Source organism: Telluribacter sp., assembly GCF_035998675.1.
In the GTDB taxonomy this organism is placed as follows: domain Bacteria; phylum Bacteroidota; class Bacteroidia; order Cytophagales; family Spirosomataceae; genus Telluribacter.
This window is the reverse complement of record NZ_DASYHI010000024.1, coordinates 1-115,343: the sequence shown is the minus strand read 5'-3', so window position 1 is coordinate 115,343 and position 115,343 is coordinate 1. Positions and strand designations below refer to the sequence as shown.

At 48.6% G+C, this 115,343-nt stretch carries 86 protein-coding genes and 2 pseudogenes (1 of these 88 running past the window's edge); 39 read left to right on the top strand and 49 right to left on the bottom strand.

Annotation, left to right across the window (positions count from 1 at the left end; all coding sequences use genetic code 11):
• Positions 1–732, bottom strand: partial view of an energy-dependent translational throttle protein EttA gene (gene ettA, locus VGN67_RS22130; protein ID WP_327489260.1) — the beginning only. Its footprint begins 936 nt before the window's first position; only the first 732 of its 1,668 coding nucleotides appear in the window; its start codon is at positions 730–732; the stop codon falls past the left edge of the window.
• A gap of 72 nt (positions 733–804) precedes the next feature.
• Between ettA and VGN67_RS22125 the strand changes: the two genes are divergently transcribed.
• Positions 805–2,082: a DUF349 domain-containing protein gene (locus tag VGN67_RS22125; protein ID WP_327489258.1), complete on the top strand. Its 1,278-nt coding sequence runs from the start codon at positions 805–807 to the stop codon at positions 2,080–2,082.
• Here the strand turns inward: VGN67_RS22125 and VGN67_RS22120 are convergent.
• Positions 2,075–3,103 carry a LacI family DNA-binding transcriptional regulator gene (locus VGN67_RS22120; RefSeq protein ID WP_327489256.1) on the bottom strand — a complete coding sequence of 343 codons (1,029 nt, stop codon included), beginning with the start codon at positions 3,101–3,103 and terminating at the stop codon, positions 2,075–2,077. The genes VGN67_RS22125 and VGN67_RS22120 overlap by 8 nt on opposite strands.
• A 282-nt stretch (positions 3,104–3,385) precedes the next feature.
• Here VGN67_RS22120 and VGN67_RS22115 point away from each other — a divergent pair, with 282 nt between their 5' ends.
• From VGN67_RS22115 to VGN67_RS22085, 7 genes are all read left to right on the top strand, one after another.
• Positions 3,386–3,994, top strand: coding sequence for an RNA polymerase sigma-70 factor (locus VGN67_RS22115; RefSeq protein ID WP_327489254.1), 609 nt, complete (start codon positions 3,386–3,388; stop codon positions 3,992–3,994).
• A gap of 72 nt (positions 3,995–4,066) precedes the next feature.
• Positions 4,067–5,260: a mannonate dehydratase gene (gene uxuA / locus VGN67_RS22110; RefSeq protein WP_327489252.1), complete on the top strand. Its 1,194-nt coding sequence runs from the start codon at positions 4,067–4,069 to the stop codon at positions 5,258–5,260.
• Between the two features lie 42 nt (positions 5,261–5,302).
• The gene (uxaC, locus tag VGN67_RS22105) at positions 5,303–6,730 is read left to right on the top strand and encodes a glucuronate isomerase (protein WP_327489250.1); all 1,428 of its coding nucleotides are present in this window, start codon (positions 5,303–5,305) and stop codon (positions 6,728–6,730) included.
• A gap of 161 nt (positions 6,731–6,891) precedes the next feature.
• A complete protein-coding gene (locus VGN67_RS22100; RefSeq protein WP_327489248.1) occupies positions 6,892–8,259 on the top strand; it encodes an MFS transporter in 1,368 nt (455 codons plus the stop codon).
• A 63-nt stretch (positions 8,260–8,322) separates the two neighbouring features.
• Positions 8,323–9,321, top strand: coding sequence for a sugar kinase (locus tag VGN67_RS22095; protein ID WP_327489246.1), 999 nt, complete (start codon positions 8,323–8,325; stop codon positions 9,319–9,321).
• 36 nt (positions 9,322–9,357) lie between these two features.
• Positions 9,358–10,026 carry a bifunctional 4-hydroxy-2-oxoglutarate aldolase/2-dehydro-3-deoxy-phosphogluconate aldolase gene (locus tag VGN67_RS22090; RefSeq protein ID WP_327489244.1) on the top strand — a complete coding sequence of 223 codons (669 nt, stop codon included), beginning with the start codon at positions 9,358–9,360 and terminating at the stop codon, positions 10,024–10,026.
• A gap of 25 nt (positions 10,027–10,051) precedes the next feature.
• Positions 10,052–11,614, top strand: coding sequence for an arylsulfatase (locus VGN67_RS22085; RefSeq protein WP_327489242.1), 1,563 nt, complete (start codon positions 10,052–10,054; stop codon positions 11,612–11,614).
• An 18-nt stretch (positions 11,615–11,632) separates the two neighbouring features.
• Here VGN67_RS22085 and VGN67_RS22080 read toward each other — a convergent pair whose 3' ends face one another.
• The 8 genes from VGN67_RS22080 to VGN67_RS22045 all read right to left on the bottom strand — a co-directional run bounded on the left by VGN67_RS22080 (position 11,633) and on the right by VGN67_RS22045 (position 25,686).
• Positions 11,633–12,826: a DUF748 domain-containing protein gene (locus tag VGN67_RS22080; RefSeq protein ID WP_327489240.1), complete on the bottom strand. Its 1,194-nt coding sequence runs from the start codon at positions 12,824–12,826 to the stop codon at positions 11,633–11,635.
• Between the two features lie 135 nt (positions 12,827–12,961).
• Positions 12,962–14,470, bottom strand: a complete 1,509-nt coding sequence (locus tag VGN67_RS22075; protein ID WP_327489238.1) for a tagaturonate reductase — start codon at positions 14,468–14,470, stop codon at positions 12,962–12,964.
• 134 nt (positions 14,471–14,604) lie between these two features.
• Positions 14,605–17,082, bottom strand: a complete 2,478-nt coding sequence (lon, locus tag VGN67_RS22070) for an endopeptidase La (RefSeq protein WP_327489236.1) — start codon at positions 17,080–17,082, stop codon at positions 14,605–14,607.
• A 197-nt stretch (positions 17,083–17,279) separates the two neighbouring features.
• Entirely contained in the window at positions 17,280–17,804 is a 525-nt protein-coding gene (locus VGN67_RS22065) for a DUF6702 family protein (protein WP_327489234.1), read from the bottom strand.
• 92 nt (positions 17,805–17,896) lie between these two features.
• On the bottom strand, positions 17,897–19,213 hold the full coding sequence (gene rseP, locus VGN67_RS22060) for an RIP metalloprotease RseP (protein ID WP_327489232.1): 1,317 nt from the start codon (positions 19,211–19,213) through the stop codon (positions 17,897–17,899).
• Positions 19,214–19,709: 496 nt separating this feature from the next.
• Entirely contained in the window at positions 19,710–21,020 is a 1,311-nt protein-coding gene (locus tag VGN67_RS22055) for a T9SS C-terminal target domain-containing protein (protein ID WP_327489229.1), read from the bottom strand.
• A gap of 142 nt (positions 21,021–21,162) precedes the next feature.
• Positions 21,163–23,979 (bottom strand): TonB-dependent receptor, encoded by a 2,817-nt coding sequence (locus tag VGN67_RS22050; protein WP_327489227.1) that lies wholly within the window; start codon positions 23,977–23,979, stop codon positions 21,163–21,165.
• Between the two features lie 228 nt (positions 23,980–24,207).
• Positions 24,208–25,686, bottom strand: a complete 1,479-nt coding sequence (locus VGN67_RS22045; RefSeq protein ID WP_327489225.1) for a M14 family zinc carboxypeptidase — start codon at positions 25,684–25,686, stop codon at positions 24,208–24,210.
• Positions 25,687–26,568: 882 nt separating this feature from the next.
• Here VGN67_RS22045 and VGN67_RS22040 point away from each other — a divergent pair.
• The 13 genes from VGN67_RS22040 to VGN67_RS21980 all read left to right on the top strand — a co-directional run bounded on the left by VGN67_RS22040 (position 26,569) and on the right by VGN67_RS21980 (position 39,391).
• Positions 26,569–27,477: a DUF72 domain-containing protein gene (locus VGN67_RS22040; protein ID WP_327489223.1), complete on the top strand. Its 909-nt coding sequence runs from the start codon at positions 26,569–26,571 to the stop codon at positions 27,475–27,477.
• A 347-nt stretch (positions 27,478–27,824) separates the two neighbouring features.
• Entirely contained in the window at positions 27,825–28,412 is a 588-nt protein-coding gene (hisH, locus tag VGN67_RS22035) for an imidazole glycerol phosphate synthase subunit HisH (RefSeq protein WP_327489221.1), read from the top strand.
• On the top strand, positions 28,409–29,137 hold the full coding sequence (hisA, locus tag VGN67_RS22030) for a 1-(5-phosphoribosyl)-5-[(5-phosphoribosylamino)methylideneamino]imidazole-4-carboxamide isomerase (RefSeq protein WP_327489219.1): 729 nt from the start codon (positions 28,409–28,411) through the stop codon (positions 29,135–29,137). Before hisH ends, hisA begins: the two co-directional genes overlap by 4 nt.
• Positions 29,138–29,141: 4 nt before the next feature.
• Positions 29,142–29,921: an imidazole glycerol phosphate synthase subunit HisF gene (gene hisF, locus VGN67_RS22025; RefSeq protein ID WP_327489218.1), complete on the top strand. Its 780-nt coding sequence runs from the start codon at positions 29,142–29,144 to the stop codon at positions 29,919–29,921.
• 75 nt (positions 29,922–29,996) lie between these two features.
• Positions 29,997–30,611 (top strand): bifunctional phosphoribosyl-AMP cyclohydrolase/phosphoribosyl-ATP diphosphatase HisIE, encoded by a 615-nt coding sequence (hisIE, locus tag VGN67_RS22020; protein ID WP_327489216.1) that lies wholly within the window; start codon positions 29,997–29,999, stop codon positions 30,609–30,611.
• Between the two features lie 13 nt (positions 30,612–30,624).
• Positions 30,625–30,960, top strand: coding sequence for a phage holin family protein (locus VGN67_RS22015; RefSeq protein WP_327489214.1), 336 nt, complete (start codon positions 30,625–30,627; stop codon positions 30,958–30,960).
• A gap of 179 nt (positions 30,961–31,139) precedes the next feature.
• Positions 31,140–31,541, top strand: coding sequence for a hypothetical protein (locus VGN67_RS22010; protein WP_327489212.1), 402 nt, complete (start codon positions 31,140–31,142; stop codon positions 31,539–31,541).
• Entirely contained in the window at positions 31,522–32,307 is a 786-nt protein-coding gene (locus VGN67_RS22005) for a geranylgeranylglyceryl/heptaprenylglyceryl phosphate synthase (RefSeq protein ID WP_327489210.1), read from the top strand. The genes VGN67_RS22010 and VGN67_RS22005 overlap by 20 nt, the downstream gene beginning before the upstream one ends.
• A 144-nt stretch (positions 32,308–32,451) precedes the next feature.
• Positions 32,452–32,637, top strand: a complete 186-nt coding sequence (locus VGN67_RS22000) for a hypothetical protein (RefSeq protein ID WP_327489208.1) — start codon at positions 32,452–32,454, stop codon at positions 32,635–32,637.
• A 70-nt stretch (positions 32,638–32,707) separates the two neighbouring features.
• A complete protein-coding gene (locus VGN67_RS21995; RefSeq protein WP_327489206.1) occupies positions 32,708–33,325 on the top strand; it encodes a hypothetical protein in 618 nt (205 codons plus the stop codon).
• Positions 33,288–36,701, top strand: a complete 3,414-nt coding sequence (gene porU / locus VGN67_RS21990) for a type IX secretion system sortase PorU (protein ID WP_327489204.1) — start codon at positions 33,288–33,290, stop codon at positions 36,699–36,701. Before VGN67_RS21995 ends, porU begins: the two co-directional genes overlap by 38 nt.
• Positions 36,702–36,810: 109 nt before the next feature.
• Positions 36,811–38,007, top strand: a complete 1,197-nt coding sequence (porV, locus tag VGN67_RS21985) for a type IX secretion system outer membrane channel protein PorV (protein ID WP_327489202.1) — start codon at positions 36,811–36,813, stop codon at positions 38,005–38,007.
• Positions 38,008–38,107: 100 nt separating this feature from the next.
• Positions 38,108–39,391 (top strand): pitrilysin family protein, encoded by a 1,284-nt coding sequence (locus tag VGN67_RS21980; RefSeq protein WP_327489200.1) that lies wholly within the window; start codon positions 38,108–38,110, stop codon positions 39,389–39,391.
• A 244-nt stretch (positions 39,392–39,635) separates the two neighbouring features.
• Here the strand turns inward: VGN67_RS21980 and VGN67_RS21975 are convergent, their stop codons facing one another.
• Entirely contained in the window at positions 39,636–40,376 is a 741-nt protein-coding gene (locus VGN67_RS21975; protein WP_327489197.1) for an MIP/aquaporin family protein, read from the bottom strand.
• A 157-nt stretch (positions 40,377–40,533) separates the two neighbouring features.
• Between VGN67_RS21975 and purB the strand changes: the two genes are divergently transcribed.
• Positions 40,534–41,889, top strand: coding sequence for an adenylosuccinate lyase (gene purB, locus VGN67_RS21970; RefSeq protein WP_327489195.1), 1,356 nt, complete (start codon positions 40,534–40,536; stop codon positions 41,887–41,889).
• A gap of 124 nt (positions 41,890–42,013) precedes the next feature.
• Here the strand turns inward: purB and proC are convergent, their stop codons facing one another.
• The 4 genes from proC to gatB form a co-directional block, all read right to left on the bottom strand.
• Positions 42,014–42,817 (bottom strand): pyrroline-5-carboxylate reductase, encoded by an 804-nt coding sequence (proC, locus tag VGN67_RS21965; protein ID WP_327489193.1) that lies wholly within the window; start codon positions 42,815–42,817, stop codon positions 42,014–42,016.
• A gap of 188 nt (positions 42,818–43,005) precedes the next feature.
• Positions 43,006–43,410 (bottom strand): hypothetical protein, encoded by a 405-nt coding sequence (locus VGN67_RS21960; RefSeq protein ID WP_327489192.1) that lies wholly within the window; start codon positions 43,408–43,410, stop codon positions 43,006–43,008.
• Positions 43,411–43,460: 50 nt separating this feature from the next.
• Complete coding sequence (locus tag VGN67_RS21955) at positions 43,461–44,606, bottom strand: TlpA disulfide reductase family protein (RefSeq protein WP_327489191.1); 1,146 nt, start codon at positions 44,604–44,606, stop codon at positions 43,461–43,463.
• Between the two features lie 121 nt (positions 44,607–44,727).
• The gene (gene gatB, locus VGN67_RS21950) at positions 44,728–46,221 is read right to left on the bottom strand and encodes an Asp-tRNA(Asn)/Glu-tRNA(Gln) amidotransferase subunit GatB (RefSeq protein WP_327489189.1); all 1,494 of its coding nucleotides are present in this window, start codon (positions 46,219–46,221) and stop codon (positions 44,728–44,730) included.
• Positions 46,222–46,565: 344 nt separating this feature from the next.
• On the opposite strand from gatB, the gene VGN67_RS21945 reads away from it, so the two are divergent.
• Positions 46,566–47,153 carry a hypothetical protein gene (locus VGN67_RS21945; protein ID WP_327489187.1) on the top strand — a complete coding sequence of 196 codons (588 nt, stop codon included), beginning with the start codon at positions 46,566–46,568 and terminating at the stop codon, positions 47,151–47,153.
• Positions 47,154–47,299: 146 nt separating this feature from the next.
• Positions 47,300–47,887, top strand: coding sequence for a hypothetical protein (locus VGN67_RS21940; RefSeq protein ID WP_327489185.1), 588 nt, complete (start codon positions 47,300–47,302; stop codon positions 47,885–47,887).
• Between the two features lie 97 nt (positions 47,888–47,984).
• Here VGN67_RS21940 and VGN67_RS21935 read toward each other — a convergent pair whose 3' ends face one another.
• The gene (locus VGN67_RS21935; protein WP_327489183.1) at positions 47,985–49,079 is read right to left on the bottom strand and encodes an alginate lyase family protein; all 1,095 of its coding nucleotides are present in this window, start codon (positions 49,077–49,079) and stop codon (positions 47,985–47,987) included.
• A 315-nt stretch (positions 49,080–49,394) separates the two neighbouring features.
• Here VGN67_RS21935 and VGN67_RS21930 point away from each other — a divergent pair, with 315 nt between their 5' ends.
• Positions 49,395–49,991: a hypothetical protein gene (locus VGN67_RS21930; RefSeq protein ID WP_327489182.1), complete on the top strand. Its 597-nt coding sequence runs from the start codon at positions 49,395–49,397 to the stop codon at positions 49,989–49,991.
• A 118-nt stretch (positions 49,992–50,109) separates the two neighbouring features.
• Here the strand turns inward: VGN67_RS21930 and VGN67_RS21925 are convergent, their stop codons facing one another.
• The 7 genes from VGN67_RS21925 to VGN67_RS21895 form a co-directional block, all read right to left on the bottom strand.
• Positions 50,110–51,504, bottom strand: coding sequence for an NAD(P)(+) transhydrogenase (Re/Si-specific) subunit beta (locus tag VGN67_RS21925; RefSeq protein WP_327489180.1), 1,395 nt, complete (start codon positions 51,502–51,504; stop codon positions 50,110–50,112).
• A gap of 48 nt (positions 51,505–51,552) precedes the next feature.
• Positions 51,553–51,837, bottom strand: coding sequence for an NAD(P) transhydrogenase subunit alpha (locus tag VGN67_RS21920; protein WP_207503451.1), 285 nt, complete (start codon positions 51,835–51,837; stop codon positions 51,553–51,555).
• A gap of 67 nt (positions 51,838–51,904) precedes the next feature.
• Positions 51,905–53,044 carry a Re/Si-specific NAD(P)(+) transhydrogenase subunit alpha gene (locus VGN67_RS21915; RefSeq protein WP_327489177.1) on the bottom strand — a complete coding sequence of 380 codons (1,140 nt, stop codon included), beginning with the start codon at positions 53,042–53,044 and terminating at the stop codon, positions 51,905–51,907.
• A gap of 209 nt (positions 53,045–53,253) precedes the next feature.
• Positions 53,254–54,105, bottom strand: coding sequence for a phytoene/squalene synthase family protein (locus tag VGN67_RS21910; RefSeq protein ID WP_327489175.1), 852 nt, complete (start codon positions 54,103–54,105; stop codon positions 53,254–53,256).
• A gap of 87 nt (positions 54,106–54,192) precedes the next feature.
• Positions 54,193–55,677 carry a phytoene desaturase family protein gene (locus VGN67_RS21905; RefSeq protein WP_327489173.1) on the bottom strand — a complete coding sequence of 495 codons (1,485 nt, stop codon included), beginning with the start codon at positions 55,675–55,677 and terminating at the stop codon, positions 54,193–54,195.
• A gap of 188 nt (positions 55,678–55,865) precedes the next feature.
• Positions 55,866–56,378, bottom strand: a complete 513-nt coding sequence (locus VGN67_RS21900; protein ID WP_207503447.1) for an RNA polymerase sigma factor — start codon at positions 56,376–56,378, stop codon at positions 55,866–55,868.
• A gap of 286 nt (positions 56,379–56,664) precedes the next feature.
• The gene (locus VGN67_RS21895) at positions 56,665–57,519 is read right to left on the bottom strand and encodes an SDR family NAD(P)-dependent oxidoreductase (RefSeq protein WP_327489166.1); all 855 of its coding nucleotides are present in this window, start codon (positions 57,517–57,519) and stop codon (positions 56,665–56,667) included.
• Between the two features lie 149 nt (positions 57,520–57,668).
• Here VGN67_RS21895 and VGN67_RS21890 point away from each other — a divergent pair, with 149 nt between their 5' ends.
• The 3 genes from VGN67_RS21890 (at position 57,669) to VGN67_RS21880 (ending at position 62,436) form a co-directional block, all read left to right on the top strand.
• Entirely contained in the window at positions 57,669–58,676 is a 1,008-nt protein-coding gene (locus tag VGN67_RS21890; protein ID WP_327489164.1) for a gliding motility protein, read from the top strand.
• 35 nt (positions 58,677–58,711) lie between these two features.
• Positions 58,712–60,529, top strand: coding sequence for an ABC transporter ATP-binding protein (locus VGN67_RS21885; protein WP_327489162.1), 1,818 nt, complete (start codon positions 58,712–58,714; stop codon positions 60,527–60,529).
• A 122-nt stretch (positions 60,530–60,651) separates the two neighbouring features.
• The gene (locus VGN67_RS21880) at positions 60,652–62,436 is read left to right on the top strand and encodes a MutS-related protein (protein WP_327489160.1); all 1,785 of its coding nucleotides are present in this window, start codon (positions 60,652–60,654) and stop codon (positions 62,434–62,436) included.
• Positions 62,437–62,507: 71 nt separating this feature from the next.
• Here VGN67_RS21880 and VGN67_RS21875 read toward each other — a convergent pair whose 3' ends face one another.
• The 5 genes from VGN67_RS21875 to VGN67_RS21855 form a co-directional block, all read right to left on the bottom strand.
• On the bottom strand, positions 62,508–64,817 hold the full coding sequence (locus VGN67_RS21875) for a DUF7133 domain-containing protein (RefSeq protein ID WP_327489158.1): 2,310 nt from the start codon (positions 64,815–64,817) through the stop codon (positions 62,508–62,510).
• 118 nt (positions 64,818–64,935) lie between these two features.
• Positions 64,936–65,256: a nucleotidyltransferase domain-containing protein gene (locus VGN67_RS21870; RefSeq protein ID WP_327489156.1), complete on the bottom strand. Its 321-nt coding sequence runs from the start codon at positions 65,254–65,256 to the stop codon at positions 64,936–64,938.
• Positions 65,253–65,648, bottom strand: a complete 396-nt coding sequence (locus tag VGN67_RS21865) for a nucleotidyltransferase substrate binding protein (protein WP_327489154.1) — start codon at positions 65,646–65,648, stop codon at positions 65,253–65,255. Before VGN67_RS21865 ends, VGN67_RS21870 begins: the two co-directional genes overlap by 4 nt.
• Positions 65,649–65,713: 65 nt before the next feature.
• Positions 65,714–66,040, bottom strand: coding sequence for a HigA family addiction module antitoxin (locus VGN67_RS21860; protein ID WP_327489152.1), 327 nt, complete (start codon positions 66,038–66,040; stop codon positions 65,714–65,716).
• Between the two features lie 11 nt (positions 66,041–66,051).
• Entirely contained in the window at positions 66,052–66,336 is a 285-nt protein-coding gene (locus VGN67_RS21855) for a type II toxin-antitoxin system RelE/ParE family toxin (RefSeq protein WP_327489150.1), read from the bottom strand.
• 145 nt (positions 66,337–66,481) lie between these two features.
• On the opposite strand from VGN67_RS21855, the gene VGN67_RS21850 reads away from it, so the two are divergent.
• The 4 genes from VGN67_RS21850 to VGN67_RS21835 all read left to right on the top strand — a co-directional run bounded on the left by VGN67_RS21850 (position 66,482) and on the right by VGN67_RS21835 (position 74,279).
• Complete coding sequence (locus VGN67_RS21850; RefSeq protein ID WP_327489147.1) at positions 66,482–70,027, top strand: DEAD/DEAH box helicase; 3,546 nt, start codon at positions 66,482–66,484, stop codon at positions 70,025–70,027.
• A gap of 270 nt (positions 70,028–70,297) precedes the next feature.
• A complete protein-coding gene (locus VGN67_RS21845) occupies positions 70,298–71,242 on the top strand; it encodes a DUF808 domain-containing protein (protein WP_327489145.1) in 945 nt (314 codons plus the stop codon).
• 293 nt (positions 71,243–71,535) lie between these two features.
• Entirely contained in the window at positions 71,536–71,730 is a 195-nt protein-coding gene (locus VGN67_RS21840) for a hypothetical protein (protein WP_327489143.1), read from the top strand.
• Positions 71,731–71,828: 98 nt separating this feature from the next.
• The gene (locus VGN67_RS21835) at positions 71,829–74,279 is read left to right on the top strand and encodes a bifunctional YncE family protein/alkaline phosphatase family protein (protein WP_327489141.1); all 2,451 of its coding nucleotides are present in this window, start codon (positions 71,829–71,831) and stop codon (positions 74,277–74,279) included.
• A gap of 479 nt (positions 74,280–74,758) precedes the next feature.
• Here VGN67_RS21835 and VGN67_RS24640 read toward each other — a convergent pair.
• The 4 genes and pseudogenes from VGN67_RS24640 to VGN67_RS21810 all read right to left on the bottom strand — a co-directional run bounded on the left by VGN67_RS24640 (position 74,759) and on the right by VGN67_RS21810 (position 80,842).
• Positions 74,759–75,681 (bottom strand): annotated as a pseudogene (locus VGN67_RS24640) (IS982 family transposase).
• Between the two features lie 446 nt (positions 75,682–76,127).
• Complete coding sequence (locus VGN67_RS21820; protein WP_327489137.1) at positions 76,128–77,432, bottom strand: hypothetical protein; 1,305 nt, start codon at positions 77,430–77,432, stop codon at positions 76,128–76,130.
• Positions 77,433–77,496: 64 nt separating this feature from the next.
• On the bottom strand, positions 77,497–79,647 hold the full coding sequence (locus VGN67_RS21815; protein ID WP_327489135.1) for a DGQHR domain-containing protein: 2,151 nt from the start codon (positions 79,645–79,647) through the stop codon (positions 77,497–77,499).
• A complete protein-coding gene (locus VGN67_RS21810; protein ID WP_327489133.1) occupies positions 79,622–80,842 on the bottom strand; it encodes a DNA adenine methylase in 1,221 nt (406 codons plus the stop codon). Before VGN67_RS21810 ends, VGN67_RS21815 begins: the two co-directional genes overlap by 26 nt.
• 530 nt (positions 80,843–81,372) lie before the next feature.
• On the opposite strand from VGN67_RS21810, the gene VGN67_RS21805 reads away from it, so the two are divergent.
• Positions 81,373–82,644 (top strand): site-specific integrase, encoded by a 1,272-nt coding sequence (locus VGN67_RS21805; protein ID WP_327489131.1) that lies wholly within the window; start codon positions 81,373–81,375, stop codon positions 82,642–82,644.
• 3 nt (positions 82,645–82,647) lie between these two features.
• On the top strand, positions 82,648–83,340 hold the full coding sequence (locus tag VGN67_RS21800) for a hypothetical protein (RefSeq protein WP_327489129.1): 693 nt from the start codon (positions 82,648–82,650) through the stop codon (positions 83,338–83,340).
• Positions 83,341–83,391: 51 nt separating this feature from the next.
• Here VGN67_RS21800 and VGN67_RS21795 read toward each other — a convergent pair whose 3' ends face one another.
• Positions 83,392–84,243: a nucleotidyl transferase AbiEii/AbiGii toxin family protein gene (locus VGN67_RS21795; RefSeq protein ID WP_327489127.1), complete on the bottom strand. Its 852-nt coding sequence runs from the start codon at positions 84,241–84,243 to the stop codon at positions 83,392–83,394.
• Positions 84,215–85,216: a type IV toxin-antitoxin system AbiEi family antitoxin gene (locus tag VGN67_RS21790; protein WP_327489125.1), complete on the bottom strand. Its 1,002-nt coding sequence runs from the start codon at positions 85,214–85,216 to the stop codon at positions 84,215–84,217. Before VGN67_RS21790 ends, VGN67_RS21795 begins: the two co-directional genes overlap by 29 nt.
• A gap of 199 nt (positions 85,217–85,415) precedes the next feature.
• Between VGN67_RS21790 and VGN67_RS21785 the strand changes: the two genes are divergently transcribed.
• Positions 85,416–86,522, top strand: a complete 1,107-nt coding sequence (locus VGN67_RS21785; RefSeq protein ID WP_327489123.1) for a Fic family protein — start codon at positions 85,416–85,418, stop codon at positions 86,520–86,522.
• A gap of 242 nt (positions 86,523–86,764) precedes the next feature.
• Here VGN67_RS21785 and VGN67_RS21780 read toward each other — a convergent pair whose 3' ends face one another.
• The 14 genes from VGN67_RS21780 to VGN67_RS21715 form a co-directional block, all read right to left on the bottom strand.
• Positions 86,765–88,297: a class I SAM-dependent DNA methyltransferase gene (locus VGN67_RS21780; RefSeq protein ID WP_327489121.1), complete on the bottom strand. Its 1,533-nt coding sequence runs from the start codon at positions 88,295–88,297 to the stop codon at positions 86,765–86,767.
• Between the two features lie 269 nt (positions 88,298–88,566).
• On the bottom strand, positions 88,567–88,986 hold the full coding sequence (locus VGN67_RS21775; RefSeq protein WP_327489119.1) for a hypothetical protein: 420 nt from the start codon (positions 88,984–88,986) through the stop codon (positions 88,567–88,569).
• On the bottom strand, positions 88,973–90,523 hold the full coding sequence (locus VGN67_RS21770; protein ID WP_327489117.1) for an RNA-binding domain-containing protein: 1,551 nt from the start codon (positions 90,521–90,523) through the stop codon (positions 88,973–88,975). The genes VGN67_RS21775 and VGN67_RS21770 overlap by 14 nt, the downstream gene beginning before the upstream one ends.
• The gene (locus VGN67_RS21765; RefSeq protein ID WP_327489115.1) at positions 90,520–92,298 is read right to left on the bottom strand and encodes a GmrSD restriction endonuclease domain-containing protein; all 1,779 of its coding nucleotides are present in this window, start codon (positions 92,296–92,298) and stop codon (positions 90,520–90,522) included. The genes VGN67_RS21770 and VGN67_RS21765 overlap by 4 nt, the downstream gene beginning before the upstream one ends.
• Before the next feature lie 62 nt (positions 92,299–92,360).
• Complete coding sequence (locus VGN67_RS21760) at positions 92,361–93,098, bottom strand: hypothetical protein (RefSeq protein ID WP_327489113.1); 738 nt, start codon at positions 93,096–93,098, stop codon at positions 92,361–92,363.
• Positions 93,099–93,145: 47 nt separating this feature from the next.
• On the bottom strand, positions 93,146–94,534 hold the full coding sequence (locus tag VGN67_RS21755) for a restriction endonuclease subunit S (protein WP_327489111.1): 1,389 nt from the start codon (positions 94,532–94,534) through the stop codon (positions 93,146–93,148).
• An 11-nt stretch (positions 94,535–94,545) separates the two neighbouring features.
• On the bottom strand, positions 94,546–95,238 hold the full coding sequence (locus VGN67_RS21750; protein WP_327489109.1) for a hypothetical protein: 693 nt from the start codon (positions 95,236–95,238) through the stop codon (positions 94,546–94,548).
• 16 nt (positions 95,239–95,254) lie between these two features.
• A complete protein-coding gene (locus VGN67_RS21745; protein ID WP_327489107.1) occupies positions 95,255–96,010 on the bottom strand; it encodes an IS5 family transposase in 756 nt (251 codons plus the stop codon).
• 234 nt (positions 96,011–96,244) lie between these two features.
• Positions 96,245–97,129, bottom strand: coding sequence for a DUF488 family protein (locus VGN67_RS21740; protein WP_327489105.1), 885 nt, complete (start codon positions 97,127–97,129; stop codon positions 96,245–96,247).
• A gap of 30 nt (positions 97,130–97,159) precedes the next feature.
• The gene (locus VGN67_RS21735) at positions 97,160–99,937 is read right to left on the bottom strand and encodes a DEAD/DEAH box helicase family protein (protein ID WP_327489103.1); all 2,778 of its coding nucleotides are present in this window, start codon (positions 99,935–99,937) and stop codon (positions 97,160–97,162) included.
• A 284-nt stretch (positions 99,938–100,221) separates the two neighbouring features.
• On the bottom strand, positions 100,222–101,994 hold the full coding sequence (locus VGN67_RS21730) for a tyrosine-protein kinase family protein (RefSeq protein ID WP_327489101.1): 1,773 nt from the start codon (positions 101,992–101,994) through the stop codon (positions 100,222–100,224).
• A 5-nt stretch (positions 101,995–101,999) separates the two neighbouring features.
• Positions 102,000–103,271, bottom strand: coding sequence for a toll/interleukin-1 receptor domain-containing protein (locus tag VGN67_RS21725; protein ID WP_327489099.1), 1,272 nt, complete (start codon positions 103,269–103,271; stop codon positions 102,000–102,002).
• A gap of 87 nt (positions 103,272–103,358) precedes the next feature.
• Positions 103,359–105,422: a tetratricopeptide repeat-containing protein gene (locus VGN67_RS21720; protein ID WP_327489097.1), complete on the bottom strand. Its 2,064-nt coding sequence runs from the start codon at positions 105,420–105,422 to the stop codon at positions 103,359–103,361.
• 3 nt (positions 105,423–105,425) lie between these two features.
• Positions 105,426–106,577 carry a patatin-like phospholipase family protein gene (locus VGN67_RS21715; RefSeq protein ID WP_327489095.1) on the bottom strand — a complete coding sequence of 384 codons (1,152 nt, stop codon included), beginning with the start codon at positions 106,575–106,577 and terminating at the stop codon, positions 105,426–105,428.
• Positions 106,578–106,755: 178 nt separating this feature from the next.
• Here VGN67_RS21715 and VGN67_RS21710 point away from each other — a divergent pair, with 178 nt between their 5' ends.
• The 4 genes and pseudogenes from VGN67_RS21710 to VGN67_RS21695 all read left to right on the top strand — a co-directional run bounded on the left by VGN67_RS21710 (position 106,756) and on the right by VGN67_RS21695 (position 115,089).
• Positions 106,756–109,920, top strand: a complete 3,165-nt coding sequence (locus tag VGN67_RS21710; RefSeq protein WP_327489093.1) for a TIR domain-containing protein — start codon at positions 106,756–106,758, stop codon at positions 109,918–109,920.
• Between the two features lie 82 nt (positions 109,921–110,002).
• Positions 110,003–110,839, top strand: a complete 837-nt coding sequence (locus tag VGN67_RS21705; RefSeq protein ID WP_327489091.1) for a peptidoglycan-binding protein — start codon at positions 110,003–110,005, stop codon at positions 110,837–110,839.
• Between the two features lie 223 nt (positions 110,840–111,062).
• Positions 111,063–112,248, top strand: a pseudogene (locus VGN67_RS24595) (IS3 family transposase).
• An 87-nt stretch (positions 112,249–112,335) separates the two neighbouring features.
• Positions 112,336–115,089 carry a tetratricopeptide repeat protein gene (locus tag VGN67_RS21695; RefSeq protein WP_327489087.1) on the top strand — a complete coding sequence of 918 codons (2,754 nt, stop codon included), beginning with the start codon at positions 112,336–112,338 and terminating at the stop codon, positions 115,087–115,089.
• A 139-nt stretch (positions 115,090–115,228) separates the two neighbouring features.
• On the opposite strand, the gene VGN67_RS21690 is transcribed toward VGN67_RS21695, so the two are convergent.
• On the bottom strand, positions 115,229–115,339 hold the full coding sequence (locus VGN67_RS21690; RefSeq protein WP_414717282.1) for a hypothetical protein: 111 nt from the start codon (positions 115,337–115,339) through the stop codon (positions 115,229–115,231).
• Positions 115,340–115,343: the final 4 nt, after the last annotated feature.

Here is a 115,343-nt window from a genome sequence, read left to right as displayed (position 1 = left end):
GCCCTTCCAGGGGATACCCTCGCCCCGGTCTAGTTCCAGAATCCAGCCAGCCACGTTGTCAAGGAAGTAGCGGTCGTGCGTGACGGCAATAACGGTACCTTTGTACTGGCGCAGGTGCTCTTCCAGCCACAGTACCGACTCCGCGTCGAGGTGGTTGGTAGGCTCATCCAGGAGCAGTACATCGGGCTGGCGCAGCAGCAGACGGCACAGGGCCACGCGGCGTTTTTCACCGCCCGACAGGTTGGCCACAATAGCGTCCGGCGGCGGACAGCGCAGGGCATCCATGGCTATTTCGAGGCGGTTGTCCAGGTTCCAGGCGTCGGTGGCGTCCAGTTTTTCCTGTACTTCACCCTGCCGTTCCAGCAGTTTATCAAAGTCGGCGTCAGGCTCACCAAAGGCTTCGTTGATCTGGTCAAACTCCTTCAGCAGGTTTACAATCTCCTGTACGCCTTCTTCCACTACCTCTCGCACAGTTTTTGTAGCATCAAATTTGGGCTCCTGCTCAAGCATACCCACAGAGTACCCGGGCGAGAAAACTACCTCTCCCTGAAAATCTTTGTCTATACCGGCTATAATGCGTAATAAGGTGGATTTTCCGGAGCCGTTAAGGCCTAAAACACCTATCTTGGCCCCGTAAAAAAAGGACAAATAAATGTTTTTAATGATGTATTTATTAGGGGGAATTATCTTGCTAACACCCGCCATCGAGAAAATAATGGTTTCGTTACTCATTTTTTAGTTAATTTGTGCTTGGCAAATATCAATAAATAAACCCTTACAATAAAGCAGATAAAAAGTGAAATAATGGAAAATGCCACATTAATGGATGAATACGGCTACGTCAAAGACGGCAAAGTATTTTTAAAGGGGTACCTGGAGTACCCCGATCGGCAAATAGGCGAAGTGAAGCGCACAGAACAGGAAGCTATTGATTATTTCAAAAATCGTTTCACGATTGCTGAAAGTAAAGTTGCGCAACTGGAGCAGGAAGTACTTGATGCCCAGAACAAAGGGTCGTACCTGACTAAACTGATGCAGCTTCGTCGCAAGCTGATCGGCTTCGATGCCATCGGTGATTTTATTCCTCTGCTCGAGCGTCTCGATAAAGCCGAAGCTTACCTCACGGACCTGATCCATTCCAATCAGCTCAAAAACCTTGAGATCAAGCGGGCGCTGATTGAGGATGCCAAAACCGCTGCGGCCATTGAAGACTGGCAACAGGCTACGGACGAGATTCAGGAGGTAAAAGCCAAATGGATCAGGACCGGACCGGTTGACAAGGAGTACCAGGAAGAAGTTGAGACTACTTTCCAGGGCGTTCTGGATGATTTCTTTCAGCGCCGTCGTGACTTCTTTGCCGAGCAAAACCGGATCACGCAGGAACGGGTGGATGAATACGAACGCCTTATTAAGCTCACCAAGCAACTTAACTGGGGCAATGACCTGGATGGTTCCTACCAGAAAGCCCGCGAAATTCGGCAGGCCTGGAACAATGTAGGAGAAGTACACCCCAAGAAATTTTTTAAGATTAATAAAGCCTACCGTCACTTTTTAAAGCTCTTTTACGATAGGTACAATACCGCCAAAGGCATTGAGCCAAAAGTAAAAGTAGACCCGCGCGTACTGGAACAGCAGAAACTGCTCACCCAGGCCGAATCGCTGCTTAGGAATGAAAACATAGTAGTAGCGGCGGAGCAGGCCAAGGTACTGCTGAGCAAATGGAAGGACATCAAAATACCGTTCCGGCTTGTTGATAAGGATATGGCGGAGAAGTTCCGCTCTACCTGTGACAAAATATTTGAGCTTAGCTACCTGGCCCGGGTTATCCACCGCAAGTACCCCGCCTTTGAGCTTAAGAGCGAGGAGGAGCAGATCCGTACCCAAATCCGGGAAATGGAGTGGCTCGTCAGAAGAGAAAGAACTGACCTGGAGCTGGCTACTCAGAATATGGAAAGTATGCTAACCGGCAATGAAGATGAAGACAAGCAGTTGATGGGCCGGGTCAATATTCAAAAGCGCAAAGTAGCTATGAAGGACCGTATCCTGCGTGAGTTCCAGAAAAAGCTCGATTCCCTTAGCTAATTTCCTTCATCGACGACTTACGTATACTAAGCTTTGTCTTGAGCACCCTGGTTTCGTAGGAAACCGGGGTGTTTTTGCTTTCAATCAGTTCCAGCACCAGTTCGGCGGCCTGCTGCCCCATTTCAAAGGAAGGCTGCGCTACTGAACTAAGAGGGGGATCGAGCAGCGCCGAAATGGCCAGATCCGAAAAACCCATCAGGGCCACATCTTCGGGCATACGGTACCCCAGCTGACGTAACGCCCAGTGTACCCCCAGGGCTATGCGGTCCGAGGCGGCAAAGATGGCGTCGGGCCGCTCCCGGAGCGCCATCAGCTGGTAAGCCCGCTCGGTACCTTCGGCCTGATTATACTCGCTGTAAACTACCCACTCCTCCCGTAGGGGCAGTCCGTACTGGTTCAGGGCGTCGCGGTAGCCGTTGAACCGGTTTTGGCTAATCGAGAGGCCAGAGGGGCCCGCAATGTGAGCAATGCGCCGACAGCCCCGCTTAATCAGGTGCTCGGTGGCTTCAAATGCCCCCTTGTAGTCGTCTACAATTACTTTATGCGTAATGACCTCGTCGCTGACCCGGTCAAAAAACACCACCGGAATATCTTTCTCCTGCAACTCCTTAAAGTGGTCGTACCGCTGGGAACTGCTGGCGATGGAAACAATGAGCCCGTCGGCCCGGCGGGTAGCGATGTGCCGGGCATCTATCAGCTCCCGCTCGTACGATTCGTGGCTTTGATAAATCATAACGTGGTAGCCCCGGCTGTAGGCCACGTCCTCTACCCCGGCAATGGCCGAAGAAAAAAAGGCATTGGCGATATCAGGTACTATAATACCGAGCGTATGCGTGCGGTTATTTAGCAGGCTCAGGGCAATCGGATTCGGGGAATAGTTCAGTTGCCGGGCCAGTTCAAGTACCCGTTGCTTGGTTTCTTCGCTTATTTCAGAGCTGTCCCGCAGGGCTCTGGATACCGTTGATTTGGATACGTTCAGTTCGCGCGCTATTTCTTTAATGGTAACTGAGGCCTTTCCCATAGACATTACTTGAAAAATACAATTATTCCCGTATATTATTTGCTCTACTAACTACTCTTCTTCCGCACCATATTTTCAAAATTATAAAATTTCCCGGAAAAAGACCGGCTTTCGGGAACGGTCCCGGGAACGGTTGCGTAGATTTATTGCTTTTTTTCAAGAAGTTTTTTTGTATTACAACGGTTTCCTCTGTAAACTCCATAAGATTATAGGTAATAGTCCTATTGAATCAATCAATCGTTTTCATAAAAAATTACAATTTCCTTACCTCACACAAGTACCATGGAAATCACTGCTGTTACCTCAGCCCCTTTTGCCTCACGCCGGTCCGGTGGTATGGAGGTCCTGTTCGGTAAAGTCGTCCGGGAGGGCGATTATACCGCTTTCCGCGAGTTATTTACTCGCCATTACCGCTCCTTGTGTACCTACGCCATGCGGGTGGTAGTGGTACGGGAAATCGCCGAAGAAGTAGTTTCGGATGTATTTGTAAAGCTCTGGAAAAACCGGGAGCAGATTGAGGTACATACCTCTTTCGAAGCGTACATGTACCGGGCGGTACGCAACCAGGCGCTCGACTACCTTAAGCTGCGCTCGTACCGCTGCCGTGAGCGCGACTCGCTGGACTCGGTGCAGTGGAGCATGGCCCACGCCGACCATCATACTCCCATGGAAGAGGTGGTGTTCAATGAATTCTACGACCGGGTGGAAGGCTGTATCAGTGACCTGCCCCGGCAGTGTCAGGTGATATTCCGGCTCAGCCGCGAAGAAGGCCTGCGCTACCGCGAAATTGCCGAACGCCTGCAGATATCGGTCAAGACCGTGGAAACCCAGATGGGCCGTGCCCTGAAGGTACTGCGTGAGCGCGTACCCGAAAACCGCTTGGTGGCCTGAGTGCGGGTAAAGGAGCGGGAATGTCGTCTTCTTTCTGATAATACATTTTTTGGTAATTGAACTACTTTTTGAATGGCTCTTGAACAGACCTGGCGCTGGTTTGGCCCGAACGACCCGGTATCGCTGCCGGATGTACGGCAGGCCGGTGCTACGGGTATCGTAACGGCGCTTCACCACCTGCCCAATGGTGTGGTGTGGAGCGTAGAAGAAATACAAAAACGAAAAGCCACCATAGAAGCCGCCGGATTAGCGTGGTCGGTGGTGGAAAGTGTACCCGTACACGAGGCGATTAAAACCCGCACCGAGGGCTTTCAGGAGTATATTGATAACTACAAAGAAACCCTGCTGAACCTGGGCCGGAGCGGCATTGATACCGTCTGCTACAACTTCATGCCCGTACTGGACTGGACCCGCACCGACCTGAATGCCCCCATGCCCGACGGCTCCACCGGCCTGCGTTTTGATGCTACCCATTTTGCCGCCTTTGAGCTGTATATACTGAAGCGGAGGGGCGCGGAGCAGGAGTACAATGACGAACAGAAGCAGAGGGCCCGGCAGTGGCTGGACGGCGCTACCGACGAGCAGGTACATAAGCTTACCCGTAACATTATAGCCGGACTCCCCGGCTCCGAGGAAAGCTTTACCATTGAAGAATTCAGGGAGGTACTTGATACCTACAAAGACATAGATGACGCCAGACTGCGCGAGCACCTGTATCTGTTTGTACAGGAAATAGCGCCGGTAGCCGCCGAAGCAGGTGTACGGCTTTCCATCCACCCCGACGACCCGCCGTACCCTATTATGGGCCTGCCGCGGGTAGTAAGTACCGAGCAGGACGCGCAGCAGCTCCTGAAGGCCTGCGATATACCCGCCAACGGCATTTGCTTCTGCACCGGCTCGTACGGCGTACTCGCCGACAACGACCTGGTAGGTATGGCCGAACGACTGGCCGATAGGGTGCATTTTATTCACCTGCGGGCTACCCGCCGGGAAGCCGACGGCAGCTTCTACGAAGCCGACCACCTGACGGGCGACGTAGACATGTATGGCGTTATGAAGGCGCTCCTGAAGGAGCAGAAGCGTCGGCAGAAGGACGGGCGGAGCGACCTGCGCATGCCCTTCCGGCCCGACCACGGCCACCGCATGCTCGACGACCTCACCGCCGTCAAAAAGATTAACCCCGGCTATACCGCAATTGGCCGCCTGCGGGGACTGGCTGAGCTGAGAGGCCTGGAAATGGGAATAGAAAAATCGGGCGTTATATAGCCTTTAAATCCAATACTAAAACAAGATTAAACAAGATATTCGATGCTTGTCCTTCAACACACCGCACAGAAGACCTTCCTTACCGAAGATTTCCTGCTTCGTACCGAAACAGCCCGGCAACTGTACCACCAGTACGCCAGCACAATGCCGATAATTGACTACCACTGTCACCTGTCGCCCGAGCAGATCCTTAACGATACACAATTCGATAACCTGACGCAGGTGTGGCTGTACGGCGACCATTACAAATGGCGGGCTATGCGTACCAACGGGGTACCTGAGCGGTACTGTACCGGTGATGCCAGCGACTGGGAAAAATTTGAAAAGTGGGCCGAAACGGTACCTTATACCATGCGCAACCCGCTGTACCACTGGACCCACCTGGAGCTGCTACGGTACTTTGACATTGATATTTTACTGAATAAAGATACCGCCCGTGAAATTTATGACGAGTGTTCGGCCAAGCTGAAACAACCCGAATACAGCGTACGGAACCTGCTGCGCCGGATGAACGTGGAAGTGGTATGCACTACCGATGACCCCATTGACGCGCTTGAGGCGCATCAGCAACTCCGCGACGAAGAATTTGACATACAAGTACTACCTACCTTCCGGGCCGACAAGGCCATGCTGCTCATTGACCAGCCTGGGGCCTTTGCTGAGTACGTAGCCAAACTGGCGGCTTCGGCCGGAGGTACTATTCAGGCGCTCGACGAGTACCTACAGGCGCTGCGCAGTCGGCACGCGTACTTCGATGCCATGGGCTGCCGCCTCTCCGACCACGGTCTGGAGCAGGTATACGCCGACGATTTCGATGAAGCTACGGTAGTTGCTATCTTCCAAAAGGTACTGGCGGGTGAAGTACCTACTCCGGCGGAGTCCCGCATGTTCAAGTCGGCGATGCTGTACTGGCTGGCCCAGTGGGATGCCGCCAGTGGCTGGACCCAGCAGTACCACCTTGGCGCTCTGCGCAACAACAACTCCCGCATGACGCGCCTGCTTGGCCCGGATACCGGCTGGGACTCTATCGGCGACTTCAGCCAGGCGCAGGCTCTGACCCGCTTTATGGACAAGCTGGATTCCACCGACGAACTGGCTAAAACAATTATCTACAACCTGAACCCATGTGACAACGAAGTGATCGCTACTATGGTGGGTAACTTCAACGATGGCAGCGTAGCGGGTAAAATTCAGTTTGGCTCGGGCTGGTGGTTCCTGGACCAAAAGGACGGCATGGAGCGCCAGATAAACGCCCTGTCGAATATGGGCCTGTTAAGCCGCTTTGTAGGTATGCTCACCGACTCACGCAGCTTCCTGTCGTATCCGCGCCACGAGTACTTCCGCCGTATTCTTTGCAATCTTATTGGCAATGATGTGGAGAACGGGGAGCTACCCAACGACCTGCCCTGGCTGGGCAAGCTGGTGCAGGACATCAGCTACAACAACGCCAGGAATTACTTTGGCTTCTGAGGGTAGGTAGGCGCTGTTGGCTGCTTATTAAAGAAATTGCTTGCACGACTATTAGGAGCGGACTGCCCGGCTGTCCGCTTTCCTGAAACTAAATTCAGCTACACTACCAGCCGTTCACCCGGCCTTTTGTAGTGATTTTATAACCTTTTACTGTTTCCCGCATGATTACCAAGCCTGTCATTACCCCTGCTGCGAACCCGCAGGTCCCCAAGCCCGTCGGTAACTACCGCTGGCGTATCGTGGCGCTCTTGTTTTTTGCTACGGTTGTCAATTACGTGGACCGTACGGTACTCTCCTTTACTATTATTGATGATAATTTTAAAAGAGATATGCTGGGCCTGTCGGCCAATCAGCCACTTACGGAGGCTGCCGTGGCAGAGTTCAAGGTCCAGATGGGCTATGTAGACGGGGCCTTCAAGCTGATGTATGCCTTAGGCTTTATCCTGATTGGCTGGCTGATTGACCGCATTGGTACCAAGAAAGGCTACTCAATAGGCATATTTCTGTGGAGTCTGGCCGGCATAGGTACTGCCTTTGTCGGTTCGCTGATGGGGCTGCGCTTTATGCGGGGGCTACTGGGTCTTGGCGAAGCTTCCAACTTCCCGGCGGCTATCAAGACCGTTGCCGAATGGTTTCCCAAGAAGGAACGCTCCCTGGCCAACGGTATCTTCAACGCCGGTACTAATATTGGCGTTATATTAACCGCCCTGACCATTCCCTTCCTGACGCTGGCCTACGGCTGGCGGGCTTCCTTCCTCATTACAGGAGTACTGGGTGCTTTTCTGCTGATATTCTGGTGGGTACTGTACAGTAAGCCCGAGGAGAACAAGCACCTGAGCAAAGAAGAGCTGACCTACATCAACAGCGATGCTTCTGAGGAGCAGGCGCAGGAGAAGATTCCCTGGATCAAAATGCTGAGCTACCGCCAGACCTGGGCGTTGATGGTAGGTAAGTTTCTGGCTGATCCTATCTGGTGGTTTTACCTCTTCTGGTTGCCTGACTTTTTTAATACCAACGAGGCCCTGGATCAAAAGCTTGACCTGAAAACCGTGGGTATTCCCTTCCTGGTGATATACCTCGTTTCAGATGTAGGGAGTATATTCTTTGGCTGGTTGTCGACAAAGTTCATGCAGATGGGCTGGTCGCTCAACAAAGCCCGCAAGACTACCATGCTCATTTGCGCCCTCTGCGTAGTACCTACGTTCTTTGCCTCTCTTACTAATAATATTTATATAGCTATCGCTCTCATCGCGCTGGCCGCCTCAGCTCACCAGGGTTGGTCGGCTAACCTTTACACCTTTGGCTCCGACCTGTTCCCTAAGAGCATGGTGGCCTCCGCTACCGGTATCGGTGGTATGGCCGGTGCTATCGGTGGTACTTTGTTTGGTATTATAACAGGTATCGTGGTGGCGTATGTAGGGTACTTACCACTCTTTATATTTGCTTCCGTGGCTTATCTGCTTGCGCTGGGTATTATCCAGCTTATCCTGCCTCGTTTGGAGCCTATCAAAAAAAGTGAAATAGCATAAATAGTAGTATATTGAAGGCTCCCCTGTCAGGGGAGCCTTTTTATTTTGCATATTACGTATCTAATGGCTCAGATTATTACATTCGGCGAGGTACTTATGCGGTTAAGTACCCCCGGATTTGCCCGCTTCGAACAAGCTCAGCAGTTCAACGTTACCTATGCCGGTGGTGAGGCCAATGTCGCCTCGGCGCTGGCCTACTGGGGTCACTCTACCGCCCACGTCACCCGCTTTCCCGATAGCCCCGTAGGCAGGGCGGCGGCGCAGTACCTGCGCTTCCACGGCGTAGATATTTCCCACATGCTGTACGGCGGTAACCGCATTGCCGTCTACTTCCTCGAAACCGGGGTAGCCATGCGCCCCAGCCAGATTGTGTACGACCGCCAGTTTTCGTCTTTTGCGGAAATCAACCCGGCTGAAATTGACTGGGGCCACATCCTGAAAGACGCAACCTGGTTTCACTGGGCGGGTATCACCCCGGCCTTGTCGCAGGCGGCGGCCGATGCCTGTCTGGACGGAATTAAGGCTGCCCGCCGACGTGGGCTGACCGTGTCCGGTGATATATTTTATAGGTCCAATTTGTGGAAATACGGCAAAAAGCCTTCGGACATACTCCCCGAGCTGACAGCCGGTACCGATCTGGTGATAGGCAGTCCGTTTATATTTAAAGATATTTTCGGTATTGAGCCGGGAGCCACTTTCGAGGAGTCGTGTCAGCGTCTCCATAATGCTTTTCCGCAGGTGAGCCGGGTAGTCGACACCCACCGGACCTCCCTCAGCGCCAGTCATAACCTGCTGCGGGCGTCCATGTGGAACGGTAGTAAGGTACTTGAAACCGAAGACGTGGAGATAAATCCTATTATTGACCGTGTGGGTGGCGGCGACGCGTTCATTGCCGGGCTTATCCACGGCCTCCTTACGTTCAACGACGAGCAGCGCGCCCTGGAATTTGGCGTGGCGGCCTCGGCCCTGAAGCATACCATTGAAGGCGATGCGCTGGTATCGACCGAAGCCGAGGTGGAGGCCATCCGCCAGGGAGATACCTCCGGACGGATTAAACGATAGCTACAAACAGGTACTTATCCTGCAAATAAAGATTCTATGGCATCTATTGATAAAAATACCATCATGACGCTCATGCAGGAAGTGGGCATTGTTCCCCTCTTCTACCATGCCGACTCGGGTATTGTTAAAGAAGTCCTGAAAGCCTGCTACGACGGGGGTGCCCGCGTTTTTGAATTTACTAACCGCGGCGAAAACGCTTACGATACCTTTGTGGTGCTGCTGGGCTACGCCCGGGAAAGTCTGCCCGGTATGGCGTTGGGTATAGGTACTATCTACGATGCCGACACCGCCCAAAAGTTTATTGACGCCGGGGCCGATTTTATCGTGGCACCTTTTATGAATCCCGAAGTAGGTAAGGTTTGCGCGGAAGCCGGTATTCCCTGGCTGCCGGGTATTGCTACGCTGACGGAGATCTTCCAGGCGCAGCAGGCCGGAGCCGAGGTAGTGAAGGTGTTTCCGGGCGACGTAGTAGGACCGGGCTTTGTGAAAGCCGCCCGCGGCCCGATGCCCCACCTGCGCATGATGGTGACCGGCGGCGTACAGCCTACCCCGGAGAGCCTGCGGGAATGGTTTGAAGCGGGTGCCTACTGCGTGGGGCTGGGTTCTAATCTGTTCCCGAAGGAGGTACTCGCCGCCGGCAACTACGCCTGGATTACCGATAAAGTAGCGGAGAGTATCCGGCTGGTTAAAGAAATCAGGTCTTAATTCCACTAGCTGCACCAATTACCCTATGGTACCTAAACCCTACGTAGCACTTGGTGCAGCCCTGCTGGTAAGTCTGGCGGGAACTATTTTCCTTTCATTTCAAAAACAACAGGCTCCCGCCCGTCCTAATATCATCATCATTATGGCGGATGATATGGGCTACTCGGACATTGGAAGCTACGGCGGCGAAATACGGACGCCAAATCTGGACGCGCTCGCACAGAATGGTCTCCGGTTCCGGCAGTTTTACAACGCTGCCCGCTGCTGTCCCACCCGCGCTGCCCTGCTGACGGGCAAGTACCCCCATCAGGCGGGTATGGGCCACATGGTAGTGACCGGTAACGCTACTCCTGCGCCGGGCCCCTACCAGGGGTACCTCAACGAAAGTACTACCATCGCTGAGGCGCTCCGTGAAAAAGGTTATAGTACCTACATGGCCGGTAAATGGCACGTGGGCGAAAAACCCGAGCACTGGCCCCGTAAGCGCGGTTTTGACCGGTACTTCGGCCTGATCAGCGGCGCCAACAGCTACTTTGAAATCCTGCCGCAGGAAAAGAATATCCGGCAAATAGTACTTGACGACAGCCCCTGGACTCCTCCCGCTACGGGCTTCTACATGACCGACGCCATTACCGACTACGCCCGGACTTTTCTCAAAAATCATTTTACGCAGCAAAAGGAGAAACCATTCTTTCTGTATGTAGCTTATACGGCTCCCCATTGGCCGCTGCACGCCCTACCGGAAGACATAGCCCGCTACGAAGGACGTTATGACAAAGGCTGGGACGTATTGAACCAGGAACGTTTCGCCCGCATGAAGCGCCTGGGCATTATTGATAAATCGTATCAGTTGTCGGAGCGCGACGCTGCCATTCCTGCCTGGGAGCAGGTAGCTAACAAAAAAGAGTGGAGCCGGAAAATGGCTGTATACGCCGCCATGGTTGACCGCATGGACCAGGGGATAGGCCAACTGGTCGGCCAGCTCAGAGCTAGCGGCCAGCTGGACAATACGCTTATCTTTTTCCTGTCAGATAACGGCGGGTGCCACGAGAACATTGATGGTAAAAAATTCAACGACCCGAAGGTACCCATCGGCGAGCGCGGCTCGTACGTAGCCTACGACAAATCCTGGGCTTTTGCCTCCAACACGCCGTTCCGTAAGTACAAAAGCTGGGCCCACGAGGGTGGAATAGCTACACCGCTAATCGTACACTGGCCCGCCGTAGTGAAGCAAAAAGGACAGATTACGTCGCAGGTTGGTCACGTAGTAGACCTGATGGCTACCTGCCTGGATGTAGCCAAAGTACAAAAGCCTGATCAGGACCTGCCCGGCCAGTCGCTGCTACCGGTTTTGAAAAATAAGAATCTGACGAAGGAGCGTACGCTCTACTGGGAGCACGAGGGCAACCGCGCGGTACGTAAGGGAAACTGGAAACTGGTGTCGGGCAAACCCGAAAATAAGTGGGAGCTCTTTAACCTGGCGCAGGATCCCTCCGAAACCCGTAACCTGGCAGCCACCAATCCAGGCAAAGTAGCCGAACTACGGCAGCAGTATGAACAGTGGGCGGCTCAGGTAGGGGTAAAGTAAGCTCAGGCGGCTCCTCGTTTAGCTCTTTTTGCGTTCTTCCCGCCGTTCCTTTCTTTCCTGCTTTCTTTCCTCCCGCTTTTGTTGTCTTTCCTCTTTTTTACTGGTTGCCCCGGTATTTTTATCCGCCTCCCCTTCCGAAGAGCTAAATAAATCGCCAAATTCCACCGAATGGTCAAATTCCGCTTTAAAAGCTTCTATATAGGCATTACGAACCATGCCGCCCAAAATAGGCCAGATGCTGGTATTAACACTACTTACATCGCCCTGCAGGGGAATGTTGGTAGCCACCTGCTCCTTTTTCTGGTTTTCCAGAATCTCTTTACCGCCCTCGGCCAGTAATTCTTTGATAAAACCACCGACCCCCCGTTTTTTCTCTTTGTTATTCTCTTCTTTCAGCTTAAATATCTTCATATCCTTGGTGAGCGGCTTTACGTAGCCTTCCAACTTTCCGTCGTACATAGCCAACTCACTGTAGATATTAATAGTACCCTTTTCGAAGTCAATACCCGCATATTCCTGGGCTAACTTATTAAGCTCTACCAGCTGCACATTGTTAAAGCTAAGGTTATAGTCGAAATCGGGCGTTTGCTTCAGCAGCATCATATCCGCATCAAAATTCAGCTTACCACCGTAGCCCTGCAGGTCTCCCGAGGCTTTAACCGGCGAAGGCAAACGCACCCCTTTCTCCTCCACATTCCGTATGTTTTCTATCTGAAGCTGAAAGTTTTTCATGGATAAGTCGGTACCCGCTTCGCCTATTACATTGGCCAGGTCTATCTGACCATTGACAATAGCAAACCGGTTGATCTCGAACGGCATCAGGTCTTTTACTACCTGGGTCCAGTCGTTTTCAGTACCTGTCTGGCTGGCACTTTCGTCATTACTGAAAGCAAAGTTGATTTCTCCATTATGGATAACTACCTCTCCTACTACCTTTCCTTTCAAGAGCGACTTCCATTCTATGGAAAGGTCGGTCAGGGGTAACAGAATAAATGGCTCTTTTACCGAACCATTTACTTTCTGAATATTCATTCCTTCAATCTGGTAGGCTCCCCGCAACAGGGCAATATTTACATCTTCTATCCGGCCGGTGTAGCCTTCCATGTCCGCCAGGACCTTATTGACGTAGCGTACCACAAAGAAGGGAAGCAAGAGCCGGGCTATAACCAGTACTACTATTATTCCCAGCAATATCTTGACAGATTTTCTCAAGGTCTTCCATTGATTAAGTGAAAAAATCTTCTCCTACACAAGTAGAAGAAGATCAATGGAAGAGTTATCAAAAAATTATGCCAATAGAAATAGCTGTAACCACTACCCGCGTAGCGGCCCTTTATTTGCCCTAAATCAGGAAGGTACTGTGGCGGCCAGCAGTTTTCTGGCCCCATCGGTTTCTATCAATTGAATGGCTTCTGTAACGGCCTCGGCGAAGCCTGCCAGGGCGGTCAGGTCGCTTCCCCAAAGCTGGGTGTCGGACAGGACGCTCTCTACCAGCCTGGGCAGGTCGGAGCCGTGCTGCTGCCAGGCGGCATAGAAGTAGTCAGCGGAGTCGCAGCGAATGGGGTACTTCTCGCCATTACGCAGGCCGAAGTACTTCCCGTCGGCTTGCTCCACGGCTTTCATAAACAGCAGGTAGGCCGCAAAACCCTGGGCTATTCGCTGAGGTACTGCGTTTGAGTGGCGGTAGTGGTTCTGCAAGGTAGGTACATTACGCATCCGCATCTTGGCCGTGTACTGTACTGTAATGTCAATAAGCTGGTGCCGGATAAACGGGTTACGGAAACGGTCCAGTACTTCCCGACCAAACTGCCGGGCCCGCTCCAGCTCTAGCTCGTACGGAATGGCCGGAGCCAGTTCGTCCAGCATTAGTTCTGTTATGAAACGCTCGGTTTCGGGCGTTTCCATACTTTCCCGAACCGTGTCCAGCCCGGCCAGGTAGCAGAGGCCCACGCAGAGGGTATGGGTACCATTCAGCAGGCGCAGCTTGAGCTCACGGTACAGGTCAATGTTGGGGGCTATAATAACGCCCCGGTCGGCTTCGGCAAAACTTAGTACTGCGCGTACCCGGGCGTCGCCTTCAATGGCCCACAACCGGTATACCTCCGACATAATGAGCAGGTCGTCCTGGTACCCCAGCCGTTCGCTCAGCTCAGTTAGGGTTGCTCTATCCGGCTGGCCGGGTACAATACGGTCGACCAGTGAGCTGCAAAAGGAATTATGCTCTTCAACCCATTGAATAAAGGCCTCTCCCAGCGCGTGCCGGCGGGCTTGCTCCAGTACTATCTCCCGTAGTTTGGGACCATTGTCCAGGATGAGTTCGGTGGGTACTACAACCAGACCACTTTCCGGTGAGCCATCAAACGCCTTGAATCGTTCTAACAGAAAAGCGGTAAGCTTGCCCGGAAAAGAAGCGGGCGGCGAAGCCTGCAAATCATCGTCGGTGAGCTGAATACCTACTTCGGTGGTATTGGAAATAATAATTTTTATATCAGCACTACGGGCGCAGTCCAGTATGTCAGCCCAGTCGGTGCGGGCCGATAGGGTACGGCTAATGGCGGTATTGATAATATCTTCCTGAACGGGAGCCCCGTCTTCAATGCCCCGGATGCACTGGGTATAAATATTTTCCTGCTCGGCAAAGGCATCTACCCCGCCCCGGTCCGTTGATTTAACTACGACAATACGCCCGTTAAATACACCCTGCTGATTAGCTTTATGGACAAAGTAGTCAGGCAACCCTCGCAGCAGTACTCCGGTACCAAACTGAACGATTTTTTCGGGTAAGGCAAGCAGTCGTTCTGAATCAGGACAAAGTTCGGGCTGTTGTATCAGTAGCTGGGGTGTAAGGCGCGTCATAGAAATCTGAATAATAGGTGTTCAGTCAGTAAGACGCTTTTTTACGTTGGCAACCCCTACCTAAAAGCAAAATGGCGCGCCGGGCGGCGCACCATTTTTTTAATTACTTTATTCCTTACAAAGGCCCGAAAAATTCAGAGTACATTCACCTTAAGCATGGTATCTTCTGCTTCTTTTTTCTCCTCGGGTAGTATAAACCGGATCGGGTTGGAGACTTTTTCGGGTAGTAGTGCTACGGCCAGTACTTCATCAACGGTGTCTACGTAGTGGAATGTCAAGTCCTTGATATAGTCAGCATGTACCTCCTCCACGTCTTTCCGGTTCCTGACACACAGGATAATATCCTTCACACCCGCCCGACGCGCCGCCAGTATTTTTTCCTTGATTCCGCCTACTGGTAGTACCTTGCCGCGCAGGGTAATCTCCCCGGTCATGGCTACGTAGGGCTTTACCCGGCGCTGTGTAAATATAGAGGCTACCGAGGTAAGCATAGTAATACCGGCCGAAGGGCCGTCTTTGGGTACGGCACCCGCCGGTACGTGTACGTGCAGGTCGTAGTGGTTAAAAATACGGTAATCGATTCCAAAGCGCTCGGCGTGGGCTTTCAGGTACGAAAGGGCCGTAACCGCCGACTCTTTCATAACATCGCCCAATTGTCCGGAGAGGGTCAGGTTGCCTTTGCCCCGGCTCAGGCTTGACTCAATGAACAGGATTTCACCGCCCACTGAGGTCCAGGCCAGGCCTGTTACCACGCCGGCAATATCGTTGTCCTGGTAGAGGTCCTTATCAAATATTTCGGGGCCCAGCAGTTTCTCTACCTGCTCTTCCTTGATAACTTTTGTGTACTCCTGCTCCATCGCGATAGATTTGGCTATTTTCCGGACCAGCGCTCCTACCTTCTGCTCCAGCATCCGGACGCCCGACTCGCGGGTATAGCCTTCCACTATACGCAGCAGGGCCTTGTCTTCGATCCTGACGTCGGTTGACTTAAGACCGTGCTCCTTGCGCTGCTTGGGTACCAGGTACTTCTTGGCTATCTGTAGCTTTTCCTCAATGGTATAACCGGTCATTTCGATGATCTCCATCCGGTCACGCAGGGCCGGGTGAATGGTTTCGAGGGAGTTGGCGGTCGCTACAAACAAGACCTTCGAGAGGTCATATTCTACTTCGAGGTAGTTGTCGGTAAAGGACGAGTTTTGCTCGGGGTCCAGTACTTCCAGCAACGCCGAAGCCGGATCGCCCCGATAGTCGGAGCTGACCTTATCGATTTCGTCCAGAATAAATACCGGATTCGAAGAGCCCGCTTTCTTGATATGCTGGATCACTTTACCGGGCATGGCCCCGATGTAGGTTTTGCGGTGCCCGCGGATTTCCGCTTCGTCGTGTACCCCACCCAGGGCCATCCGGATGTACTCCCGGTTTAGTGCCTTGGCGATGGATTTGCCCAGGGAGGTCTTACCTACGCCCGGAGGGCCGTACAGGCACAGAATGGGGGCTTTCAGGTTATTTTTTAGTTTCAATACCGCCAGGTACTCAATAATGCGCTCCTTTACTTTTTCCAGGCCAAAGTGGTCCGAATCAAGTACCTTCTGCGCCCGTACCAGGTCAAAATTGTCTTTGGTATATTCACTCCAGGGCAGCTCTACCATCGTTTCGAGGTAGTTAAGCGTAACCGGGTACTCCGGCGCCATGGGATTAACCCGCTGGAGCTTGCTCAGTTCCTTTTCAAAATGCTGCCGTACCGACGGGGGCCATTTTTTCTGGCTGCCTTTCATCCGGAGCTCGTCCATGTCACGTTCGGGGCTGTCGATGCCCAGCTCGTCGTGCAGTACCTTGATCTGCTGGCGCAGGAAGTAGTCCCGCTGCTGCTGGTCAATGTCCGAACTGGCCTTGGACTGTATCTCCCGCTTCAGTTCCAGCATTTCGATCTCGCGCATCATGAACTGCAGCAGCAGGTTGGCCTGCTTATGTCCGTTGGTTTCTTCCAGGAGCCGCTGTTTATCACCTACGTCCACGTTGAGATTAGACGACAAAAAATGAATCAAAAAGATGGGACTTTCGATATTATCTAGCGCAATACGGGCTTCCTGGGGTATTTCGGGGTTTAGCCGCATAATGCGGTGCGCGCCGTCGCGGAGCGACTGTAGCAGGGCTTTGGACTCCTTGCGGTTAGCGTACGCGAACGAATCTTCTATGGCCGCTACACTAGCGGTTATGTACGGCTCTTCCCGCACAATATCCTTAATCTGAAAGCGCTGACGCCCCTGTACTATGATCGTAACGTTGCCGTCGGGCAGGGTAATCATTTTCAAAATATGCGCTACGGTACCTACCCGGTACAGGTCGTCGGCCGAGGGGTCTTCTTTGAGCGGTTTCGCCTGGGTAACCGCTCCCATTATGCGGGAGTTGATGTCGGAGCTCCGGTAGATTTTCTTGACCAGCCGGATGGCTTTCTGCCGTACTACGGTCACAGGAATGACCATACCCGGAAACAGGACGGTCTGGCGAATGGGTAATATTGGAAGTTCATCGGGGACATCAAATGGCTCATCAGAGCCTTCTGGCCCACCAATGGGGACAATTTCGAGAGTATCGAGGTCGGTATCAGACATTAGTATCCGACTATAAAGATCAGAATTTTCAAAGTTCATAGGCATTCTGTCAGCATGACAGAGATTCTTTTCCCAATTTACTATTAAATATAAAAAAGAAAGGGAGTGTATATGATAAAATAGCCGTGCCACCTTCCGGTTTGTCAGCCTACCTGTCGTAAGCGCCGGTTTAGCCCCCGCTGGCTCGTTTTCGCCCGTTAGCGGAGGGGGTGCAGCGACTGTCCTTTTTTAAATAAAATCGTTTTTTTACCCGTAGGTAACTTTAAGTTCAGCATATTCATCTGGTCACTGAACACTTCCATCATCAAATTGTTCTGCAACGTCCAGCCTGCCAGATTTTCGGGAACGGGTACTTCCAGGTATATCCAGGTGGCATCTGCTTCCTGCTCTTTGCCCACGTACTGAAAAGGGCGCTGCTGCTGTCTGGAATCAGTAAGTACGAAACTTTTGCGCAGGTACCTTTCTATGTAGGTACCGTTCTGGTCGTTGTTATTGACGACAAACCGCTGGTTGTTGTTTTCAACGGATAAAGCTTTCTCGAGGTCGTCGGTAAATACCCGAATGCTTATCTCCAGGGCTTTTTGGGCGGGGTTATACTGCATTTGGGTAACACTCACGTGGTACTCATGAGCAGGTTTGGCGGCGGGCCACGCTACCAGCCAGGCTGGCGTAAGTAAGGCCAGCCCCCCCAGCGTCAAATACGTGATCAGTCTCTTCATCATAGCTTTTTCGCAGCCTGGCAGATATGGCTACGACAGTCCGCGCTCCGGAGTAGCAGCGTGGACTGTCGCAAGCACTAAACTTTACAATGTTTTTAAAAAACTGCTTTCCAGACGTCGTTGAAGATAGCAAAGGCCATGAGCCCCAGCAAAAGTACCATTCCTACTTTCTGAGCATTTTCAAGGAAGCGGTCCGAAGGCTTCCGGCCCGAGACCATTTCATACAACAGTATCACGGAATGTCCTCCGTCGAGCGCCGGTATGGGCAGGGCATTCATAAAGGCCAGTACCATCGACAGCAGGCCCGTCAGGAACCAGAACCGGCCCCAATCCCACACGCCACCAAACATACGCGCTATACCAATGGGTCCGCTCAGCGCCTTAGAGGCCGACACCTCACCCCGGAATATTTTCCCGAAACCTTTTACATTATTATAAACGACCCCAAAGGCTTCTTTCGTACCTACTACCATGGCCTGGCCCAGGGTATAGTCTACGGTGGTGTAGTTGAGCAGGCTTTTAGCCTGGAAACCCAGCGTACCTTCCGAAGTAACCTCCGACGTCAGGGTTTCGCGCTGGTTGTCCCGCTGCACCGTCAGGGCTACGGTTTTTCCTTTCAGAGAATCCAGCGTCTGCTGAAGGTGGTGAAAAAACTGAACTGGTTTCCCATTGACCGCTACAATACGATCGTTGGCTTTAAGTCCCGCTTCTTCGGCGTAGGTATCCGGTACTACTTCTCCTACTACAAAAGGCTCGGCGGGGCGGATAAAGGTGCCCTTTGCTTCCGGCTCCGACAGCTTTTCAATAAAATTATTAGGTATATCAATATCAATCAGTTCGCCATTACGCTCTACGGTATAAGAGCTGCCGCTTCCCAGGAACACGTCTGAGCCTACCGCCTCACTGAAATCATCAAAATCCTTGCCATTTACTTTAACGATTTTATCGCCGGTCTGCAGGCCAATTTCCCGGGCCAGATCGCCCGCTACAATACCAAAGCGATTGACCTCTTCGCGCGACAGGAAGCGGTCGCCGTTGCTGTAAGCGATAGCTACGAAAATGATTATTCCTACAATAACATTGACGATAATACCTCCCAGCATCACGATCAGCCTTTGCCAGGCTGGCTTCGCCCGGAACTCATACGGCTGGGGTTCGGCGTTCATCTGGTCGGTATCCAGTGACTCATCAATCATTCCGGATATTTTTACAAACCCTCCCAGGGGTACTGCTCCCAGACCATACTCGGTTTCGCCCCGCTGAATACTCCATACCTTGGGCGGAAAACCTATGAAATATTTCTCTACTTTCATCCCGAACATCTTGGCCGCGACCAGGTGTCCCAATTCATGTAAGCCTACTAGTATGGACAAGCCCAGAATGAGCTGCCCGGCCATAATCAATACTTCCATTCAGTTGTTTATAAATAGTAAAAAAGCCAGTATCAGGTGATATAACTTCTTGGTACTCTATCACCTGCTACCTCAGTTAGTTAGCAAGAGGTTTACGTTTTTTAAGCCCTGAAATTGTCTTTTCGGAGGCTTACCATCAAAGAACGTAAATCCAATCGGTAAAGTTACGCAAAAGGCCTGATTTCGTCGGTACGCGTCCTGCATATTATCCTACATGACCCGCAGCCTGGGTCATGAGCTGCCCTGAAGCCTAAAAAAGGCCGGGAGCATCGCCCCCGGCCTTTTGACAATCTGACACCAATATAATTGTTTACTTAAGAAGCTGTTTGAGTTAACCTTATTATAATCAAAATGGGACTTTTTCACCAATCCTGCGTCTCCTAAATCCTCATTTGGCTCTGCCAAACTCCGGTTTAGGCTTCTTGTCTAGGTAAAAAAATCAATCATTTTTATCAATAAAAAATAACTCAAACAGCTTCTAAGGCTTCAGTACTTATTAGTAGTCTGTAGTCTGTGGGTCGAAGTTGGCCCAGCCCTGTGTCCAGTCCATGCCACCGAAAGCGCCCATGTAGGTGGTAGGTTCCAGACCCGAAGGCAACGTGCTACCGCCGGTCAGCAGGGGAGAACTAGCCTGAGGCATGGCACTCGGACGAGCCGAGATAGAGTTGAACGAAGAAGGCAGCAGCAGTTCTGACACACTGGTATAGACCTTGTTTTTATTAGCCGCGTCGTTGAACAGGACTGTATCTACTCCTCTTAGTGGAGTTACGGCACCTTGTATAGCCACTCCTTTTATGTTCATTTTGCCCGCTTTGTAGTTATCGGCCACTTTGTCCTGTAGCTCTATGCCATTGGGAAAGCCCCCGGCAAACACACTGTTGTAGATGGAGATCTCACTGCTACGACGAATACGCATGGCCGAACGGTACTTGGAGTTTAACTCACCGGGAGCAACGGTAGCCGTAATGTTGGCAAACCGGGCGCTGGTCTTGGGAGTAGCTTCGGAGCCACCAGCATCATTGTCGGACTCAAAGGTGTTGGAGTCACCAGCCTGGTCGGCTACGCTGGGGTCGCGGAGAATGTAGCCATACTGTACCGTTCCGCTGTATCCGTTGTCGGTATCGAAGTCATCATCCAGGTTACGGTAAGAGATCAGGTGCTTGGCATTGACCGTACCACCAAACCACTCAAACGCGTCGTCGCCACTGAACGAAACCTGTACGTAGTCTACGGTAGTACCACTACCTACACCACCAAAAGTAAGGCCGTTGATTTCGCGGTCGGTTTCGAAGGCGATACCGGCAAACTCAATCCGGACGTACTTTAAGGTACCGGAGTTGTCGGTAGCATTGGTACCTCCGAAGGTAGAAATATTCTCTCCTTCAATTACCGCCGGTGTTTTATTAACCGGCGCGTTACCGAGTATCACCAATCCTCCCCAGTCACCGGCGGCACGCTGGCCTTTTGGTTGGTTTGAAGTAAATACAATAGGTTGCTCAGCCGTACCGTTGGCCATAATCTTGGCCCCCGGCTTGATAATCAACGAGCCTTTGGTAGCCTTGTCTCCTTTAATAACGGTACCCGGCTCAATGGTCAGGGTAGCGCCGTTTTCCACGTACACAAAGCCCGTTAAGACGTACTTGTTGTTGGCGGTCCAGGTGGTGTTTTGCGTAATGCTGCCAGACACCGTATTGGTACCTCCTACCGGTATGGGATCTTCGTCGTCTTCTATGTTATTACAGCCAACGAATGCAGTCATGAGCATTCCCAGGAGTAGCAGGTTGAATAGTTTTCCTAACTTTTTCATACACTTTTCTTTTTTAACAATCTGACGGATAAGTAGTTATTATAGGTACTTGGGTATTAGCTTTCTGGTGTTAGCCCCACTACCGTCCATTCGGGTATTCCATCCCGGGTATTCCATCCGGGGTATTCCATCCCGGATACTCTTAAAACTTATAGCTCAGACCAATGGTAGAGTAGGTACCCCGGCGGTAGGTCTGGTAAGGCTCATCTACGTTGGTGATTTTCTGGTCAAGGTTGCTGTCCTGAATCAGGCGGAAAGGCTGGTTCAGCAGGTCCTGTACGCCTATTTTAAGTTCTACGTGCCGGCCCAGCGATTTGATAAGGGTCAGATCAATAACGTTGCGGGCCATTTCGTACACCGTAGGCTGAATTTCCTTGTCTCCCACCAGGAATATCCGGCGACCGATGACGTTGTACAGCACATTGAACTGTAAGCCGCGGTTAACATCGTTGTAGTAAATACCCGTATTGATCAGGTAAGGCGACTGTCCCTGCAGCTGACGGTTGTTTTCCTGTCCGGTGAAGCCGGTCAACACATCGCTCTTGATGACCGAAGTATTGAGCAGCAGCGTCAGGTTATTGACAAAGCCCGAGTTAGTCGTATTCTTCAGTGATTTGCGTACTTCCAGCTCGGCACCCCTGGCGTAGGCTTCCTCGGCATTGTCTACGTAAAACGATATTCCTGAGCCAGCGTAGCGGATACGGGCCTCGATCGGGTTCTTGAAGTGCTTGTAGAAGTAGGCTACCGATATTACTTCTCCCTCACGGGGGTACCACTCGTAGCGCAGGTCCATGTTCTGGATAGAGGGCGTCTTCAGATTAGGATTACCCACCCGCGATACGTCGAAAGCAAAGTCATAGTAGGTAAAAGGGGCCAGCTCCCGGAACTCCGGACGGTTGACGGTGGTGCTGTAGGCCAGGCGCAGCAGGGTTTTCTCGGTGAAGTTATAGGCCATGTTGACCGAAGGCAGCAGGCGGAAGATAGGGTTGTCTACCTTGATACGGGTACCTGAACCGCGCTGACGGCTTTGCAGCTGTTGACGGTTGTACTCAGCCCGGGCTCCCAGCGACACGTTGAACCGGGAAGAAAAAGGTACGTAAGCTCCTACGTACCCGGCAGTCAGCATGTTTTGGGCGGTGTAGCGGTCGTCGAAGTTGGTACGCTCGCCGTAGTACAGCTTGTCCAGGCCCATGTTGCTGTTGTCAAAAAGCTGCTCCGGCGACTGATTCAGTAGTTCCTGAGGTACGCCACCCGGATTGAGCAGGTTGAACCAACGCGCCTGGAAGGCCCGATCTTTGTACTCAGCATAGGCACCGGCGCGCAGTTTGATCTGCATTTTTTCGTCTCCTTCAAAACCGCTGCGGTTAATACGGTGCTCCCAATCGGCCCGGCCCGAGGAGGTATATTCATTCAGCGTAGAGTAAAAGCGGGCGGTACGGGCCAGACTGGCGTTGCTACCGGGTACTACTTCTACGGTGAAGGGGTCGTCGGAACCAATGTTGCGGCTCGATACAAAGCGGCGGTAGTCGGGTTCTTCGCGGTGGGTGTAGCCAAAAGCACCGGTCCAGCGCACGGTAGTCAGGTCAGACAGGTCGTGGGTACCGCTCAGCTGACCAGAATAGATGCTCTTTGATTCGTAACGGAAGGCATAATTCTCTACTTCGCGGCCATTTTCCTGCGTAAAGCCCTGGCGGAAGGTAGTTTCTTTGTTGGCGAGTTGATTAAACAGGTTGCGGAACTCGATCTTGTGGTTAGGGTTCAGGATCAAGGCCCAGTTGGACATTACCCCCAGCCGTACGTTTTCGGCGTATTGCTGGTCGTTGTATTTAACCCACAGAAGCGACTCCTGCTTCTGCGGGTCAAACGACAGGTACCGGTACTGATTAACCGGCATAGCCTGGCGGGTGTGGGAATATGTAATGTTATTAAAAGTTGTCAGCTTTTTCTCGCCTACAAAAAACGTAGCGTTGTAGCCCAGCGACGCGCGCAGGTCAGGCATGGCGGTCATGTTCTGCGCCGTAAAGTACTCGGGCAAATTACGAAAAGCCGAGAGGGCGCGGTCTGAAGGTACTCCTTCGTTAATCAGGGTTTTGGTAGAGGGGAAAGAGGAGGGAAGTATACGGTCACCGGCACCAAAGCCCAGCCAGTCGAGGGAAGTACCTTGATGAGAAAGTACCCGCTGAAAGGTAGTACCGCTCCGGTAGCCGGTAGACAGGTTGAGGCTGAAGCCATTCTCATCCGGGATGGTTTTGGTATATATCTTAATAACACCCCCCGAAAACTCACCGGGTAGTTCGGCAGAACCCGATTTGAAAATCAGCATGCGGTCGATGGCGGAGCTGGGAATAAGGTCGAAAGAGAAGGATTTAACGTCAACTTCGGTGGAAGGCGTAATGGCGTCGTTGAGCATTACCGTATTGTAGCGCTCGTTCAGGCCGCGGATGATTACGAAGCGGTCGTCCTGAATGGAGACACCCGGTACCCGGCGAATCACCTGCGAAGCGTCGCGGTCCTGCGATTTCTGAATCTGCTGGGCCGAGATACCCACGGCAATCTGCTCGGCCTGCTTGATTTCGGTAATGACCGATACGTCGGTGAAGGTCTGGCGCTGCCCGGTTATTTTTACTTCTTCCAGCGTAGCAACGTCTTCCTCTATGGTTGTATTGATAAGTACCGTCTGATTGGGATAAACCGTTATGGCCACTTCTTTGAGCTTGTAGGAAACGTAGCTCAGGATAACGGTCTGGGTACCGGTCGGGATGTTTCTGATTTCAAAGTTTCCTTCAATGTCCGTCGAAGTACCCAGGGGCGGGGTAGTACCTTTCAACAGGATGCTCGCGCCAATTATGGCTTCCTTAGTTTTGGCGTCGACGATAGTACCTTTGATAGAACCCGTTTGCGCAACGGCCAGCGTAGTGACCAAAACAGATAAAACGAGAGAGAGTAATTGCTTTTTCATACTTTTCATTGGTGTCAGTAAACAGATGTTACATGCCACAAAAGTAGAGGAGCAATGTTACCCCAATATTAAGCCAGTATTACGGCTCTATTATTTCAAAGAGAATAAGTAAAAAGCTGAGAAATAACGATTTAACAAATACCACTAAGGCAATATTTTATTTGGCAAGGCTTCACAAAAACCATTGATACTACTGCTGCCACTGCTGTTCACCACAGCATATTCCGCTTACTCCACTATACCGTTACCCAGCCGCTCCGCGGGCTCCTGTAGGTCGTGCACAAAGCCGTTCACCACCGCGTAGCGTACCTTGCCGTTCTTTTTCAGGACAAAAGAGGCCGTTTCACCCATTTGTACCGGTCCGGTGAATACCTGCCCCTTTCGCAACACGTGCAGCGGATGCACCGTAAAGTACAAACCCAGCGCCCGGGTGTTGGCGTCAGGCGTGAGCGTCACGTAGGTATAGCCCTGTTTCAGGAGCGCCCAGGGATCCACTTTGCTTAGCTCCGTCAGGTTTTTAAAGGGATTAGGATATACCTTACCACGCTCTATGACGTAATCGGTAGCGTCTATTTCCTGGCTGCCGTAGTGGGTCGAGAGGTCGCCGTACTCTTCCACCTTGCTGTGGTAGAAAAACTTGGTCGCGTTAGCGTAGTTGACTTCGTTTCGATTAATACCCAAATCGGTGCGGTAGGTCTTGCCGCCCTGCCGCACGGTAGCGTTCCGGATGAGCAGGTCAAAGAGGTACCTTTCATTTTCCGGAATGGTATAGTAGTCGTTGCGATCTTCCTCCGCCAGCGAGCCATCCGCAATGGCCCCCAGCGCCGACAGGATAGCCACAAAGTTGAGCCGACGGATATATTGTTTTTCGGGGTCACCGGCGTAGCCACCCGACTCAATCAGGATGAGTGTAGTACCCCATTTCTGGATATTATCTCCGAAAGCGCGGGGCTCGTGGTCGTCGGCGTAGCGGGCTACCTGACCGGGTATAAAGTGCTGCAGCAGGCGGTTCATGCGTACGATGAGCTGCATGGACCGCTCCCGCACCGGATTAATGGAGCGGTCGTAGTCGTAGGCCGTAGCCAGAAAGGATATGGTGGCTACCTTCGGGCTGCGCCCGGCCGAGTAGCGGGGGCTCTGGTCGTGCAGGTTAAAACCAAATTCCGGCTTCAGGGTCTGCTGCAACTCTTTCAGAATGCGGCTTTCGGGGGTCTGCAGGTACAGGGCGTCACGGTTCATGTCTATTCCCTGAGCGGTGCGGCGCTGGTAACGTTCGGCGCCGTCGGGGTTAAGCATGGGCACAAAGTACAGTGTAGTTGTAGCCAACAGCTGCTTCCGCAGTTCGTCGAAACCGTCTCCCTTTTTTTCGAGGAAGTTGAATATATCAAAGATAGCCATGGTCGCCGTGGGTTCGTCGCCGTGCATCTGCGACCAGAGCAGTACCTTCCGTGGCCCGTTTCCGACTTTAACCATCCGGATGGCGCGCCCCTCGTACGACTGCCCTACGGTCGTAATCTCGTACATGGGATTTCCCTGCCGCTGCTGAATCAGCACCTGTACGTCCGGGTGCTTGAACCGGCGCTGGGTCAGGGACGCTTCGCGGTAGGTAGGGTGGGTATCGTGCAGGCGACGCGCCAGCTCGGTAGGTTGAGCCAGTGCCGCGGAAGCAGCCAGTACAGACATAGCAACGGGTAAAAGGGCTTTCATCTTTTTTACATCTTTACACTTAAAGAGGAGGCAAACCAACCAATTGGACAAAAGCTTCCATTTTTTTGGTCGGAATGACTTACAAAAGTAATCATTGTAAAGGGGTTGCGGTGCGGGGAGGGGCTAAAATATGTTCAGATTAGGGCAAGGAATAAGATACACTTCATAGAAAAAAGGAGCCATCTAAATACTTCGATTGCTCCTTTTGTACCTTTTTGGCTAACAGGACAACTACTGCTTCATCACTCTGCGAAAAAGCAGTAAGGTAAAAACGGAGAATAACAGAAAGGGTACAACATACCAATACCACCTTTCATACCTGTAGGAATATTCCAAGAAAATTTGTAATTGGTTATAACCAACATGAATGGCATCTACAAACAAGCTGATAAAGGCTACAAGTAGAATAGTCAGACTTCCTATTGTCTTTACTAAAAAGCAGAAGCCATAAGTATAACCAGCATAAAATTATAAAACCTTGGATGATTTTTTCCGGCCCCTCCCCCGCAATTAACCCCATTAAGTACCAAATCAAAATAGGCAGACTCCATTTGGTGTCGTAGAAATGAATAAAAAGATAGGAAAGTATGCAGAGCAGGATAAGAATCCTTTGCCTAATAGTAGTACTACTTAAAATATTTAATTTTATAGATTCCATTAGGTTCAAATCAACTGATTGATGAAGCAGTTAAGTGACAGTGAGTGCAAATGTATCTAGAAGTACCTGAAGTACTAGAAGTACCTGAAGTATAGGAATGGATGTCGGCCAGCAGATTATATTTTGAGCAGGTATCAATCAGCGAAACTGCCTGTAACCACATCCCCGCTCTCCGTGTTTATACCTAGTACTTAGCTAACACCTAACTACCTAATTGCTTTAAAATGGATTTCGGAAAAGTAGAAGATATAAACCCGGTGGATTTCACGCTTCCGCCCGACCACCCGCACACGCCGGTGTTGCTAGGTAGTACCGCAGGTACCTCCGCCCGGCAGGTGTACATCGGTCCGCCCATTTGGGCCAATAAAGAGTGGGTGGGTAAAATTTATCCGGCCACTACCAAAGACAAGGACTTCCTGTACCACTACGCCCGGCAGTTCAATACCATCGAGCTAAACAGTACCTACTACCAGATACCCGGCCCTGATACCGTCAAAAAGTGGAAGGAAATGGTACCCTCCGGCTTTCGTTTTTGTCCCAAGTGGCCACAAGCTATCACCCACGAAGCACAGTTGCTAGGGGTTACCCAGCTCACGCGTCTGTTTGTGGAGTCGGTACTGGGTTTTGAAGAAAACCTGGGTACTACCTTTCTGCAGTTATCCCCAGCTTTCAACCCAGCCCGGCTACCCACGCTCGTCCGGTTTCTGAAAGGTTTACCGCAGGGCTTTCCGGTGGCGATAGAGTTCCGGCACGCGGCCTGGTTTCTTGACGAGTACCGCTGGCACCGGGTACTCGAAACGCTGCACGAGCTGGGCGCCGGTACAGTACTTACCGACGTAGCCGGGCGGCGCGATGTGCTGCACATGGGGCTTTCCAGTCCGGTAGCTACCCTTCGTTTTGTGGGGCACGAGCTGCACCCCACCGACTTCACCCGTACCACGGCCTGGGTACAGCGGCTGCGTAAGTGGTTTGAGCAGGGCCTACAGACGGCCTATATTTTTATTCACTGCGGCGAGAACCTACTGGCACCCGAACTAACCAAATACTGGATAGAGCAGCTCAACCAGCAAATAGGATTATCCTTAGAAGCTCCTGCTATTCGTCAGCAGCCTGTACAAGGTTCGCTTTTTTGAAAAATTATGCAGCTCACTTCCAAACTTTTTATACCTTTGTAGCATGTCAAACGCAGGAACATACCATCTCCACCATCGATTGCTTCGAATCAGGTCTATCGGGTGATGTGTTTTTGCGAGTAAAGGTGTAATAAGGTTGAATACATAGTACCCCAGAAGCCCGGTTCTTTATAGAGTCGGGCTTCGTTTTTACTTTTACCTCAACTCAACCCCCGGCCCCTTCTCCTGTTAGAGAAGGGGAAGTATGCGAAAAGAAATAAAAAGTTTATAGAACTATCTTAAGTATACGAATATCTTGAATTAGAATAAGCTAACAACTACAGCCTAACAGCTAAGTACCTAAAGACTTGAAAACTGTTATTATTAAATACAACGCTGGTAACGTGCAGTCGGTCATGTACGCCCTGGACCGTCTCGGCGCCGGATACCTCTACACCGACGACGAAGCCGAAATTCGTACGGCCGATAAGGTGATATTCCCCGGCGTGGGCGAGGCCAGTACGGCTATGAATTACCTGCGCGAAAAAGGATTGGACCGGCTCATTCCTTCGCTCAGGCAGCCGGTGCTGGGTACCTGCGTCGGTATGCAGCTCATGTGCCGCTACTCCGAAGAAAACAGTACGCCCTGCATGGGTATTTTCGACGTGGATGTACAGCGCTTTCCGGCTACGCCCGGCTATAAAGTACCCCACATGGGCTGGAACAATATCTATAACCACACCTCCCCGCTCACCCAGGGCCTGCCCGACGACGCCTACGTGTACTTTGTCCATAGCTACGCCGCGCCCGTCTGTGGGTATACCGTGGCTACCTGCGAGTACATCCGGCCGTTCAGTGCCATGCTGCATAGGGATAACTTTTATGCGGCTCAGTTCCACTGCGAAATCAGCGGACACGTAGGGCAGCAGATTCTCCATAACTTCCTGACGCTATGATACAGATAATACCCGCCATAGACCTCATAGAAGGCAAGTGCGTACGCCTGACCCAGGGCGACTACAGTCAGAAAAAGATATACAACGAGCATCCGCTGGAAGTAGCGCAGCAGTTTGAAGACGCGGGCCTGACCCGCCTGCACCTGGTAGACCTCGACGGTGCCAAAGCCAAGAAGATAGTTAACTGGAAGGTACTCGAAACACTGTCATCACGGACGCGCCTGCACATTGATTTTGGGGGCGGTGTACAGTCGGACGAAGACCTGCGCATCGCTTTTGAATGCGGAGCCAAGCAGGTAACCGGCGGCAGCGTGGCCGTCAAACAGCCCGACTTGTTCAAGAGTTGGCTCGACCAATACGGCGGGGACAGGATTATCCTGGGAGCCGACGCCCGCAACGAAAAAGTGGCCGTGAGCGGCTGGGAAGAAGGTACCTCGCTGTGGGTCTATGACTTTGTCGAAGAGTACGTCGAAAAGGGCGTCCGCTACACCATCAGTACCGACGTAGCCAAAGACGGGCTGCTGCAGGGGCCTTCTTACGACCTGTACAAGAACCTACAGGACAAATGTCCCGAGTTGCACATCATTGCCAGCGGTGGCGTGAGTGATATAAAGGATGTAGAAAAACTGGCGGAGATGAATCTTTTCGGGGTTATTATCGGCAAAGCTATTTATGAAAACCGCATCAGCCTGGACGAGCTGAAACGGTTTTTGGTAACCAATTAACAAGATGCTGACAAAACGCATTATACCTTGCCTGGATGTAAAAGACGGCCGTACGGTCAAGGGCGTCAATTTCCTGAACCTGCGCGACGCGGGCGACGCCGTGGAGCTGGCTGCTGCCTACGCGGAGCAGGGCGCCGACGAACTGGTGTTTCTGGATATTACGGCTACGGTCGAGCAGCGTAAAACCCTGCTGGAACTGGTACACCGGGTGGCCCATACCATCAATATCCCGTTCACGGTAGGCGGGGGTATCTCGTCCAAGGCCGACGTGTCGGCCCTGCTACACGCGGGAGCCGACAAGGTATCGATCAACTCGGCCGCGGTACGCAACCCGGACCTAATCAACGAGCTGGCGCTGGAATTCGGGAGTCAGTGTATTGTGGTGGCTATTGACACCCGCTATATTTCTCTGGGCGAAGGCATGCCCCAAGAGCATATAGTACATACGCACGGTGGTCGCAAACCTACCGAGTTGCGTACCATACCTTGGGCGAAAGAAGTAGAAGACCGGGGCGCGGGGGAAATTCTGCTTACATCCATGGATACCGACGGTACCAAGGGGGGCTTTGCGCTGGAACTGACCGCCACTATTTCCGGCAATGCCAATATTCCCATTATAGCTTCGGGAGGAGCAGGTACCATGGAGCATTTTCAGGAGGTATTTACCAAGGGGAAAGCCGACGCGGGTCTGGCGGCCAGTATTTTTCATTTTAAAGAAATTCCTATTCCCGATCTGAAAAACTACCTGCGCGAGCACAGCCTGCCTGTGCGCATGACTAACTAGATAGTAGCGGTTAGGTTATTAGGTGTTAGCTTTGAGCGATTATATTACATAAAAGATCAATATCTCCATATTGAAATGAATACGGACCTTACTACTATAAATTTCAGCAAGTCGGCCGGGGGCCTGGTACCCGCTGTGGTGCAGGATGCCGCTACCGGCAAAGTACTCATGCTGGGCTACATGAGCCAGGAAGCGCTGGTAAAGACCCAGGCCGAGGGCAAAGTGACCTTCTTCAGCCGGAGCAAGCAGCGCCTTTGGACCAAAGGCGAAACCTCCGATAACTTCCTGCACGTGAAGCAGATCCTGGTCGACTGCGACGGGGACACCCTACTCATCAAGGCCACTCCGGCCGGCCCTACCTGCCACACGGGTGCGGATACCTGCTTCGGCGAAACAAATACCGGCAAAGCGCCGTTCCTTAATTACCTGCAGAAACAGGTACTCAGGGAGCGGAAGCAGAACCCATCGGAGGAGTCCTACACCAGCAAGCTATTCGGGCGCGGGGTTAACAAAATCGCGCAGAAGGTGGGGGAAGAGGCGGTAGAGGTAGTAATAGAGGCAAAGGACGATAACGCAGATTTGTTCAAGAGTGAGGTAGCGGATCTGCTCTTTCATCTCCTGGTGCTGCTGGAACACAAAAACGTTGATTTAGATGAGGTAATTGACGTACTTAGTAGCCGTCACCGCTAACCCTTTATAAACTATGAGTTTACTAATACGCCTGGTTGTTAATACGCTAGCTGTCTTACTCGCCGCCAACCTCCTGCCCGGAGTTATCCTCGATGGTCTTGGTAGCGCTATTGTTGTGGCCATCGTGCTGGGCTTGCTTAATACCTTTCTAAAGCCGGTCCTCCAGATCCTGGCCCTGCCGATTACCATCATGACACTGGGGCTGTTCTATTTTGTGGTGAACGTCTTTATCATATACCTGGTAGACTTTCTGGTGGCGGGCTTTGATGTCGGTGGTTTTATATCGGCGCTGCTGTTCAGCCTTATTGTATCGGTGGTGTCCGCTATTTTAGGAGCTATCCTGGACTAAGGCATAGCGGTAGTCAAAGCCCCGGACCCGTTTAGACTTTAAAACCTGACGACCCCCGGAAAAGTACAGCCGCGAAGCCCGGACAGCCATAAAATACCCGGTACAGCCATCGCTGGTTTCGTTCAATTCGTTACTTTTCCTTAATTTTAGCGCCAGTAGGCTATATATAAAACCCATTTATGCGTTTTTCGTTTGAGAATACCTCCCCTGCGTATCAGCCTTTCCCTTATAATACTCAGGAACAAAAAAAAGAAATACTGACCCTGGTAGAACGCTATCGAAAACGCCTCGAAGCGCAGTGGGATGATGTAAAGGATGATACCCTGCACTACGGAAAACATGCCTTAGTGATAGGTGGAGTAGTAACGGGCGTATATCTGATTATGGAAGCCTTGCTGCCAGACGCCAAAGAAGACACCAATACTTCCCTTCCCCCTGCTGCTGACAAAAAAAGCAGCAGTAGCTCCTTTGGTAGTGCTTTGCAGGGCATGGCCCTGACAATGGCGCTGACCTGGGCACGTACAAGGCTAACTAATTTTCTGGAAGCAGAGCACCACACGCATGCACAAAACGAACTGTAACATAGCATCGCTACTCTCGAAAAAACGGAACGAAGGAAGAAAATCCTTTGCGGTACTGCTGGACCCCGACAAGGTGGACATAGCTACTTTCCCCGCTTTTCTGCGGTATGCCGAGAGCGAAGGCGTTGACTTGTTTTTTGTGGGAGGAAGCCTGGTCACGCACTATGCCATCGATCAGCTTATCGCCGCTATTCATACGCATACTTCTATCCCTGCTATTCTTTTCCCGGGCAACAGCCTGCACATAGATCCCTCGGCCGACGCCATTCTGCTCCTTTCGCTGATCTCGGGTCGCAACCCTGAGCTGCTTATCGGTCAGCACGTTATTGCGGCGCCCATTCTGCGCAAAAGCGGCATAGAAATATTACCCACCGGCTATATGCTGATTGAGAGCGGAAAGCTTACTACCGTGTCGTACATCAGCAACACCATTCCTATCCCGCGCGACAAACCCAGCGTGGCCGCGTGCACCGCCATGGCCGGCGAAATGCTCGGCCTTCGGTACATGTACCTCGACGCCGGTAGCGGAGCCCAGGAGCCCGTTCCAGGCGCCCTAATCAAGGCTGTACGTGATGTAGTTACGACTCCCATTATTGTGGGGGGCGGAATCAATACCGCCGAAAAAGCCTACACTGCCCTGAAGGCCGGAGCCGACGTAGTGGTAGTAGGGAATGGTATAGAACACAATCCTGAACTGCTGCCCGAAGTAGCCCGCTGTATCAAATCCTTTAATACTCAGTCGGTACGGATAGCCAAAATTAACTAAATAGAAGGATTTCTTGTACAAAAGAAAGCATTCACATTATTTTCTAAGGAAATTTTAAGTTCTTGGAAAAATACAACGACTTAGGTGTTGACAATTAAATTTTTGTGCTACTTTTGTATCGCAAACCTTAAAACACCGCAAAAAATGAAAAAAGTACTTGCTTTCGCTTTCGTAGCTACAATGGTAACTTTCGCAGCTTGTACAAGCAAGCCTTCTGAAGAGGCTGCTGATACTACTGCTGTTAGTGTTGACACTGCTATCGTAGATCCTATGGCTACTGATACAATGGCTATGGATACTACAATGGCTGCTGATACTACTATCCGCTAATCATTGACGAAACGTCAAAAGAAAATGGGAAGCCTTATGTAAATAAGGCTTTTCTTTTTTTATTTGGGCTATGGAAATTCAAGTGGTCTTAGCCCGGTACCTTCCGGCCACTACCCTGGCCTACTGCGAGCAACTCTGGCAGCAGTACGATTTTGACCTGCGCATCTCGCGCCCCCGCCGTACCCGCCTGGGTGACTTTACGGTCAAGCCCGGCAGCCGCCCCCGTGTTACGGTCAATGCCAATCTTAATCCGTACAACTTTCTGGTTACCTATATTCACGAAGTAGCTCACTGCGCGGTGTTCCGCCGGTATCGCCGAAAGGTAGCGCCCCACGGACCCGAATGGAAAAATCTGTTTAGCGACTTGCTCCAGCCCGTCCTGACCGAAGCGATACTTCCGGCCGACATCCTCCTGCCCCTGCAGCGCTATGCCCGCAATCCCAAAGCTTCTACCGGCAGTGATGCGGCGCTTCTTCTGGCCCTTAAGCAGTACGACACCACCGGAGAGCATAATAAAATGCCCCTGCTGCACCTAAGCGAGGGAAGTATTTTCGTTTTTCAAAAGAGAGAATTTATCCGGGGTACCTTAAGGCGCACCCGCGTACTCTGCACCGAAAAGGCGTCTCAACGCCGCTATACCATTCCTGCCCATGCGCTGGTGGAACAAAGCGAAGTACTTACTGACTAACCTACGTTACGCCGCCCAGCTGGTGGTAGCGGGTGGAGGTATGCTGTCGGCTACTACCCAGGCCCAGCCGTCGGCCCCGCTGTCTATCGGCTCCTGGTATAAGCTAAGTACCACCCAAACTGGTGTATACCGGCTCAATGCCGCCCTCCTGCGCAAAATGGGCTTTGACCTCACTACCCTAAACCCGCAGTACCTACAGCTTTACGGGAACGGCGGGGCTATGCTCCCCCAGCCGAATAGTACCTCCCGCCCCCGGGGTCTTACCCAAAACAGAATCTGGATTACCGGACAGGAAGACGGCCGGTTTGATGACAACGACGCGCTGTACTTCTACGCCGACGCGCCGCATCAGGTTTGGTACGACCCGGCTCAGGCGGGGTTTCGCCACCAGGTTAACTACTACGCCGACACCAGCTACTATTTTCTTACGGTAGGGCAGGTACCGGGGCTTCGGGTGGCCGACAGGCCCGGTATTGGTGCGGCAGGCGGCACTGTGGTGGAGCAGTTTGACGACTACTGGTTTCGTGAGGAAGAAGCAGTGAACCTGTTGCAGTCGGGCCGCGAGTGGTGGGGCGAGTACCTGGGCCTCAGTAGCCAGCTCAGGCTGCCGGTACCGCTGCCGGGGATAGTACCCGGTACGGAGGCCCGGCTCCGGACGCGGGCCATTGCTTCGGCCCAGGTAGCTACCCGCTTCCGCTGGCAGGTCAACGACCGGGAGGTGGGGGAGCAGCCCGTGGGAACGGTTTCGACCTACCGCTACGACCTCCGGGCCCAAACCGTCGAAAAGGAATATGCTTTCAAAGTAACCGACACGCCTCCGTCTGCTTTTTCGGTGGGGGTACTTTTTGAAAAGGGTACTCAGGCCAACGCCCAGGCCTACCTTGACTACGTGGCTTTACAAACCAGGCGGTACCTGCGCCAGTACGATGCACAGCAGCTGTACCGTTTCCGACCCGCTACGACGGATACCGTGCTGTACCGGATACAAACTACCTCCCCCGACTGGCAATGGTGGGACGTAACCGACGCGCAACAGCCCGCCCGGTCCCTCCTGCAGCGTACCGCCGAGGGTACCGCCCAGTTCCGCACGCACGGGGCGCGGCAGGCGCGTACCTACGTGGGCTTCCTGCCCCAGCAGGCGCTCGAGCCGCAGGGGTGGCAGCCGGTACCAAATCAGGATTTGTATGGCCGCCCGGTACCTGACTTACTGATAGTAACGGCCCCGGCCTGGGCGTCAGAAGCGCAGCGGCTGGCGCAGTTACGACGGCAGCACGATGGCCTGGAGGTACTCGTAGTCACTACCGGGCAGGTGTACAATGAGTTTGCTTCGGGCCGTCCGGATGTGTCGGCTATCCGCGATTTTGCCCGGCATCTGTACCGGCAGTCGCCCGGCAAGCTAAAGTACCTGCTGCTCTTTGGCGACGCTACCTACGACTACCGCAATCGTGGCCGCAGTCAGTCGCCGGTGCAGCAACTAGGCTGGGTACCAACTTACGAAAGCCGCGAGTCGCTGCACCCGGTATTTACCTATTCATCAGACGACTATTTCGGATTCCTGGAAGACGGTGAGGGTAACTGGAACGAAACCACCGGCGGCGACCATACCCTGGAAATTGGCATAGGGCGCCTGCCCGTCAAAACGGTCGAAGAAGCCCGTACGGTAGTAGACAAGCTTATCTATTACGCTACCTCCTCCCGCACCAGGGGGGCCTGGCGCAACCGCCTCAGCTTTGTGGCCGACGATGGCGACGGAAATATTCACCAGCAACACGCCAACGAGCTGGCCACTATTATCCAACCTTATCTGCTTCCCCAGCGCCTTTTTGTGGATGCCTTTCCGCAACTTTCCACGCCGGAAGGACAGAAAGTTCCGTCGCTCAACACCAGCATTCGCCAGCATATTGACGAAGGTACCCTGGTCTTAAACTACACCGGTCACGGGGGTATTGGCGGCTGGGCCGAGGAGCAGGTACTTACCCTGGCCGATATGCAGTCGGTGCGTGGGTATGACAATATGCCCCTGCTCGTGACGGCTACCTGTGAGTTTGGCCGCTACGACGACCCCGCCCTCGTATCGGGGGCCGAACTGATGGTACTTAGCCCCCGCGGAGCCGCCATTGGGGCCGTTACTACTACCCGGCCGGTCTTTGCCAGTACCAACTTTTCCCTTAACAAAGCATTTTACGAGGCTTTTGTAGCCACGCGCCCCCGGGGGCGCATGGGCGATATAGTCCGGCTTACCAAAAACAATAGCCTCAGCGGGAGTCTCAACCGGAATTTCGCCCTGCTCGGCGACCCTTCCATGCAACTGGCCCGGCCCGAATATGAAGTACGCTGGGAAACCAAACCCGATACGTTGCGTGCGCTGCAAAAAGTAACGCTCCGGGGTACAGTAACCCAAACCGGAGACACCCTGACCCAGACCGATTTTAACGGTACCGCCCGCGTCACTGTATTTGACAAGCCCGTCAGCTTCAGGACAGCGGGCGCGGAAAGTGGCAGTCCGGCGACTTATTATGAATACCGAAACAAACTTTTTGATGGTACCGTCAGCGTCAGGAACGGCCGGTTCACCACGGAATTCGTAGTACCCCGCAACATTGACTACCGCCCCGGTGAGGGTCGGGTCAGCGTGTACATGGTTAGTACCGACAGCCTCCGCGACGCGGCCGGGCAGCTGGGCGTGGTGGTAGGAGGCAGTGAGAACAACCTGACGGACCGCACGCCGCCCCAGCTAAAAGCCTACCTCAACGACCGCAGTTTTCAAAATGACCAGGTAGTACCTGCGGCCCCGGTACTGTGGATTGAAGCCTCCGACGAAAGTGGTATTAACCTGTCGCGGGCGGGCCTGGGGCACGAGCTGGTAGCCACGCTCAACGACTCCGTTACCTATGTACTTACCGACTACTTTGTAGCCCAGACCGACGACTTCCGCCGGGGTACTATTCGGTTTCCGTTGGGGCCACTTCCCGCCGGTACCTATACCGTACACATAAAAATATGGGATACATATACTAACTCTTCCGAAATAACGTTGCGATTCATAGTTGGGTCTGAGTCCGGAATAAAGCTGGTGCGGGCGGTAGTATTTCCTAACCCCGTTCAGGACCAGCTATCGTTTGAGATTGAGCACAGCCGCGACAACGAAGACATAGAAGTCCATTTCAGAATATTAAATTTGTCCGGTCAAATCTTGCATACTTCCCATCAAACATACTATAACAGTCCGAAAATCTTGCGCCAAACCCTCCAGCCCGAAATACTGCAATCTGTATTAGCAAACGGTGTCAGTACATACCTGTACGAGGTATCGGTACGTTCTACAAAGGATGGTTCTAACGACCGCCGGGCGGGCAAACTTCTTATGGCACGGTGATTGAGGTGAATTGTTGTAAAAAAATATATTATTCTGTTACTTTCGTCGTAATTTTGACTTCCCTGTCTGAGTGTGCCCCGTGGTCCTCTGCCAGCAAAACCAAAGAAATATGAAACGTTTTTTCGTTAGTTTATCTTCTTTATTACTTTTTTGGGGAGGCGACCTGCTTGCTCAGCCGCTTACCACCGACACCACCCGGCGCATTCCAACCACACCACTTGCTTTCCTTAACTTTACTCCCGACGCCCGCAGCGCTGCCTTAGGCGACGCCGGCGTGGCCCTGAGTCCGGACGCGAACGCCTCTTTCTGGAACCCGGCCAAACTTCCTTATACCGACAAAGACTTTGGTGTATCAATTTCCTATACGCCCTGGCTACGCAACCTGGTCGACGATATGTTCCTAACGTACCTGACCGGCTACAAGAAGGTAGGTAAAGGACAGGTAGTAGCCTTGTCGCTAAACTATTTTAATAACGGGGAAATTGACCTGCGCAATAACCGCGGTATAAATATCGGCTATTTTGTAGCCCAGGAACTGGCCGTGGCCGGTACTTATAGTCGGCAGCTTTCCCAGAATTTTTCGATGGGGCTGTCCTTAAAATATATTTACTCCAACCTGGCTGGTAACGCGGTGGTGAGTGGCTTTTCGGTACGGCCGGCTACTACGGCCGCGGGTGATATCAGTGCTTACTATAAGAAAGAGTTTGCTAATCTTGAAACCGGCAGCAACCTGACCTGGTCGTGGGGAGCCATGATATCCAACTTGGGTGGTAAGGTATCCTACGGTAGTGATGACAGATTCTTTATTCCTACCAACCTGAAATTAGGAACGGGGATTTCCTACACCGCCGACGGGCGCAACCGCTTCAACTTTGTACTGGACGCCAATAAGCTGATGGTACCTACTCCGCCGGTTTGGCGCTACCAGGGCGGGCAATACGTAGCCGTACGGGGCAGAGACCCCCGGGAGCTGCCCCTCATGACGGGTATATTTGGTTCCTTTGCCGACGCCCCCGATGGTTTTAGCGAAGAAGTAAAAGAAATCTCTATTTCGTCCGGAGTAGAATACTGGTATAATGATGTATTCGCGGCCCGTTTTGGCTATTTCAGCGAAAGCCGGATGAAGGGTGACCGCAAGTTCTTTACGGTCGGCTTCGGCGCCCGCTTCCAGGAGAAATACGCGCTTGACTTTGCCTACCTGATGCCCGTACGCCAGGGCAGCCCGCTGGCCCAGACCCTGCGCCTGTCGCTTTCCATGAATCTGAATAATAAAAGCAAAGCCAGCCTGGACGACCTGGACGAATAATGAAAACTAATTCTGCCGCCGCAGAGTTTGTATCATAGTACGAATGACGTCCCCTCCGGATGTCATTCGTTTTTTATAGCCTTCATGACCCACAACGCCCATGCAACTTGATAGAACTATAGCTCCCTCCTACCGCATCATCCGCTCCATCCATTTGCCCGAGGCCGAAACGGTCACCCTCGACAATGGAATAGCCCTGCACGCAATTAATATTGGCGAGCAGCCGGTTGTACGGCTGGAGTGCATATTTGAGGCTGGTACCTGGTACGAGTCTCAGCCCGGCGCTTCCTACTTCGCCATCAAGATGCTGCCCGAAGGTACCGTATCGCGCAGCTCGGCGGGAATCAGCGAAGCCTTTGACTACGTAGGCGCTTTTACCGAAATGACCCACTCCGCCGACCGCTCCGGCATTGTTGTCTACTGCCTGGCCCGCTTCCTGCCCGAAGTACTTCCCCTGGTACAGGAGTTGATTGCCTCGGCTACTTTTCCCGAAAAGGAATGGGAGGACCTCAGCAACATTACCTTACAGAACCTGCGCGTTAACCAGGAGAAAAACGCCTTTCTGGCCACCAGGTACTTGCGCAGCAGTTTGTTTGGTAGTGAGCACCCCTACGGCCGCAGCCAGAGCGAGGAGCAGATAAACCAGCTGAGCCGGGAAGCCGCCCAGGCCCACTACGAGCAGCACATCCGGAACAGCCGCTACCGTATTATCCTGTCGGGGCAGGTGGGCCAGTCGGAAATCGGGCTGGTGAATCAGTACCTGGGGCAAATTCAGGGCCTCCTGCCTCCTACCGAAGCCGACGCTGCCCTGACCGGCCTCCCCGCCGGGGCAAGTACCGAGCTGGTTGAAAAAGCGGATAGCCTGCAGTCGTCTATTCGGGTGGGCAAGCCGTTGTTTACCCGCAAGCATCCCGACTATTTCCGGCTGCTGGTTACGAATGAAATCCTGGGAGGGTACTTTGGGTCACGACTCATGAAGAACATACGGGAGGAGAAAGGCCTGACCTACGGTATTTCGTCCAGTGTAGTTACGCTTCGCCACGCGGGGTACTTCACCATTGGTACCGATGTAAAAAAAGAATTCACCCAGCAAACGCTCGACGAAATCAGGAAGGAAATACAGGTACTGCAAACCCAGCCCGTGCCGGACGATGAGCTACAGAACGTCAAAAATTTTATGGCGGGTGAATTCGCCGGCTCACTCAACACGGCGTTTGAAGTAGCCGACCGCCAGAAGATACTCCTGCTGGACGAGCTACCGGCCGACTTCTTCGAACAGTACATAAACCAGATTCACGCTACCACCGCCGAAGATATCCTGCAAATGGCCAACCAGTACCTGCCTGTTGATGATATGACCGAGGTAGTCGTTGGAGGAAAGTAGATTTGGGGCTATAGGCTGTATGCTTTAGGCCGTAAGCTTTTTTTACTTAAGACAGTCTTTAGTCCTACTGTTCGCCGTCGCGGGAGTTGTCTCCCGCGACTTTCTTCTCGGCAACCTGGCTTACTCCTCCCCTTTTTGTGGAATAGAGCTTCTGACCCATCACCGGTGAAAGCACCAGCGATGGCAGAAAAAGCTTACTACCTACAGCCGCGCGGCGGACCGTATAAAGCCTACCGCTACCAATTTACTCAAAAGCAAATACCAGCAGCATGAGAGCCGCCAGAGCCGCTCCGACCATGGGCGCTACGACCGGAATCCAGGCGTAGCCCCAGTCGGAACCGCCTTTGTCCGGAATGGGCAGAACAGCGTGCGCAAGCCGGGGCCCCAGATCGCGGGCCGGGTTGATGGCGTAGCCGGTCGAGCCCCCCAGCGACAGTCCAATGCTCCACACCAGCAACCCCACCAGATACGGCCCCAGCCCCGAGGGAATAGCACCGCTTTCGGGAATAGCACCCGCCTGACTGATAGCGACAATACCCACGATCAGCATCCAGGTAGCCAGTACTTCGCTAAGAAAGTTAGGGCCGTTGGATCGGATCGCCGGTGACGTAGCAAAGCAGGCCAGTTTATCGCCGGGGTCAGGAGTGGCCTTCCAGTGTGGCAGGTAGTACAGCCACACCAGCACGGCCCCCAGAAACGAACCAATCATCTGGGCCGTTATGTAGCTAAGTACCTGACTGTAATCGTTGTGCAGCACGGCAAATCCCAGCGTTACCGCCGGATTGATATGCGCGTCGGGGCTACCAAACGCGTTGGCGGTGAATACGCCCATCACCACGGCAAAGGCCCAGCCCGTAGTAATGACTATCCAGCCGCCGTTTTCACCTTTGGTTTTTTTAAGTACTACGTTGGCTACCACGCCGTCGCCCAGCAGCAGCAGTACGAGCGAGCCCATGAGTTCTCCGATAAAGGGAGTTGTTTGCATAAAGTAAAAGGAGGTTTGGAATAAAATTTCAGCAAATATGGGAATTGTATTAAAAATTCCACTACAAATGCCAGAAAGAAGATTTTCAGGCAAAAAGGCTTAAACACAACCCGCTAAATCCCCTACCTTTGCAAACAAACAATATGTGTCAACACTAATGGCTTTAAATCAACTAACGGCTATATCACCCGTGGACGGGCGCTACCATAAGCAAGTAGCGGAGCTTTCGGCTTATTTTTCGGAGTACGCTCTGATTCGCTACCGGGTATGGGTAGAGGTCGAATATTTTATAGCCCTTTGCGAGCTTCCCCTCCCTCAGCTAAGCCGCTTTGATAAGAAACTTTACCCCCGGCTGCGTGACATTTATGAGCAGTTTAATGAATCTGACGCGCTGAATATCAAGAACATTGAGAAGGAAACCAACCATGATGTAAAAGCCGTCGAATACTTCCTCAAGGAGAAATTTGACGCACTGGGACTGAGCGAGCTGCAGGAGTTTATTCACTTTGGACTTACCTCGCAGGATATCAATAACACGGCTATTCCGCTTTCGCTGAAAGATGCCCTTGAAAAACAGGTCAAACCCATGTTCCGGCAGGTACTTTTCGTCCTGAAAAGGATGTCTATAGAATGGCGTAATGTACCCATGCTGGCTTTTACGCACGGCCAGCCCGCCTCACCTACCCGCGTAGGTAAGGAGTTTCTGGTATTTGTAGAGCGGATCGAGAGGCAGTTTGAACTGCTGGAGTGCGTTCCCTACTCGGCTAAGTTTGGCGGCGCTACCGGCAACTTCAACGCCCACCATGTAGCCTATCCGGACATAGACTGGATGGACTTCGGCCATCACTTTGTAGAAAGCCTGGGGCTGAAGCGCAGCCGGCACACCACCCAGATCGAGCATTACGATAATCTGGCGGCTACGTTTGATGGTCTGAAGCGATTAAATACCATACTCGTAGACCTGAACCGCGACCTGTGGACGTACATCTCCATGAGCTACTTTAAGCAGAAGATCAAAGCGGGCGAAGTAGGTTCCTCGGCTATGCCGCATAAGGTCAACCCCATTGACTTTGAAAACTCCGAGGGTAACCTGGGGATTGCCAACGCGCTGTTCGACCATTTTTCGGCCAAGCTGCCCATCTCGCGCCTGCAGCGTGACCTGACCGACTCGACGGTACTTCGCAACATAGGGGTACCCATTGCGCACCAGATCATTGCGCTTAATTCTTTGCTGAAAGGGTTGGGTAAGCTGGAGTTGAACGAACAGATACTCAAACAAGATCTTGAAGATAACTGGGCGGTAGTGTCGGAGGCGATCCAGACCATCCTGCGCCGGGAAGGGTACCCTAAGCCGTACGAAGCGCTCAAAGCCCTTACCCGCACCAACGAAAAAATTACGCACGAGTCTATCACCCGCTTTGTGGAGACGCTGGATGTATCCGAGTCGGTCCGCGAAGAGCTACGCCGGATTACACCGTTCAACTACCTGGGAGTAGTTGAGGACGGTCGTTAATTAGTGAAAAGTGAAAAGTTAAAAGTGAAGAGTGAAAAGCGAGTCACCGGAGAAGCGCCTACCGCCGTGATGAAAAACGAGAGTTGAATTAACGTTTTTCACTTCTCACTTTTAACTAATAAAGTTACCCTTTCGATAATTCCTGCGCCCGGCGCTCTGCCGCCAGAATGCCCCGCGCCAGCGTTTCGGCTAAGGCCCCTTCTTCGAACTGACGCAGCGCCGCCTCGGTAGTACCTCCTTTGGAAGCCACAGCCTTTATCAATTCGTCTAAGGACTTGTCGGCGTTGTTGATCAGGTGGAAGGAGCCCAGCATGGTCTGCTTCACCAGCAGCGAAGCCACCGACTCCTCAAAGCCCATCTGCTTTCCGGCTTCTACCATAGCCTTCACCAGGTAAAAGAAGTAGGCGGGGCCGCTTCCGCTGAGGGCCGTAACGGCGTCGAGTTGGCTTTCCTCTTCCAGAAACACCGAGCGGCCCGTGGCATTGATAAGGTTCTCTACCCGCCGGAGCTGCTGACGATCAACTTCCGGGGAGGCCGCGTAGGCCGTAATACCCATACCCAGCATAGCCGGGGTGTTGGGCATAGCCCGAATAACCAACCGATGCTGCAAAACTTCCTGGATAGTAGCGATGGTAATACCGGCCATGATGGAAAAAATAACCTGCTGCGGCTGAAGTACCTCCGCCAGCGCCTCCTGCACCGAGGCGAAATCCTGCGGCTTTACCGATAGTATAACCAGGTCATACTCCCCGATTTGCGGTCCTATGATACCCGTAAGTACCCCCGGCTGAAAGCTACACAGACTATCCATGCGCTCCGGGCTTTTTTCTACCAGCAGGAAGTCTTCTTTTTTGACCAGATCAAATTTCAAAAAGGCCCGGGCAAAGGCCATACCCATATTCCCACACCCAATAATGGCAATCTTCATGAGTTAAAAGAGGAGTTTAAAGTCTGAAACTGTTTCGGCCGCTTTTCTTCCTGGCTCAGAAACAGGCGGCAAGATACAAAAAAGAGCCTGTAAGGCCCGAAAGAACCATGAAGGATTGGACGGGCAAGGCACAAAAAAAGCGGTACTACTCCAAAGAGAATAGTACCGCTTTACAAGCTCTATTAAGGTTAATTACTTATTGGTTCTGCTATCAAGCTACCTATCTCTGTTACTATACAAGTTGCTACCTTCTTATCTCCTTCCAAGAAATAACCAGTCGTACCAACTCTAATCCTGTCTCTGTGATACTCTTGCATTTTATCATTGAGTATCCACATAGCCGCCCTACCTTTCTCAGACACTCTGCTACTTAAATCTGTTATGACTTGTCCACTTTCATCAAGAAACTCTGGATAGATCATGAAATAACCTTTTATATCATGATTATTGTGTTCATACCAGAAGTCTGAGCGATAGCCTTGAAATGGTGTTCCAGAGTATCTTCCTCCTTCCTCTATTGTTAAGAATTTATATTCAACAATAAAGTCATACGAACGCTTTAATAGCTCTTTGTATGGCTTATACTCCATCATTGAAAGTAGTAATAGCTTTGCTTTTCGGAGAGGACTTACAGAAATATGCTCTATTTCCCCTCTGCTCCCAGTAGTTCGGCCAGTTTGTTTTCCAGCGAAGCTCCGCGGAGGTTCTTGGCAATAACTTTACCTTCTTTATCGAGCAGGTAGGTAGCCGGAATGGCGTTTATGCCATACAGCTGGGCTACTTCCGAATTCCATTTTTTCAATTCCGAACCGTGGTGCCAGGGCAGGCCGTCTTTCTTGATCGCCCCTAGCCAGGCGTCCTTGCTGTTGTCGAGCGATACGCCAAAGATGGTGAAGCCTTTGTCTTTGTACTTGTTGTACATCCTGACCACGTTGGGGTTCTCCATACGGCAGGGGCCGCACCAGGCCGCCCAGAAATCAATCAGAACGTATTGACCGCGCAACGAAGAAAGACTGATGGGAGTACCTTCGGGGGTGTTGAGGGTAAAATCCGGAGCCACGTCGCCTACCGCAATACCTTTGATCCGCTTCAGGTACCCAATGTAAGCCTGCGCAATTTTGGGAGAAGGATTCTCCTTGGCAAACCGATCCGCCACGGCAGTCATCATTTCCAGGTCACGCTCGGGGTTCAGGAGGTTATTAGCCGCAAAGATGGCCACCATGGAGGTACCCATCTCGGGAATCAAAGCCTTTATTCTGGCGATATGATCCACTTCGGCTTTCTGAAAAGCGGCCTGTATTTCCTGCGCTTTTTTGGTGTCTTTTTTCTCATTGGCCTTGGCAAACTCATCGTTCCATTTGTTCACTTTGGTTACCATAGCCTGGTTCAGGTCTACTAGCTTGCCATAGTACTCCATGTTCTTGGATCCCTTTACTTCGGCCTTACCGGGTTTACCGTTCGGGTCCTGCTCGTAGCCATCGGCTACCAGAGTAAACTGTTCCCCTCCCTCAACCAACAGGACAATCTTCTGGCGATCGGCCACATTAACAATGTAAAAATTCCCTCCCTCCTTTTCGGTAGCTTTGAAGGTAAAAGTACCATCGGCAGCCAGCGTAGTAGAGTCCAGTACCGTAGGCGGATTGGTCGACAGCTGCAGGTACACTTTCTCCCCCGCGCTGCCATTTTTTACTTTTCCCTGTACGTTGAACTCTTTAGGAGTCACGGCAGGTTGTGCTATCGCTAACGCTCCCCACAGCACCATCGCCATCAGATACATCATCCTTTTCATATACGTATTTAGCTATTAGGATTTAAGAAGTTAGTGATAAGGTTTACTAACTACCGGTTATCTATTTATAAAAAAAGCTTTTCAATTCCGTGATAGCCAGCTTAAAGCTGGTACTCATGTGCTAAAGCTTTTCGGCCAGCAATTGGTTCACCAGCTTGGGGTCGGCCGTTCCGCGTGACTTTTTCATCACTTCTCCTACAAAAAGTCCCAGTAGTCCCTTTTTTCCTTTTCGATAGGCTGACACTTTATCCGGCATGGCGGCCAATACTTCTTCTACCAACGTTTCAAGTTCGCCGGTATTGCGGTTCTGCAGCCAGTTATTTGCTTCCGCCAATTCCTTAGGCGATAGCTCCGCATTTTCCAGCAGGGCCGGGAAGGCTTTCTGGGTAGCCGTCGAATGGCTGATAACGCCGGATTCTACCAGTTCAATAAGTCCGGCCAGTACGGCGGCTTTCAGCGGGAAAGCTTCTATTTCTTCACCGGTTTCGTTCAGGTAGGATTTTACCGGTCCCATCAGCCAGTTGGAGACGGTTTTGTAATGGGCGGTGTGGGTGCATACTTCTTCAAAATATGCGGCTATTTCTTTGGTATCCGTAAGTACCGCCGCGTCGTAGGCTGGTATGCCGTACTGCGTTACAAACTTCTCGCGCAGCTCATGGGGTAAAGCGGGCATTTGTTGCCGGACCGTTTCCATCCACTCGTCCGAAAGTACCACCGGGCTCAGGTCCGGATCGGGGAAATAGCGGTAGTCATTCATGGTTTCCTTCACCCGCATACCATAGGTCTGGCCCGACTCCGCGTCAAACATCCGCGTTTCCTGCGTGATAGTACCTCCACTTTCGGCCAGGGCTACCTGTCGGCGCCATTCGTATTCCACCGCCCGCATGATGTTGCGAATCGAGTTCATGTTCTTGACCTCCACCTTGGTACCCAGTTCGGTTTCACCCTTCAACCGAATAGAAACATTCACGTCGCAGCGCAGGGAGCCTTCTTCCATGTTGCCGTCGCAGATGTCGAGGTACCTTACCAGACGGCGAATAGCCGTCACGTAGGCTCCTGTTTCCTCTGCCGAGCGCAGGTCCGGCTCCGACACCATCTCGATCAGCGGGGTACCGGCCCGGTTGTAGTCCAGCAGGGTAGCCGTGTCATTGCCGTCGTGAACCGACTTGCCCGCGTCTTCTTCCAGGTGAATGTGGTGCAACCGGACGGTCTTCTCTACGGGCTTTCCATCCGCGCCTTTGGTAGCAATCAGAATACCCCCCCCCTGACAGATAGGTGCTTTATCCTGCGAAATCTGGTAGCCTTTGGGTAGGTCGGGGTAGAAGTAGTTTTTACGGTCAAATATAGTACGACGACTGATTTCACAGCCACAGGCCAGCCCCATGCGCACGGCGTACTCGAGGGCTTTTTTATTTAATTTGGGCAGGGTACCGGGCAGGGCCAGCGTGAGGGCGCTGACGTTGGTATTAGGCTCAGCCCCGAAACGGTTTATATCAGTAGTAAATAGCTTGGAGTCGGTCAGTAGCTGACAGTGTACTTCGAGACCGATTACAGTCTCGTATTTATTTAAAAGTTCGTCCGATACCTCGGCCGGTTGTAGTTTGGTAGGGCTCATTCCTGAAAAAAGATGCTCCTGCAAAGATAAGTGATTGCCCGTAGAAAGCGAAGCCGTTAGCGGTAGTTAGGAGCAGCCAGATCGTTCACTAAAATACCGGATTTACGGTATTGGCTGGTACGCCGGGATGGGGTACCTTGGGCGCAGGTAACAGTCATTTGTCCTTGGCCTAACGGAATCGGGCGATTTCAGGGACCGACTTTTCAGGCTATGGCAGTTGCTACGTAGGAGAGGGAAGCACCGGCTGCATATTCCTTTTAATAAGTATACTATTCCCGACGGAATATATTTGACTAAGGTGCAAACGCCCCAAGGAGTAAAAACTCATAAAGTTAGCTATCACCATGAAAATAAATAAACTCGTTTGGCTTGTAATGCTGATAGTTGGCTTCACGGGTTGCGAACGTGATCGTGATGTATTGCCTGGCAGCGTCACGTATGATATTATGGGACCTAGTTATCCAAACGGGATTTTTGATTCTAATTTAAATAATTCCTCAATTTATGCTACTTCAAAACGTTTTGACTCCTGTAAAAATGAAACCATTTTACTTGCTAGTTCAAAGGTTATAACTGATGAAAGTCAACTGACTCTGGGATTTAATATTCCAGCTGATGTTGGTCGGTATACTTTATTTAGTACCGATTCCCGATGGAAAGAATGTTCGACAGACAGTATAGATGTTTCAGTAGTTGTAGAAGAACGCCCAACTCCGGGTTATATAGATTTGATAGGCCTGGCAGTCTATCGGGTTATTGATGATAACGGGAGCTACCTGGAAGTTACCCGCTACGATGAGAAGAAACGGTGGATCGAAGGCAGGTTCCAGTTAAAAGCTGTACGGTATGGTGTCTTGGACTACCCCCTGCCGCTGGCTGATACGCTGATCATAACAAACGGCAAGTTTGGTTTTGGGTTTAAAAGGGAATGAAGACTCACAAAAACCCTTATGCCCTGAGAAATAACAAATACATTTGGCTGGCGGCATGGATCGTCGGGCTGCTATTCCTGACGGAATATATCTAATCAAGGTGCAAACGCCCCAAGGAGTAAAAATTCATAAAGTTAGCTACCACCATGAAAGTAAATAAACTCGTTTGGCTTGTGATGCTGATAGTTGGCTTCACGGGTTGCGAACGTGATCCTGATGTATTGCCGGGTAGCGTCACGTATGATATTATGGGACCTAGTTATCCAAACGGGATTTTCTCCCAATATTTAGGAAATCCCACGTTTTACGCCAATTCAATACGTTTGGGTTCTTGTTCTCATGAGGTAGTATCTTCTTCAATCGACAGACCCATTACAAAAGAAGCACAACTACGTCTGTCACTTAATATTCCTTCTATTATTCGCCAATATACTCTGTATAGCACCAATCTTTCATGGGAATTCTGCTCCCTGGATAGTATTGTGACTACGGTATCTGTAATGGAGCGTCCGACTCCTGGCTATATAGATTTAGTGGGTTTGGCAGCCTATCGGGTGATTGATGATAAAGGGAGCTACCTGGAAGTTACGCGCTACGATGAGAAGAAACGATGGATTGAAGGCAGGTTCCAGTTAAAAGCCGTTCGCACAGGGGTCATGGGTTATCCCCTGCCGCTGGCTGACACGCTGGTCATCACAAACGGCAAGTTTGGTTTTGGGTTCAAAAGGGAATGAAGACCTGGCCAAATTAGTTATGGATAGCTTGGAACAACCGCTGGCGGGTATAAGTACCATAGCCTGAAAGTAATACGGCAATAGCCTACAATCAGCCTCACTCCCGCGCCGCCGCCACCAGCACCGACAGCCACGAATCATACTCTTTGAAACCCTCTTTGTGAAGTACCTGAATCACCTCCCGGTAAGCTGGATTAAAGTAGGAAGCCAGGGTAAACATATCCAGGGAGCCTTCCGGCTCGTACGGCTTTCCGGGCTGGTAGTGCGCCAGACCCGCTTTGGCCCGCTGCCGGTCCAGCTCTACTTTGGTGTTTACCCACTCCGCGTGTACCTTTTCTCTTTTGGCGTAGGGTACTACGTAATCCACCGATTTTTGGATGCTCCCGCCCTCCGGGCCCTGGTAGGTGAACGGATGGAAGTCGCTCTGCTTACCTCCCAGCTGTTCCTGCGTGATGGCATAGACCAGCAGGGGGTCCAGCCCCGATACATGGTAGCTCAGGGCATCGCGCTGGTGCAGGTCCCGGCTGGTGCCGTCGGCGTAGAGGGCCTTTTCGATGTACTTTTTAAACTGCTCCCGGGCGTAGTTTAGATACCGGGGTTTCTGCAACACCAGCCCGATGGTACCTACCAGCTTAATGTGCTTGGCCTTCCAGTTATTCTCGGGAATGCGGGGAAAAGCCATTTCTGCTTCTGCTATCTGCGTCACCCATTTATCCACCCGACTTTTTTCATCTTTAGAAAAGGAATTTTCAAGTACCCGATAGCTGTGGATCAGCGGTTCCAGCTTGTTTTCGTTGATGGGGTTGCCGGTGGGCTGGTAGGTACCTGCCCAGGCCAGCAGGTACTCTTTTATCTTTTGAGCGTAGACCTGATCCTGCGTACCGTACCAGGCGAACAGCCACACGGCCACTTTATCCAGGTCTTTCAGACTCTCCGTAGTACGTATTCGGTCAGGATTGGTATCCAACAGGCCTTCGTAGTGGATGACACGCAGGGGGCGTGGCTCGTCGTTCAGGTACCGCTGCGCTTCCTGCTCAACGGGTCTCCACAGCGCCCGGACTTCGGGGTTTGTCTGAGCCAGCTTGGTTACTTCCTGCTGCTGCGGGTTGGTTAGCAGGAGCGTTTGCCGGATCTGAGCCTTCGCGCAGAAGGACAGCAGGAGTAGTAAAGAAAGGCTGAAATAGAATTTCATTAAACTAGAAAATTAAGTACATACCCTGGCACCATAGGTCCGGTGGAGACACCGGCCACGGCAAGAGAGGTGATATCTAATAGATTCAGCTGGTAGTTTTGAATACTATCAAGCTAACCTACTTACGATAAAGGCACTTTTTATTCATTTCTCATGACCAGAGTGACAGCTAATGACGACAAGTGTAGAAGTAAATTGAAATATTTTTGATCTGCCCAAGAAACCTAAATAATTAGTTATACTTTAGACCTTTCAATCGGTACTACATTCAAAATCCGTATGCCCCTTCTAAGATCCACCCCTGCTTCTACACTGTTGGTTCTGCTGATAGTCTTAATTAACTTCTCCTGTACCAAGCCTCCTCTGCTATCCACAGGACACGACGTCACTAGCTCCATAAATGATTCTCCTTGGTTTGGTACCGGAAAAGCCCAGCGACTGGTACCAGTCGGCAGTTCTCCCGAAGCGGTCCGGCAATTTAACTTACAATTCATTACGGATATTGATTTCCCGGGTAATAGTTCGGCAACTCGATCACCAAAAATTACGGGTTGCGTAGAAGATTGCATTCCTACCCAGCGGCTACATATTTACAATATCCCTTTACGAAAAGGGAAGTTTAAGATTTCAAAGCTTGATAAACGGCGTATGGTAGAGCAGGAGATGACCAATTTCTGGTTATTGTTTGATGGAGGAGGGATGGCAAAGAACTACCACTACCAGGGCAGTACTCCTGCCTGGGTTCGTATTACCCGCTACGACAGACAATCGCAAACTATTGAAGGCAGGTTTGCTTTTACATTGGATGAAAATAAGGCGATAAAAAATCATTCAGAAGTCACTTCGCCCATTTCTCAATTCAAAGAGGGGCAATTTAGGGTAAAACTGGTAGATGTCAGGCTGAAACAGTAAGGCTGGAGGATTAGGCTTTGCCTGATGAACCAATTAAATAGCTATTTTAGGATAAATGAAAGAGTGCGGCAGGAAACTCCTACCGCACTCTTTCAGCATTTATAACTACTAAATTCTACTACATCTCCTTCAATTCCCCTACCATCTTAGTCAGGGTAGACTTGGCGTCGCCGAAGAGCATGAGGCAGTTGTCGTAGCCGAAGAGTTCGTTTTCGATACCGGCGTAACCCGCGGCCATAGAGCGCTTGCTCACAATCACGGTACGTGCTTTGTCCGCATTCAGGATGGGCATACCAAAAATAGGGCTGGCCGGATTGGTACGGGCGGCCGGGTTTACTACGTCGTTGGCTCCCACAATAAGTACTACGTCGGTATTAGAGAAGTCGTCGTTGATTTCTTCCATCTCGATGAGCTTATCGTACGGTACATTCGACTCGGCCAACAGTACGTTCATGTGACCGGGCATCCGGCCCGCTACCGGGTGAATGGCGAAGCGAACATTGATGCCTTTCTTTTCGAGCAGGTCCATCATCTCGCGTACAATGTGCTGCGCCTGCGCCACGGCCATTCCGTAACCAGGTACTACGATTACCGACGAGGCCGAGTCAAAGATCATGGCGGCTTCTTCTACTCCTACTTCTTTGATTACCATTTCACTACCACCACCCGCGGCAGAGGCAGCACCCGAGGTAGCGCCAAAGCCACCCAGCAATACGCTTACCAGCGAGCGGTTCATGGCTTTACACATAATCTGGGTCAGGATAATACCCGACGCACCTACCAGTGCTCCCGTTACAATAAGTACAGAGTTATTCAGTACAAAACCGGTGGTACAGGCCGCCATACCGGAGTACGAGTTAAGCAGCGAAATAACCACGGGCATATCGGCTCCCCCGATGGGTATAACTACCAGCACACCCAGTATCAGGGCAATCGCAGCTAGTACCAGCATAGCTACCACCGAGTCGGTATTCATAGCTATTAGTACCCCGCATATGATAGTTACGATGAGCAGTATCAGGTTGAGCAGGTGCTGGCCGCTGAATACAATGGCATTACCGCTCACTTTTCCACTAAGTTTTCCGTAGGCAGTAAGCGAGCCAGTGAAGGTTAAGCCTCCAATCAGTACACTAAGCAGGATACTGATGAGGGTAACCAGGTCAGTAGACAGGTCTGGTTGTTCAACGGCGCGGGTCCAGTAGTCGGACATAGCCACCAGGAACGAAGCCGCTCCCCCGAAGCCGTTAAAAATAGCCACCATCTCGGGCATTTGGGTCATCTCGACCTTACGGGCCCAGAACATCCCGATGGCCCCACCCACTACAATACAAATCAGGATTTCGGGTAAAGTCAGGGCTTCCACCTGAACAATAGTAGCCAGAATGGCCAGCAGCATCGCTACTGACGACAGGGTATTGCCCTGCCGGGCTTCCTGCGTGCGGTTCAGTTTCTTGATACCTACGATAAATAAAACCGCCGATATCAGATACGTAAGTTGTACAAGTATATTCATGAGGAGTAAATGCTAAATAATAGTAGGGTAAATAGAGAGAAGGCAGCGCTACGCCTTTTTCTTTTTGAACATCTGGAGCATCCGGTCCGTAACCGCGTAGCCACCTACCACGTTGATGGTAGCCAGTACCAGCGCCAGCATACCCAGGTACTTGCTGATTTCGCCTTCGCGAACGCACAGAATAGCCCCTACGATGGTGATACCCGAAATAGCGTTGGAAGCCGACATCAGGGGCGTATGCAGGGTAGGAGGTACTTTGGATATAAGCTCAAAACCGCAGTAACTGGCCAGTACCAGTATATAAAGCAGGAATATAAAGTTTTCGAGTGTCATTGTCTTAACAGGTTGTTTGGTGGTAGCTGTTAGGGGCAAGGTACCTAAGTATAGTACCCCGGCTAATTTACGCTTTGGTTTTGGCCAGAATTTCTTTGGTGAACGAATGTACCAGCTCACCCTGGTAGGTGATTAGGCTCCCCTTGGTGATATCTTCGTCCAGTTCCCACTTAAAGCCGTCCTTGTTGGCCAGGTGTAGCAGCAGGGTCGAGATATTCTTGGCGTACAATTCGCTGGCGTTGACGGGCAGCAGTGACGGCAGGTTAGACTCGCCAATGATGGTTACGCCGTGCTTTACCACGGTTTTGTTCAGCTCGCTTATTTCGCAGTTCCCACCGGCTTCTACGGCCATATCCACGATTACTGAGCCGGTCTTCATGGTTTTCACCATTTCTTCGGTAATCAGTACCGGGGCTTTTTTGCCAATGACCAGGGCGGTCGTAATAGCTATGTCGGCTTCCTTGATACGTTCTTTAATCAGTTGCTGCTGCTTCTGTAGGTAGTCGGCCGATACTTCGCGGGCGTAGCCCCCTTCGGTCTTCACGCCTTCGGCACCTTCTACCTGCAGGAAGCGTCCCCCCAGCGACTCTACCTGCTCCTTGGTTTCGGGGCGTACGTCGGTGGCTTCTACTACGGCACCCAGTCGTTTGGCGGTAGCAATGGCCTGCAAGCCCGCCACGCCCACTCCAAATATGAGCACCCGCGCGGGCGTAATGGTACCGGCGGCGGTCATCATCAGCGGGAATATTTTACCCAGCGCGTTGGCCCCCAGCAGTACCGACTTATAGCCCGCCAGGTTCGCCTGCGAGCTAAGCGCATCCATCTTCTGGGCCCGTGAGATACGGGGCACAGCATCCATTGAAAACGACGCTATCTTCTTGCGGTTCAGCGCCTCAACTACTTCCGGTATGGTATAGGCGTAGAGGTACGAAATAAGCACGGAGCCTTCTTTCATACGGGCTACGTCGGCTACCTCGGGAGCATTTACTTTCAGGACAATATCCGCCTCGGCAAAGGCAGTAGCCACATCAGGTACAATGGTACCTCCTGCCTGCAGGTACAACTCATCCGAGAAATAAGAGGCTTCGCCGGCACCTGTTTGGATCAGGCAGGTGAATCCGGCTTTGTGAAGGGATTTGACCACATCGGGGGTAAGAGCTACACGCCTTTCCAAAGGCTTAGTCTCCTTGGGTACTGCAATTTTCAAAATTCCAGAGCAGAGTTTGGTTAAAAAAAATTCAGCTGATTCAACGGATCACCTACCTTCCCATCCTGTAATAGAAGTACCCTACTGAGCAGGTACCTTGTACGCCTGCACGGGCAACTCCCGGTTTTTTATCCCAGGATTTGTAACCATGTAATGCCGGATGGTAGTGTAAGAGACGTTGAAAGCGCGAAGTTAACCTTAAAAACTGCTTAAAAAAAAGAAGCAATCAGCGCATTCATTCTGAATTTGAAGTAAGTATGGGCCAGCAGAGCCAGTTTTTTGCGGTCTGCTACCCGAACGCGCTCTTCCTGAATACGGGCGGCGGGAATTTTCTTTATCTTTTCGAAGAGGGTACGGTAGTAGACATAGGCCAGGTACACGCCCTGCCGAGCCCCCGGAGGCAACCCCAGAATACCCTGATAAGCGGCATCAAAATCCCGCTCAATGTCATTTTCAATTTCCTGCTTGCAGACGGGGTCAAAGGTGGTAAACTCCACGCCCGGGAAATAAATCCGGCCGCGTTCCAGATAGTCACTTTTAAGGTCCCGCAGGAAATTTACTTTCTGGAAAGCGGCCCCTAAACTACAGGCACCGGCCCGTAACCGCTCAAACATACTGTTATCGCCTTCGCAGAATACCCGCAGGCACATGAGCCCTACTACCTCGGCTGAGCCAAAAATGTACTTGTTGTACACATCCGGCGTATAGCTTTGGTCGTAGAGGTCCATTTCCATACTGTCCAGAAAGGCATCCACCAGTTCGCGTTCGATACTATAGCGATTTACGATGAGCTGAAAAGCCTGAAGTACCGGATTCAAGCTGATTCCTCCTTCAATAGCCGCGTAGGTATCCTCCCGGAATTTGTCCAGCAGCGCCTTCTTATCAAAATCATGAAAGGTATCTACAATCTCGTCCGCACAGCGCACAAACCCATAGATCGCATAGATTGGCATGTGAAACCTGCGATCTAAAGTCCTGATTCCTAAGGTAAAGGATGTACTGTACTGTTCAGTAATAATCCTGCTACATTGGAACGATGTCTGGTTGAATAATTCCAGCATGAGCGTGTCAGTTTGGGAAGGAGGTTATAAAGTTAGTGATAATAAAACTTACATCACTCTTTTTTGTTTAATGGCACTTAAACAAAATTAAAGTTTATGCTCCTTTATTACTTCTTTGGCTACTACCAGTCCCGAAATCAGGGAAGGCGGCACGCCCGGACCAGGCACAGTAAGCTGTCCGGTATAGTACATATTCTTTACCTTTTTACTCTTGAGCGCCGGTTTCAGAATGGCCGTCTGTTTTAGCGTATTGGCCAGGCCGTAGGCATTGCCCCGAAAGGCATTGTAGTCTTGTACAAAATCACGGTGAGCGTAGGTCCGCTTGTATACCACGTGCGGGCGCACGGGTTCACCTACGTAGGCTTCCAGCCGCTCCATTACCACGTTATAATACTTCTCCCGAACGGCTTCGGTATCATCGGTCAGGCCGGGAGCCACCGGAATCAGCACGAATAGGTTTTCGTACCCTTCGGGCGCTACGGCCGGATCCGTTTTGGAAGGAGCCGATACGTAAAACAGCGGCTTCGACGGCCACTGCGGACTCTCGTATATTTCGGCGGCGTGTACCTTAAAATCTTCGTCAAAAAACAAGTTGTGGTGCTCAAGCCGGGGCACCCGTTTGTTAATTCCCAGGTAGTATAGTAGTGAAGACGGGGCCATGGTTCGCTTGTTCCAGTAGGATTCATCGTAATTACGATGAGTAGCGTCCAAAAGATCATTATCGACGTGATGATAATCGGCGCCGGCTACAATAACGTCCGCTTCAAATATACCGGCCTCCGTATAGACCCGACTCGCCAAACCCTCCTGTACCTCAATCCGGGTGACGTTCTGGTTGAGTAGTAGCTTGACACCTTTTTCCTCGGCCAGAGCGGCCATACCTTTTACAATCTGGTGCATCCCGCCCATGGGGTACCAGGTGCCTCCCTTCATTTCGGCGTAGTTCATGAGGCTGTACATGGCGGGCGTGTTTTCGGCGGTAGCCCCCAGAAACAGGACCGGAAATTCCACCATTTGCAGCAGACGGGAATCACTGAAAAACTTCCGGACATGCTGCGCAAAAGACTGAAATACATCCAGTCGGGTAACATCGTACAGTAGCTTGAGGCTTATAAATTCGGTAAGGCGGCGGCTGGGCTTCCACACAAACTGCCCGATCCCGACCTTGTACTTATAGGCCGCCTGGCGCAGAAACTCATCCAATCGTTCGCCACTTCCGGGCTCCAGGGAGTCAAACAACTGTTTCAGGGCTGGTATACCGGCTGGCAGGTCAAGGGCTTCGTCGGCTCCGAAGACGACCTTGTAAGAAGGGTCCAGACGTACGAGCTGGTAGTAGTCAGATGGTTTTTTACCAAAGCGGGCAAAGTAGTCTTCGAAGACATCGGGCATCCAGTACCAGCTGGGTCCCATATCAAATACAAAGCCTTGTTCGCTGAACACCCGGGCCCGGCCGCCGGGCATTGTGTTCTTTTCCAGAATTGTTACATCGTAACCTTTGGCAGAAAGTTGGGTAGCGGCTGAAAGGCCGGCAAAGCCAGCCCCAATTACTATAACTCGTTTGGGAGGGGTCATATAAACAATTGAAACTAAGGCTATTTTTCAGAATCTGTTACAAGAAAAAAAAGTTAGACAGAATCCTATCTAACTTTTCCAAACCTTCCTCTTTTTAACCAAAAACTATCTATTGCAGCAGGTCCTCGCTACCGTATGGCCTGTCTGCCTGCCAACCGCAATAGTAACTTAATACCTGATGGGGTATGTTAGTCGAAATGGGAGTATACTTTTAATTTTCCTTTGAGTTCCTTTCTTGCGATATGAATACGGTTTTTAACGGTACCAATGGGTATATCCAGTTTGGCTGCAATTTCGTGGTACTTAAAGCCCCGGAAATGCATCATAAAAGGTACCCGGTAGGCCGAATCCAGGTTTTCGATAGCCCGGTTAATATCATCCATAGCAAAACTGGTGTAGGCGCCGTTGTCGGTGCTACTTTCCATTGAATTGATATAGTGCAGATTATCCGTAGTATCAATAAAGGTATTCTTACGCACCATCCGCTGATAGTTTGTAATGAACGTGTTCTTCATGATCGTATACAACCAGGCTTTCAGGTTAGTACCATCGGTATATTTATCACGATTAGTAAAGGCTTTTAGTAGTGTGTCCTGTAGGAGATCGTTCGCATCTTCCGAATCACGAGTCAACCGCATGGCGAATGGTTTCAGAGACTTGGAAACCCGATGGATGTTATATGTGAATTCTATAGCCGTCATAACAAAGTATAAGGTTTATATATTTTGTTGAATCAAATTAAGTACTAGTTAAACAATTATCCTACTATTTTGTGAAACATTTCTTGAAAATAGTTAAACAAAATTTATTCCAATCTTTTTAGTTTGTTTTTGGTTACTATATAAATGGTACTTTTTAAAGCATTTTTTGGCCTAAACCGGGTCCTTTATTTCTGGTTGAACGAAGCGGAGCAAATGTTCATCTTTTCAGAAATGCGGCTCCACAAATTTTTGTAAAAATCGTACCTAACCTTTCATGACCGTATTTTTACACCTCATAATAGAATTGCAGAGGATCCGGAAACTGGTACTGGTAGCCGGTATGAGTGACTAGTTTGGTACCATTTATTTTTTTAAAAGGCTCTTGCTGATTATTTTCTAAAAAAGTGGGCAACTCCCAACCAAACTGGCGGCAGGAAGCCTCATAAACCTCCCTGCGCGTAGGATGTACCGGAGCTACTACATTATACGTTTCGTCCGTAATGCCCGATTTAAGTAGTGTAGCAATGATGGCCACTACATCATTTCGATGTACATAGTTTACGGGAATCAGGCCGGTAGTAATATTTTTTTTACCCCGTACATATTTTCCCGGTATACGGTCGTAGCCCATCAGACCGGCACATCGTAGTATAGCCACCTTACTTTTTCCTCGTAATTCGCTCATCATCAGCTCCGTTTCTACCAGAGCGGGTGCCGCCGACTCCGCCGGAAAACGCACGTCCTGCTCGGTTACCTCCTGGTTTATTTCCGGATATACGGAGGTAGAGCTTACATAAATAATTTGCTTTACCTTACTATTTTTTAGGAGCTGAATGAGGTGATAAATTTGCTGAGTATGAAAATCCTCACCTTGTTTCGCTATACGGGGTGGAATATCCACAACGATCGAATTTGCGTCAAATAGTGTAGAATAGGCCTCTCCGGCGGGTTCCGGACTTACACGGAACAAAACGGGTTCAACCCCGCTTTGCCGCAGTACCTCCACCTTGGACGGAGTAGTTGTACTTCCCCTTACATAGTACCTATGCTCTCCCCGGGAGGAGAGTAAATGGGTAGCCAGGGGCAAGCCCAGCCAGCCGCAACCGATAATACTTACCTTCTGAAAATGGTCACTGTTCATTCTTCACCATCTGGTTTTACCGTCAAGATGCAGAAAATTTACCTCATACCGAAAACTTTCCCTTCCGGCTCTTTTCAATCTGACTCCGCTACTGCAACTTTTTTTGTACTTTTGTATGTTTGGTTACTGTGCTTTTTGACTGCGCGCGTATGCACCTGATCCGATTCCTCTTCTTTATTACTTTACTATTTGGAATAGCGGCCTGCGGCCAACTCACCGAACAGGGCCCGGACGTAAGCCAGATCCGGGTTGATGTACAGATTCAACCCCTACAGGATGAACTTTTCGCCAGCCAGTCGGTACAGGAAGTCAAGAACTTCCTCGCTAAGTACCCTTACCTTTCCCAGGTTTATTTTACCGATGCCCCCGCCAACGATTCCCTGCTGGCGGCCCACCTCTACGAGAACATACGCAATAATGCCCTTAGGGGATTCAGGCAGCAGATAGATTCTGTGTTTACTACGGGTAAGAGTAGTGAGCTGGAAGAATCGTTGGAAAATGCTTTCAAACATATTAAGTACTACTACCCCGACTTCATGGTACCTCAGGTAGTGTCCATGGTTACCGGCTTCATGGGAAATGACTTGTATGTTTCGGACAGCCTTATCGTTATAGGCCTTGATTATTTTGGCGGCGACCAGGTGCAGTACCGGCCCAATGTATATACCTACCAGCTGCGCCGCTACCAGAAAGACTACCTGGTACCTTCCATCCTGTTTTTTATGGCAGATAAATACAACCGCACGGACCCCGGCGACCAGACCCTGCTGGCCGATATGGTAGGTTACGGTAAGTCGTTTGAATTTGTAAAGCACATGGCCCCCCAAACCCCCGACAGTCTGATCATCGGCTACTCGGAGCAGGACCTGTCGCGGACTTACAACAGCCAGACGCGGCTGTGGGCATTTATGATCGATAATAAGCTGCTGTACGAAGCGAGTGAATTGAAAAAGCAAAAATACATAGGCGAGCGTCCGCTTACTCCCGAAATTGGCCCGGAGGTACCGGGTGGCATTGGTCGCTGGATCGGCTGGCGCATCGTAAGCCAGTACATGGCTAATAATCAGGAGGTAACGCTGCCGGAACTGATGAAAACCGCCAACGCCCAGAAGATTCTACAGGAGTCGGGCTATAAGGGACAGGTAGATGAAGACTGATTGGTGTAAATGAAAAAACTGAATAGTAAACTCTAATGGCAAAACGAAGACGGTATGACGACGATGATGAAGCAGTCGGCGCTAAAAAAATAAGCTGGAAAGGAGTACAGAATACGCTAAAAATATTCCGGTATACCCTTCCCTACAAGTGGTTATTTATTGTAGGTTTTGTGTTTCTGATCCTTTCTACGGGTACTTCGCTGGCTTTTCCCAAGCTGATTGGCAGTATCATAGAGGTTATTGAAGGGAAATCGCCCTACACCATCAACCAGATCACGCTGCTGCTGGTCGTAATTCTGGTGTTTCAGTCCATCTTTTCGTTCCTGCGCATTTATCTGTTCGCCCGCGTCAGCGAGCGGGCTATGGCCGACGTGCGCCGCGACGTATACAGCAAGATCATCACCCTGCCGATTGTGTTTCTGGAGCAGCGCCGCGTGGGCGAATTGACCAGCCGCATTACTTCCGACGTAACGCAGCTACAGGATGTACTTTCCTTTACCGTTGCGGAATTTTTCCGACAGATCGCCACGCTGGTAGTAGGCGTAGTACTTATTTCCTACACCTCCTGGAAGCTGACGGTGTTTATGATGGCTACGTTCCCGGTGATGGTGATCGCTGCCATGTTTTTTGGCAAGTACATCCGTAAGTTATCCAAGAAAGCGCAGGACGAGCTGGCCTCGGCCAACGTCATTGTGGAAGAAACCCTGCAGTCGGTCAACGTCGTAAAAGCCTTTACCAATGAGTACCTGGAAGTAGCCCGCTACCAGACCGCTCTGGGCCGGGTAGTTGACAATGCCCTCAAGGCGGCTACCTTTCGCGGTGGTTTCGTGTCTTTTATCATTTTTGCCCTGTTCGGCGGTATTGTGGGGGTAATCTGGTTTGGCGCTTCACTGGTACAGGCCGGCGAAATGAGCATCTCTGACCTCTTTACTTTTACCCTCTACACCGCCTTTATCGGCGGGGCTATCGGGGGTATGGGTGACATTTACGCGCAGATCAACAAGACCATAGGTGCTTCGGAGCGGCTGCTGGAAATTCTGGCGGAGCCATCGGAAATAGATCTTTCAACGCCCCCTGTGCCTGCAAAGCATAATGCGGTCCAAGGACAGATTAGTTACCAAGATGTACAATTTGCTTACCCGTCGCGCCCGGATGTGCAGGTACTTAAAGGAATATCATTTGACATTAACGCGGGTGAGAAAATCGCCCTGGTCGGGTACAGCGGCGCGGGTAAGTCTACCATTGTGCAGCTGCTGATGCGCTTTTATGAGCCGCAGGAGGGTGATGTCCGCATTGATGGAAAGGCTATTTCGACCTATGAGCTGACGGAGCTGCGGCGCAACATAGCCGTGGTACCGCAGGAGGTAATGCTGTTTGGAGGTACTATCTACGAAAATATCGCCTACGGACGCCCCGGTGCTACCGAAGCGGACGTAAGAGAAGCGGCCCGCCAGGCCAATGCCCTCGAGTTCATTGAATCATTCCCCGAGAAGTTCCTGACGTTGGTAGGGGAGCGGGGTATTAAGCTGTCGGGCGGGCAGCGCCAGCGCATCGCCATTGCCCGTGCTATCCTGAAAGACCCCAAAATTCTAATTCTGGACGAAGCGACCAGCTCGCTGGATGCCGAGTCGGAGAAACTGGTACAGGAGGCGCTGGACGAGCTGATGAAGAACCGAACTACCATCGTGATAGCCCACCGCCTGGCTACCATTCGCAAGGTAGATACGATTTATGTCATACGGGAGGGTAGAATAGTGGAGTCCGGCTCGCACGATGTACTGGCCATGATGACGGACGGTCTGTACGCCAATCTTATCAAGCTGCAGTTCGAAACCGCCGAAAGCCATTCGTAGGTACCATTCCTAAAAATTAGTTTTGAAAAATTACTGTAAAGTAATTTGCTGATATAGTTCCGAAGGGCTGGCTTAGTACCCAGCCCTTTCTATTTTTGCTCCCAATCACATTTTATATAGCCATGACCTCACCAGGTACCTTTTTTGAAGCAAGATTACAACAGGCCCGCGAAGCCGAGGCCAAAGCGCAGCAACAGTTCAACGGCCTCGCCATTGGCCGTCTTACTGCTTTTGTGGTGGGAGTAGCCACCGCCTGGTGGTGGAACAGAAGCGGAGAAGCGGTGTGGGGCCTGGTGACGCTGGTTGCGTTGGTACTTTTTCTGGCCCTGATGCGCCGGCAGCAGGCGGCCCGTCGCCAGCGCGATTTTCAGCGCAACCTCCAGCGCATCAACGAAGACGAACTGGAACGGCTCCTTTTTGGATTCAAACGGGTAGATACCGGCGAGCAGTACCTGGAAAAAGATCATCCTTACGCCACCGACCTGGATATATTCGGGAAGCACTCCCTGTACCGCCTGCTCAATCGCACCCGCACCGCCGGGGGTAGTCAGCGGCTGGCGCTCTGGCTTACGCACCACGCGCCTTTAGAAGAAATAAAGAACCGTCAGGAAACAGCTACCGAGTTTAAGAAGGAGGCCGAATGGCGGCAGAAGTGGGAAGCCACCGCGCTGCTGCACGAGCACGCGGCCCAGCAGGTAGGCGCCCTGCGGACGTGGGTTAACGATACGCTCAGCGAACCGCTGCGCCAGTCGCTAAGGTGGCGCTGGTGGTCGGTAGTGACGCTGACATTGGGGGTACTTAGCCTGGCGGGGGTACTTCCGGCCTGGCCCTTCTGGATCAGCCTGATCGCGCACGGGGTTATTCTCAAACAGTTCAACAACCGGCTCCAGTCCCTTACTAACCGCACTACCTCCCTGGGACATACCCTGCTGGCTTATGCCGACCTGCTACAGCTGGCCGAAACGGCTCCTTACAACTCGCCCTGGTGGAAAGAGCGACAGGCTGCGGTCAAAGGTTCTTCTGTTTCCATTCAGAAGCTGGGTAGCTGGTTTGCCCGGCTGGACTACCGTCATCATCCTTTCTTTGTACTGTTTGTGGGCTTCCCCTTTCTGTGGGACCTGCACTGCCTGGCGGCCATAGAGCGCTGGAAGCAGCAGCACGGTACCCAACTCTACGCGTGGCTGGAAGCCCTGGCGGATATTGAAGCTATAAATAGTCTGGCCGGCTTCGGCTTTGCCCATCCTGACTATACCGAGCCGCAGGTACTATCAGAAACCACCGTACGTATAGAGGCAGGTACCTTAGGACATCCGCTCATCCCCGCCGACAAACGCATCAGCAATGATTTTACTCTGGTAGGTACCGGCCAAACCATGCTCATTACCGGCTCCAACATGTCCGGCAAGAGTACCTTCCTCAGGACGGTGGGGCTTAATCTGGTACTGGCCCAAACGGGTGCGGTGGTGTGTGCGCAACGCTTTGTATGTACACCCGTACAGGTTTTCAGCAGCATGCGGACGCAGGATTCGCTTGAAGAAAGTACCTCTTCGTTTTACGCCGAACTCAAACGCCTGCGTCAGCTCCTGCAACTGGCCGATTCGCCCACTCAGGTACCTATTTTTTATTTGTTAGACGAAATCCTGAAAGGTACCAACTCCGCTGACCGTCACCGGGGCGCTGAGGCTCTGATCCGTCAGCTGCACCCCAAGCAGTCGGCCGGGCTGGTATCTACCCACGACCTCGAACTGGGACAGTGGGGCACTACCCAGTCATACGTGCAGAACTTCCACTTCCGCTCCGACGTAGAGGACGGACAGCTCGCCTTTGATTATAAATTACACGATGGCATTTGCCAGAGCTTCAACGCCAGCGAACTGATGCGCATGATGGGAATTGAGGTAGAATAAAACCTTTAAAAACAGAAAGTCCCGGAGGTACTTCTCCGGGACTTTCTGTTTTTAACAGCTAACTACTCTTTCTAATTCGTCGGCTTTTCCGATTTATCCAGCTCTTCCCAGGTCCAGGCGGTGGTGCGGCCGGTGGTTTGCTCTCTTATCTTTTTTACCTCTTCGGGTTTCACCAGTACTCTGGATAAAAACTCCGGCGATGACCGCCCAAAACTATTTCCAGCCATGCCCAGGTCGAAGCGGATATAACTTAGTACCGCTGCAATCCACTCGTCGCTGTTGGCACCCATGGGCGGCATCATATCAGGATAGGTCTTGCCGTCTACCGGCCCGGTGAGTCCATGCAGCAGGATCTTGATTTCCTCGTCCTTTTTGGGTGTCATACGCCGAAAATTTCCGGAGAGTACGGGAGCCAGGTTAGTAGGAGTACCTTTTCCTTCGGCTCCGTGACAGGTAGCACACAGCGATTTAAAGGTAGTAGCTCCTTCCATTACCATTTTGCGGCTGGCAGCATCCAGGGCACCGAGTTTAGCCCCGTACGTCTTTACGTCTTCGTTCTTCTGCAAACTGGTCTGTACCCCGGCCAGCATTTCGTTGTCGGGGTTCATGGCTACTATATCTTTCGCCATAGCCCTGGCCTTCTGAGAGGTACTGCGGCTCAGCGACAGCAGTAGTTGAGTACGTACATCGTAGCTCGGGTCTGCCTTCAGGGATGCCAGCCTATTAAGTACCTCTTCGTCATTCTTCTTCAGGAAGGGCTCGCTGTTCCAGATAGCCGCTCTACGGAGTTGCGCTTCTTCCGACTGAAACAGCGAGAAAAGTACCTCTTTGTCAATTGCTTCCAGCCCTTCGAGCGTCCATAAAGCATGGAGCTGTCCCAGCGCCGTAGGCTTTTGTACCAGCGGTCCCTTTTCGCCCAGTGCTATCTGGCGCAGGGCCGGTACTACTGACTTATCAGCCCGAATTACAATCTCCTTCTGGGCGTTGTCGCGCCACCAGCCGTTGGGGTGGTCGAGGTAGGTCACCAGTTGAGCGGTAGGTTCGTCCAGCATACGGGGCTTAGGGCCCCGGCCCATGCCATCATACACTAAGCGGTAGATGCGACCGCGCTGCTTGTTGTTGTCAAGGCCCAGCCGCTTGATCTGCGGACGCAGGTAGCTGTCCTTGCCAGTCCAGGTAGCTTCCTGAATAATACCCCGGTTCATATCTACTATGTACAGATTGCCATCCGGACCGGTGTAGGTATTGACCGCCCGGAAGTTCATGTCCGAAGAGGCAATGAACTCTTCCTGCTCGTAGACATTCTCCAACGTAGTTTTTCCTTCTTTATTGACTATCCTGGCCCGACGAATGATGCGGGCTACCGGCTCGCTGATGAGGTAGTCGCCCACCAGGGTTTTGGGTAGCCGGTCGCCCCGGAAAATAGACTGACCGTTGCCCGCCGTGAAGTGGTTGAGGGTACTGTCGGGTCGCAGTCGTTTCAACCCGCCCTGTACGTCGGGCGTTTTAATAATGGGCCAGACCGGACCAAAGGTTTCTTCGTTGTAGGCATCGCGGAAGTCAAGCTGACCGTAAGCCGGATTAATTTGAAAAGAAATACCGGCATTTTCGGCGCCCGCCCGGCTAAAGAACAACCGCCCGTAGTTATCGTGGGTCAATCCCCACTGACCGTTGGAGCCGCTCAATAGCGAATCGGCCTGGATCATGCCGTTCTTGTACTTGAACCGGACCGGGTCCACCGTCACGTAGATCCAGTTGTCGAGGTTCCAGTCCAGGCCGCTACGCTGGTGTTCCATGTTACCGGGCGATTTACGACCTACCTTGTACACGTGCCGCTTCTGGTCGGCTACGCCGTCGCCGTCGGTATCCTTGTAGGCGTACATGTCGTAGGTATCGGTTTCGTTGACCAGCAGCTCATTTCCTACCGTCAGTATCATGCGGGGCAGCATCAGCTTGTCAATGAACACCGAGCTTTTATCCATTTTTCCATCGTTGTCAGTATCTTCCAGCAGCATAATGCGGCTTCGGTTTGTGTGCTCGTCGGTACCATCCACGTCCTGCATGTAGGTTTCCATCTGGGCCACGTACATGCGGCCGTTGCCGTCCCAGGCTATAGCAACCGGCTCGGTCACCATAGGCTCACTGGCCACAAGTTCCAGGTGGTACCCCTTCGGTAATCGGAATGATTTCAGACTCTGCTCCGGCGTCAGCGGCGCGGGGGAAGGGTTCTGGTCTACGACCCGGGGCGAAGCAAAGCCTGACTCCTCATGTACTTCAGTACCTGTCTGCCCCAGTTGGGACGTAGTAACGGTGCGGGTACAGGTCACAGCCAGGAATGCTACCGCAGCCAAACTGCCCGCCAGCCAATGATTTTTTTTCATGCTTATTAAGTAAAGGAAAAAGATACAACTACCTCCGGAAACAACTAAGTACCTGTTTCCCGATTATGTAGTGTAAAGGGAGAAGCGGAAAAATCTTACCCGCCCGGCGGCGTGAAAGTTACCGGCGCGAGTACTCAAACAATGGCTTGCCTACCCGGTCAATGTGCGCTTTGAGTTCGGCTTGTTTTAACCCGTCGTAGTACACCACGTCTACTGAGTAAGGTATAGGTACTTGTTCATTGAGGTACCCCGCCAGGTCGGCGGCGGTTTGGGTACTGCACCGGAGTCCTTTAATGGCTAAATCTATGTCACTGCCTTTTCGGTAAGTACCTTTGGCCCGGCTACCAAAAATAAGTACCTCCTCTACTTCGGGGTACTTTTGGAAAGCTTCCCGCAGCAGTCCGTAGCTCCTTTCCGAAATACCATAGGGATTGGTCATAGTACCTGTTTAAGATGGGCGTATACTTCCTGAATCGCGTTGTAGTAGGTAGTAGTAATCAAGTTGTAAGCCAACTCAGCGGCTTCTTCGTCATAGGTATGGCTCATTAAATTTCTTTTTTCCAGCATATCCATCCAAACTTCCCCATCCAACAGCTCATACTTAAATCCCTCTTTGATGGTATCGCGGGGAAATTTAACGGACACCTGATTCTCTTCCAGGAAGTCCTTCACTGTTTTCCAGGCGAGCTCAAAGGTGAACTCATAAATCTGGATAATACCTGCTTTCTCCAGATCTGACGGATTTTCTGTTTTGACCGCCGCCTGTAAGCGCAAAAACGCCTTTTCCAGATTCTGAAACCGCTGCTTCCATCGTGTATCCTGCTTACTCATTGGGTGCTTTTTTGTTTTTTCTCATAAACAGGAGTTACTATTTCCTTTTTCATTTCCAATTGTGACTACGAATTAGCAGGCAGTGCCGTCGAACTCTTTGAGCCAGGACCGAAGTGTTGGATGGCTGCCCGGTTAACCTTTCGCTCCGCATGCCATATTTCGTAGTTCTTCTGAAGAGTAATCCAGAATTGCGCTGAATTACCGAAAGCCTCCGACAGTTTTACTGCCAGTTCCGGGCTTATTCCCGCTCGTTCGTTTACAATGGCGGACAAATTACCTCTGGCAATGCATAAGCCCTTCGCTACCTCGGTAATAGTCAGGTTCCTCTCTTTTATATATTCTTCCCGTAGTACCTCTCCCGGATGAACGGGGGGTAAGTTTCGCTTTAACATCGCTATATTTTTTAGTGATACTCTAAAAAGTCTATATCGTAGACATCTCCGTTCTCAAAACGGAAAATAATCCGGTAGTTAGGTGTCACCTTTATAGACCAGAATTTACTCCTGTCACCAGTCAGCTTGTGTATACCTGAACCCAGGGCCTGAATATCCTCAACTGATGTAACTGCATCCAACTGGTTCAAAACACGGTTTATTTTACGTACATAAGCTGCTGGCAACTTAGAACCGTTGCCTTCCGTATAGTAGAGTAACAACCCTTTGTGGCGAATGCTCTGTATCATTAACATAAATGTAACGTGTAATAATACACATTACAATAAAAAAGAATATTAACAGACTAGCGCCACAGCTAAAATCTGTTTTATCCACCATTTCCCCCACAATCCGTACCTTTGTCAGTTACTACAATAACTAACGAAGCAGCTCATACACATGGCGCGTAAAAGCAAATTCGGACAAACGTGGTGGGGACAACAGTGGATTCATGTTCTCGAAGATATGGATCAGAGCGGACGCTTGGCACGGGGGCGCACCTACGCCAACAACGGGTCGGTGGTTTCCATAGATTTTAATAAGAACACTATTAAGGCCAAAGTGCGGGGCACGCAGCCGATTCCCTATAAAGTCGGTTTTAAAATCAACCCGCTTTCGGCGCAGGACAAAGCGCGGGTAGTGGGCCTGATTACCGAGAATCCGCTTTTCCTGACCCAACTCCTCAACCGCCAGCTTCCCGCCGAACTGTACGAAGCATGCCGCCAAAGGGGCATCCACCTCTTCCCCAACCGTTGGGATAGCATCGAATCTTCGTGCAATTGCCCTGATTACGCTGACCCCTGCAAGCACCGCGCCGCGGTACTATACCTGGTGGCCAACGAGATCGACAAGAACCCCTTTATCGTGTTCGAGCTGCGCGATTTTGATTTGTTCAAAGCGCTGGAAGGTCTGGGCGTAGCTTCCTCCGAGCAGAAAGATGTGGAGGTACTGGACGTAACCGACCTGCGTAAGCCCTACGAGGGGGGCGAGGAGGTGGAGTTCCATCCAGCTGAGGGCTTATACGAGGCGCTGGACTTTTCGATTCTGCCCGAGTGCCGGGATAACCTGCTCTCGCTGTTAAGCGAGAATCCGCTTTTTTATAAAACGGGGGATTTCAAAAAAATTCTTGGTACTTTCTACATTGATGCCCAGAAGAAAGCGCAGGCCCTGGCCGTGGCCGATGAACTCCGTGAACACGACTACGACAAAGACCTGGATGCCATTGAAAGCGGGGAGATTATCCTGGATGAAGCCATGGTATTCATGCAGGCCAATTTTCGCGATGCCAACGAGCGTATGGTGTTTCAGTTCAATGAACTACCCAAATTTTTGGATTGGCTACAGCGCTTCCCGCACAGTCAGGTACCGCAGCTATCGCCCCTGCTGCGCGGACTGTACCTGACCAACCGCTTTGCCAATAAACTACTGGAAGTGGGCGGGGTACTGCCGCAATTACTGCGGGTACAGCTTAAAAAGGAGAATTACTTCGTGCGCTGGATTCCGGCCCTGCTCAACGAGCAGGTAGCGCAGGTAGCTAGTCAGGTAGAGGTACTGCTGCCAAAGGAATTCTTCTTTTATAAGGTGGGACGCCATGATATTTATGAACCCATCGAAAGCGACTGGTTGCCGATGCTGTGCTCGCTGGTACTTACCGAGCGTGTTCGACAGTTCAACGACCGTTACCACTACAAGGATACCGAAGTAGAAGATCTCTTTTTCCGGCGCGACTACGCCCGGTTCAGCGGGTTTGACAGCCGCGAGACCCCGGCCAATATTCAGCTATGGCTCAATAAATTTTTCATCGCCCAGCGCGACTACGTACCCCTGGTTCAGGTGGAGGAAAATGCCGAAGAAGGTACCTTTATCGTGCATATTCTGGTGGAGAAAAAAGAGACGGAAATGAAAGCGCCCGTTCCGCTGGAAGCCTTTATGGAAGAGCCCGACTACGCCCCGGTGCGCATGGGCGTGCTCCGTGATCTCTCCATGATGGCCGAGCATTTTCCGCAGCTCAATGGGCTTATTTCTTCCAAAGGTACGCAGCAGTTATCCTTCAATGCGCTGCAGTTTCCCGAAGTACTACTCAAAATCCTGCCCACGCTGCGGCTATTCGGAATCCGGATCATGCTGCCTAAATCGTTGCAAAAACTCGTTCGGCCGCAGCTATCCATGACGCTCGATGCCGAAGATACGGGCCGGGTGGCGGCCAGTTCGGTCATTGACCTGGAATCCATGCTGGCATTTCGCTGGGAAGTGGCCATTGGCGACGAGCACGTCAATACCAGTGAGTTTGTGGGGATGATCGAAAACTACCGCGGTCTGGTCAAAATCAAGGACCAGTACGTGTATCTGGAAGAAAAGGAAATCCGGGCGCTGCTGGACAAACTCAAAAATCCGCCTGAGGTAGATTCGCAGACTATTCTACAGGCCGCCCTGACCGAGGAATACGACGGCTCGGGTGTAAAGTTGTCCAAATCGGCGCGAAAACTTATTAAAAAACTGACCGACCCCGAAACCGTAAGCCTACCGCATACGTTGAAAGCCACGCTGCGGCCTTACCAGCAGCGGGGCTACGAGTGGCTGTACAAAAACGCCCGCATCGGCTTCGGTAGTCTGATTGCCGATGATATGGGGCTGGGCAAAACCCTACAGGTAATTACTACTCTGCAAAAGTTTAAGGAAGAGGGCGCTTTTAAAAAGTATAAGGGTTTGGTGGTAGTACCCACCACGTTGCTGACCAACTGGAACAAGGAAATTGCGCGATTTGCGCCCGACCTTAAAGCCTATACTTACCATGGCACGGGCCGTAGTCAGGCGGGCTTTAAGGATACTGACCTGGTGCTGACTACCTATGGCGTGGTACGCAGCGAACTGGAAACCTTTTCCAAAACGCCCTGGCCGGTGGTGGTCATTGACGAAGCCCAGAACATCAAGAATCCCGCTACGGCCCAGACCAAAGCCGTGAAGAAAATAAAAGCTGGTGTGCGCATTGCTATGAGCGGTACGCCCGTCGAAAACCGCCTGAGCGAGTACTGGAGCATCCTGGATTTTGCGAACAAGGGGTACCTGGGTACCCTGAAGAAATTCAGTAGTGACTTTGCCATTCCCATCGAGATAGACCGCGACCAGCACCGGCTCGACGTGTTCCGGCGCATGACGGAGCCGTTTATCCTGCGGCGGGTTAAAACGGACAAGAGCATCATTCAGGATTTGCCCGACAAAATCGAAATGGATCAGTCCTGCACGCTCACCTCCGAGCAGGCGGCCCTGTACCAAACGGTGGTAGATGCTGCTCTGCGGGGTATTGAAGGGGCCAAGGATGGATTTAACCGCAGCGGTCTGATTTTTAAAATGATGACGGCCCTGAAGCAGATTTGCAACCACCCGACCCACTACCTCAAAAAGGGCGAGGCAAACCCGCAGGCTTCCGGCAAAGCCCTGCTGCTGCTCGACCTGGTGCAGCAGCTATTGGAAAACGGCGAGAAGGCTCTCATTTTTACGCAGTACGAGGAAATGGGTACGCTGCTACAAATGATGATAAACCAACAACTTGGCCTGGAAGTACCCTTTCTGCACGGCGGCGTGAGCCGCAATAACCGGGACGCCATGGTGGAGGACTTCCAGTACAACCGCGCCACGCGCCTGCTGCTGCTCTCGCTCAAAGCCGGGGGCACGGGCCTGAACCTGACGGCGGCCAACAACGTCATCCACTACGACTTGTGGTGGAACCCGGCCGTAGAAGCCCAAGCTACCGACCGCGCCTTCCGCATCGGACAAACCCGCAACGTACTGGTCCATCGCCTGCTGACGGAGGGTACTTTCGAAGAAAAAATCAATCAGCTGATCCAAAGCAAAAAAGAGCTCGCTAACCTGACCGTAGCTAACGGCGAAACCTGGATTGGAGATTTTTCGAATAAAGAACTAAAAGAGCTGGTGCGGCTGGGGTAGTGGCTGGGCGGTATTAGAAAAGTGTCCTCTGAATTATCACCTATGCACCGCCCCCTTAACCTGTATGATTACAGCCTAAAGCTTTCTATTTTAGTTAAAAGTCCCTCCGCCCACACCAATACAGCCAAAATTTTCCACATTACGACTAACCTGCAATTACAATCCCGCGTTATTCGCTTACATTAGGATCGTGGAAAAGAGTGCTGGCACAGTTATTCCGTAGCAGGAGGCAGCATGAGCTTACTAGTAATTTAAATTATACCCTATATAATGGCGACAGGTCTTCTCGCACTTTTAGATGATGTGGCGGCACTGGTGAAAGTCAGTGCGGCAAGCCTTGATGACGTTCCGACGCAGGTGGCTAAAACAACAGGAAAGGTTTCTGGTATTGTTATCGATGATACAGCCGTAACGCCTAAGTATGTGGTGGGTCTCGATCCGAAGCGCGAACTCTCTATCATCTACCAGATCGCTAAAAAGTCACTCATCAACAAAGCTGTTTATCTGGGCCCGGCGGCCCTCGTGCTCGGCTACTTTGCACCGGCGGTTATACCTTACCTGCTAATGGTGGGCGGTGCCTTCTTATGCTTTGAGGGCTATGAAAAGGTTCATTCCCTATTCAGTAAAAGCCACCACGAGCCACAGGATGAGCCCACTGAAGAAATGAAAGTGATTACCCCGGCAGAACTGGAAAAGGAAAGAGTTAGCGGCGCCGTGCGAACTGACTTTATACTTTCGGCAGAGATCATCGCTATTGCTTATGCTACGGTGGCCGAAAGCCCGCTGGTTACCCAGATTGTGGTGCTGTTGACTGTTGCCATCTTTATTACCGTTGCGGTTTATGGTTTTGTAGCCCTGATCGTGAAAGCAGATGATATTGGCGTGCACATGGCGCAGGAGAAATTCAACCCGACCACCCGAAAGATCGGGCGTGGCCTTGTAAAGTCAATGCCAAAGTTCCTGACCATATTGGGTTATGTAGGTACGGCGGCCATGCTGTGGGTAGGGGCCGAGATCATCGCACATGGTTTGCCATTTCTGCACCACCCGCTGGAGGCATTAGAGCATTCCCTTGCTAGTGTACCCGTGGTGGCGTGGCTGGTAAAAGTGCTGGTGCTGGCGCTGGGCGGTGTACTACTGGGAGCTGTGATAGCGCAGCTGGTAACCCTGGGTAGCAAGTTATTCAAGCGTTCGACAGAAAAGACTGCGCATTAATTGCGTGATTGATCAGAAGTAAAAGGTCGCCTGTATACATAGGCAAAACGGAAATGGTATATACCAGTACATGGCTTGCTTTACTAAGCAAAAAGGTCGTAGCAAAGCCGGGTTAAAAAAAGTCGAAATAGGCCGCTTGGGTAAGATTCAGTTTGAATCGGGTAGTACTGGTTCGAATTAGAGTTACACCTTCGGCTCCAAAGGCATTAGTATGGCATCATCAGTTTTCAGGTAGTAAAAGTTCAATCCGCTCAGGTACCCGACAGGTTCTTTTGGGGTTTAAGCACCAGGTAATGTCTGCCCCCTATCTCGTCCATCCAGCCTTCTTTGATTACCAGCTGAAATATTCTGGCTTTGGGAGAAGCGTTTGGCAAGGTGTTGATTTCCTGGTAGTCCTGCGACTGGCTAACCTGACCGTAGCCAACGGCGAAACCTGGCCTGTAGAATTCCCAAATAAGGAACTGAAAGAGCTGGTGCGGCTGGGGTAGGGGTCCGATAGATTTTATAATTGTTAAGAATAGAAAGCGGCTATCCTGCCCTTTTCTTCTATGAGTATTTTTGGCTCCTCACAAGCTACCATCTACCTATGAAAAAGCTACTTCCCATTCTTCTGATTCTGCTTTCCCTCGGCGCCTGCTACCAAAAAAACTTAACCCGGAAGGCCCTCGAAAGTCCACTGGTAAAGGAGCTGCGCGCCAGTCGGGTGCAACTCCCCAACGGCTGGTCGCTCACACCAGTGGGCCGAAGCCTGCCCCTGCAGGATCTCCCGCTGAACCTGGTCGTGTCGCCCACTAAAAGGTACCTGGCCGTGACCAACAACGGACAAAGTACCCAAAGTATCATGCTCATTGATGCCCGGACAGAAGCCATTCTGGATGACCAGAAAATCACTAAATCGTGGGTAGGGCTGGCGTTTAGTCCGGACGAGAGGTACCTGTATGCCTCCGGCGGCAATGACAATAAAATAGTCGTGTACCAGATAAAGGACAACCGCCTCGTGCCGGACGGCGAGATAGTACTGGACAAGCCCTGGCCAGTGAAGGTGTCTCCTGCCGGGTTGTGTGCTACCAACGAGACCATCTATGTAGTAGCTAAAGACAACAACTCGCTGTACATTCTGGACAGCAAGACCCGGAAGGTCACCGACCGGATTCAACTGCCCGCCGAGCCTTATACCTGCCTGCTGTCGCCCGATTCCCGTCAGCTCTACATATCCCTTTGGGGTGGGGCTAAGATTTTGTTTTTTGATACCGAAAAGAAGATTATCCGTACCGAAATCAGTACCGACAAAAATCCCAATGATATGGTACTGACTAAAGACGGACAGTACCTGTACGTTTCGCACGGAAACGATAACACGGTGTCGGTGATTGACACGCGCAAACAGCAAAAGCTGGAAGTACTCTCCTGCTCCCTCTACCCGAACGCTCCCGTGGGTACTACGCCTAACGCCGTGGCGCTAAGTGACGACGAAGAAATGCTGCTGATTGCCAACGCCGACAACAACTGTCTGGTGGTGTTTGAGGTAGAAGAAAAAGGCAAGAGCCGCTCCCGGGGCTTTATCCCCACCGGCTGGTACCCTACCTCGGTCAAGACCATCGGCAACAAGGTATACGTGACCAATGGCAAGGGCTTTTCATCCTATCCAAATCCGGGCGGTCCCAATCCGGTCAGTTCGCGCAGTCCACAGTTTAAAGGAGCTAATCCGGAGGCCGTCCGCGGCACGCAGTACATTGGTGGCTTACTAAAAGGTACCCTCTCCATTTTTGAATTTCCGGAAGATAAGGTACTGGCTGACTACTCCCGAATTGTTTACGAAAATACGCCCTACAACAAGGCCAGGGAAACAACAGCCGAAGGCGAAAAGGGCAATCCCATCCCGACTAAAGTCGGAGCCTCTTCTCCCATCAAGTACGTCTTCTACGTAATCAAAGAAAACCGCACCTACGACCAGGTACTGGGCGATGTGCCGGGTGGAAACGGCGATACCTCGCTTTGCCTCTTTCCAGAAAGAATAACACCTAATCAGCACGCGCTGGTGAAGGAGTTTGTCCTGCTGGACAACTTCTACGTGGATGCCGAGGTCAGCGCCGATGGCCACAACTGGTCTACCGCCGCCTACGCCAACGACTACATTGAGAAAACCTGGGTAACCAGCTACGGGGGCCGTGGCGGTACCTACGACTACGAAGGCAGCCGGGAGATTGCCTTCCCGCGCGATGGATTCATCTGGGACTTTGCCAAACGGGCGGGGGTCACCTACCGCTCCTACGGGGAGTTTGTGGAGCAGCGGGCCAAGCTACCTGCCCTCCAGAACAACTACTGCCCTACTTTTTCGAGCTATAACCTTTCAATCAAAGACGTAACGCGCTTTGAGCAGTGGAAAGCCGATTTCGACTCTCTGGCCGCGGCTAACTCTATTCCACAACTAAGCATCATCCGTCTGGGTAACGACCACACCGCCGGAGCCCGGCTGGGTATGCCTACCACCGAAGCCATGGTAGCCGACAACGACCTGGCCGTAGGAAAGCTGGTGGAGTACCTGTCGCAGTCACCTATCTGGGAACAGACCGCTGTTTTTATCCTGGAAGATGACGCCCAAAACGGCTCCGACCACGTCGATGCGCACCGCTCAACGGCTTACCTGGCTGGCGGGTACGTGAAGCGCGGCTACGTGGACCACACTATGTACTCTACGTCCAGCCTGTTACGGACCATAGAACTAATTCTGGGCCTGCCTCCAATGAGCCAGTACGACGCCGCCGCGACACCCATGTGGAGGAGCTTCGCCAAAAAGCCCAGCCGCCAGGGCTTTACTGCCCGCCCCAACAACATTGATTTGGACCAGAAAAATGTGGCGGTCAACGAAAACTCCATTAAGTCCGGTAAACTTGACCTCTCCAAACCCGACTTAATCAATGACCTCGAGTTCAGTGAGATCGTCTGGAAGGCGGTCAAAGGGCTCCACAGCCCAATGCCCGCTCCCAAACGCAGCGCCTTTCTGGTGATTAAAGAAGGGGATGACGACGATGAGTAGGGTAAAACATTAAGGTAGAAGTTAAAAAAGCAGACGGGTGTCTGCTTTTTTGTTTGTGAAAAGTTTTCGCCATGCTGTAATATTTTATGGTCTGACGCTCCTAACGGAGAGATCTATGTGGGGCTACATCATTCGGATTGATGAGGCTACCTCTCATACCCCATTTGAACTTCCCATACCCCATATTGACCGAAAGCACCCCCTTAAACTACCCTCCTATTGATACCTTGCTATTCCAAATTTTGTGTGATCCTAAATCTATTTACCCATGCTTTTAAATAATAAAAGGTGCCTTCTGTTTTGTTTGGCTCTGGTATACTTTGCTTTGATTTTATCTATCAACGCCTGCCATACCTCCACTGGAAAAATGAGGCAAACCGACAGTGGTAAAACCGGGCGAAAACCTATTGAGGCCCTCCCAGATATTCAGACGGTTTGGGTTAGAGTTTCCGGTGTTTCGTGATGTAAATTAACGTGAATTATGGATAAAGTTTTTTTTCTATGGGCACGACAATAGAGGGTTTTTGCCCATAAAAGCAATATGCGACCAGCCCCGAAAAGATATTAATCTGGGTGTTGATAGGGCTTCGGTGGCGTGTGTGCTCAACATCAAATACGGATGTCAGCAAGTCATTGACAGACTGCGCCGGCAGCCCGGTCAATAAGTCCCCGTTTACGGAGATTCAGTTTGTCAGACAGAGGCATCAGGATATTCTTCATCTTGCGGCGCACTTTGGTGATCATATGCAGACCCTGCCGGTAGAATTCGGCGAATAGCTTGGTCAGGTAGCCACGGTCTCCAAAGCACTGGCCCTTTAGCCCCTCCAGCAGTTGGGTCAACAGCCCGCCGTTGTTGTCCGAAACGTTGCCCGGCGTGAGGGCGAAGTTGACTAACTGGCCGTACTGCCGGGTGGCCGGTGCCATTGATGACCAGATGAAGCTTCAAGCCGTAGAACCAGCCCATCGAGGACTTGCCCTGCGCGGCCAAGCCATCGAAGACTTTGTTGGAGCCAATGCGGTGATTGTCACAAACAGCCAGTGGCTTGCTGTCAATAATATAGAACCCTGTTCGCTCACTCTGCCCGCAGAGCCATTTGAGCAGCACGAATAGCCCTGGCAGCAGCCGAGGCATTCTGGCCACGAAGCGCTCGTAGGTCAGCCTATTGGGAAAGTGGCTGCTCAAATGCACCTGTACACAATTACGATAGTAATATTCGAAGCACTTATAGCCCGAGTGGTGGTAAAATACGACCAGCGTCATCATTTCGCTATCGCTCATCTCGCCCTTACGGGTGGTGGGTAGGCAGCCCTGCTTAGCTTGCCACCGGGTCAGGGCATTGCAAAAATCATCGCAGGTAATGAATATCTCGATCAGTTTTAATGTCTTATCTTCGCGTAGCATAGCAGTGGGGGTAGTGATTTTTTGAGTTAGCACCGCCAGGCGGCCCTGTACAAATCTCGCTATTACCCGCTGACTATGTATTCAATATCAATGACTTATCCTAAGTGATATCCATAATTCACGTTATTCTAGCAAAATTACCCGGCAGCAGTATTTGGGCAGAGCCTGTGGAACATGGGCCACGTAGTAAAGAATCAACGGCAGGGGAAACCATTGGAAGAATCTGACGGTCCTTAGTGAAGATTGGAGTTAGGGGGATTATTGGACATGGAGCTGATTTGAACTCAGGCTGGAAGTTGGCGTAAACTAGGACTAGATAGCGAGCAAATGGAGACTACTTAGTTAGTTGACATACGGGGTCTTTGCAGAAGACTCTGCACAACAGGGGTCGTATCAAACCTACCTACTAGAAGAAACGGGCTTAGAGAAGAAGAAGGTCTAAAGCTTTAAAAATCTAGTCCCCAGAGACCTGCCCTATTGATTTGGCTGAAATAGATCATTTCAGCCGGGTTCCTGTCCCGTATGGAGTAAATATCATTTGGAAGGCCTCCATGGTTAACATCAGCTTTGAGATCCTCAAACATGCTTTCCACAGTAAGCCATAAATCATTGTAATCATTAACTGGCATAGTTGCTGACCAGAAACCGTTTTCTAACCCGTACTTATTCCAAACGAAATCAAGTTCGGATTTTTCCATACCACCAGCATGATATAGATGTGAAACCATGCCGATTGAGATGCGAAGCAGCAATGTCGCCCTGGCAATAACTGCTAGTGCGGAGATATTTTGAGTGGCGGCATGTGTGAAAATAACATGTTCATTCTGATGAGGCGCTGAGTGGCTTAGAAAATCAAACAATGGCTGGTCGGTAATCCCATGTTGTGTAAAAGCATTACGTATTAATTCGTCGAGGGATTCTGCAGGAGCTATTTTGACATACAAAGAATTAAAAAGCTTGCACAACAAGTATTTGTCCAACAAGTCAAATTTACTTTGTTGAGTGGGGCTGATCACATCCCAGAATGCACTTAGTTCATTGATGATCTGCTTAAAATCAGTTATTGCTTCGAAATTTTTAATGCGTTGTGGGCGATAGCTTGCTTCATTACGAGCATCTCTATCACTTCTATAACGCTTTATGTCGAAACACCATTCTTTTAGCCAATCTTTCACTGTTTGTAGCGTCAACAAACTGGAACCGGCAGTTAATGGATGGAAATATTCGATCAACTCATAAAAGTTTAGGCCCCTAACTTTGAAAATTCTTAATATGTCATCTCCGGGTTTATTAGAAGAATTAGACCAAGCTTCCATAGCCTGCCAGACAAACTCGTGTGTGGGACTTAGGGGCTTTTTATAGGATCTGTTTGGAGCAACTCCTTTGTAATAGTTAGTTGGGAATTCACCATTCGTTGAATTGGAAAACGCCCCAAGATGCTTTCTACTGAATACTCCCAAACCTTCAGTAGATAGAATACACATGGCGCTGCGCAGTTCCGCGTAATAGCCTAAGTGAATGGCGGTTGACTCATCACCATTCAGCAGAGCGTTGAAGGCGCTGGACAAATAACCCCAACCATCGAGCAAATGAGATAATGATGATGCTGCCAGAAACTGGTTGATCTGATTGGATGTAATGCTGTAAGCTTTTGTTGCGTCCGTATGCCGATCTACTGCTGAAAGGGCATTATTGATCAGCGGATTATTTGCGGTAAGAAGTTTAGTCCTACTAATATTTCGGCGTTTCATGGAGCTTACGCCCTCGATGACAGCGCTCTTAGAACACTTTTTTACGTAATGCCCAAGCTTCATATCAATCGATTGGACTTAATATTTCTGAGCACTTCTTAAAATTCTCGTTAGTTGATTTTAAGAAAATCTGTAATAGATCGTTCCAAACCTCCCGGTAACCACCACTCCCCCGATATTTAGATGACGTCCTCCAGTCAAGCTTAATTACTTCCATCGCGAAAATCTGGATGTAGTTGTACAACGGATGACTCATAAATTGCTCAATGGCTTTATCAATGTTTTCGGACTGTATTTGTCTTTCGTCGATATCACTTTCCCATTCCAAGTCATTGAGCTCAATCAAGCCTTCGTTCGCCAGAGTATAGAACAGGTCATTGGAGAATAAGGAGATGCCAGACACACCTTGATCGCGGGAGAGGTTGGACGATTTGGAAACAAAGGATTTATCCAGTTCCAGTTCATGCTCGTTAGAGGACATGGAATAGCTGTCATTCCGCACCTCGTCAACCCAGCCAAGTTGTCCTTCTTTGGTAATTTCAGGTTTCAGGGCTTTAGAGATAGCATCCCAAAGCAGGATAACGAAGGCTGCTTGTTGAGCCCTTACCCAACGTATCTCTTCTTCTTTTTTCGTAACGACGTCACTAAAAATCCCACTAGTGCCCTTGCGTGTCTTCTTAAAATAACTAGAGGTAAATGCCCTTACAAATGCATTTTGAGAGATATTACCCGACTCTTCGCCAAGCATACTGATCCTACGGTACCAAGGGCTTTCGGGATAAGTCCACAATGCTTCGACCAATTCCTGTGCCCGAGTTTCTCTGTAGACTTTCAATCCATCTTTTGAGTTCTCAAGCCATTCTTGAGTGCGTAGCAATGGATACAAGTCATAACCCAAGCTAGTATTAATTTTTTTTGGTTTGATATTAATCACATAAAACAAATAGGCCTGCCATGCTCTATCTAGACTGTAATAAGCGATCACCGGGACTTCAAATTGTCCATCAATAGCTTCTGTTTCATCAAATGCCCAGAGTCGGTGCTGACCGTCAATAATTTCAATAGGCTTTAATTCAGGGTTCCACTTTTCCGAGAAGACAGCTTCTGGCAGAGTGATCATATGAGTATTGCCTTCTTCGGTAATTTTTACAAGGTCTTCATCTTTGATTTTGGAATTTCCCCGGCTTTGTCCTGGGCCAATGATGTTCACTAGGATGGCAGTGGACAAAAAACCGGGCATCTTCAGTATCTGGTTTTCTTCTGAGGCACGGTCTCTGTCGTTCAAGGTTGATAGAGGAAAGCCTTTATGGACGAAGTTTTTAATCTCTAAGGAACGGTCTTCTTTCAGCGTACGCTGTACGTTTACATCGGTTCCTGCAGTTTTATTGAATTTACGTCTGTGCACATCAGAAATTCTTTTGAGTATCCTGATGTCTATTTTAAACATAAAAAAGTGGTCGGCGGGTTTGGATCTTAACGGCAGGGAATAGTCCACGCTATTCCATTCAGTAAGCCATTGCTGCACTTGTATAGACGGATTGCTAGAATACTTGTCTTTGAAGGTACCTAAATCAAATTTAAATTCCTTAATCTGATAGACGGACTTACCTTCCAGCCAAGATTTAAATTGGGTTTTGTTCAAGCCAATGGCCTTGTGGAAATCATACGAGTAACATAGTTCATAAAATGAGACATTTATTTCATCATTACTATGGCCGATTTTTGCCAATCTGTTTTTAAGTAAATCTTTAAAAAACTGTCCTATGTCCTGCTGAGCAAATAACTTAACAAATGAGTAAGGAACTTCTTGTTTACGACGGTAGCTTGTCGGCGCTGCGCCGGATTCTACCAATGCGCTTCGCATATTAGTTTTGTTTTTTGCCTTGTCGTCCACGACGTATTTTCCACCCATATTGGCGGTGCTGTAGGTATTAGCAAAGGCTAAGATATTTTCATGATGGGTGAAAATGCCAGCAAGCATTGCAAACAGTTTACGCTCGTTTGGAAAATCCATTATAACTTTCTGGAAGTATGGAGGGGTCTCTTCGTCCTCGCTGCCAATACCTAGATAAGCTCTTAATACGGGTTGGTTAATCATTTCTTCATGACCTTTGTATTCAGAAAGCTGATCGTTTCCGATTACATTAATCATCTTAACCACATCGTATTTTGTCCATGATGTGGAAAGTTTAGAGAGATTTGGTTTCACCGCCATTATATTTAAACAATAAAATGAATTCTTTCACGTCTTGGTTCTTTTCATCGCTACGCCCCATGGTGCTGTGGATATGGTCCTTTTCCAGTACTTGTACGGTGTACTGGCTTCCAAAAGAATTTTGGCCTAACCGTTGGATATGTTCTAAAGAGATCATCCCGGTATCGCTGTAACTTAAAGCCAAATGCGCTTTCTTTTTCTTTATCGCATGAAACAGGGCATTGAATGCTTTATTGACGGTAGTTTTTTTACAAAAAGGGCTTTGGTGTCTGTCGTTACGATAACGTCCTTTATGCTCTACCACGGGGTAATCATATTTAACCAATGTTTCCAGGGCATGATAAAATCTGGAATAATGGACGGATTGATATGGTGGGTCTGCATAAACAATCGAGCCTTCCTCAATGACCCTAAGGCAATCCAGGTAATCCATAGTAGTCACCTTATATTCCCTGATTGGACTGCCGTTGAGACTAATAATGAGTTCGTTGAATTTGCGTTCAAAATAGGTCCAAAGACTACGGTTCCGATAGATGAGGATATCGTTGATGTTGTCGGTCGTCACATCTCTGTATTGCGCGTAATGTCCAGTACTTTGAGTCACGTAAGACATTGCGGAGATTAGCGAAGACATGATGGCAAAATATTCTGGACGGCCTTGGTACATTTCTGCTACGCATCTGAGGGAATCAATCCATAAGCATTGTTCAAAACTCCAGTAAGTACCAGAATAATATTTGGTAAACAGGTGAAATCCGATGTCAAAGTCTTTATCAATAAGTTTCTGTTGTGCTTTTTCCAGCTCGGTGACCTGTTTGTAATCACGGATGTTCTGGTAATCAAATTTCAGTTTTGGATATTCAGTTTTTACTTCTGCAATCAGTTTTTCTGCCTGTTTTTTTATTTCTTTGAGCCTTATGTAAGGGACACTAGATTGTAGGTCGCATAGGTAGGTTCTGGACAGTACACTAGAGTACTGTTGGATGTCATTAGTATGGATATTATATTTTCCTTTCAATGAAGCTCCAACAACGCCAGTTCCGGCGAAAAGATCGCAAAACCAAGTGCTTTCTACGTTCAGTGCTTCCATTGCCCCTAGCACAAAATCCAAAATTTCACGTTTAGAGCCCATGTACTTTAGCAGATGGGGGATCTTGGGTTCAATTTCAGGTTTATCAATCAATTCATTCTTCATTGTAATGTATTCAAAAAGCTAAGAAACGAATATAGTTGTTTTTTCATAGGTTACGACATTACCTGTTTTTAACAAATCAAAGGTGTTAAAATATTAGAAGTGAAAATTGCTTCACCTTCGGCCTGTGGGAGACAGGCCCTACACAAATGTATCAATTTTAACACCCAACGAGGGACTAGTTTTTCGAATATTTTGTAGCTGGCCAAGAACTGATCAGGAGAGGGACATATCACCAAAAGTATACCGATATTCAAGAGCGCGTAAGAAAAGTGTTCCCGCTACTACCGCCCCAAAAGCCAAAACCCACTCAGCGAATCGCTAAGCGGGTTCTTCGTGGTGATGGACGGAATCGAACCTTTGACTTTCATATTTCTTCTCCTTCTTTTATTAATCTTTGTTTCCAGCGTTTTAATAAGCAAATATATTAAATAGCGTCAAGTAATATACTACCTGTATAAGGAATATTATATCAACTATTTTGTAAACCAATAGAGATGAGATAGTTTTGTACAAACCAAGTGACCTGCTTAATGGCCTCTGTCAAGTACTACCTCAAAAAACCAAAACCTAACGGTACCTCTTTACTCTCCCTGTATTTCCGTTATGGAAAGGTGCAGGTTGTTATTTCAACGAACCTGTTCATAAAGCCTAAATCCTGGGACTCCAAAAATCAGAAGGTAAGAGCCAGCCATGAAGGCTACTCTGAGCTGAATGCCAATCTGGATAAGTGGCGAAATGAAGTACAGAAAATTTACCAGCAGCGCCTCTTTCATAACCTGCCTATTACACCAGCTGATCTAAAGCCGCTATTTGAACGGGAAATCCGGACGGATAAGTATGAATCGGCTCCTCCCTCCAAGACTAAGGGAGGCCTGCTTGACTTTATAGATAAATATATACAATCTGTTCAGGCCTTCAAAAATGCCAATACCATTCGGACGTACAGATCCCACCTTAAAATGCTTACTGAGTTCCAGGAGGCAAACTTCAAGAACCCCATCCATTTTAATGATGTCACGCTGGACTTCTACCATAACCTTAAGAAGTTTATGGTCGAGGTGAAAGAATACAATGACAACACCCAGAACAAGCATACCGGCATCTTAAAGTTCTTTCTGAATGAGGCCACCGAACGGAAGGAAAACACTAGTCTGGAATATAAGAGCCGGCGCTTTTCTACGCCTCGCAAACAGGTAGATTCGATTTACCTGAATGAAGAAGAGATACAACTGCTGCTGAAACTAGATCTTTCTTCTGAACCCCGGTTGGAGAAGGTACGGGACTTGTTTATTGTAGGTTGTTTTACTGGGCTTCGATTCTCGGATCTGACCTCCATTCGGGCGGAGAACATTTCACCAGACTTTAAGTATTTCAAAACAAAGACGGTTAAGACAGAAGAGTTCCTGGAGATACCCATTCACCCGGTTGTAAGCAAGATCATGGAAAAGTATAAGGGCAAGACGAGCAATTGCCTGCCCCCCAGCATCTCCAACCAGAAAATGAACGAGTACCTGAAGGAAATCGGTGAACTGGCAAACCTAAGTGAGAATGTAGCGTTGTTTAAAAAGAAAGGAATGACCCGGACCCAAAAGAAGGTTAGCAAGTTTGAGCTTATTACCTGCCATACCGCCAGGCGATCCTTCGCCACAAACGAATATTTGGCGGGTACGCCTACATATACTATCATGGCTATTACTGGCCACCGGACCGAAAAAGCATTCCTGACCTACATTAAAGTAACCAAACGACAATACGCCCGCCAGCTTTCAGACATTTGGAAGGAGCGATTTAAAGAACAGTGAGTTATGGAAGAGAAAAGCGATTATAAATCTGAATATTCTGAATTACGTAGGGTTCAGGAAATGATATTCGGCAGGAAGAAACAGGGATTACCCATTAAACCCTATTTTGTGTATGAAGTTGGAGAGACACATCACCCTTATCATTTATGCTTTCCTAATGAGCCTACAATACAGCGGTATGAGAATGATATCTTCAACCTACTGATCACCTTGCCATCCGTAGGTGAGGCCATCAACTGTTTGAAATATCATCTGGAAAGATACCCATCGCGGGATGAATTTCTTGAATTTTTCCAGCACGAGCTATCCGCCAGAATGGAGAAATATAAGTCTTTAACCAATCTGGTAATAACTTATAAGGAGTGTCTGAAGTGGATAGAGGGACAGATGATTCCGCAATTACCTGTTCTGGATCAGTCCTACCTTCTCGATAGGATACAGACAAATCAGAGAGAATCATTGATTATACTTTTCAAGTATTTAATTAGTGAATTGGATGGTTCAACACCGCCTGAATACGGCTTCAAGGGTAGTCACCTGGGTATTGCCATGCTTTTAAGGCATTTTACCTCCTGCGACAATACAACAGTTAGCACTCTTCAAAAAGAGGTATTGAAATGTGATGCAAAACGTAAGATGCCTCCAGGGCTGGAAGCAGAGCTAAGAAAGTTTTTCAAGCAGTGGATTGAGAAATAGAAGTTATTAACTATGGTAAGTATTCCAGTTAAACCTATCTGATAATAAGCCTCATTCTAACAATCCTTGTTCTATCTGTTTTAACAGTAATACATTTTCCTCCAGCGTATTATCAAAATACTCAACCATAATCCGGGCCATTTCACTTGTGAAAGCATCGGCGGTATTGGCATCTAATATAGTTTGAACCCTCTGAGACAGCTTTGCATTACGTTGTGTAATCTTCTGAATTTCCCGCCCCATTACACGTGCCGCAATATGTCTCAGATTATCATTTTCATTATCAAATAGGTCAGCGTGATTATCCCAAATCTCATGGTCATATAGATCAAAAAAGTGCTGGAGTATATCACTGATATCCTTGATGTCGTCCCGCCGGGCTTCAGGGCGATCGTCCCAGGCAATTAGTTTCAGCAGTACAATGCCTGGGAGCGTACAGAACTTGAACTGATGCTGCTCTTCAAGGATTAGCTCAGGCAGCCCTGCCGCATATATTTCATCAAAGCCCGGCATACTCACCGATGCAAATCCTGAACCTTCTATTCTGACTGTACCGCTATCATCGGCTATGGCTCCAAAGGGTAGCAGGTCCACCTGAGTTTTGTCCTTCCAAATTAATACAAAAGCGTTTTCTTTTGATGGAGAGAAGCCCTCGTGTTGGATCAGGTATTCTTTCAACGCCTCATAAATACTTGCTTTATTGATAAGCACAGCAAAGTCAATATCACCCGTTGTTCGGCGGGCTTTTTTGTCATGGATGCTCATCCAGGCGTCCCTGGCTACGGCTCCCACCAGGTAAAAATCTATTCCGAATTTCGAGAATCCCCGTTCCAGCCCGGAAAGCAGACCGGCTACGGTAGGATTTTGTCTTAATTCACGGTAATTCAGTCTGTATGTATTCATTATATATTTTTTGTGCCGTCTCCGTACATCTTCTGTCATTCATATTAATTAAATCGGCGTATACTAGCAGGGGGGGCACGGTTGCTTGATCGGTAGCATCCTTTTGCCAGAACTTCTGGTACACCTGTATATCGCCTCCTTCGTCAGGCAGGAGCCTATACTGCTTCATGAGTTCGGTTCGGCTTTCCTCAGTATACAGTGTAAGCTCGGCCGGTTTTAGAAAGTTGGTCAGCAAGTCTCCCGCCGGCTCTCCTCCCCACAGGGTTTTTGGCTTGTTTAGTTGTATATCTTTCCAGTTAGTAAATTGACTCTTTTCCAGGAATCGGAACCTGCCGATTTTCAGGGAAGGCTTTAGGGTTTGCTCATAGGCCGTTATCCATCGGCTTAGCAGATAATCTATACGTTCTAAGCGGTATTCATTTCTAGTTATACTTACCAAAAATCCCTCCTGCTTCAATCCATTCATAACATGCGTGATATTCCCTATAGAGGTGCCCGTCTGCTCGGCGATCTGTCGGTAAGACCAATTAATCATGGAAAAATTCATCAAAAACTCAAATAATACCCGCAGACCCGTTTTGGTAAAAGCACGGTTTCTGCTATTCTGCTCAATTGGTAGTGGACTGTTTGCCTCAATCCAAAACCACTTTTCCGGGGTCCTCAGATACAGATTACCATTAGCCTCCAGATAAGACACATTATGCTTTCTCAACTCTTCTTTGATCTTTGGGAACAGCCGAGCCGCTATAAGCATAAACGGTTGGTGTACTTCATTAAGCCCAAGGATCTGGGGCAGAAGATGGGTTCTTAACTCCTTTTTTACCGCCACATTATATTGAAGTAACTCATCGTTTGTTCTGAGTTGCAGGGTACCATCTAATGGTTTTATCCCTCCTTTATTCCAGGATCCTTTTAATTGGGTTGTTTGGAGAAGGTTTTCTAGCGCTTGATATACAATCTGCTCTTCAGTCATGTTTACGATTACCATTTGTTTACGTAAACGTAAACAGTAAATATTGATAAACAATATAAAAATTTAAGTTCTCCATTTCTGCATTTAGTTGTCTTCGAAATCTTTCTATAGTAGTCTGCTTTTCTCATCATAAACAATCATTTAACTTGTGATGCGGTGATTAACTTATATATTTCCCGCACAATTTGCGGTAAATAGTATGTATATCTACCAACAAGCGGCTTGGCCTCATTTTACCTGGGACACTCCTTCTATCTCCAAACTGCTGGTTGCTGTGCGTCATAAGCAGGGCAGACTAGTAGGACGCATGGAAAGCCTCGGCTTCTCCCTGCGTGAGGAAGCGGTACTACAAACGCTGACTCTGGATGTCATTAAGTCCAACGAAATAGAGGGCGAGATTCTTAATGCGGAGCAGGTGCGTTCTTCAATCGCCCGAAAATTAGGTATGGGCATTGGAGCTTTACCTCCTGCTGACCGGCATATAGAGGGGGTAGTCGAGATGCTTTGGGACACTACTCAAAATTTTAGCCTTCCGCTTTCTGAAGACCGATTGTTTGGCTGGCAGGCGGCCCTATTTCCAACTGGCCGCAGCGGCCTAGTTAAAATTGCTGTCGGAAGTTGGCGTGAACCTTCAACGGGGCCCATGCAAGTAGTTTCGGGAGCCATGGGACAGGAAATAGTCCATTTTGAAGCACCTACTGCCAATAGAGGTTCAGCAGAAATGGACGCTTTTATCCAATGGTTCAATCAAAATAATGACCATGATGCTGTCCTGAAAGCCGCCCTGGCTCATTTGTGGTTTGTCACGATCCATCCCTTTGACGATGGCAATGGCCGAATTGCGCGGGCAATCGCTGATTTGCAGTTGGCCCGCTCTGACAATAGCAGCCAACGTTTCTACAGTATGTCAGCGCAAATCCAACTAGAACGGAAACGGTACTATGATATCCTGGAAAAAACGCAGAAGGGAGATCTGGACATTACAGACTGGTTGGAATGGTTTCTGGCCTGCCTTGATCGAGCTTTGTCTGCCACAGAGACGACTCTGGACTCTGTACTGAGGAAGTCGCGGTATTGGGCCCACTTTAATCAGAAGGATCTGACCGCTCGACAGAAGCTGATGCTAAATAAGTTGCTGGATGGATTTGAAGGAAAACTCAATACCTCCAAATGGGCGAAAATGACAAAGGTTTCCACCGATACCGCCCTGCGGGATATTCTGAATCTGGTGAAGCAGGAAGTTCTGGAAAAAGAAGATTCGGGAGGTAGGAGCACCAGTTACCGCCTGGTCGAGTTGGAGAGCTAAGGCCTTTTAAAGCCATTTGTAGCTTTCTTTCTTCAGAATAAACTGTATGACTTTGGCAGCATCTAATTTTATACCATCATCACTAGCATTTAATCAATCACTAAGTGCATGCATAATAATATTATGTACACTACATTCAGATTCATTTCCTAAGTTAATTCCATTCTTCTGCCTGGTAACGCTAATAGTTCACACCTGGTGGTACGGTCTGTACCACTGGTGGAGTAAGTAGCAATGGCTTACTACTCATCCAGCGCCACAGCCGAAACAGCCTCCTTTTCATTAATGGTGAGCATAATCTCCTTAAAACTATCAATGCCTGCCTGTAAGTTTTCAATGATGTCACTGGCCAGTATATCCGGGTCGGGCAGATTGTCGAGGTCGGTAAGGCTTTTGTCTTTGAGCCAGGTTATGTCCAGACTGGTTTTATCCCGGGCTATGAGCTCCTCGTAGCTGAACTTCCGCCAGCGTCCTTCGGGGTTGGTTTCGGCCTGGTAGGTTTCCTGCCGCTTGTGGATATTCTCCGGGTTGTAGCAACTGATAAAGTCGTGCAGGTCTTCCAGTTTCAGCGGGTTCTTTTTCAGGGTGAAATGGATGTTGGTCCGGAAGTCATAGAACCAGATCTCTTTGGTCCAAGGATCGCGGGCAGCGGGTTTATTATCGAAGAAGAGTACGTTGGCCTTTACCCCCTGCTTATAGAAAATACCCGTCGGTAGGCGCAGTATGGTATGCAGGTTAGTTGTTTCCAGGAGCTTCTTCCGGATGGTCTCTCCTGCCCCACCCTCAAAGAGTACGTTGTCGGGTAGTACCACGGCAGCTCGCCCGTCCGATTTGAGCATGGTGCGGATATGCTGCACGAAGTTAAGCTGCTTGTTGCTGGTCGTCACCCAGAAGTCCTGCCGGTTGTATGTAAGGTCTTCGCTGTCCTGCTCGCCTTCGTCGTTGGTGAAGGTCATGCTGCTTTTTTTGCCAAAGGGCGGATTGGCCAGGATGTAGTCAACGCGAAGGCCAGTATCCGAAATAAGCGCATCGGCAGGTGAGATGAAGTTGTCGCTATCGAAGTCGCCGATGTTGTGCAGGAACAGGTTCATCAGGGCCATACGACGGGTGTTGGCTACGATTTCGTTACCAAAGAAGGCCTTATGTTTTAGAAACTCCTTTTGCTCGCGGGTGAGTGCGTAGTTTTTGGGATTGGCAATAAAGTCGTAGGCAGCCAGCAGAAAACCCGCGGTACCACAGGCCGGATCGGCAATGGACTTCATAGGTTCGGGCCGCAGACACTCCACAATAGCCCGGATCAGGGCGCGGGGTGTAAAGTATTGCCCAGCCCCGCTCTTAGTATCTTCGGCGTTCTTTTCCAGCAAACCTTCGTAGATCTTACCCTTGATGTCCACGCCCATCGTACTCCACTGCTCCTTGTCGATCATGTCAATGAGCTTGTAGAGCTTGGCCGGGTCCTGAATCTTATTCTGGCTCTTGGTATAGATCTGACCGAGGATGCCTTTGGATTGCGACAATTCGCGTAGCAAAGTGGAATAGTGTACTTCCAGCTCGGCTCCGCGCTTTTCGGTGAGGCTTTCCCAATTGTACCCGGCCGGAATGGGTAGCTGACGGTTGTAGGGCGGACGGCTGAACTCGTCGGCCATTTTCAGGAACAGCAGGTAGGTAAGTTGCTCGAGGTAGTCGCCGTAGCCTACGCCATCGTCGCGTAGCACGGTCATAAAGCTCCATACCTTACTAATGATGCTGGATGTATTGTTGGTTTCCTGAGTCATATTAAAGAGGAATGATTGTGAAGCCTAGGTTGGTTAGATATGCACACGCCATATTAGTTTGAAAGTTATTGGGATTAGGATCTAACTCTTCACCGTTGGCGTAGAGATTCGCCCACGAAATCAGTAGCTTACATGGATAGTGGCTCCCTTCATACACTAAAGCCACAGCTCTTGGACCTCGTCCTGCTGGTACACCTTCAGACTTTATTTTTAGCATAGCCTGAAATATGTGTTCTCTACGGATATTATTAGGTATTGGCATATATTAGCTAATTTTCAGTTTTTATCTGCCTTAGGGCTTTACCTATTTCCTCGGCAATTGGTCTAAACTCACCCTCTGTAAAGAAATTAGACTTTGAATTATTACACCAATAGCAACACCATACAACGTTATGGAGGTTGTCGTAAGGCTGATAGGGATCTTTCCTATCTAGTTCAAGACGCTTACCCCGTTTTCCTCCTCTTGTAGCATCTGGCCGTAAACCATTGCGCTGCATCTGATATAACTGATAGCTTTTATCGTTACTTATTCCACAGTAATGGCAGCCCTGATTAAAGACATCTATATCAAACCACTTTACAAAATCTTTAAAAGTAGCGTTGACAAACCCTTGAGTTATTTTTCCAGTCTTTTTATCCACCTTTTGCTTCTTCGATTTGAAGATTTTATTTAGTTCAGCTGTTGTCATCCTTCAAAAGTTTTTTCATTTTCTCCGTCAGAAAGTAGCCTCCAGTTTTGGGAGCACCTTTAAATTTAATGATGTTAGCTTCTCTGGCTATTTTCAGGTAGCGTTCCACGGTTCTGCGTGACTTTGCCGTTTCGGTTGTGAGTTGTTTGGTATTGATTCCTTCACTCTTATGAATCAGAGCTACCAGTTTTGCTACTTCCTTTTTTACACCGTCATTTACACCGTCAAAAATAGGATTTATACCGCCATTTACACCGTCATTAGGGGCGTTTACAGTATCATTTAGTGCTGCTATAACAGTCTCGATGAATTCATCACCACCAGTTTTTTCGCTCTCAGCCTTTTTTTCTTCCACTCCCGGCAGCGGAATACGCACCTTGAAAACAGGCCCTTCTATGAACTCAGGTTTACCCGCATCAGAATAGGCTTTCAGATACCGGTTGATGTTCAGAACGCCGGAACCCAGCTCTTCCACCCGGCCCAGCTGTATGAAAAACTTGACGATAGTAGGGTTCTTGGGAAAAGGTACAAACCGCTGGGGGTCAATGGGGCCGTAGCCGTGGGGATTGTTAGCATTCTCGGTTTCCAGCACTCCCTTTCTGATGATGAAGGTACAGGGGTGCGCACTGGTGTACTCCCGGTGTACGATCAGGTTGGCTACTACTTCCCGGAATATCTTACTCCGCAGACTGACGCGCTGAACACCTTCCAGATAAAAGGGGTCGGGCAGGTGTTTGGCTACGAAATTCATCAGCAGGTCGTAGGCGTCAATGAGGTTGGTCTGGATGTACAGGCGGTCGTCGTAGCGGTGTACGTCCTCCCGGCGCACGAGGGCGTCAATCTTGTAGTGGGGTAGGATGCTCTGTATTACTTCGTCCTTGCCCAGAAGTAGGGCTGCAGCCAGCGTATAACCTTCGTTCTGGGTCTGATAATCACGTTTCCACAGCCCAGCCCTTTCCAGCAACAGTTCGTTGGTGAGGGTGAGCCAGGGGTGGCTGGGATGATGGCTGCTGATCAGGTTTCGGATTTTGGGAAACAGCTCCTCCTTAAAATCAGAAAAGCGCAGGCCGGGGTACACGCTATTTTCGGTGTAGTGCGTACGCTTACGGTTGTGAATGTCGGCGATCTGGGCGGGTTGCTGTACCCGAAAGTCGCCGTCGTTGCTGCGGTCGTATACCACGCCCGCCGAGCGGTGTACCTGTGAGCTGGCGGGTACCTGAATATGTACTATTGTTCTGCCATCCACCTGGTATGTCTGCGGGTGTAAGATATGGGGTGGGTCTAGTTTCTGGGGGTTATTAGAAAGGTTAACCAGGTTATCAACCATAGCCCGGAGCGACGACTCCGCCACGCCTATTACCTGCCCATGGTCGTTGACACCCAGTAGTATATCACCACCCTCGCGGTTGAGCATAGCGCATATGGTCTCGAACAGGTTGCGGGGAAGCTCCGTAGCGGATTCCTTGTATTCGAGCCGGATGTTCTCGTACTGACCAAGAAGACGTAAGGTACGATCTAGCCCTGAATTATTATTCATAATTCTATTTGCACTCGTTGAGGACTCTTGCCCGTGGCCTTTTCAATCAATTGTAGCAGAAGTTCCTTTCTGGCTGCAATGAATGAGTCGAAATCATCATTCAGTAGAGGCTGAACAGGGATCTTATGTGATTCAAGTATAGAGTAGATTTGCTCCTCTGGGAGTGCTGAGTGCCGTCTCACCGCCTCCATATATTGTGATGGGGCGCGGCCTCCAATTATTCGATTGGTCCTTGGAGATAGAGGTGTTTTGTTGAGTATACTATTACATACATCTTCTGAAATACCGTTATCCTCGCACCACTTCTGCGGGAAAATATGATGTATATCTATCGCATCATCAAAATAGTTTGCATACTCTACTTCAACTCCTGTTATAAAGTCCCTGGCTCCAACCTGCATTTGTAATATGTAAAGTCCTTTGTAAGCGGCACTATTACGAGTTTTAAGTGTCAATAGCCTGTCTTCGGCAAAATAGGAATCTCTAATGGTTGTAGGCTCATCTCCACCGTTGATCCAGTCTACCACTTCGACGGCATCTTTGGCAAAACGTGTTTCATTAGCACCACCATAAAGCTCGCCAAGTACTCCATTCCAGTACCATTTCAGAATTTTTTGTTTGACTCCCTCTGATTCAGCCTTCACACCAAGGCGGCCAATAATAACAGCCAGAGGAACTAGTTGCGTAGAGTAAGGCAAATCGCGGCTTTTGAAAACTTTGTTCCTGAACAAGAGCCTACCTGCTTTTATAAATGCCTCCATGGCTATATCACTCCATTGAAGATAGACATCAAGAGAGATTTTAAGAACATCTTTCTTTTTACAGCTCACGGCCGAAAGGCTTTCAGGTGGAATGCCCTGTGCTATTTGTTGTTCTTTACGCTCAATGGAAGCAAAAAGAGCGATAGCCTGTAATATTTCGTTACTACCTACCCCACTAAGTACATCTTGTTTCCGAAGTTCTTTTACCTTGTTAGCCCAATCATCCCGTAGATTGAAATCATCAGCTGCGTAGGTGGCTGTAAGAAGTTCAAATACGTTTAGAGCTACTCCACCAGTATTAACCTTCTCAAAAACCTGGCAGACAGCTTCTTTGGGATTGTGCTTAAACAGCTTTATTACAGGTAGTTGGTAGGTTTCAAAACGTTTAATGACTTGCGTTTGGAATTTCTGGAATAGCTGGATTTTCTCCTGATTATATCCCCAATACTGCATATATTTATTAAACCATTCTGTACTTCGGAGGATATGATTTACGGGAAAAACAAGCTCCCGGAACTCATCTTCCTCCGTAACGAAGGTTCTATCAATGGTCCTTCCAAAATTGCTGGTAACTTTCTTTTCTTCGGGGATAGAAATAATTGCATCTGCAATATCTTCCTGTTCATTAGCCGCTTTTTGAATATCCAGGTAGTACCAGCGCTTGATGCTTTTCTTTTTCGTATCCACCGTCTCCACTACCTTGTCAGTAGCTAAGGTTTGAAAGAGGGTAGTGAGCCTCTGCTGACCGTCCAGAATAAAGAACTCAGGCTCCCGACCATTCTGCGCTCCCGTAATAGGCCTCGGCTTGAACCTCACGTCCGGATTGCCCGTTTCAAGGAGCATAATAGCCCCAATGGGATAAGAAACGGCAATACTTGCCAGTAGCCCCTGGATACGTTCATCGTCCCAAACCCAGCCCCTTTGGAAATCGGGGAGCTGTGTCTTGCCATCAGCAATGTCTCTTAGAATGTCATTCAGCGGCTTTCTTGTGGAATCAAAGGTTTCCTGAATCATTTATTTATTGAAGAAGGGTTGTTGATAGTTTTTGATCTTAGGGTGACATCGAGTGAAATAAATCAGGCATTAGCCTGTCGTATATTATACCATTGCCTACCATGAGGGGTATCTAACCAGTTAAATAGCGCCCTTTCAACAACTAAACGGGTCACTCCTGGAGTATTATTAGCTACTGCATCTAAGTCGCTGATGTAACTATTGTATAATTCAACTTTTCTTCTTTCACCCGGAGGTAGTAGGGTTTTTCCATACAAGAGCATTGAAATTCTTTCATCGAGAATGGGTAAGTTCTCCCCCCAGAAAAATAAATGCTTTGTAGCGAATGAAAGTCCAACCTGTGCCATTAGTAGTAGACTGCGAAGTGCCTCATTGTTATTAATGTTAACCATAGTTACTGCTTCTCTATAAGAATCTATATCGAAGTTTCCCTGAAAGCCTTGGCCTCGTGTAAATACTCCTCGTCCTGTATTTCCTCCCCATAACTGGATGCGTATAAATATCTTTACCAGTAGATCATCATCAGGTGTAAGACGATACATATCTATCATCTGGATCAGTGAATCATTTATGGTCTGTACCATTTTATTTTGCCATATAATATTTCCATTTGGCTTCCATGCGGGAGCGAGATCCTCTAAGTAGTTGCCAAGCCCACAGTTGATGATAGTGCTGTACGCGGCAATTAAGGTAGTGCTGGTACGGCTCAATGGACCATGCACAAACGGAATATCCGGATAGGCGAATTGCCCTACTTGCAGTTGCTGGATAGCAGTAAGGTCATTGAAATTAACACGCATATTTTGAGAAGGCTAAGATGACAGACATAAGGGTTATTTACTTTTAATCACAGCAGTTCCAGTTGCGCGCTACCTTTCTTTACTTTTCCCTTCTTCACCACTGGCTTCTGCTGCTCCCGCCCGGACCGGATGCGCTCGAGCAGTACGCTGGCGGGTTCATCCGTAGGGTCTTGTGGGACGAGTTTACCCTCGAAGGCTTTTTTGAGGATGCTCTGCCGCAGGGCCTCGGCTTGTTGCAGGCTCTGGCTGATGCTCTCTTCTATCTTGTCGCACACGGACAAGCGACTTTCAATTTCGGCGACGATGCGGGTTTGTTCTTCGAGTGGAGCAAGGGGAACAGGGAAACTTTTCAAGTCATCCAAGGTTAATCCAGCTTTAACGGCACCTTTTTGGTTCTTATTCAAATGATAATGTGCACCAGACTTCGAAATGATCCAGTACCCTACAAATTTTTTATTAAAGCCTTCTTTTGGTCGACATAAACACACATGCTGATTCACAAATGCATTATCAAGTTTAGATGCAATAGCAAACATTCCAAGGTATCCGGTAATTGAAAAAAGGAAGTCTCCTTCCTGAACTTTTGTTCTAATTCCTTCTGAATTTTGGGGAGGATTTACATACTGTATTTTTTCTGGCCGAAGGTCTATATCCAGAGTATCAAAATTCAAATTCGTAATCCTTATGAAAATAGCACCTGAATCCGCATAATATTTAGCCCAGCCTCTTGACCCACTTGTAACAAATTTGAATAACTCATTACTTTTTACCCACTTCCACCCCTCCGGCAATTCACCTTCTTTCACATCTACATTCGTCAATTTTCCCTCGAAGGCCCATTTGAGAACGGCCTGCCGGTACACTTTAAGCTGCTGCTGGGCGGTTTTGAGGCTTTCGATACCCTTGTCCAGGCTGCTGAATAGTTCTTCTATTTTGGCTACGATGCGGTGCTGCTCGGGGAGGGGAGGAAGGGGGATTGAATAACTCTGTAAGAATTGCTTTGGAACACGCCTTTGTCCAACCGCACCAGTCATATTTTGTGCCGCTATCTGACGAGTTCTTTCTTGTACCAAAAAGTAAAACAAGAATTTATTAAGTGACGCCCCATTGCATCTGAACACATGGAACTCTGTTGACCCAAGAGCGATACCATTTTTTAATGAATGAACAACAGCAATTTTACCATTCTCCATGCAGGGGGTAATCTTTGCAAATATCACATCTCCATTGATCATCGGGGTATACCCCTTCTTCACATTGGCATATTTTCTTATTTCATCCAAATGAATATAATTAGAGACCTCTTCTACATTCTTCATTGGCAAGAAACTTACCTCTAAATCATCATCAATAGTGTCAAACGGAAGCTTTGGATTTATAGCAGAGACTTCTATTATTTCTACACTGGCCCACCCTACTGGTAAATCAACACTCATTGAATAAAAGTTTAAAATATAGATAGTTGTAATTCTTTTTTTGGATAAAATACGCCGGTAATAACAAAAGGATTGCGAGCACGGCGACGGTGCCATTCCTTAGTAGTCCCCAAAAAAAGATATATTTCTTTTTCTGTTCTGAATAGACTATCGTACTTTTCTTTAACCTTTTCAATTGCTTGGGCAGGATTACCACCACTATTCCTTAGACAATTCCAATACAACGCTCCAATTTCCCAATCTTCTATCATAAGTCGTGCATTCACCCCCTCATCATCCTGAAATTTGTAGTAAAACTTGAACGGAACTTTAGGAAAAGCTTTTTTTGGTTCACTACCGTCATTGAAGAGTGAAAGTTGGTTTTGCAATTTTGACCACACTTCTTTCCAGTCACTCGTATCTTCCTGTACTTCAAACTTAGTAATTACAGTAGGTTTAAAGACTGCTAAAGATGTGTTGCGAGGGTCCCTTGAATCTTGGACTAATTGTCTAAGATTCGTATACACGTTTTTTAAGCAATATTCTTTACGATGGTGCCAGTTATGTTGAGTACCAATATGCTCTCCAACTACCAAATCATTAAATTTATAATCAGCAGGAGAAAAGCTTTCAGGTCTAAAGTCATCAGTCCTACGAATAAGATCTAATTCTATCCAGGTGTACTTTGTATTTTGAACTACACCCGCTTTCTTCAAACCTGTCAAAAAACTCAGAACCTGTTTAAAAATGCTTAATCATTCGGTTGATGCTTGACAAATAGACGAATGCTTCGTGTGATTTAACGCCACATTCATAGTCTTTACTGAGGCGTCTCGACCAGTTCATCCAAGCGAAAGTTCGTTCTACTTTCCATCGCATGGGTATGATCTGAAAGCCACCTAGCTCATTTACTTTGACCACTTCTAGAATATAACCATAAGACTTTCTCATCCAACTTGCTAACTTCTTACCGTAAGCACTGTCGGCCAAGATCTTGCTTAGTCGGTCAAAACCTTGCTGCGCTAAACGGCTGACCACCTGCCGCGCTGCCGGGCTATCATGAATGTTAGCAGCATGAACGACAACGACTAACACCAATCCTAGTGTATCTACAACGATATGCCGCTTGCGGCCATTGACCTTCTTATATCCATCATAGCCTTTGGGCCATACACCCCATTCGCTACTTTTAACACTTTGAGAATCAATCATACCTACGCTAGGTGAGGCTTCTCGATTAGCTTTCTTTCGCCTTCGCTCAACCAGGGCTTTATTAAGCTTTTCCCAAGTACCATCATTACACCACTTCCAGAAATAGTAGTAGCACAAGGGCCAAGGTGGTAGATCGTTCGGCATTTGACGCCACTGGATACCTGTTTTAGTAATATAAAGCAGTGCGTTGAAAATTGATCGTAACGAATATTTGCGTTTTCGCTTGTCAGCAAGGATTTCCTGGATAACTTGCCAGGCGGAATCAGTCAGGTCTGTGGGGTACATCTTTGGTCGGATTAACCCACAAGATAGGCTGATTCTGCCTTTTTTGACCCTTTATACCTTATTTTTAAACAGGTTCTCAGAGGCACAGGGTAAATTCTTATCCATGAACCATCTTCTAAAATACCAGCCGTACAGACTAATTCATCATAACTCCGGGAAGGCAGTGGATAGGTAGTTACTGTTAGTAAAACTTTCTTTCGTACAATCATCAGGAGCGAATTAATGAAGGTAAATCTATATGTGTTTAAGTGAGAAGTGGAATTCCGGTAACTGAGAAATAGCCTCTGCAAGATGACTACGATGACACTGGCAGCTCTGCGCCTCAAAGCAAGTAAGTGCTACCCGTTGGTATTTAGTTAAGAGATTAATGATAAATTGCTGTGTATCAGTAGTCTTTGGGACTATTGTACGTTTGTAGTTTTCAAATAATATATCATAGTCTGATTGGTTATTCAATTCTTTACGCTGATCACTTTCAATCCCTACCTCGGGTAAATGATAAAACAGAATACTTACTCCCTCGCAAGCATTTTTTAACTGGGCTTTACTAAAACCAAATTTCATGCTGAACGAGTTTTTACGCACATCACATAGCACTTTTATATCTAACTGAATAAGTTTATTTAAATAACCTTCTAAGCTAATACCTTCATATCCAATGGTATATAGGCAGTATTCGTCATTTTTAGGAGTTTGACCTTGTACCGCAGCAAGTTCAATACTGTTTAGTATCTTAGAAGCTATTACACTATTGATAGCGTAGTAAGGATACTTTTTGTAAGTAATTGAGATAAGTTCGTCGGTGGAACTTGATTCGTATAAAAGTCTAACTGCATTTAAAATTTCATTATCTCTTTTTTTTAAAGTTGTTGTAAAATCTTCGTTAGTTACCTTCTTCCAACTCTCTTCTTGTTTACTTACCAATCCATATTTGGCTAATGTAAATAAATCGGCATTTGCTTGAAAAGAGAAACAACCGAATTTGTATGGTACAAATTCATAGTCAGGGGATTTCTGTAATTGAGAAAATAGAAAAAGTAGTTTTTGTAATTGTACCCTTTCTAGCCGGTTGTCAAAGACCTGCAATAGCGAGAGTAATATTTTCCTTCTGTAGTACATTATTGTTTTTTAGTTGAATCATTAATCCTACTACGCAGCCGATGCCTCGTTTAGTTCATTAATAATCATTTCCATATCCTCACCAAAGAGCTGCCACATGCGGCCCCGTCCACCTTTGGCGTCGAAGGGCGTGTAGTCCAGGTCGTCGGTATCTACGTGTACCGAGGTGGTGATCTGGTCGCGGAGCATGTAGAGCCAGTCCATCTGCTCTTTGGTGAACTTCAAAGTACCCGCCTGCTTGCGGAACAGCCACTGCTGGAAGTTACGGTCTACTGTGCGGTCATAAGGCGTCAGTACGTCGTCAATCCCCGCTACGCGACGGATGAGTGCCACCAGCGCCACCAATTCGTTTTTGGGTTGCCCGCTCACGCTTTCCAGCTGACTGTACGCCTGCCACACCCGCAACGGTGCCAGGGTAGGCTTGTCGGCCAGAAGGGTTTCCACCAGGTCTTTCACCATGGCAAAGGTCAGTTCGCGCCGCCGGTAGGGTTGGTCGTAAAAGAGCTGTAAGGCCACGATCTCATCGCGGTGTCCCTCGATCCATTTCTCAAAAGACATAATGGTTTCCTGCGCTTTGGCGGCGTTGTCTTTCTCCCAACCTACGTTGAGTACCTCGTCGGGGTTGAGCAGGTCTATTTTCTGCTCGTGGGCCTTGCGCACATTTTCGATGTACTCGTTGAGTTCACCCGTAAACACCCGCGCTGCCTCATTGCGTAGCTGGTCCAGCTGCTGGTTTATGGCTGCCTCCGTTACAGCCGGAGCTTCGCCCGCCTGTTCAACCCGCACCTGTTGCTCAATGGCTTCCACGGTATCGGGATTGAAGGCATTTAACAGGTTTTTGACGACCTGCGCTAAGGTAAGTCCACCGGCTTTTTCGGCAAAGAGATTCTTTTCCTTTTCGGTAATTTGTTTGTCCAGGCGGGTCAGGCGATTGGCCAGGGAGGTAAACAAATCTTCGTCGCGGGCTCCCACGGCTACCGCGCCCAGCAGGTCTTTGAGGGCTATGCCGGGCTTCTTTTCGAGCGGGCGACTGTCGGTCTTCAGGCTGCGGGTCACGCCAATGGCGTCCACGATCACAAAGTGGTCCTTGGTCAGCCGGGCCGAAGGGGATACCTTCTTCAGGTCGTCAAAGTTAATGACCCGGGTACCCCGGCCTTTCATCTGCTCAAAGTAATTGCGACTCTTGACGTCACGCATAAAGAGCAGGCATTCCAGCGGCTTTACGTCGGTACCCGTCGCAATCATGTCTACCGTCACGGCTATGCGCGGGTGGTAGTCGTTACGGAACTGCGCCAGTACCGACTTGGGGTCTTCGGAAGCTTTGTAGGTGACTTTCTTGCAGAAGCGGTTCTCTTCGTTGAATACTTCCCGCACCGTCTGGATAATATCATCAGCGTGGCTGTCAGTCTTCGCGAAGATCAGCGTTTTGGGTACTTCAAACTCGCCTTTTTTGTCATAGCGGTCGGGGAACATGACCGGCAGATGCTCCTTAAACGTAGCAATAACTTTGCGGATCTGATTGGGATTAACAATGTCTTTGTCGAGTTGCTGAGAAGAGTAGTTTTCGTCTTCGTCCTGCAACTCGAGGCGTTTTTTCCGACTCAGGCGTTCGCGGTGCTCCACGTACTCACCTTTCCAGAGCGTAGCGCCCTGCCGGGTCACTTTGGTTTCGATCAAATACACATCGTAGCCTACGTTGACGCCATCGGCCACGGCCATTTCGTGCGAGTATTCCGAGACCATATTCTGCCGGAAGTAGGCGATGGTACGGGCGTCGGGCGTGGCGGTGAGTCCTACCTGAAAAGCATCAAAGTAATCAAGTACCTGCATCCATAAATTGTAGATGCTGCGGTGGCACTCGTCAATGACAATGAAGTCGAAGTATTCAATGGGTAGCTTTTCGTTGTACTCCACCGGAGGTACTTCCCGTGGCTGCCACTTTTCGTTGGGATTTTCTTCTTCGGCGCTCTCTTCCAGGTCCTGTCCTTTAAGGACGGCGTACAATCGTTGAATGGTACTGATGTATACCTGGTTATCGTCGGGAATGTGTTTGGATTTAAGCCGGTGTACACCGTACAGTTCCGTAAATTTTCGGTTGTCGTCGTTGGGCAGGAACGACATGAACTCCTGCTCAGCCTGCTCGCCCAAGTTTTTGGTATCTACCAGAAAGAGTATCTTCTTGGTCTGGGTGTATTTGAGCAGGCGGTAGATAAACGTAATAGCTGTAAAGGTCTTACCCGAACCCGTGGCCATCTGGATCAGCGAGCGAGGTTTGTTGTTCCTGAACGATTGTTCCAGATTGGTAATGGCGTTGATCTGGCAGTCGCGCAGGCCTTCAGTAGGTAGTATAGTCAGGTCCAGCAGGGAGGCACGCAGAGACTTAGGCTTTTTGAGCCAGCCGCGCAGGGTTTCCGGGCGGTGAAAACAGAAAACCGCTCTACCGCGTGGCTTCGGATCACAGAAGTCGGTAAACGAAGTGACTTTACCGGTACTTACATATACGAAGGGGAGCGGGTCGTTGTTGAGGTACTTAAGCTTCGCCGAAGCGTACTCTTCGGCCTGGTCCTCGTGCACAGTTAGCCGGAAGCCCTCATCCTCCCGCTTGGCTTCGATCACGCCTACGGGTTTACCCTCTACAAACAGCACGTAGTCGGCCGGTCCCACGTCCGTCTGGTACTCTCGCACCGCTACCCCCACTCCCTCATGAAGATTAATGCGTGTTTTGCTTTGAATAATCCACCCACAGGCGGTGAGCTGCTTGTCAATGTGGTCCCGGGCTACCTGCTCGGGGTTCTGGTTTAGGATCATGGAGGAGAGTCGTGTGTAAAGTGTGGGTATTCAGGCGGTACTGGTAGCATGAGTACGCAATAGTGGAAGCGAGTACCGGGAAACAAGGTACTCAGGGATTGGCTAAAAGTCAAAAAATAGTTGGTAGAAGAATCTCGGACATATTAGGACCTTCAAAATACCTTATAGCTTCCTTTTCCCTAATATAGCTCATGTATGATATATTATATTCTCCGGAACAAGGGAGACGCTCTTGATACCGTCGGCTAACGGCCTCGGAAACTTTACTAAACAATAGTTGGATCTTACTTTTTTTGAAACTTAATCCATATAAAGGCTCCACCAGCAACATTCTCTACTTCTAAAACTTTAACTGTTTCGTTTGGCTTGATTACTCCAACTGCTTTAGTATTCTGCCATCCGCTAACTTCATTATACTCAATTACACCTACTCTCGCATTAACGTGAACCACAGCCTTGACAGAGTCACCTGGCATAGGTAAGCGAGTTTGGCCAGCTTGATTATCGAAGTTTCTTTCAACCCATTCATTATCGTACATAATACCATAGTAAGCATAAGCAATTTCAGGATATTTGCTTATTTTATTGAAATATATTTTCCGCTTATCCTTTACAAACGGTGAAGGGCTCTTGCTAGTAGAGTGATTTTTAAGTATGTTACTTGAATCCGCTCTAATTTTTTCTTGATTTGTTTGATTGGCTGCAAAAACACTAGTTAGAGATACTGAATCTACTTTTGTATTTTGTTCTATTTGTTTTAACTGATTTTTTTTAGACAAAATTGTTTTGAAAGTATCTAGTTGGGCTGCCGACTCTTCGGCCGTCTTTAGTTGTTTAAAAAAAATGAAATATGACGATACGACTATTAATATCATCATTGGAATAGTAAATGCTAAGTATCGTACTTGTTTTTTCTTTTGTTGATATTTGGTTTCGGAGATATAGCGTTCTTTTTCATTTAGCTCCTCTATTAATTTGATATTTTTAGAGACAAGTGTTTCGAGCTCATTCTTATTAGAGTTTTTAAAATTGTCAATAGTTATAGGTACTTCCGCATACTCTTGCATATACCTTCCCCTTTCTTCCATATGTAATGAAGACTTAAAGCTTTTTACCTCCCCATTCGTAATGTATTCAGTAAGACGAATGTGTGGCATGAGAATCCTTTTAGGATCGTTAGGGTCATCAACAATAGTGGCTAGAATTTCTTCATATCCATAATATGAAACATAAGGTATCTCAACATTGCTCCAATAACTTTCAGTGTCGCTTATATTATTTAATAAACTATTAAAAGTTTCGCGTGCATATTTTTGTCTAATCTCTAACTTTGATAACTCCGCTTGTTCAACGCGTGTTGGAATAGGTAATATATTATAATTATTTGAAGTAGAGCTAGTATCTAAGGCCTTTCGTGCAGTAAGAGAAGATTGAGTAACTGCATGTGCTCCATTGATACTTTGATTGTTATACGTAAAGAATACAACCAATGTATCTGGAATTTGTACTGTACATATACCTGCAGTATCGCTAACGCCAGTTCGACTATCTATCAAAATATAATCATATTCGCTGCGCATGTGGCTTTTTACTTCTTCAATGAAAAGTCCTCCACCAAGTCTTTCATAAAAGTTCTTCCAGTCGAAGGAGTTAACTCTAGTTGCATAACTGGAATTTTGCCTACCCGCTGGTATTAAATCTATTCTTCCAAAGGGACCGAAATTGTAGTTGATAGATAATGCGTACTGCGTGATATCAGAGTATAGCTTATACCAATCAGCGTCCTGCTCAGAAGAGGGTTGGGGACTTACGGCAAGGTCAGCATAATTTATAATGAAGTCAATAAGACCATCTGAATACCTCAAATCTTTATCTATTAAAAAAGGACGAAAGTATCTATGTAAGCCTGGAGCTTCGAGATCCCAATCAAGAATAAGTACTCGTTTTTGATTAGCTGCTAGTATCCAAGCGACATTTGCAAGAGCCATAGATCTTCCTGTACCGCCCTTGTATGAGTAGAAGGTGATTATTTTACCTTGTGAATTTGAATCATTCATTTCTCTTAGGCAGTATAGAAATTGTTATTGATAACAGGCTTCGCTATCCCACCTGATATAACTTTACTTATTGGAGCCCTTTTGTGCATTTCGGATCTAAGGTTTACCAAGGTATCTATTATAGATATACTTAGTTCTTCGGAAGAACAAATTGAATGTCTGTAATATATTGGGTTTTTCCATATGTTAGCTCTAATGTCAAATGTTGCTCTAAGCGTTTGCTCAATCTCTGCCCTATGTCTGACAATATCTGGATCGTTCTCGTTCCAGGTTACAAGTATGCTGTAGTTTATAAGAGGCCTTCCTCTGTCCAATTGTCTTAATATATCTTGATATTGAAGATTCCAATTAACCGTCCAACTGTCTATAATGAAAATAACTATTTTTCCTTCCGAATATGCTTGCTCAACCTCATTTACTAAGTTTCTATTTAGATTGAGCTCATCACAAAAAAAATTTATGTCTTCTGCTGATACTAGATGTTGAACATAAGGGCCGATGCATCGCATGCCAGGAAATGGTCTCCAATCTCGGCCTCCTATTTCACGGTACAAGTCAGCTGCCTCTGCGGCTCTGTTGTTTCCAAAATTCCTTGGATCTTCGGCAACGAAAACAAATCGAACATGCTTTGCAAATTGAATTTCATTATTAGTGTTGAAATTAGCTATTGGCTGGTCTATGTTGTTAGGAAAAGCTTGAAGTGTATTTTGTAATCTTGGAAATGGGGCTAGCTTAGGTAACTCATATCTATTTGCAGATTCAATGATTTCGTTGGATAACTTATCAATATAGTCAATATACAAACTTTTGTATTCAACATTCTTTTGTAAAATGTACTTTAGCCCTTTTCTATTGTGGATGTCATCTGGGTTGCCAATATAATATTGTATATCTTCTACAACTGGATTATCTATTGGCTGTAATAATGGTATCCATACAATTGGCTTTATTACTGGAGGGAGTGGTGCTAATTGATTTTGAACAAGGTACCCTGTGCGGCGATCTTGGAATATTTGCCACTCCTTACCGCAATAAGAGCTTTTAAAATATCCGGGTGAGTAGAGGCATATCATTACCTTTGAATTTTGAAGGGCTTGTTCAATTACGGCTTCCCACTCGGCTCCTAGCTCCACATCTCTTTCATCAATGAAACCAACCTCCTTGCCTTTTTCAGCCCCTACTTTTTCACGTACGGAATCAGACAAGTCATTAAATAACTTAATCAAATATGGGCTATGGTTTCCTCGCGTATAGCTAAAAAAGAAATAGTATTCCATTATTGTTCATAAAGTTTAGCAGTGATATGTATTCTTTGTTATTTATAGCAGTTTTGCAGTTATATGCTTTTGTTGCAATAAATAAAATTAATTCAGCTCTTTTACATTGATTACCACAGTTTTCGCTCCGCGAGCTTGGGCCTGCATAACCATATGCTCAGTTCCACCTCCGGCATCACCTGGCTTTCCATCCCATAGAGCAATCAAAGTCATACACTCGCCACCGTTAGCCAGTGCTTTGTGGAGCATCCACAGGTTGTTTCTTTCCCAGATGGAGTAGCTAGGCTTCTTTTTAAGCCAGTTTGGCAGTTCCTTAGTCTCAGAGAGTGTTTCTCTGCACTTTTCCCTACTATGATAAATAGCATCAAATCGTTCTACCCACTGTGGCCCCGCAAACTGCACCGATTCATTAAGAAACTGATCACGGGGCAAGGCGAGTAGTAGTTGAGTGGGTATACCCAGCTCCTGGCATACTTCATGAAAGAGGATGTCGCCACCACAGGCTCCACCGGCCAGACCAAGAAGCTGGCATTCTACTTTCTCTTGCTCCTGCTTGACCTTCTCGAAAATAGCCTGTCTGGCATTGGCTTCTTTTTCAACAGGAAAACGTGGATCCGGATTACCAGCCTGATCTACCCGTCCTTCCTTATCGATCATATGCCCCGTAAACAACAAGAAATGAGTCTCAGGTGCCGAAGGTGACGTTGGAAATACATTCAAGGCGGCCTCTACGTTAGCAGAGAGTACTCCCAATTCCTTGTAAATAAGCAACTGCCGCCGAGCCGAATCCAAATTGAAGTCAATCAAGCTTTTAATAGCCATTTCATATAGCAGCCTAACACGCTCAGGGCGACTTTCTATCATGCAGCTTACATCCGCCAGAGCAATCAATAGCCAGGGATCCTCTTTCCCTGAGTACTCTGAACGCTTTTCAGCAGCCTCTATGGAACCCTTCACCATCCTCCCTAGCTCTTTCTGGCGATCCTTGTATTGATTAAGAGCTAGCTGGGCCTTTTCAGTACTCTCGAAATCTATTTCCCACGTGCCAGGTTGTAATTCAGCCAGAGCAATCATCACAGAGAGCAGACCAAGCGCATTCCCTCCGGAATAGTAGTGGTTCAAATCTTCTGTAAAGCCTCGTTCATAGTACTCATAGGCTTTTCTAAGAAAAGGGGATGTGAGAGCAGCCACTTGCTTCTCATGCGTAGTAGGCTTAGAAGACCAGGAGGCCATCCAGTGACCTTTGGTGTTACGGGCCAGGAGAGCATAGACCTCAGCCTTTCTATTTTGTTCCAGACTAGCAGCGGTATTTAGTAAATGTGTTACAGCCTGATCACACAGTGCCAGGTATTTCAGCTGTTGTACCTGTGAAGGAGCAGCTTCTGCTAAGCGGTTATAGATGGTACTAAGACGATCATTCGCCTCCCGATCATGAGGAATACGTCTCAGTATCTGCTCCCAGGTCTGTCTGGCTCCTTCGTATCCTTTAAGCCGGAACTGCCCTTCCCCAATCAGACGTAAGGCAGGTACTTCCCAGGCAAATCCTCTGACCTCTTCGGTTAACAAAGCCAGACGATCCGTTTGCCTTATTCGGATATAGAACTGGACCTCCTTCCTGAAATCTTCCGGAATAATTAGATACTTCTCGGTGTCTCTAGCCTTTAGCCAAGGCAGCACCTTAAAGACAGGGCTGTCCTGCCTATCAGCTATTAGTGTATCTTTTAAGGCTCTAATCAAGTCGGATAGAGCAGCAGCAGGATCTTCTTTTTCGTAAGAAATGTATCTGTAGCCTAAAATATCAAAGGGAGTTTCTGCCAGTCCAGGACATTTAAGCAGAATTGTCTTCTTGTCTCTGAAAGCATGCCGTATACCCAGTTCATAAAACGCATTGGCATTATGAATGGTGATATCAGCAATGACTACATCCGCCAGTAGGAGAAGCGAAAACATGTCTTCTCTGATGTCTCCTGCTTCAAAGATTTTACCCGTTGTGCCACCTAGTAGATTAACAGCTTCCAGCGCAGGAGCGATCAATTCCTTCTCTACTAGATCAAAGTCAATGGTTACCGTAGTGAAATCACCAGTTGCTTTATCACGCTTGGTAACCTCTTTGGTACCAAAGGGGCGAACAATAAAAGCCTGAAATGTCATAGATTAGACGAATGGTCCAAGGTGACTGATCTCAACCTGCTTAGCGGCTGCTTTTCCTACCTGCCGAAGCTGAGGTAGGAACTTAATGGAGTCCAGCTGTCGAACGTCCTGCGATTTTATATGAGGAAGTTCCAGATCATCAAGCCCCTCCTGACTCAGATCAACATTATACCGTATGTAACGAAACAGGCGCTTTGGCCGCTTAGGATCGGCTATGGCATCTTCTGGTAGCACCAGGTCTCCTAATTCCCGATCTATCGGGGCGCCATAGGCACAGCAACCGAAAGTGCGGCAATTAATATCCTGATCTACCTGGCTGGCGTACATTAAATTATCAGGTAAAGATTTCAAAGTATTTATAAAGTTGCCATAGACACCTGGGGTGGGAGAAGCTCCCGTCCCAACGGATACCAGTAGTAATTTGTCTTCCCCCGTCTTCCACTCCAGCTTATACGCCGGATGGGTGGCCATTTTCAAAAGAAGAAAAGCGGGATTATTGTAAGGCGTTACGCCGCCATCTACGAAAACAAAGGTTTTCTCCGGGTCATCAGGATCCCATTGAAGTGTTTCGGGTGGGAAATAAGCCGGAGCGGCCGTGCTAGCCCTAACTAGCTGGTAGAGCTTGATTTTGAGGTTGCAGTCAGGACGGTTAGGCTCGTTGTACTTAGCAAAAGGATTATTAGTGATAGGCCAGGGAGAGTCAGTTGAGCGGTTCATGGTAACAACCAGAAGTAATGATTTGAACTCGCCATTCGTTAGAAATAGATCCGTTCCACTACCAAAAGTTGTTTTTAACTCTTTGGTCAGATTCTTATCATTATAGAAATTATGTCCCCAGTTGGCCAAGAAAGCCTTATCAAACATTGCCTCTCCTTTCGCCACATAAAAATCAATTAGTTTCTGAACAGACATTCCAAGACTGAGGCCAGCGGCTATGATGGCGCCGGTACTGGTCCCGGCGATATAGTCGAAGTAGTCAGCTAAGCGGAAATCATCTCCTTTTTTCAGCTCTTGCTTGAGCTGCTTTTCTAATTCCAGTAGAATCTCGAGGGTTATCATTCCACGTATACCACCTCCGTCCAAGGCTAGGAGTTTACGTTGGCGCTGTTCGGTAGCATATCTGCTAGCTAGTGTACCCCAGGTTGGTTGTTTCATAGTAATTGTGGTTATTAAGAAAATAGTTGCTTCAATTTAAAAAACATATTCTCCATTAAGCTAATAGATCCGTACATTTTATCAAGTGGTAGTTAACTTATTTATCTAGTTTACTTATTTTCGGTATTACAATACTTCCTTAACCTATTATACCACATATTAGAACTACCAACCTCTTATGTCCGCAATGCGTAGTGAATCCAATTCGGATAATTTCCCCCCTCTTAAAGTTTTTATATCCTACTCTCATAAGGATAGAGAAGTAAAAAGAGAGCTGGAGAACTATCTGGCTTCATACAAAGATCAGCTTGTTATACTCTCAGATGATCTGGTTTCGTCTGGGAGCAATTGGGAGCAGGCCATCAAAGATCTGCGTAGTGAGACTGACGTCTTTTTATTGCTGGTATCTGAGAGCTATTTGTCCTCAACGCCAGTTAATAAATTAGAGCTACCCCATATAGTGGATAGAAGTACAAAGTCATTTGCATATACTATACCTGTAATCCTTCAACAGTGTAACTGGCAACAGAAAGACTTTTCGAAGTTTCAGTCTTTACCGAAGTCGGGACCCCCCCTTGAACACAGTGAATCTAAAGATGCAGCTTATTATGAAGTAGTGGACGCACTACTTTCCATTAGACAGCTGAAGTTGAACAGCTATGCATCTAAGCTTATTAGTGAGGCCAAGGAAACAAGAAGTGAGTCATTGGAGCTTAGTGGTTGCGATTTACAAAGGATTCCCTGGGATCTTCTTGAGATGAGTTGGATTAAGGCTCTTTACTTAAATAAGAATAGTATCAAAAAGATTGAGAATCTTGAAAGGCTGGAGAATTTAGAGCTACTAGAATTAGCTCAAAATGAAATAGAGCATATTTCTGGTCTGGACAGGTTAAAAAATCTTCGCTTTTTAGACCTTGAATATAATAAAATAAAGTCTGTTGAAAATTTAGATAGTAACATAAGTCTAACTATGCTAGGCTTATCCTCTAACGCAATTGAGAGCCTGGCGGGTATTTCTCAATTAAAACAGCTTAAAACGCTCTATATAGGCCACAATAAGCTTCGTTCAATTCAGGAACTTTCCGATCTTCCCCAGTTGGATCGCGTTACATTGACGAATAACAAGATAAAATCTATAAAACCTTTATTAGGGCATATCAGGAAGGGCTTGAATGTAGCTCTTCACTACTCTTATAATGAAGATGAAAAAGGTATTTTTATAAAAGACAATCCTACGCTGGCCGAGCCATCAGTAGAGGTAATCCAGCAGGGACGCGACGCAATCCTTAAATATTTTGGTGATGCTGATACCTATGGTACTAAGAAGCTTGAAATTCTCAAGCTGATCTTGGTGGGCAATAGTAGAGTTGGAAAGACTAATTTAAGTGAGTTCCTTCGAGGACAAGCCCTAACTCCTATACATAATTCTACTCACCTGCTGGACATTCAACCCTGGGATGCTACTTTTCTAACTACCGAAAGTGGCAAGCCCATGAGAGTCAATATTTTTGATTTTGGAGGGCAGGACTATTACCATGACTCCCACCGGATGTACTATTCACATGATACGGCCTACATTCTACTTTGGGATACTGTAACTAATAAATACTCAGAGGAACAGGAGAAAGGGGAGCCATTGAGCGAGAATTTTCTATACGAAAACTTTCCTCTGGAATACTGGCTAGAATCTATCCGATATAACCTTACTGATAAGTTTCGGCATGACTTCTCCAATGGTAGCCGAAGCAAATCATTGAGCAAAGGACTAATAAGTTCAGCTCCTGTCCTGGTACTTCAGAATAAGATTGATATTGCTGAAGGTGCGCTTAATCAATGTATACTAGTAGGAGAGTACGAAAATGTATCCCTTTTCTTCAATGTATCTCTCAGAACAGGAAAGCGCGTAAAGATCCTGTTTGATGTACTTAGTGATTATCTAAACTCTTTAAATCTTTCGGGACGAGAGCTAATTGATTATGAATATCGGATCATAGAAGACTATCTATCTCATCCCCGCTCTTTTAAAGTTGTCACTCTGGATGAGTTCCGGGAAGAGTGCATACGGATTGTCGATCAAGAAAACATAGATTTTAATCTGGATAATGCTAAGATCATTGCTGAAATCCTTAACTCAATTGGAGTCTTGTTTTACAGTAGCTTAGGTTCAAATGGAATAATTTACACTGATATTAGGCGGTTGAACGAGCTGATTAAAGAGGTAATGGATGTAGCCAAAAAAGGCAGCGAGAATGGCATATTCAGATTAAGTCAGGTACAATATATTCCTAATATTGATGAGATTCTGCAGCTGCTGGTAAAAAATAAGTCAATCATTCCTATTAGCGGTACTGAATACCTTGCTCCCCAGTTTCTGCCGGTCAAACCGAGCGCCTCTATTGCTTTCTTCCTGCACGCTTTTACCTATTACCAGGTCCAGTTCGTGTATAAAGCTTACTTTCATAAGACGCTATTACTGTCTCTTTTTGCTGAATACCTAAGTAGTACCCTTGCTGGCACCGATGCTAACGTTACAGGTCTTCCTTTTTGGCGCAATGGTATCATCATCAGCGAAGGCGAGGGACCGAATCGAAAAATGGTATATGTAGAATTTGAAAAAACGGAAGCGGTAGGCCTTATTAAGCTGAAGACTATATCCCCATATAGTAAAACTGGCCTGGAAAGGAAGGTAGAAAATTCAATTGAAAAGCTTAGTCAGGGCTGGACCTATTGCAAGGAGGTTTCCGTGAATGGCGTTGATTTTTTTGAGGAAAAAGATTTACAACATAAAGCCGAACTTGGACAGTATGAGATTGCGGCTACTAGTGGTAGAGTTTATAATATAAATGATTTCAAGCACATTGTAGATTTTAAGAGTCTCCCCAGTAAACTCTTTATTTCCTATTCCTCTCGTAATGCTGAGTTCATCAAACGCTTTGTGACGCACCTGGAGATCCTGAGGGCTTCTGGACAGATTGTTCCTTGGTATGACCGTATGATCGAATCAGGCACCAGATGGGATGATACCATTCGGGCAGAAATGAAAAACGCTGATGTCGTTGTCTTTCTATTAAGCCCTGATTTCCTGGCCACAGAGTATATCATGAAGACGGAGATTCCACTGGCTATTGAGCAAATGAAGAATGAGAGGTCCAAATTCTTTTTTATTGAACTTCAGCCCTGCGGCTGGAAACGGACGATTCTTTCCGAATTTCAACAAACAGATGATCCGAACCAGGCTGGCAAGAATATAATCAGCATTGGCAACCCGGAAAATGATGCTCAGTGGAACCTGGTAGTAGATGAGCTGGAAAAGAAAATAGCTGAAAAAAGAAATTCTGGGTGATTCATTTGATAGGTGCAAAGGATCCTTATCAGTAGCGTTGAAATTTTTATACATAACCTTTACTACTCTACCTTTTTAGCCAATGCAAACCCTCCATTTACATTCTTCCGGAGCGGACGTAGTTCTGCTACAGGAAAAACTAAAAGCCCTAGGTTTTAATCCAGGAAGGATTGATGGTGACTTTGGGCCTGGTACAGAAGCCGCTGTTATTGCATTTCAGAAGAGTGAAGGCCTTTTGGCTGATGGTGTTGTAGGCACTAAGACACTCCTGGCATTAGGCTTTTCACCTGCACCTGGTGCTGTCAGGGCTGATTCAGTGCTACCTCATATAACTGTAAGCTCAGTATCAAAGCTGTTCCCCTTTACCCCCCTTGATAACATTAAGAAGCACCTTCCTATAGTGCTGAACGCACTTAAAGAGAAGGAGATTGATGATAGAAATATGGTTCTTATGGCTCTGGCTACCATTAGTGCTGAAACGGCAAGTTTTAAACCGATAGACGAAGGCAAATCCCGCTTCAATACTTCGCCCGGAGGCCGGCCTTTTGATCTATACGACTTCCGGCGTGATTTGGGTAATCAGGGGCCGCCGGACGGCGAAAGATTTAAAGGGAGGGGCTTTATTCAACTTACAGGCCGAAGTAATTATAAGAATATTGGTAATAAGTTAGATATTGATCTAATCGAAGATCCTGCAGTGGCTAACAAACCAACTGTCGCGGCCCAGGTACTGGCTGTCTTTTTAAAAGATAAAGAACTAGCTATCCGGGAGGCATTACTCGAAAATGACCTTCGGCAGGCACGTCGGCTTGTCAATGGGGGTAGTCATGGGCTGGATGTTTTTACTACTACTTATCGAACTGGTGAAAACTTGTTGACGCAGGTGATCCAGGTGACACTTGTTAAGGAGCTACACTGAGTAAAAAGACTTGTTTCTGTTGAAATAGCAGCTACAGATTCTCAACATCAGTACTTCTTGGAGCTACATTATTTTTGTCTTAACTGTTTTATAAAACAAAGCTAAACATGCCAGTAATATGCAGCTAATGAGTGCTTTGTGTTGACCTCCCCCCGGCAAACGAGACAGCTGAAAACTAGAGATTTTTGGTGGCAAAAACAGGTTAAAAACGTAATTTGTCACTATGAAAAAGTCAAAATTCACAGAAGCCCAAATAGCATTTGCGCTCAGGCAATCTGAAACCGGTTCACGCGTTGAAGAGATCTGCCGTCAGATGGGTGTCTCTCAAGCCACCTTCTTCAACCGCGCAGACGGCCCTGTGGAAGAAGAAGTATGGCGGAATGGGTATTCCTGAGCTCCGTAAACTACGGCAGCTAGAAGCGGACGCCGCGCGGAAGAAAATGCACAGTTAAAAAAACTTGTGGCGGAATGGTCTGCCACCGCGGCTCAGCCTGGATAAGCAGATGCTGCAAGACGTCATTAAAAAAAAGTTGTGAGACCGTCATATAAGAAAGAAATGGCCCATTGGCTAGTATCTAATTATCGGGTTTCCAAAGGGCCTGCCGCTGTGTGAAGTTGGTCAAAGCTATGTATTATTATAAACATCATCGTCGTGATGACACTTTGCTGGCGATGCGAATTGAAAGAAATAGCTAATACCAGGGTCAGCTATGGCTTTCTGCGTATTTTTGTGCTGTTGAGAAGAGAAGGTTTCAGCGACAAGTGCACTGGCACCCCGGCATAAGCGTATGTACTGTGTTTACACGGCCTATGGACTGAATTTACGTACAAAGAGGCCCAGACAAAGTCGTAGTGCAGAGCACCGACTGGAACGCCTGGATACTCAAGGTATAAACAAGGTATGGAGCGGTCCGCCGCGCGGCATGGCTTTCGTCCAAGATGCACTCTTTAGCGGTGAGCGATTTCGGGTCTTAAATGTAGTGGATAATTTTATAGGGCCGCCTAGCCGTAAAGTCTGTTATGGATTATTGCTTGGAAAATCGCTACAAGGAGTCGACGTAGTTACCGAATTGAGCAGGATCTGCTTGGTAGAAGGCTGTTTTCCTGAGCGTATTCAATATGATAACGGCAGTAAATTTATTTCAAAGGAAATGGATTTGTGGGCCTATTCCAATGGCGTGACTTTAGACTTCACAAGGCCTGGTAAACCTAGCAGATAATGCGTATGTTGAATCATTTAACGGGAAATTCAGAGGCGAACGCCTTCCGGTTAATTAGTTCTTGTCCCGAGACATTGCCCGAGAAAAAATCATAGATTTTCAATGTGAGACAATCACTTAAAACTGCAGCGCGCATCCAAAGATTTAACACCCAGTGAATTGGTTAATCTACATTATGATACACAGTGAACTTTAACCGACTAGATACTTGGGAGAGCCACCATTAACACCTAATTATCTAAAAGTTCAAGTTAACACTCCTGAACCAGCCTTATAATGGAAAAGAGAAAGATATTTCTTGCATCGTCTTCGGAGCTGAAAGATGATAGGCAGCAATTTGAGATTTTTATCAGCAGGAAGAAAGGGGAATGGCATGATAAAGGGATCTTTCTTGAATTGATATTATGTGAAGATTTCTTAGATGCTGTTTCCCAAACTAGATTGCAGGATGAATATAATAAAGCGATAAAGGAAAGTGACATCTTCCTAATGCTTTTCTGTACTAAGGTTGGAAAGTATACAGAGGAAGAGTTTGATACTGCATTCAAGGAATTTAAAGCTAATAATAAGCCTTTCATCTTCACCTACTTTAAGGATGCGCCTACCAGCACGGGAAGTGCCATTAAAAAGGATATGATTAGTATGTGGGCATTCCAGGAGAAACTTGATCAGCTAGGACACTTCTATACAAGATATAAAAACACGGAGGAGCTACAACTAAATTTTAGTCAACAGCTAGAAAAGCTATGGGCGAACGATTCTATAGAATTCAAAACAATTTTAGATAAAGTTGTGAACGAGAAAGGAGCTGCCAGACTTCCCAAAGAATTGACTCTTACCATTCCTAAAACAGATCCTGATGATATTGTAGGGAGGGAGAAAGACCTGGAAGGGCTGCATGAGCTACTATATAATAAACAAAAAGTAGTGGTTGTGAACGGTTTGGGAGGTATTGGTAAAACGACTCTGGCACAAGCCTACCTGTGCAAGTACTACCAAGACTATCAGCACATTGCCTGGATCACCCAAAGCTCAGAAAATATAGCCATTGACTTTATCAACGATAGTGGCCTGATCAGCCTGCTTCCCGCTACTACTACTAATGTAGAGCCAGAGCTACTATTTGAGGAGATCATCAGGAAGATGAAAGCCATAGCTGAGAAACCTAATCTTCTTGTTATTGACAACGGAGAGCATTCTCTGGGAAAGTACCGGAACAAACTGCCCAGACAGCCCCAGTGGCATCTGCTGATCACTTCACGTGAGGAGATAACTGGCTTTCATCCAATGCCGCTAGACTTTCTAAGTAAGGCGAAGGCCATAGAGCTGTTCCGAAAGCATTATTCGCTACAGAAGCTAACGGATCAGGATATAGAAGAACTGGTGGAACTGGTGGATTATCATACTTTGACCATAGAGATATTAGCCAAGACAGCCAAGGTGCAGCGTTATGACCTATCAAGGCTCAAAGTAGCTATTGAGCAGGATTTGAAAGCTAATATAGAAGTTTACTATAGTGGGGAGCAAAGCAGGATAGAGAAGGTAGGCTCTTATTTAGGTACAGTGTTTAATTTAAGTAAGCTCAAAGATGAAGAGCTGTGGTTGTTGAAGCAGTTTACTTGTCTTCCCTCCGACTTTCTTAATTTTGGTCTACTGGAAGAGCTTCTGAAAGATGAACAAAGTCTTTACCATGATAGCTTTGCGGAAACACTATCGTTTCTGGGGCAGAAGGGGTGGCTCCTCTACAACAGCATCGCAGATAACTATAAGATGCACCGCATCATTGCAGAAGTAGTAAAGAAGCAGCATCCGGTTTGTACAGATGATGTTCCATCTCTCATTGAAGCCCTGACGCAAAAGTTATATATAGATCACAATAAAGACAACCCTGTTGATAAGTTTATCTGGGCACCTTTTGGTACCACTCTACTAAATAATGTTCAGGAAAGTGATGCTGCTAACATAGTAGAGCTTCAGATAAATCTAGCCCGAGTACTTAAGTATTTGGGCGAGTATCAAGAGGCGAAAGAGCTGCTGGAAAAGGCCGTGCTGACAAAGGAGAAGCATTTTGGCAAAGACCATCCTGAGACTGCTGCTAGCTATCATAGTCTGGCCCTAGTGTTTCGAGTACTGGGCGACTATCAAGAGGCGAAAGAGCTGCTGGAAAAGGCCGTGCTGACAAACGAGAAGCATTTTGGCAAAGACCATCCTGAGACTGCTGCTAGCTATCATAGTTTAGCTAATGTACTTCGAGTATTGGGCGAGTATCAAGAGGCGAAAGAGCTGCTGGAAAAGGCCGTGCTGACAAAGGAGAAGCATTTTGGCAAAGACCATCCTGAGACCGCAAAAAGCTATCATAGTCTGGCCCTAGTGCTTCGAGAACTGGGCGAATATGAAGAAGCAAAGGAACTGCTGGAAAAGGCCGTGCGGTTATATGAAAAGCAATTTGGCAAAGACCATCCTTCTACCGCAAAAAGCTATCATAGTCTAGCCCTAGTATTAAAAAATCTGGGCGAGTATCAAGAGGCAAAGGAACTGCTGGAAAAGGCCGTGCTAACAAAGGAGAAGCATTTTGGCAAAGACCATCCTGAGACTGCTGCTAGCTATCAAAATCTAGCACGAGTGCTTAAAAATCTGGGCGAGTATCAGCAGTCGAAAAAGTTGCTGGAAAAGGCCGTACGGTTATATGAAAAGCATTTTGGCAAAGATCATCCTGAGACCGCAAAAAGCTATCAAAGCTTAGCCCTAGTGCTTAAAAATCTGGGCGAGTATCAGCAGTCGAAAAAGTTGCTGGAAAAGGCCGTGCTAACAAAGGAGAAGCATTTTGGCAAAGACCATCCTGAGACTGCTACTAGCTATCAAAATCTAGCACGAGTGCTTAAAAATCTGGGCGAGTATGAAGATGCCCTAGCCTTTTCATGGAAGGCATTTACCGTTTATAACAAAACACTGCCTGAGGGACATCCTAGTAGAGAAACAGCACATAATAATTATCAGCTTCTGAAAGATTTAGTTGAAAACTATAAATAATTCATGTAGTAGAAAAGGTAAAGACATTATAACATTATTTCGAAGCTGTAAAGTAAACTGTGTAACTTTCTTCTATTGACCAATAAAGGCTTCCCGCTTTGGCTGGAGCCTATTGGAGTGGTCCAATTAAGGTTTACAGTCAACTCTCTTGTTTAGAATAATATTCCTGTTCAAATATCAATGGGCATTGGTAGCCCAAAGACGAATGCCGACGAATACAATTATAATACATTTCAATATATTCAAAGATTTCC

Bases quoted from the DNA above. Each gene is read 5' to 3' on its own strand.
- VGN67_RS22125 (WP_327489258.1), top strand. From the start codon at position 805: ATGGAAAATGCCACATTAATGGATGAATACGGCTACGTCAAAGACGGC.
- VGN67_RS22120 (WP_327489256.1), bottom strand. From the start codon at position 3,103: ATGGGAAAGGCCTCAGTTACCATTAAAGAAATAGCGCGCGAACTGAAC.
- VGN67_RS22115 (WP_327489254.1), top strand. From the start codon at position 3,386: ATGGAAATCACTGCTGTTACCTCAGCCCCTTTTGCCTCACGCCGGTCC.
- uxuA (WP_327489252.1), top strand. From the start codon at position 4,067: ATGGCTCTTGAACAGACCTGGCGCTGGTTTGGCCCGAACGACCCGGTA.
- uxaC (WP_327489250.1), top strand. From the start codon at position 5,303: ATGCTTGTCCTTCAACACACCGCACAGAAGACCTTCCTTACCGAAGAT.
- VGN67_RS22100 (WP_327489248.1), top strand. From the start codon at position 6,892: ATGATTACCAAGCCTGTCATTACCCCTGCTGCGAACCCGCAGGTCCCC.
- VGN67_RS22095 (WP_327489246.1), top strand. From the start codon at position 8,323: ATGGCTCAGATTATTACATTCGGCGAGGTACTTATGCGGTTAAGTACC.
- VGN67_RS22090 (WP_327489244.1), top strand. From the start codon at position 9,358: ATGGCATCTATTGATAAAAATACCATCATGACGCTCATGCAGGAAGTG.
- VGN67_RS22085 (WP_327489242.1), top strand. From the start codon at position 10,052: ATGGTACCTAAACCCTACGTAGCACTTGGTGCAGCCCTGCTGGTAAGT.
- VGN67_RS22075 (WP_327489238.1), bottom strand. From the start codon at position 14,470: ATGACGCGCCTTACACCCCAGCTACTGATACAACAGCCCGAACTTTGT.
- lon (WP_327489236.1), bottom strand. From the start codon at position 17,082: ATGTCTGATACCGACCTCGATACTCTCGAAATTGTCCCCATTGGTGGG.
- VGN67_RS22065 (WP_327489234.1), bottom strand. From the start codon at position 17,804: ATGATGAAGAGACTGATCACGTATTTGACGCTGGGGGGGCTGGCCTTA.
- rseP (WP_327489232.1), bottom strand. From the start codon at position 19,213: ATGGAAGTATTGATTATGGCCGGGCAGCTCATTCTGGGCTTGTCCATA.
- VGN67_RS22055 (WP_327489229.1), bottom strand. From the start codon at position 21,020: ATGAAAAAGTTAGGAAAACTATTCAACCTGCTACTCCTGGGAATGCTC.
- VGN67_RS22050 (WP_327489227.1), bottom strand. From the start codon at position 23,979: ATGAAAAAGCAATTACTCTCTCTCGTTTTATCTGTTTTGGTCACTACG.
- VGN67_RS22045 (WP_327489225.1), bottom strand. From the start codon at position 25,686: ATGAAAGCCCTTTTACCCGTTGCTATGTCTGTACTGGCTGCTTCCGCG.
- VGN67_RS22040 (WP_327489223.1), top strand. From the start codon at position 26,569: ATGGATTTCGGAAAAGTAGAAGATATAAACCCGGTGGATTTCACGCTT.
- hisA (WP_327489219.1), top strand. From the start codon at position 28,409: ATGATACAGATAATACCCGCCATAGACCTCATAGAAGGCAAGTGCGTA.
- hisF (WP_327489218.1), top strand. From the start codon at position 29,142: ATGCTGACAAAACGCATTATACCTTGCCTGGATGTAAAAGACGGCCGT.
- hisIE (WP_327489216.1), top strand. From the start codon at position 29,997: ATGAATACGGACCTTACTACTATAAATTTCAGCAAGTCGGCCGGGGGC.
- VGN67_RS22015 (WP_327489214.1), top strand. From the start codon at position 30,625: ATGAGTTTACTAATACGCCTGGTTGTTAATACGCTAGCTGTCTTACTC.
- VGN67_RS22010 (WP_327489212.1), top strand. From the start codon at position 31,140: ATGCGTTTTTCGTTTGAGAATACCTCCCCTGCGTATCAGCCTTTCCCT.
- VGN67_RS22005 (WP_327489210.1), top strand. From the start codon at position 31,522: ATGCACAAAACGAACTGTAACATAGCATCGCTACTCTCGAAAAAACGG.
- VGN67_RS22000 (WP_327489208.1), top strand. From the start codon at position 32,452: ATGAAAAAAGTACTTGCTTTCGCTTTCGTAGCTACAATGGTAACTTTC.
- VGN67_RS21995 (WP_327489206.1), top strand. From the start codon at position 32,708: ATGGAAATTCAAGTGGTCTTAGCCCGGTACCTTCCGGCCACTACCCTG.
- porU (WP_327489204.1), top strand. From the start codon at position 33,288: ATGCGCTGGTGGAACAAAGCGAAGTACTTACTGACTAACCTACGTTAC.
- porV (WP_327489202.1), top strand. From the start codon at position 36,811: ATGAAACGTTTTTTCGTTAGTTTATCTTCTTTATTACTTTTTTGGGGA.
- VGN67_RS21980 (WP_327489200.1), top strand. From the start codon at position 38,108: ATGCAACTTGATAGAACTATAGCTCCCTCCTACCGCATCATCCGCTCC.
- VGN67_RS21975 (WP_327489197.1), bottom strand. From the start codon at position 40,376: ATGCAAACAACTCCCTTTATCGGAGAACTCATGGGCTCGCTCGTACTG.
- purB (WP_327489195.1), top strand. From the start codon at position 40,534: ATGGCTTTAAATCAACTAACGGCTATATCACCCGTGGACGGGCGCTAC.
- proC (WP_327489193.1), bottom strand. From the start codon at position 42,817: ATGAAGATTGCCATTATTGGGTGTGGGAATATGGGTATGGCCTTTGCC.
- VGN67_RS21960 (WP_327489192.1), bottom strand. From the start codon at position 43,410: ATGATGGAGTATAAGCCATACAAAGAGCTATTAAAGCGTTCGTATGAC.
- VGN67_RS21955 (WP_327489191.1), bottom strand. From the start codon at position 44,606: ATGAAAAGGATGATGTATCTGATGGCGATGGTGCTGTGGGGAGCGTTA.
- gatB (WP_327489189.1), bottom strand. From the start codon at position 46,221: ATGAGCCCTACCAAACTACAACCGGCCGAGGTATCGGACGAACTTTTA.
- VGN67_RS21945 (WP_327489187.1), top strand. From the start codon at position 46,566: ATGAAAATAAATAAACTCGTTTGGCTTGTAATGCTGATAGTTGGCTTC.
- VGN67_RS21940 (WP_327489185.1), top strand. From the start codon at position 47,300: ATGAAAGTAAATAAACTCGTTTGGCTTGTGATGCTGATAGTTGGCTTC.
- VGN67_RS21935 (WP_327489183.1), bottom strand. From the start codon at position 49,079: ATGAAATTCTATTTCAGCCTTTCTTTACTACTCCTGCTGTCCTTCTGC.
- VGN67_RS21925 (WP_327489180.1), bottom strand. From the start codon at position 51,504: ATGAATATACTTGTACAACTTACGTATCTGATATCGGCGGTTTTATTT.
- VGN67_RS21920 (WP_207503451.1), bottom strand. From the start codon at position 51,837: ATGACACTCGAAAACTTTATATTCCTGCTTTATATACTGGTACTGGCC.
- VGN67_RS21910 (WP_327489175.1), bottom strand. From the start codon at position 54,105: ATGCTGGAATTATTCAACCAGACATCGTTCCAATGTAGCAGGATTATT.
- VGN67_RS21905 (WP_327489173.1), bottom strand. From the start codon at position 55,677: ATGACCCCTCCCAAACGAGTTATAGTAATTGGGGCTGGCTTTGCCGGC.
- VGN67_RS21900 (WP_207503447.1), bottom strand. From the start codon at position 56,378: ATGACGGCTATAGAATTCACATATAACATCCATCGGGTTTCCAAGTCT.
- VGN67_RS21895 (WP_327489166.1), bottom strand. From the start codon at position 57,519: ATGAACAGTGACCATTTTCAGAAGGTAAGTATTATCGGTTGCGGCTGG.
- VGN67_RS21890 (WP_327489164.1), top strand. From the start codon at position 57,669: ATGCACCTGATCCGATTCCTCTTCTTTATTACTTTACTATTTGGAATA.
- VGN67_RS21885 (WP_327489162.1), top strand. From the start codon at position 58,712: ATGGCAAAACGAAGACGGTATGACGACGATGATGAAGCAGTCGGCGCT.
- VGN67_RS21880 (WP_327489160.1), top strand. From the start codon at position 60,652: ATGACCTCACCAGGTACCTTTTTTGAAGCAAGATTACAACAGGCCCGC.
- VGN67_RS21875 (WP_327489158.1), bottom strand. From the start codon at position 64,817: ATGAAAAAAAATCATTGGCTGGCGGGCAGTTTGGCTGCGGTAGCATTC.
- VGN67_RS21870 (WP_327489156.1), bottom strand. From the start codon at position 65,256: ATGACCAATCCCTATGGTATTTCGGAAAGGAGCTACGGACTGCTGCGG.
- VGN67_RS21865 (WP_327489154.1), bottom strand. From the start codon at position 65,648: ATGAGTAAGCAGGATACACGATGGAAGCAGCGGTTTCAGAATCTGGAA.
- VGN67_RS21860 (WP_327489152.1), bottom strand. From the start codon at position 66,040: ATGTTAAAGCGAAACTTACCCCCCGTTCATCCGGGAGAGGTACTACGG.
- VGN67_RS21855 (WP_327489150.1), bottom strand. From the start codon at position 66,336: ATGTTAATGATACAGAGCATTCGCCACAAAGGGTTGTTACTCTACTAT.
- VGN67_RS21850 (WP_327489147.1), top strand. From the start codon at position 66,482: ATGGCGCGTAAAAGCAAATTCGGACAAACGTGGTGGGGACAACAGTGG.
- VGN67_RS21845 (WP_327489145.1), top strand. From the start codon at position 70,298: ATGGCGACAGGTCTTCTCGCACTTTTAGATGATGTGGCGGCACTGGTG.
- VGN67_RS21840 (WP_327489143.1), top strand. From the start codon at position 71,536: ATGTCTGCCCCCTATCTCGTCCATCCAGCCTTCTTTGATTACCAGCTG.
- VGN67_RS21835 (WP_327489141.1), top strand. From the start codon at position 71,829: ATGAAAAAGCTACTTCCCATTCTTCTGATTCTGCTTTCCCTCGGCGCC.
- VGN67_RS21820 (WP_327489137.1), bottom strand. From the start codon at position 77,432: ATGAAACGCCGAAATATTAGTAGGACTAAACTTCTTACCGCAAATAAT.
- VGN67_RS21815 (WP_327489135.1), bottom strand. From the start codon at position 79,647: ATGGCGGTGAAACCAAATCTCTCTAAACTTTCCACATCATGGACAAAA.
- VGN67_RS21810 (WP_327489133.1), bottom strand. From the start codon at position 80,842: ATGAAGAATGAATTGATTGATAAACCTGAAATTGAACCCAAGATCCCC.
- VGN67_RS21805 (WP_327489131.1), top strand. From the start codon at position 81,373: ATGGCCTCTGTCAAGTACTACCTCAAAAAACCAAAACCTAACGGTACC.
- VGN67_RS21800 (WP_327489129.1), top strand. From the start codon at position 82,648: ATGGAAGAGAAAAGCGATTATAAATCTGAATATTCTGAATTACGTAGG.
- VGN67_RS21795 (WP_327489127.1), bottom strand. From the start codon at position 84,243: ATGAATACATACAGACTGAATTACCGTGAATTAAGACAAAATCCTACC.
- VGN67_RS21790 (WP_327489125.1), bottom strand. From the start codon at position 85,216: ATGACTGAAGAGCAGATTGTATATCAAGCGCTAGAAAACCTTCTCCAA.
- VGN67_RS21785 (WP_327489123.1), top strand. From the start codon at position 85,416: ATGTATATCTACCAACAAGCGGCTTGGCCTCATTTTACCTGGGACACT.
- VGN67_RS21780 (WP_327489121.1), bottom strand. From the start codon at position 88,297: ATGACTCAGGAAACCAACAATACATCCAGCATCATTAGTAAGGTATGG.
- VGN67_RS21775 (WP_327489119.1), bottom strand. From the start codon at position 88,986: ATGACAACAGCTGAACTAAATAAAATCTTCAAATCGAAGAAGCAAAAG.
- VGN67_RS21770 (WP_327489117.1), bottom strand. From the start codon at position 90,523: ATGAATAATAATTCAGGGCTAGATCGTACCTTACGTCTTCTTGGTCAG.
- VGN67_RS21765 (WP_327489115.1), bottom strand. From the start codon at position 92,298: ATGATTCAGGAAACCTTTGATTCCACAAGAAAGCCGCTGAATGACATT.
- VGN67_RS21760 (WP_327489113.1), bottom strand. From the start codon at position 93,098: ATGCGTGTTAATTTCAATGACCTTACTGCTATCCAGCAACTGCAAGTA.
- VGN67_RS21755 (WP_327489111.1), bottom strand. From the start codon at position 94,534: ATGAGTGTTGATTTACCAGTAGGGTGGGCCAGTGTAGAAATAATAGAA.
- VGN67_RS21745 (WP_327489107.1), bottom strand. From the start codon at position 96,010: ATGTACCCCACAGACCTGACTGATTCCGCCTGGCAAGTTATCCAGGAA.
- VGN67_RS21740 (WP_327489105.1), bottom strand. From the start codon at position 97,129: ATGTACTACAGAAGGAAAATATTACTCTCGCTATTGCAGGTCTTTGAC.
- VGN67_RS21735 (WP_327489103.1), bottom strand. From the start codon at position 99,937: ATGATCCTAAACCAGAACCCCGAGCAGGTAGCCCGGGACCACATTGAC.
- VGN67_RS21730 (WP_327489101.1), bottom strand. From the start codon at position 101,994: ATGAATGATTCAAATTCACAAGGTAAAATAATCACCTTCTACTCATAC.
- VGN67_RS21725 (WP_327489099.1), bottom strand. From the start codon at position 103,271: ATGGAATACTATTTCTTTTTTAGCTATACGCGAGGAAACCATAGCCCA.
- VGN67_RS21720 (WP_327489097.1), bottom strand. From the start codon at position 105,422: ATGACATTTCAGGCTTTTATTGTTCGCCCCTTTGGTACCAAAGAGGTT.
- VGN67_RS21715 (WP_327489095.1), bottom strand. From the start codon at position 106,577: ATGAAACAACCAACCTGGGGTACACTAGCTAGCAGATATGCTACCGAA.
- VGN67_RS21710 (WP_327489093.1), top strand. From the start codon at position 106,756: ATGTCCGCAATGCGTAGTGAATCCAATTCGGATAATTTCCCCCCTCTT.
- VGN67_RS21705 (WP_327489091.1), top strand. From the start codon at position 110,003: ATGCAAACCCTCCATTTACATTCTTCCGGAGCGGACGTAGTTCTGCTA.
- VGN67_RS21695 (WP_327489087.1), top strand. From the start codon at position 112,336: ATGGAAAAGAGAAAGATATTTCTTGCATCGTCTTCGGAGCTGAAAGAT.